Raw genomic sequence first — 82,971 nt, forward strand, 5'->3', positions numbered from 1 at the left:
TCCGTTCGATTCATATGGTTTTAGTATAGGAAAAGGAATTTCTCGGGGCCGCCTCTCGGCGGCCTTGCGAAAAACAAATCCAAGTTAGACCATTTCAAATGGTTCGATGTCTGCCCGGATGCGACACTGAAGTGAGTGTCCATCCTCGCAGTATCCGGTTCTCAAGGTGCACGCCTGCGCTGGTTCCCGGTTCCACCGGGCCGCGCGGCAAGGAGATATATTGCCAGACCGGAGGGGCCCCGTGGGCGGGAATCTGGCACTCCATATTTTGTTCACAAATGAATATGTCCCTCAGTCGCGCCCCTGAGGTTATAACTGAAGCATTGGCTTCTGATATTGGCGATGACCAGCTGTTTTATGAGTATTGAGACATCGGTCATCTCTGGAGCGCTACTTTACCCCAAAGGCATCAGCTATTTGTTTCCCATCGGTAAAAGGCGGGTTTTGTTCGCCAAGCGTTCTTATATATAGAGAAGTTCGGGTTCGAACCCGTGCACCGGCAACAAAAAAGACGGCCAACCGAAGTTGACCGTCTCAACAATCTTTGGGTGGGCCGTCAGGGGTTCAGCCTGCTTCGCAGGCGGCCGCTGCGGCGCTTTCGCGCCTTGCGCGCTGCGCTGGCAAACGCTCACGCGTTTACTCAGCTCCGCGCCCCGACGGGTTCGAACCCATGAAAGGGCGACAAAAAAGACGGCCAACCGAAGTTGACCGTCTCAACAATCTTTGGGTGGGCCGTCAGGGGTTCGAACCCTGGACCTTGGGATTAAAAGTCCCCTGCTCTGCCAGCTGAGCTAACGGCCCGCGGGTGGCATTGTACCACGGTCTGGGACTATTCCCAACTCCATTGGCCGTTCTGGAAAATCACAACTTCACGTCCATCAGGCGTAATGCCCGTAATATCGATGTCGTCCGTGCCGATCATAAAATCGACGTGCGTGCTCGAGACGTTAACGCCATGCTCCAGGAGCTCCTCCTTGGACATGTCATACCCACCCTCGATGCATTCGGGGAAACCGACACCTAGCGCGAGATGGCAGCTAGCGTTCTCGTCATAGAGCGTATCGTAGAACAGAACACCACTTTCGCGGATCGGCGTGTTCTTGGAAATGAGCGCGACCTCTCCCAGGTGAGCAGCGCCCTCGTCCGTATCGATGATACTTGCGAGCGTTGCCTTGCCCACGCGGGCGTCGTAGTCCACCACGCGGCCGCCCTCGAACTTAATCCAAAAATCGTCGACTTTATTGCCGTGGTGGATGAGCGGCATGGCCGAGTACACGATACCGTCAGCGCGCATGCGATCGGGCGAAGTGAAGACTTCCTCGGTGGGAATGTTGGGGAAGAAGGGGTGCCCATCGGGCGTCTTGCCCTTGCCGCCGGCCCACTCGTGACCCTTCGTCATGCCAATCGTCAGATCGGTTCCATTTGCCGCGGTGTAATGCAGGCAGTCGAAACGATTGTCGTTCAGGAAACGCAGGTTCTTTTCGAATGCGGCGTCATGGAGCTCCCAGTCGCTCTCTGGGTCCTGGCCATCGGCGCGAGCGGTGTGCAGAATCGCATTCCACAGCTTATAGATTGCAACCTCATCGGCGTCTCCCGGGAACACCTCGCGCGCCCAAGCCACGACCGGAGCGCCGGCGATGCACCACGGATTGATGTTGTAATCCAGTCCACGGCGGAAAACTTTGCACTGCGTGTTCTTTGCCTTAGAAGCTGCAGCGGGCTTAGCGGGATCGATGCCCTTAAGGGCGGCGGGGTCCGCACCCTCGATAAAGATAAAGCAGGCACCGTCCTGGGCCAGGGAATCCAGCTGCAGGCGCTTCCACTCGGGCGTCTGCTCAAAATAGCTTTTCTCGACATGCTCGTACGTGAGCCTCGTCACGGCATCATCGGCCCAGATGACCGTCACGTGGCCGGCGCCGGCAGCATAGGCCTCCGCGACCACCACGCGCGCAAACGGCGCGCACTCAACCGGAGACTGAACGACAACTTCCTGGCCGGGCTTAACGTTTACGCCCTTGCGGACAACCAGGCGCGCATAGTTTTTAATCTTGGGCTCCAGGGACTTCATACCCTCCAGGGCCTCTTCGACCGTCAGGGCAGCTCGAATCATGTGCCACTCCATCTATCTATAGAACAGTAAAAAGGCGCGCCGCAAAAACGACGCGCCTTATATCTTAGCGATAAGTATGTATGCAAACGCTACTTCTTCTTGGAGTCCTTCTTGTCCTCCTCGGCAGCTGCGCGCTCGATAAGAGCGTTGAGCTTGTTCTCGGACATGCCCTCGGCCTGCGCGCGGTACATGTTGCGCAAGGGACGAATACGAGCGAAGTCGTAGATAAAGTCACCTAGGATGATGACATAGGACAAAACGATGCCGACCATCTGGACAGGGCTGGACACCATGCCAGCGGGAGCGAAGTACAGCGAGGCCCAAATTGCCACGACGAGCACCATGCCAATGGCGAGCACAATCCACCAGATGCGACGGCGCTTGGTGTAGTCCTCGTCCTGCTTGAGGAGGATATTCGACACCGTATAGATGCGGTCCTCCTTGGCGCGCTGCTTAGCCTTGCGGGCGCGCTTCTCCTCTTTAGAGAGGCCCTCGAGGTTCTCGCCCTTCTCGAGCTCTTTGCGGCGTGCCTTAGACGAAGCCGGCACGACGCGAACGGAGCTCGCTGCTTGGCGCGCGGGCTTAGCAGATGCGGCAGACTTGCGCGCAACCCCAGTAACTTCGTGGGATTGCGTGCGCTTGTTCGTGGCGCTACGGGTACTCACTTATGCGTTCTCCTTCATGCTTGTGAACTGGGAGCCAGTGATGATCTGGAAGGCCTCGCGATAGCGCTCGGACGTGCCATCGATGACCTCGGCGGGCAGGTGCGGGGTCTCCCCCGTCATATCCCAGTTGGCCTTGAGCCAATTGCGGACGAATTGCTTGTCGTAGCTAGGCTGGATCTTGCCCTCCTCGTAGCTGGCAGCAGGCCAGAAACGGCTGGAGTCGGGCGTGAGGCACTCGTCGATCAGCGTGACCTTGCCATCAATAACACCAAACTCGAACTTGGTGTCGGCAATGATGATGCCACGGGTCGCGGCGTACTCGGCAGCGGCCTTGTAGATCTTGAGGGAAAGGTCACGAATCTGCGTGGCGATGTCCTCGCCCACGATCTCGCAGCAACGCTCGAACGAGATGTTCTCGTCGTGGTCACCGATCTCGGCCTTCGTGGACGGCGTGAACAACGGCTCGGGAAGCTTGGAAGCCTCGGTCAGGCCCTCAGGCAGCTGGATGCCGCAGACGGTGCCGTTCTCGTCGTAGGTCTTCTTGCCCGAACCGGTCAGATAGCCGCGGACGATGCACTCGATAGGAATCGTCTGGGCCTTCTTAACCAGCATGGCGCGGCCAGCGAGGTAGTCACGATACTCAGCAAACTCCTCGGGGAAATCCGCCGGGTCGATGGAAACGAGATGGTTGGGGACGATGTCGGCAAACTTATCGAACCAGAATGCCGAGATGCGATTGAGCACCTCTCCCTTAAACGGAATCTCGTCGGGAAGAATGAAGTCGAACGCAGAAATGCGGTCGGTGGCGACCATCAGCAGGTTTTCACCGGCATCGTAAATATCACGAACCTTGCCACGGGAATCCGGACGACGCTCCATCGTTGTCACGTGAGTCACTCCTTACCTAAATACGACAGAAATGCGGGTTCTTTCCCGCATGTTTTCGCAAACTCGGAGCGGCAGGGACGCGGCCCCTCCTTCACCGAATAGCGAAAAGCTAGTGCTCCATTGTAGTAGATGCCGCGTCCGCCGTGTGCTCGCGGGGCAGATGAATTGTAAAAGTCGTACCCTTTCCAAGCTCCGACTCCACGGATATGTAGCCATGGTGACGCTCGACGATCTGCTTGGTCACGGCGAGGCCGACGCCCAGGCCGCCAGCTTCGCGGGCGCGGCTGGCATCGGCGCGCCAAAACCGCCCGAAAATGCGCGACAGATCGTCCTTGGCAATACCGATACCGGTATCAGAAACGGCAATGCTGACATGCCTGCGGTCACTGAGCACCGACACCACGACCCAACCGCCCTCGGGGGTGTAGCGCATGGCGTTGCTCATGAGGTTGATAACACATTGCGTGATCATGTCGGGATCGGCCTCGACGACATCGTCGTGCCCTTGGGTTTCATCTGCAAAGCGAAGACGAAGGTCACGGTCGGCAAACAGACGCTCCTGGCCGTTCACAATCGATCGCACGAACGGAACCATGTCCACCGGTTCTAGATTGAGCGGAGCCGTGCTGTTTTCCATACGCGATAGGTCGAGCATCTGCTGCACCAGACGAGCCAGGCGACGCGTCTCGGAAGCAACGGTCTCCAAATGCTCATCGTCGGTGGGATACACACCGTCTTGCATGGCCTCGACCGTTGCCAGCATGGCCATGAGCGGCGTGCGCAGCTCGTGGGCAACATCAGAGGTCAGGCGCTTTTCGTGCTTCATATCCTTTTCGAGTGAGGTGGCCATCTCGTCGAAGGTCTCTCCCAGCTGATCGATCTCGTCATCGCCGCGCAGCCCCGTGCGAGCCGACAGGTCGCCGTCACGGATTTGCTTTGCGGTACTGGTGATGCGATGAATCGGTTTGGTGAGCATGCGCGACACGAGCGATCCGATAACGACCGAAATGCAGATTGCAACAACCGCGGCGAGGGCCATGGCGTTAAAGGTCTTCTCCCTAAACGCAGAGTCCGCCTTGGTGAGCAGAGCGTCGGAGCCGATGGCCCACAGCTTTACCTGTCCGACATGCTCGCCGGAAGACGTTACAATCTCGACGTTAGCAACGCTATCGGAGTCGGTTGGAGCAGACGAGACAGGGCTATGCGATGCCCTCTTGCCGCTCGTGTCGTCGGTCGTAGCCTGGTTTTCGCGTACATCGGCGGTGGCGCTTGCCGAGGGCCAGGAATCGTCATAAACGATCACACCCTTTTTATTGACGACCTGCATGCCCAGATCGTCGGAAACCAAACTCGACGTTGCGACCGTGCGCAGTTCTCCCGCGGTCCAAGAGCCGTTTTCCTCATATGAGGTCGCCAACTTCTCGGCAGCGGAGTTTGCGATTTCGACGATATTGGAGCGTGTGTAATCCGAAAAGACCGTGCCCCACACAACAGAGACAACGCCCACCAGCACCAATACCGTCATGAGCGATGTCAGAGCAAAAGCAAGTGCCATGCGCGAGGGATAGCTCATCGTTGGCCGTGAATCGGAACGAGGCGTGTTCCAACTAGCCTTGGAACCCGCCTCGCTCTCCTGCTTGTGCTTTTGTCCGATTTCAAAGCGCGCAGGTGTCATATGTGATTTCCCTATTTCTCGTCCGACTTATCGGTCTTGGCCGGAGCCTCGAAGCGATAGCCGACACCATGGACGGTGTAGAGCCACTTGGGCTTCTTGGGATCATCGCCCAGCTTGGCGCGAAGATTCTTCACGTGGCTATCGATGGTGCGCTCATAGCCCTCAAAGTCATACCCGAGCACTTTCTCGACCAGCTCCATGCGGTTATACACACGGCCGGGATGGCGGGCAAGCGTGGTGAGCAGCTTAAACTCGGAAGCCGTCAGATCGACTTCCTTGCCCTCGACCAAGATCTTGTGGCCCGAGATATCGATGACCAGATCGCCGAAGTCGAGTACCTCGACGGCGGGCTCGTCGGCCTGATGGGCACGGCGGAACAGAGCGCGAACGCGGGCGACGAGCTCGCGCGGCGAGAACGGCTTAATCAGATAGTCGTCGGCGCCGAGCTCAAGACCGATAATACGGTCCTCGATCTCGCCCTTAGCCGTCAGCATGATGATGGGGACATCCGAGGTATCGCGAATGGTGCGGCAAACGCGCTCGCCGGGAATCTTGGGGAGCATAAGGTCGAGCACGACCAGGTCGAACTGATGCTTCTCGAACTCCTCGATCGCGGACTGGCCGTCGCCGACGCCCACAACACAGTAGCCTTCGCGCTCGAGATAGGCAGCGACGGCGTCACGGATTGCCTTCTCATCCTCGACCAGCAGAATCTTTTTTGCATCTGAAGCCATAACACGGCCCCCCTGTCTCAATTAGCTAAGAACAAGCCCATTTTAACGCACCTGAGCCCGCCGGATGCCGCTATGACGCGGCAGCTCGGCGGGCGGTACTCACAATTACAACGCGTTTATTCCCCTGTTGGCGCCTTTTTAACCCCTCTAAGCTTAAAGAGAGAATAGGCGTGCAGTGACCGTCTCTGGTATACCCTGGCTGTTGCGCACCGTGGCGTACGTAAGGAATGAGTCCGATTTTCCCGCCGTAGCTGGATAATCGCCATACTCCAAAGCGCGGTCGGGCGACAGCAGCGAGCCATAGGTCTTGGCAGAGGTGTCGATCAGGAAATGCGACGCCTGTACCTTAACAAGGTATTTATTCTTCTTGCCAGCCGCACATGCGAGCGGCTCGCGTGACAGAAAGAGGTACGGCCCTCCCTCATTACCGATATACGTGCCCATATTGCCCAGGCTGCCCACGCCGCTATAGGCCGCCTCGATAGAAAACACGAAGGTATCGCCCATATACACGGCCTCGAAAGGCGAGACTGACGAGGGAAGGACCAGCTGGGCACGCTTGGTGTTGTTGCCGTCGGTCAGATCGATTGCCGTTATGCCGTAGTAGACGCCCTCGTCGTTGCGGACACGCGGCGAGATGGTCAAAATGCCGTCGCTCGCGCGCGGGGCCGATGCAAAGCGGCCCGTCGATTTCCAAATTGTCTCGGCCTTGGATTCATCAAGTGAGCGACGATAGCAAAACGAATCACTACTCGTTTTATTGCCGCCTGCCGAAGGCATTTTATACCAGATGACTGATGACCCGAACGCCGTAAACAGGGGCGGATCATAGTCCTTGCCACCTCGATCGAGCTCAACCACATCGCCAGAGAGCGAAGCGCCCGACAGATTTTGAGCGTAGAGCTTCCACGATGAATTGGCAAAGTTCATCTCAACCCACGCGAATACGCCGTCGCCGGCGCGGACATCGTAGAATGCATATCCCGTGCCCTCGACAGGATCCTCGATTAATGTGGTAAGCGAGCCATCGCCCAGGTTGAGCACACCGAGCGTGTTGGCGTGCAATGCCGATGCGGGCGCCATCATCGCCGCGGCGTAATCGCCGTCGCAGTAGTACAGCAGCGTACCCAGAGGCAGCGTCCACGACGCCGCCGGCTCAAGATCGATGTCGACAGCCTCATACTCATCCGTAATCGAGATAATTTTGGAATCGTCCTTGATAACCTGCGGCTCGCCGGCGGCATCATCGCTGGTACCCGTTTTTTTCGAGCATCCGGCAAGCACCGTGGCAGCGGCCGCGGCAGCCCCACCGAGTACAAAGCCGCGACGCGATATTCCGTTCTTGATGTGATCGGCGATACCCATTAGGCGATCTCGGCGCGAGCGGCCTCGATGGCGCGCGTAAGCTGGTCGGCGCAGGAGGTCTTTTTCATACCGCAGGTATTACCGGCGAGAACCTCGATTACGCGATCGGCAGGAGCGCCCTCGACCAGCTTGGAGATTGCCTTGAGATTGCCGTCGCAGCCACCGGTAAACTCAACGCCTATCACCTTGTTGCCGTCATCGGAAAGGTCAAGGTGAATATTGCGAGCACACACGCCCTGAGGCTTGTAATCAAACGAAATCATGCGATCCCCTCTCAGAATGTTATTCGAGACGACTATTATCCCCGTCTTTCCCTAAATGCAACGAGGCGCTTTGCCGGCAACACACATTACCAGCAAAGCGCCCTAAAAAGCTAACGTTATGCCCGAACCTACTCGAAGCTCAGCTGCTCCAGACGATCAAAGACCGTGTCGATACGGGTGAGGAAGTCCCATGGATCAAAGATCTCGTCGAGCTTCTCCTGGCTGACGGTGCAGCGCGGGTCGGCCTCGAGACGCTCCTTAAAGGTGGGGCCGGAGACACAATCCTGTACCTCGTGCCAGGTTGCCATGGCGTTCTCCTGCACAATGGCGTACGCGTCCTCGCGGGTGATGCCCGTATCGACGAGGGCGAGCAGCACCTTGGAGGAGAAGATGAGGCCGCGGGTCTTATTGAGATTGGCCATCATGCGGGCAGGGTACAGCTGCAGGCCGTCGATAACGCGAATGAGGCACTGGAACATGTGGTCGAGGGCGATGAAGCTGTCGGCCTGGGCGACGCGCTCGGCAGAGGAGTGCGAAATGTCACGCTCGTGCCACAGGGCGACGTTGTCGAAGGCAACCTGCGCGTTGGCCTTCACGACGCGCGACAGGCCGCAGACCTTCTCCATGGTGATGGGGTTGCGCTTGTGCGGCATGGCGGAGCTGCCCTTTTGACCCTTACGGAACGGTTCCTCGGCCTCGAGTGTATCGGTCTTCTGCAGATTGCGAACCTCGGTAGCGATGCGCTCACAGGTGGCCGCGGTGGTGGCGAGAACGCCGGCGAGGTAGGCGTGATGATCGCGGCTAATAACCTGCGTGGACAGCGGGTCGTGAACCAGGCCCAGGTGCTCGCAGACATATTCCTCGACAAACGGCTCGATGGAGCTGTACGTGCCGACAGCGCCCGAGATGGCACCAAAGGCAACGTTCTTGCGGGCATCCTCAAGACGGTCCAGATCGCGCTTGAGCTCCCAGGCCCAAGAGCCAAACTTCATGCCAAAGGTCATCGGCTCGGCATGGATGCCATGAGTGCGGCCGGCGCAGAGCGTGTTGCGCTCCTCGAAGGCGCGACGCTTGCAAATCTCGCCGAGCTTCTTGACGTCCTCGATGATCAGGTCGCAGGCCTGGGTGAGCTGGTAGCACAGGGCCGTGTCGCCCAGATCGGAGCTGGTCATGCCATAGTGAACCCAGCGGCTGGGCTTGGGGTCGCCCTCGGGAACATCGGCATCGATGTATTCCTTCATGTTGGTCAGGAAGGCAATGACGTCGTGGCGCGTGACTTCCTCGATCTCATCGACCTTCGCCTTCTCAAAGTTGGCATGGTCGCGGATCCACTGGGCCTCGTCTTTGGAAATACCGATCTTGCCGAGCTCCGCCTGGGCCTCGCAGGCCAGAACCTCGATTTCCTGCCAAATGGCGTACTTGTTCTCGAGGGAGAAGATGTGTCCCATCTCCGGGCGGGTATAGCGATCGATCATAGCGGCTCCTTTTTGGTTATTGGCACGTTGGTCGTAACCCAACCATTGTACCGTGCGCGGGTGCAAGTATGGGCAGCAGGCATTAACCTAACATTTTGGAATTGGAGCGAGCAACGGGACATCTGCGCATTTGCTTCGCAAATCCGCACCGGCTTCAGTGGCATACCGAGATCCGGGGAAGTGTGGGAGCAAAGCGGGCTGAATCTACCATTCCCGAAATCTTCCTTGCTCCATGGAGCGGGCAACGGGACGTCTGCGTATTTGCTTCGCAAATACGCACCGGCTGCGGTCGCCTATCGGCGACCTTGCCTGCTCGCTATAAACGCTTCGCGTTTATTTAACGCTCGCACCCTGTCGGGTTCGAGTCCCGGCACTTTATTGAAAAAGGCACGGTAACGAAACGTTACCGTGCCTGAAATTCGAATGGAGCGGGCAACGGGACTCGAACCCGCGAGTGTCAGCTTGGGAAGCTGATGCCTTACCACTTGGCGATGCCCGCTTGTGTGTTGGCTAGTATAACGCGGTTGTCTTGTTCGATACAAGGGTGGTGATGCTTGTTTTAGCTGTGGAGATTCGTTTGAAAATCGCGTCAATTGTGGAGATGAGGACCTTTGACCTCCTGTTCTCCTTATCTTCTACCTGCGCTTTTGCTTGATTGTTGTATTTGAGCTCAATTTGTCAGGAATTGGGCAAGCTTTTAGTCAGGCTCCGGTACTTACCCGCATGAACCTCGGGGGTAGCCTCATCCTACGCGTCGCAGCCTCCCCGTGCGGCGCACGAGGGATAAGGAGCAGCCATGTCCAACGCACCCACGCACTCTGTCCACAGCGCAATCGCAACAGGTCCGCTGCTCCTGCTCCTCTTCCTGCTTTTCGGCTGCCTGGCACCGGGAGCCGCATTTGCCGTCGATGGCTACGACCAGCTCGGCTTCCGCACTATTAGCGATGATTGTGGGCCCTTCTTCATCGGCAAGTATGAAGCTCAAGACACCTCGATTGCCTACTGCATGAACCAGGAGCGCCCCGGCCCCACCAAACCGGGCGGCCCATGGCTCAACTTTGATCAAGGCTGGGTGTGGCTCGACGACGAGTTCGCGGCAATCGTTTGTCACGGATATCCCACCACCACGTCGTTTGGCGGTTACCATCTTTCACCCGATCGCGCCCGCGCCGCCACCCAGCTTGCCGTATGGATGCTCAACGGCACTACCCATGTCGACGGCACCTACTCCTACACGACCGCTCAGGGTAAAACCAAGAGCGGACACTTTACCGCCGACAATGAAGTCATGGCGGCTGCGCGGTGGCTCCACGACAGCGCAAAATCAGGAAGCATCGAAGCCGCTCCGCACCGCGCGCGACGCTATCTAGGGGCCGTATCGGGCGGCAGCAAACGTCAAGACATGCTCTATGTACTGCCGGCGGTCTCTGTTTCCTTCCAAAAGCAGTCTGCTAACACCGTTATTACCAGCGGAAACAATACCTATCAGTTTACCGGGGCAACATTCGATATTTTTGAGAGCGCCAGCGGCGCGCGTGTCGGCACCATCAAGATGGACAGCAACGGTCGAGCGCAAGCAACACTTCTGCCCAACACGGCATACTACCTAGTTGAAACGAAGGCGCCGGCCGGCTATGTCCCCCGCCACGATCGTATTGCCTTTACCACGGGGAATGACGGCGGGCGGGTCGCCATTGATGAACAGCCCGGCACCATCAATCTGCGTATCGTAAAACTCGATGCCGCGACGAATGCCGGCCCCCAGGTGGGATCTTCACTCGCAGGAGCAGAGTTCACGTGTGTGTCGCAATCAACCCCTGGATGGGCACAAATCCTCACGACCGACGAAAGCGGTCGGGCCACCCTCGCCGATGTCCCCTTAGGAACCTTTACCATCTACGAATCAAAAGCCCCCGAGGGCTACCTGCCATCCAACGACAGCTGGACCTATACCGTTGGAGCCGACCAGCTCGGCGATTCAGGCGTGGTCGAGATCGAATCTCGCGTTTCCGATATCCCCATTGCGTTTAACCTTGAGATTTCCAAATTCAAGGATTACGGCAATAGCGACCAATCCGGCCTGGAGCAGCCGGCGGAAGGTGTTGTCTTTGAGGTTGTCAGCAACAGCTCTCAGCAGGTTGTTGGCACACTGACCACAAACGTCTATGGCTTTGCCTCCACCAAAGATCAGCCCGAAGCATGGTTCGGCGCAGGCAAGCGACCCGCCGGTGTCCACGGAGCCGTCCCATACGACCGTGCCGGCTACACGGTTCGCGAGGTTCCGGAAACCGTCCCCGAGGGTTTTAAACGTGCAGGGGAATGGACCGTCGGGGCCAATCAGATTTCCAACGGCGCCGAGCTTCAATATATCGTGGACAACCACGCTCTGTCGACGCATCTCCAGATTGTAAAACGCGATGCCCAAACAGGCGCTTCTGTTCCACTAGCCGGATTCACCTTCCAACTACTCGACAGCAATCACGAATCTGTCTCACAAACTTGCTGGTATCCAACACATAACGTAATGGACACCTTTACGACTGACGCGACCGGGACCGTCACACTGCCCGAATCGCTCGTGCCGGGCACCTATTATGTACGCGAAACCTCGGCCAAAGAGCCCTATCTTGTCGGCGAGGAGATCGAGGTAAACATACCCGCCGACATGAACCTAACGCCCGTTGCAATCGCCTCGTATTATGACCACGCCGCGACCGGAAACATCAGGATCGTTAAAACCGATGCCATAGACGGCAGCAGCCTCGCGGGCGCCGTCTTTGAGATCCGTGCCTCGAGTGATATCGTGCGCCCCGACGGTAGCATTGCCGCGCTCGACGGTGAGACTGTCGCTACCATCACGACGGATGAAACTGGAGAAGCACGCGCGGACAACCTCCCGCTGGGACTTGGCACCGCACGCTACGAGGTTGTCGAGACTCAAGCGCCGGCAGGCTTCTTGCTCGATCGGACAACCCATATTGTCGACCTTACTTATGCCGACCAGAAAACACCCGTTGTAGAAGCACGGCTTAACGTATCCGACGATTACACCAAGGTTGATATCTCCAAGGTCGATGCAAGCGGTGAGCAGGAAGTGGAAGGCGCACAACTCACCTTATATGGTCCCGATAAAACCGAAATAGACTCCTGGACCTCATCCGACAAGCCACACCGCGTCGAACATCTTGCACCCGGCACCTACTCGTTGCGCGAAATGATGTCTCCGCGGACCTATGACCTTGCCGAGGAAATAACGTTTGAAATAAAGGATACGGGAGAAGTCCAATCCGTCGCGATGAAGGATGCGCCCATCGAGATAAAGGGACAGGTCGACAAGCGTCAGGAACTTGTCCAACCTATCGAAAAGGGCCTGTTGGCTAACGGCGATGGTAAAAATCGCGCCGCGACGCAAACTAATACGGATGGACTTTTCTCCTATACCATCGACGCTCGAAACGATTCCGCTACTTGGGTTGATGAGTTTACGATTACCGATGATCTTGAGTGCGCCAAAGACGGCACGGCGAGATTCATCTCAATCGAAACCCCCGTCGCCATCGGCGACCTCAACGGTCTGTGCAACGTGTGGTATCGCACGACGCCGTTGGACTCGACAGACGTCGATGAGCCGGCGAACGCGACACTTGACGATGGACACGAAAATCCTTGGCTTGAGTCCGACGAAGTAAAAGAGAGCCTTGGTGAGGACTGCCGCCTCGTCGATTACGACGGCTGGCGCCTCTGGAAGGCGGATGTCTCGACCACGGAATCCACCACACTCGAGGCGGAAGAGCTCGACCTTGCATCCAATACCGTCGTAACAGGCATTCGAATTGAATACGGTGCGGTAGCCGCCGACTTTACGACTCGAAGCGATGCGGATTCTTGGACCCGCGATGATCTCAAAGATGAGCACGACGACCTTGACGATGCCAAAGCAATCCTTGGCACAGACGCTCGGGGCGCAGTCGTACACATGCAGGCAACGTCGGCTTATACGCCCCAAACCGCACTCACCAACAGCGCGCGCGTCGATCTTTGCCGCAACGGTGGCGGCGATAAACTTGAGTCACATGACGAGGACAGCGTCATTCAACGCTGTACCCTACCGCAGGACCTACCGGCAACAGGATCAGTTCCCATCGCCGCTTGCATCACCGCGCTCCTGACCTCGGGTGCCGCAGCCCTATGGTTCGCTCGCCTTAGGTCGATCCCAAAGAAGCGCTAGCGCGATGAAAAAGCGGGCGAGCCAGTCCCCTGGCTCGCCCGCTTTCAATCATGTAAATCGCCGTATCTACTCTGCAGACGAAGATCCACCATCAACGATTGCCTGCTCGGACTCAGGAATCCCATCGGCACCCGTACTCTGTTCTTGCTCCACCTCTTCGCTGATTGCGGAGGCGGGGGTCGAGCCCTTTGCACCCACGATGTAGGCAGCCCCAAATCCTAACGCAATGGCAATCAAGGTCAAAATCACGTAGACAGGCCAATGGCGCTTAATATACGAAAACACGTTGACTCCTTAGAGCTCCGTCTACGAACGGCGGATAACCTCGGTCACGACCTCGGATACCGTAGCGATGTTCGTCGGGTTGACATTGTGGGGCAGGTCATCCTCGGTACGAGCGCAAGCCAGACGTGTGCCGTCCACGCCGGCGATGGTAAGGGCTCGGCGGCTCGCCTCGAGCGCGGCATAGGCATCGGTCTTGGCATAGGGCATCTCGAGCGCGCCACAATCGACATGGAACGACTTGCAGACCTTGCTGACCAGGTTCATGATGCGGCGATCGCCCTTGAGCAGCTGTTGTTCGCCCTCGACCGTCACCACCGAAAGCCTACCGGCGCCGACGGATTCAAGATTGATAAAGAATACGCCGCGGAGCTTATCGCGATGCGAAGCCAAGAAGGCCTTCATGCCAGCGCCATCACAATCCGAGGCGCCCGTTGCCACAAACCAGATATCGTGACCGAGCAGCTCATCATCGCCCATAGAGGCGACAGCCGAGAGCATATCTTCGGAAGAAGCGCCATCGGAAGACGTAGCGCCACCCTTCCAGCCATCGTTATCGTCCTCGAAGTTATCCCACGAACCGATACCGCGACCGGACTTCTTGGCATCGTAATCGTCTTCGACGCCCAGCCAGTCACTCATGCTGTCCTGCTCGTTTTTCTTTTTACGGCCGAACAGACCACCCAGGCCGCGCTTACGAGACTTGGGTGCCGCCGGGGCGGGAGCCGAAATGGTCTCGATCGGCTGTGCGCCCGACGCAACGGGCATAGGAGGCGCAACGGGTGCCGATGTGGGTTCGGGGCCCTGGGCAGTAGCAAAGGGATCGTTGACCTGTGCGGAGGGGTCGGGAAGGTCGAACAGCGACGTGCGAGACGCAACGTTTGCCTGCTTCATAGACGGCAGCGACGGATCGGGGACCGAAGCCAGCGGAGACGAGGAAGGTGCAGGCGACGGTGCCGACGCCGGATCGGGAACATTCATCTGCGGGCGCGGCGATGCCTGGGAGGAAATCTGGGCCATAAGGGAATCGACCGTTTCGTCCTGGGTGGGAGCGACATTGGCAACCGTGGCACCGGAACCACTCGGGGTCGGCATGGTGAAAATCTGCGTGGAATAAGGCCTCGACTCATCCGTCTCGGGAGTCTCGGAAACCGCAGGCACTTCCTCCTGCTCGACCTCGGTCGAATCATCTTGCTCGGCTGCCGCGTATTGCTCTTCGTCAGAGTTGGCCTCGACGGGCTCGTCCTCGGCGGCATCTTGGATTTCGGCAGCATCAACAGGCTCGTCATCGTCTGCCGCGTCGCCCTGCTCATCGGAAACAGGAAGGGGCTCGGCAATCGCGGTGCCCTGTTTTTCAAACGTTATCGTGGAATCGAACTGCGCGGCATCAAACGACATGGTGCTATCGACGTGCTGCTGAGCCTCGAAAGACGTCGTCGCCTCAACAACATCCGCGGACGCCGGTTGCTGGGACTCAAAGGACGTTGTAGCTTCGGCGGCTTCGACGGGCGCGGACTGCATAGCCTCGTTCTGCTCGAACTCTTGCGCCGCGAGCTCACGTGCCGCCTCGGCTGCCTGCTGCGGAGCGATAGCCTCCTGCTCGGCAGCCTCGCGTGCGGCAGCGCGCTTCTCCTCGAAATCGTCGACAAATTTCTTGCCCTTTGCAAACGCACCCTTAAAGAAGTTGGAAGCGCTGGCGCCAATCGACGAGAACGCGGATGCAATGTCGGCATGCGGCGTTGCCGCGGGAATCTCGGCCGAGAAATCAGTATCGCTCTCGTAAGACACGCGCCTCGGTTGTTCAACGTAATCGTCGTCAGACTCGTCCGCAACGTCTTGCGCCGGTGCGGCGGGAGCCAAAATGTCCAGTCCTGCCGCGGGATCGAACGCGGACACCGCCTCGGGATCGGCAACGGCAGCGGTAACCGCGGCAGACTCATCATCCGCAGCGACAACGGGCGCAGGCGCAGCCACGACGGGGGCAGGCCCGGGCTCAAACGTTGGCTCCTCGCCCTCCTCGTAATCGAGCGTGCAGGACTCGGGAAGCATTCCGAGCGCACGGATGGCATCCGAACCAAAGCGGATGTTGCCGGCGGCGTTGCGATAGAGCTTGGGCTCGGGCTCGGCAGACTCCTCCGCCGGCTCGGCAGCGGGAACCTCGTCATTGAACTCTTCGGCTTGGGCAGCCTGATTCTGATCCTCAGGCACGATAGCGCCGATCAGCGTCTCGTCGGCAGACGCACCCTCAAAGCCCTCGATTTGCTCGTCGAAAGCCTCACCCTGTTCGGGCTCGGTCTGAGCGTCGGGAGCAATCGGCTGACCGAATTCGTCCTCGGCGTAGGTAGGCTCTTCATACTCGATGGTGTTGCCGTAGTCGTTTTGCTGCTGGGCCGCGGCATATTCCGCCGCTGCGCGCGCCATTTCCTCGGCACGACGCTTCTGCTCCCCAAAATAGGTATCGAACGGAACATCGTCGGGAAACTCGTTTTCGCCCTGGAAGGGAGCAACGTTGTCCATAACGCCGAGCATAGCGGCGACAGAAGACTTGTTGCACACCGCGCCAGACGTATAGGGAAGAATGTGGCGGTTAGAGATGATGTTTACCGCGTTGGCGAGTGCAACGAGGGAAGCGAGGATCGCGACAATCCACAGCAGAACCTTGAGCGCGCCGGGGAGCGGCAGAATACGCAGGATGGCAACGGCAGCGGGGGCAACCGTGGCAACGGGCAACAGCTTGGCGATGAGCGCACGATACGAAGCATAAGGCTCGCGGGCGAGCAGCTCAGCACGGGGAGAGTCGTAGTGTGCGACAACGACCACCGGGCGGTTACGCGGGGACGCGAGCGGGCCCGAGGCCTTGTGGTAGGCGATGACATTTTGGCTCACGCCCGTCTTGCCCAGGCGCGAAACCACGGGGTGGCCCGTGCGCTCGAGCACGTAAAGAACGGCGCCGACAATGGCCAGCAAGGTGGCGACCAAGCCGATACCGCCGCCGATGCCCATCAGCAGGGCGCCGGCAAACGCAAGAATACCGGTAACGGCAAATGCCAACCTACTGGGCGCCGGGGCATTGAACTCCTGAACCTCGGGGTCAAAGCCGTGGTTGCGGAAGATCTGAGCGATATCTTCGGCAGCCAAGCGCTCTTCTTCGCTGCATGCCGGCGTAATGCCGGTGTTCTGCAGCAGGTGGTTAATATAGTTCTGGGTGTTCGCCATGTGCGCTCCACATCCATAATCCGACAAATAGGCCCAATGCATGCACATTAGAACCGTATATAGTCGAAAGTATACCCCGAGCGAGCGCAAACGACCGAATTCGGGCCATCTTAACGCCCCGAGCGGACAAGGATATAGCCTAATCTCCATATCGGACTAAAATCATGGCAGCAAACCACCTTCTCATGCGAGGACTCTATGACGGCAAGCGACACGACCGAGACAATTAAAAAGGGAAATTCGGAGCCCAGTTTCGATAAAACGGCTCAGCGCATCCTCAATCTTTTCTTTGTGCTCAATAGCTCCCCCGAACCGCTGACGACCGAGCAGATCGTCTTGGATTCTGACCTGGGATATGGCTCGGGCAATATCGACTCGGATAAGCGCAAGTTTCGACGCGATCGTGACAAGCTGCTCGAACGCGGCATCTTAATCAAGGAGGTTCGCCCCACCGGCGCGCAGGAGACCGAGGAAAGCTCGTGGACAATCGACCGCGAGCACACGTTTGCGGCAGGCGGCCTCATCACCGCAGACGACGCCGATATCCTGCTCAACGCCATCGACCAGACACTAGCGGCCGGCTCATCCACTTTTGCCGCACCGCTTGCCGATATTCGCTCCAAGATTGCCTATCTCACCGGCAGGACGACGGTAGACGAGGCGCCGATCAGCCGCTCTCCCACCGTCGATGCGGTTTGGAGCGCCTTTGCCGAGCGATGCGCGCTGCGATTTTTATATCAGAACGGACGCGGCGAGCAGAGAGAACGTACCGTCTGCGTCTACGGCATGTTCGAGCGCGAGGGCGTGGCTTACTTCTGCGGCCTCGACAACGTCACCGACGACATCAGGACATTCCGCTGCGACCGTATCGTTCGCGCTTGGCGTCCTTCGAAGGCCTACGTCATCCCCGCGGACTTCAACCTCAGCGACTACCTGTTCTTTGAATTCGATTTTGCCGACCGACCGCCCGTTGCAGCCACGTTCTCATTCGCCCCTCAGACGCAGATCGATATGATCAACGGTCTCACGCGTGGGCGAGGTGAGCTCGTACACACCGATGTGGGATGGACCTGGACCGTTGACGTGCGCGATCTTGAAGCCGGCGCCTCATTTTGCATGGCCCACGCCATGGACGGCATGAGGCCCGTGGCCCCCAAATCGCTCAAACAGGCGTGGAACCACCTCATTGAAAGGACGGTGCACGAGTATGCCCGTGCGTAAACTCACCAGCGAGCAGAGACTCTCGCGCGCCATCGACATCATGGAGGCCCTCTACGCCGCCGGCGAGAGCGGCATGACACGGACCGAGATTTGCAGTCGCTTTGACATCACGGGGGTATCGCTCGACGAGATTCTCGAGATCGTCTCGACGCTCGCGGACCGAGAATCGGGCGCGCGCATCATCTGCGAATGCCGCGGCGAGCGTGTGGTCCTCACCGGTGACGCCGGGCGTGTGCTACCGCTGCGCTTGAGTGCCGCCGAGGGCGCTGTGCTCAACCATGAACTTGAATCGTTGGGGATCGAGCCGCATACGGCAGCTCGGATTCGACATGCCCTTCTACCCGAAGAGCTCGGCTATAACCAGCGCGTCTTTGACACCGTCAACCACGGGTCGCACTGGCAGCAGCTGAGCTGCGCCATTCAGGACGGTGTTCGCTGCCGCATCTCGTATCGCTCGATGGACGATGCACGGCCACGTGAGCGTCTGGTCGACCCCTTGCGCATTACGGCAAACGGCGACCAAACATACCTGATTGCCTGGGACATCGCGGTCGATGAGCAGCGCACCTATCGCATGGATAAAATCGAGGGACTCGCCTTGACGGAAGACTCCGTCGTGCCTCATGCACCGGACGTCACATCCCTCCACGATTCCCTTGCTCGGACGCAGCGTAGCGCAAAGCTCTTGATGCCATTCGATATGGCGGAGCATCTGGACTGGGCCGGCATCACCCTAATCGAGCGCAGCGGGGCAGACATGGCAACGGTAACCGTGCATTATGGCTCCGAGCGTTGGCTACTGAGCCAGGTAATCGCAGCGGGCGGAGCCATCCGCATCTTGGATGACCCCGCCCTGTCAAAGCGTCTGTGCGATATGGCAAAGACCCTCGTCTGTCCGCTTTAGCGCCGCCGCTCGTGGCGTGCACGCCACAGTTGCAGATAGTGCCCGATCTGCGCCGATTCGATGCGCTGGTAGGAGCTCGTAGGCAGCGACGTTAAGAACTTCTTTCCGTAGCCCTTCGTCACCAGGCGCGGGTCGGCCAGAATCAGCACGCCGCAATCGGTCGACGAGCGGATAAGGCGGCCGGCCGCCTGCTTGACCTCGAGCACCGCCTCGGGCAGCGAATAGCGCGCCCAAGCGCGGTCTTCGCGCAGGTTGCGCTCGCACGAGAGCGGGTCCGTGGGACTCGAGAACGGCAGCTTGGGAATGATGACGCAGCGCAGCGTCTCGCCGCTGGCGTCGAATCCCTCCCAAAAGGCCTTAAGAGCAAAAAGCGACGAGGTCGGCTCGTTGATAAACCGGTCGCGCAGGCGACGAGGAGATGAGTTGCGCTGCTGGCAGTTGAGCTCCAGACCCGCACGGGCCATCTTGGGCTCAACGCGGGCGTACAGGTCTTCCATGTCGCGCCGATTGGTGAACAGCGTGAGCACCGATCCGCCCATGGCAAGATGGGCGTCGACCAGCACGCGCTCGAGCGCCGTAAGATAGCTCTCACGATCGCGCGGATCGGGGATATCGCCCGCAACGACTACGGCCATGTTCGAATCGAAGTCGTAGCTCGAATCCAAGTGCAGCGATGAGGATGTCGAAGCACCGATGCGATCGAGGCCGACCGCGTGGTTAAAGTGTTCAAAGCTTTTGGACACCGTCATGGTCGCCGAGGCAAAGATAGCCGTGTGAACCTCGGGCAGCCACTCGGTTGCCAAGGCCTCACCAATGTCGATGCGCTCTGCGGTCATCGACTCTCCGCCGGCACGCAACCTGCGATTGACCTGCAGCGAATACACGTAGTGTTCATCGGCGCCATCAATGATGAGTTTGAGGTTCTCGGCCAGCTCGTGCAGGCGGCGCGAGATATCACCCAGATCAACAACAACCTCGGGCTTGTCGGCGGCGACGGCTTGCACCAGCGCGTCGACGCTCTTGTCAGCTTGTTCCAATGCGTCGATGGCAGTGTAGGCCGACGGTAAGAAATCATGCCAGTCGTCAGATTCGCGCAGCTCGGGGCCAATCCATAGATTGGCATTGTCATAACCCCCACGGGCACGGCGGCCGAGCTCGCGAACGCCATCGAACACGTCGGCGATTGCCATGCTCGCGCGCGCAACCGTCGACGTCGCCTTGGCAGTAAGGCCCAGATAGAGCGTAGAGCCCTCGGAGGTTGCCAAATCACGGGAAACCTGGCTTAGCGCGCCGGTGCTCGAGCCACCCAGGCGCTCAAACAGAACGCGTGATTCGTCCGCCGACACCACGCGCGCCCACTGACGGCGTGCCTCGCGCTCGATGGAATGGGCCTCGTCGATTACCCAATGACGAATCGGAGGCAAAATCCTGCCCTCGGCCGCGACATTGCGGAACAGCAGGGAATGGTTGGTGACCACCACATCGGCATGCGCCGCACGACGGCGAGCACCGTGGACCAAACATTTATCAGGGAAAAACGGGCAGAGGCGACGAGCACACTCGCGCGAGGCCGTCGTAAAGTCGGGGCGGTTGACGCTGCGCCACCGAATGCCAAGCGAGTCGAGGTCGCCATCGGCTGATTGGCAGACGTACGCCATAATGACCGCGACCGCCGTGAGCGTGTCCGCCGGATCGCGCTTGGTGGTAATCTCGACCTGGCCGCGGCTCATGCGCTCAAGCTTGCGCAGGCACGGATAGTGGTCATACCCCTTGAGAGCGCAAAATGACAGACCACCGTCCAGTTGCTCGGCAAGTTTTGGCAGCTCATGGTACATGAGCTGGTCGGCAAGATTGTTCGATTTGGTCGCAATACCAACCGTGATGTTGTTACGGCGCGCTGCCTCGGCAAAAGGTACCAGATAGGCCATCGATTTGCCGACGCCCGTGCCCGCCTCAATTACACGATGAGTGCCCGTGACCAGCGCATCGCGGACCTCGAGCGCCATCGCGATCTGCTCATCACGCGGCTCGTAGGTGGGGTACATGCGATTGACCAGGCCACCTGGCGCATAGTCTGCCTCAATCTCCTCACGACTCGGCATCTTGAGGACCGGCAGTTCGTCGGCGTCCACCCGATCGTCGGCGCGATCGGCCTTGAGAACGTCAGTACGAGCGGCGCTGAGAGAGAAGATAGAACCAGGGTTCTGCCCCGCCAAGAATGAGAAGATAGGACGATAGGACCAAGGCACATCCGGATGCATGTCGGCTAGGCGCGCCATGAGGCCCTGGGGCAAGTCGGTGAGCGCCACGAGCAACACGCGCCATACGCCACACAGGGCGTCGACGTCGGCATTGGCACGGTGTGATACCGAGTCACAGCCAAACAGATCGGCCATAAAAGACAGCTTGTGCGAGGCCAGGCGCGGAAGCGCGATGCGCGACAGCGCCAGCGAATCGATCCAAATATCGCTCACGTTGACGCCGCCTTTGACCGACTCGATAAACGAGCGGTCGAACGTGGCGTTATGTGCGATCACCGGGCAACCACCGACAAAATCGGCGAGAGCGGCGACGGCCTCAACGGCCGACGGGGCATCTGCCACGTCGGCATTTGTAATGCTCGTGAGCTCGGTAATCTCGGCGGGAATCAGCTGCTTGGGATGCACGAAGGTATCGAAACGGTCGACGATCTCGCGGCCCGAAAGACGGGCCGCCGAGATCTCGATCAGCTCATTGTCCTGCACCGAAAGACCTGTGGTCTCGGTATCGAGGACAATCACATCTTCCTCGATAAGGCCAAAGGACTGCGTTTTGGCGCGTTCGGCTAGCGTGGCATAGGAGTCGATGACAAACTGCGGCGTTCCTGACGAAACCGCGTCCTCGATTAGCATGCAATGCCCGCTCGACGAAGGCCCATACGGATCAGGCTGTCACAGACCTGCGGGAACGTTATGTCGTCGGTGTGGCGGATCTCATCCGGATACAGCGACGTATCGGTCATGCCGGGAATGGTATTGGTCTCGAGGATGACGGGGCCGTCCTCACTCACGATAAAGTCGCTGCGCGAGATACCCAGGCAACCGAGAGCCTTGTGAGCGGCACAGGCAAGCTCCTGAGCACGAGCGTAATTCTCGGGCGAAATCTGCGCCGGAATGCGATGGATGTCTGTAGGGTCGACATACTTCACGTCCAGATCGTAGAACTCGCAGTCCTTGGGCTTACGAATCTCGACAATCGGCAGAGCGCGCACGTCGTCCTCGCCGTATACGCCGACGGTGATCTCGGTACCCTCGATACACTTCTCGACCAGCACTTTGTCGCCGTACTCAAACGCCTTGGCGATTGCCGCGGGCAGCTCGGAGGGCTCATGGACCAGGGAAATGCCATAGCTGGAACCGTTGACGGCCGGCTTCACAAAGCAGCGCTCGCCACAAACCTCGACGATATGATCGATATCGACTTCATCGCCCACCTCGAGCGCAAGGCCGGGGGCAATGGGAATGCCCGCCTTGGCGTACAGGAGCTTAGAGACCTCCTTGTCGGCACCGCAGGCGCTGGCAAGCACGCCCGAAGCCGTGTAGGGGATACCCAGGGTCTCCATGGCGCCTTGCATGGCGCCATCCTCGCCGCCGGCGCCGTGCATGGCGATAAACGCCACGTCAAAGCCGCCGGTCGCCATGGTTACCATAAAATCATCGGCAGCCGTGTCGAGCAGCTCCACCGAAGTGTAGCCGGCCTCCTTCAAGGCAACCACGACGTTCTTTCCCGAATTGAGCGAGATCTCGCGCTCAGCGGAATGACCGCCCGCCAAGACCGCTACGTGCATGTTCTCTAGGCTTTTACCCGGCATGGGCAGACTCCTCCTCTATTATTTCTGCAGCTGATACCATATTGTAGCGATACCCTCTACGTTTCCCCAAAATCGAAAGGCTTCCATGAATCCCAGGACTAAATCTCAGGACATTCGCGACTTGAGCCAAAACGATATTCGCGAGCTCGTGGCCGAGCTTGGCCAGCCCGCCTTCCGCGCGAAGCAGCTCATCGAATGGGTCTTTGAGAAGAACGTTTGTTCGTTTGACGATATGACCAACCTTCCCAAGGCTTTCCGCGAGCAGCTTAAAGAGGCTTTTGCCTTTGACACGCCGACTGAACTCACCAAGCAGGTTTCCAAAGATGGCTCTCGCAAGTATCTGCTCGAGTACCACGACGGCGTTTCCGTCGAGACCGTCGGCATGCCCCGTCGTAACAAGCTTTCCGTCTGCGTTTCCACCCAGGCAGGCTGTGGCATGGGCTGTGCCTTTTGCGCTACCGGTCTCAACGGCCTCAAGCGCTCTCTGACCGCTCAAGAGATCGTCGACCAGGTACTTCATGTATCCAACGACTTTGGCGAGCGCGCCACGAGCGTTGTCTTCATGGGCCAGGGCGAGCCGTTTGCCAACTACGACGAGGTTCTCAAGGCGCTGCGAATCCTCAACGACCCCGATGGCATCGGTATCGGCGCTCGTCACCTCACCGTCTCTACCAGCGGCGTTATTCCCGGTATTCGCAAATTTGCCGATATCCCCGAGCAGTTCACGCTTGCCGTTTCCCTGCATTCCGCCATCCAGTCGACGCGCAATAAGCTCATGCCCGGTGTTAAGAAGTACACGCTGCTTCGCCTTCACGAAGCGCTTCAGCTCTACACCGAGAAGACCGGCCGCCGCCCGACCTATGAGTATGCCATGATCGAAGGCGTCAACGATACGAATCCCGAAATGCAGGCGCTCTGCGACTTCTGCGAGGGAACGCTGTGCCACGTTAACCTCATTCAGCTTAACGACATCGAGGGTAGCCCGCTCAAGCCGTCGCCGATTCATAAGGTTGAGGATCTTCAGCGTCGTCTTGAGTCCCGTGGCATCGAGACCACGATTCGTAACTCCCGTGGTAACGATATTGACGCCGCTTGCGGACAGCTGAAGCAGCGCTTCAAAGTTCAGAAGAACGCATAGGGGAGTCGCATCCCAAAACGTTTCATGTGAAACATCGAACGACCCCGGTTACAGAATATGCAACCGGGGTCGTTTCATTTATTGACCTTAATTTTGAATCAGCGCTACCTGTCCCATTTTTTACGGCCAAAATAAGGTGTCCTTGTCTCATGAATCAGACAAGGACCCCTCAAAAAATGCTGAGTAATTGTTAGGTACCTAATAGCCTACATTTTCCCATTGGTTGCTGACCCAACCTTGATTAATCTTGGGATTCTTCGTTACCTGAGCAGTACGCATGGCAACATCTTCCGTCATAACATCCATTTTCTTTTTGGAAGTATCGACGATATCTAGCGCGCCACGAAGCAAACGACCTCGAAGTTCATCGTCTGTCGCGATCTTATAGCCAGCAAAGGCACCAGCCGCGACAGTCGTCACCAATGCAATCGCTGTTAAAATCTTATTCCTCATCTTGGCCTCCTTGATCAAACTGAATCATTTCGCCAAGAATACGAGAGAGCTCTTCCTCGTCTTTAAACTCAATCTCAATCTTATTCTTTCCACGCGAGCTCTTCACACGCACGTTGGTATTAAATACCTGACGAAGCACACGGGCAGCCTTTTTAAAGGACTGAGGCGTTGCAGGCCTTGGCGTCTTAGGTGTCTCTCCGGCAGAAAACAACGGAGCAAGATTTTCTGTCGCTCTTACGGAAAGGCCCTCTGTAACAACTTTCTCTGCAAGTCGAATACGCGCGTCCTCATAGGGAACTGCAAGAATCGCACGTGCATGACCAGCAGTAAGTTTGCCCTCAAAAATCATCTGCTGAACTACTTCGGGGAGATCGAGAAGACGCAGCGAGTTTGTAATTGCAGAGCGTGACTTGCTTACTGCCTTCGACAATGCCTCCTGGGTCATCCCGCTGGCATCAATGAGTTGGCGATAGCCCTTAGCCTCTTCGACGGGATTCAGATCAGAACGCTGAAGGTTTTCGATAAGAGCAAGAGCCAGCATCTCTTCATCATTTACCTCTTTAATGATGACTGGCAATTCTTCAAGGCCAGCAAGCTTTGACGCCTGGTAACGACGCTCACCAGCGATGATCTCATAGCCGTTTCCATGCTTGCGAACCAAAAGCGGCTGCAAAACGCCATGTTCTTGGATTGACTCGCTCAACTCGCGAAGTTCAGTTTCGTTAAAGAGAATTCGCGGCTGATTAGGGTTGGGAACGATATCCTCAATAGGTAGTTTTGTTTCAGATGCGGCATTTGAAGCCGATGCAGCCGAACCGCCGGTCTCATACTCGGCCTCTGAGACCAAAGCATTGAGTCCACGTCCCAATCCGCCACGTTTCTTTACACTAGGCACGCTTGATCACCTCTTTTGCAAGGTTCATATATGCTTTTGCACCCTTATTTTGAGGTGCATAGGTAATTACCGGTTCTCCAAAAGACGGAGCTTCGGAGATTTTAACCGTACGGGGGATTAGCGTCTTAAACGCCTTATCACCAAAGTACGATTGAACCTCCTCAACAACCTGATTCGATAGTGAAGTACGCGAGTCATACATGGTCATAAGCACACCATAGGTGTCTAAGCCCTTGTTCAGCCGTGATTTGACCATCTTCATTGACTCAAGCAGCTTCGTAACGCCCTCGAGTGCGTAATATTCGCACTGGATCGGAATCAAAACGCTGTCTGCTGCGGTCAAAGCGTTGATAGTAAGCAGGCCGAGCGAAGGAGGACAGTCAATGAAAATAAAGTCAAACTCGTCCTGAATCGGCTCAAGCAAATCTTTGAGGCGGGTTTCACGAGCAATTGCGCTTACGAGCTCAATTTCCGCGCCTGCAAGTTGAATTGTAGCCGGAATAACGAATACCTTTTTACAATTTGTATCAAGAACAAGCGATTCTGCCGGCACATCATTCAACAATGCATCATAGATGCATTGATCAAGGTCTTCTTTTTCAATTCCGAATCCACTGGTGCTGTTTCCCTGCGGATCAAAATCGACAATCAATGTCTTACGACCCTGCTCACCCAGTGCTGCTGCAAGGTTTACAGCCGTCGTTGACTTACCGACGCCGCCTTTTTGATTGATGATTGCAATGATACGCGTGTCTTTTGCGCTCTTAGAACGCTTAACGTCGCGAAATCCCACGGTCCCTCCTGGTGTGTATTAAAGCTGTCAAACGGAGGATGTTTCACGTGAAACATTCCGAATCGATATCAACCGCCATGTTTCACGTGAAACACTGCAAGTTGTTAGTATCCATTATGTTTCACGTGAAACATCTAGGCAAGCGGATTCTTCTTTGCCACGCCATTTGCACGAGGCAATGAGACGGATGCTGGATGACTCTTCTTAAGAACAATGAACTCCCTGTGTCCCAAGCCTTCAGGCAAATCAATTGCGTCATTCAGAAGCAAAGTGAAGCCGCAAATCTTAGCTGCTGACATGCCGGAAGCAAGCTCCTCATCCAAAGGATTGCCCTTGGTTATAACAAATAGCCCTCCATCCTTCAGATACGGAGCCGCATACTCAACAAGAATCGGTAGAGGGGCCAGTGCGCGGGCGGTTACAACAGAGAACTGCTTCTTATGGCTTCGAGCATATTCTTCAAGACGATCATGAACCGCATGAGCATGTTTCAATCCAAGAGCATGGACAAAGGAATTAACCGCATCAACCTTCTTGCCAACAGAGTCAATATAAGTAGCTTTACGATGCGTGGTTATGGTTAATGGAATACCAGGGAAGCCCGCACCTGTTCCCATATCGAGCAAAGCTCCCTCAGGAGCCTTGTTGATATAGGAGAGCAAAACAAGTGAGTCGAGGATATGAAGTACTGCAGCATCTTCTACGTTAAGAATACGGGTGAGATTGGTTGTCTTATTTGTTTCTAGAACCAAATCCAAATGCTGAATACATTTCCTCAGCTCAACATCGGTTACGCTCAAGGAATACTCTTTGCAATAGGAAGTTAGACGACTCAACATCTCGTCAGCCTGCTGATCAGTAAGTACTAACAACGAAAGCTCCTTTCTGACAAAAATCAGTGTATCGAGAACTTTTGACAAAAAAAGGGGACGTGGAAACCACGTCCCCTTAGCATAAGCTCGAGAAGATTATCGAGCAACAATCACCACATGGCGATCAGGGTCAGAACCCTCAGAATGAGTATCGACGGCATCGTTGCCACGAAGTGCAATGTGAACCAGTCGACGCTCGTAGGCATTCATGGGCGGAAGCGAAACACTCTTATGAGTGCGGATGGCACGCTCGGCAGCAGACTGAGCCATGGAAGCAACCTTGTCCTGACGGCGACTCTTGTATCCCTCTACGTCCACTACAACCGGATACCTAAAGCCAAGTTTGCGGCTCACCAGCAAAGAGAACATAACCTGAAGGGCATCAAGGGTGCGACCATGACGGCCAATGAGAACAGCAAGGTCGGGAGCCGTTACATCCAAAATCAGCTCACCCTCGTCGCCCTCATACTCATCGATAGGAGAGTTGGCGGCATCGAAGTGCGAAAGGATGGAACGCAGGATGGAAATCGCAACATCGGCAATGGTGTCGAGCTCCTCATCGGTCAGCTCTTCACCAGCCTTGTAGCGCTGTGCAATCTCGGGATAATCGCCCGCGACCTGCGGGGCAACCTCCTCAAGCATATCCTCGATGATCTCTTCAGACATAACGTACTCCAAAAGTTAGGTACCTAAATAAGATTGATATCCCGTTACTTCTTCTTGTGCGGGCGCGGCTTCTTCTCTCGACGAGTGACCTCAACCTGCAGCGGAGCGTTCTTAAGACGCTCCTCCTCATCGGCCTTCGCCTTGTCGATGACCTTCTGCGTCACAAAAATCTGCTGGATAACCTGCCAAGCAGACGAGACGTCGTAGTACAGCAGAACACCAACGGGAAGGCTCCAGCCCATCCAAAGCATCATGACCGTCATGACAACGGCCATCATACGCATGCTCTGAGCCTGCTGGCCGGTCTGGTTGCGCGACATATAGAGCTGCGGAATCAGGGTCAGGACGGCGAACAGGATCAGGCAAACCAGCGCAGGCAGTGCAACCATAAAGCCATCGGCAAAGGAAGCACTCGGCGTGGTGGTCAGGTCGGGCAGGATGTTGAAGAACGAGAACGTGCCGTCGTTAAAGTACTGCGGCAGGTTGCGCAGCAATGTAAGCAGGGCGAACAGGATAGGCATCTGAATCAGCAGCGGCAAACAACCAGCCATGGGGTTGAACTTGTTCTCGCTGTAGAACTTCTGCATCTCCTCGGCCTGACGCTGGGGATCGTCGGCATAGCGCTCCTGGATCTCGAGCATCTTGGGCTGCAGCACCTGCATGCGAGCCGTCGACTTGGTCGACTTGAGCATGAGCGGCGTCAGCAGCAGACGGATGATGACCACCAGGATGATGATGGACAGGCCCCAGTCGACCGCAAAGGTCTGGATGAGCTTGAGCAGCTCGAAAAGGATGTTAACGATCCAATCCCACATGTAAGTTTTCCTCCGATAGCGAGTGCCCGCTAGGGCACAGGGTCATAACCGCCGACGTGCAGGGGATTGCAGCGAGCGATGCGCCTCACGGCAAGCCAGCAGCCTCTCAAAACACCGTGTTTCTCAATCGCCTGGACGGCGTATTGCGAGCACGTTGGGTAATAAATGCAGGCGTCAGGCAATAAGGGCGAAATAACCTGTTGATATATGCGAATAGGAGCGATGGCAACACGTCGCAAAACGTGATTGCTCATCGCTCCTCCCCGGCAACGCCGACGCGCTTCATAAGCGAACGCAACGCTTTGTCCATCTCCTGCGGCGAGGAAACCCTCGTCTTGGGAGTTGCAAACAAGATGATGTCATAACCCGCAACGGGGAATCCGCAGCTGCGGGCGGCCTCGCGCATCACACGCTTAGATCGGTTGCGCACGACGGCACAACCGAGTCGCTTAGCACCAACGAAGGCGACCCTTCCGGAGTCGCCTTCGCCAACCGATTCACATATGGTCATTCGAATCAGAGGGTGATTGAAACGACGCCCCTGACTGAACACATGCTCGAAATCTTGCCGAGACTTAATAGTCTTCATGCGAGATGTGTGTATCGCTGCTAGACAGTGAGACGCTTGCGGCCCTTGGCGCGACGACGGGCGAGCACGGCACGACCACCCTTAGTGGCCATACGGGCACGGAAGCCATGGGTCTTGGCACGCTTACGCTTATTAGGCTGATACGTACGCTTCATCTTAAGTTCCTCCTGCTGCATTTCGAGTGTCCGCGGGAGCGCGGACGCAGATATAGACACGTGAGCTTGAAGATTGTAGGGAAATCAATGTTCAAATGTCAAGAAATCAAAGGTAAAAGGTCGCGCAGTTCACACGGTTCCCCCATAAGCCGAGTTCGATTTAGCGGTGCATGGCAACTTTTCACGATATTTCATCGAGTTTTCAACAGGTCATGTTGGCAATGTTGAGAACTTTTCGCCCGTTTTCCAGAGTTTTCAACAGGTTTTGAAAAGTTGTCGAAAGATGAGAAACATTGCACAGTGAGCTACTATTTGTTCGAAACCTTTTGGAAGATTGCGAGCGGCATGTCTGACGACTTTTACACCATGGTCGATTCCGGAGACCCGGCACCCGACAACGAGCACATCACCGGCGTGCGCGAAGAGCGTGCGGAAGGCGAGCAGACGACCACGCAGGCGCCAAAAGCCATGTACGCCGCGCGCATCGCCGTCTATGACGACATGCTGTCGACACCGCGGGTGATCGTCATTGATCCGCAAGATGTCCGCACGTATTTGGAAGAGACGACCAACACCGTCTACCAGTGCATGAAAGAACAAGGTGGTCATATCTCGCTCATGGTCATCCGCGAGATTGTCGAAAACTTTATCCACGCACACTTTGCCGAGCCCATCATCTCGATTCTGGACGGCGGAGACACCATCCGCTTTGCTGACCAAGGACCCGGCATCGACGACAAGGAACGTGCTTTCGACTTTGGCGTTACCAGCGCAAACAGCAAGATGAAGCGCTATATCCGTGGAACCGGAGCAGGGTTTCCCATGGTGCAGGAGTATTTGGAAAACGCCGGCGGTGCCGTATCCATCGAGGACAACATGGGCAACGGCACCGTGGTTACGGTAAGCCTGAACCCTAAACGCGTGCAGGAAATCGAGCGTGCCGGCGGACGCGGCGCTGCCGTGCGGCCCGAGACGGAGCAGCCCACATATCCCCTGCCGGGAGCTTTTGCGCAGCAGCCCATGGCAACGCAGCAGATGCAGCCCCCCGTGGGGCAGATACAGCAGCCCGGAATGCTTCCTACACAAGAGCCCCAGGCGACATCGATGTCGATGCCGCCAAACATGCCAGAGGCCATGCCGCTGGCTGATCAGGATGCAGCAGCAATGCAGCAGGCGACGGGGGCGCCGGGTGGCCAGCAAATGGGCTATCAGCCGTACCAACAGGGATATCCATATCAGCAGATGCCGCCACTGGGGTATGGCCAGCAGTTCCCGCAGCAGTACCAGCAGGGATATCAGCAGCCGTACCAGCAGATGCCGCAGCAGCAGTACAACCCCTGGGCCCAGCAGACGCCTCCGCAGCCTTACCAACAGTGGCCTCAAAGTTTTCAACAGCAAATGCCGCCGACGCAGAGTTCTCAACAACCAGCAGCTCAAATGATGTATCCTAATGCAGTAAATCAGTATGCACAGCCACAACCGGACGTGTTCGTAAGCGATCGCGGCAACGCCGCGCTGGGCTATCTTGCGCAAAATCAAGCGTGCGGCGCAACCGATCTTGCGAGGGCGTTTGGAAACTCGGCCCCCACTTGGTCACGCACGCTCAATGACTTGGCGCAGGCCGGCTTGGTCATCAAGCATGGCCAGAAATACCATCTGACCGAACTCGGCGCCGCTCGCGTGCGAGCTCAGAGCTAAAGAACGGGAGAGACAGTGGACGAGGAAGCAAGCATCATCCTGGGGGATGCCATCGCCTTTTGCCAGCGCGACGGCCAAGATGCACGCCTCATCAACATGCTGGGGCAATCGCGCGCCATAAGCCTGACCGAAGATACGCTCACGATCGAGGCGCCCTCGCGCTTTGCCATCGCGCAGCTCAAAAAGCATCAGCCGACTATTGAGGCCTATCTGGAAGAAATCGCCTTTGCACCGATTGCGCTCGACATCGTGGCACCGCAAGGCGCCGCGACGGAATCCGCTGCCGCGACGGCGCCCGCCACGGCTCCCGCTGCTTCCCCGGCGGTGCCGGCCTCCGCAGGCGACGCGCCGACAATCGAGCACCAGCACGGTGATGTTTCCCGTGAAACCATGGCACCATTGCCGACCGCGGCGGCGACGTCAACGAACGCACCCGTCACGCACATGCCCATCGCTCACGACGCAGCGGCGGGCGCTGATTCGGGCATTGCAATCAAGAACACGCTCTCGGCCGATGATTTTCGTCGCATGATGAACCAGATGAAGGGCGGAGCGCCGACTAAATCCACGCAAGCTGCGACCCCCGCTTCACCCATGCCAGCACCGACCGTGCCGGCTGAGCAGAATACGGATGGAGCCCCGCTCGCCGCGAACTCAAAATTTACCTTTGAGAACTTTGTCTACGGCCCAGAGAACAGCCATGCCTATCGCTCGGCACTCAAGTTTGCCGCCCTCGCGGACGAGCGCGGCACGTGCACATCACTGTTCATCTACGGCAAATCGGGCCTGGGCAAGACGCACCTGCTACTTGCCATCAAAAACGAGCTCGCCGAGAAGTCGCCCGAGATCAAGGTCAAGTATGCCAACTCCCAGGCATATCTGGACGACCTGATGACCGAGTTCGACCGCCAAAAGAAGAGCAACGCCCCCATCATGCAGGCGTACCACGGCGTGGACGTGCTCATCATCGATGACATCCAAAACATCATCGGCAAGCGCGCGAGCGTGGACTACTTTTTCCAGCTCATGGACGAGTTCATCCGCAACAACAAGAAGGTCGTCATCGCGGCAGACCGCGCCCCCAAGGACCTGAGCATGGACGAGCGTCTGACCAGCCGCTTCAACGCCGGCATGCTCTGCCTGGTCGCAGAGCCCAGCTACGAGATGAAATACAAGATCTTGCAGCGCTATTACGAAAACACCATCGTCGCCGCTCCCGAGGCAGGCGACGACTCGCTGCTGGCGGCCTATGGGGGCGACGGCGGACACCTGACCGACGAGCACTTTAAACACATGGCCGAGGTCTCGGGCACCAACATCCGCGAACTCGAGAGCTTTTGCGAGCGCTGCGCCGGCGAGGCGGGCGACCGCGAGCGCGAGGGCGGAGAGCTCACCTTTGACGATATCGACGCCATCGCCGGCCAGTACTTCGACACATCGGCCAAAAAGATCAACGTGCAAACGGTTCAGTCCGTCATTGAAGAGCAGTACGGCGTGACGCACGAGGAGCTCATCGGCCCGCGTCGCAACGCCAATATCGCCAAAGCGCGCCATATCGCCATCTACCTGGCCATCGAGATGTGCGAGATGACGACCACGGCGGTGGGCGCCGAATTTGGCAACCGCAACCACTCGACCGTCAGCACGAGCTACAAAAAGGTCCAGAAGATGATCCAGGAAGACCGCACCGTCACCGAAGACCTCAAGTCGTTGCGCGATAAAATTACACTGCGTTCGTAGGGAAATAGAGACACCTGTTGAAAACTTGTCGAAACAACGGGCATAAGGTGTCTAAAACCCAACCCGCGGTGATGAAAAGTTTTGCGCAGGTTTTGAACGTGGAAAACCACCCCCGTTGCACACAGGTTGCTGTCGATTCTCTTCCTGGGTCTGACCTGCGTCTTTGGGAGTAATCAACAGTTTCGTCAGTGCTATTACTATTATTAAGATATTTATATATAGAAAGGTATTAAAAGATGAAGTTCACCGTCAGCCAGAGCTCGCTTACACAAGCCATCGGCGTCGTTATGAAGGGTGTCGCTTCGGCATCCACCCTTCCCATCCTGTCGGGCGTGCTCGTCAAGGCCCAAGACGGCATCTTGGAATTCCAGACCTCTAACTACACCATCTCGATCCGTCATCGCATCGCGGCGCATGTCGAAGAAGAGGGCGAGATGGTTATCCCCTGTAAGATGCTCTCCAATATCACCAAGACCCTCCCCGATGCCCCGGTCACCTTTGACCTGTCCGAGCGCCAGGTGCTGATCAGTTGCGAGAAGAGCTCTTTTAGGCTGAACACGCTCGATGCCAATGACTTCCCCGAGTTTCCGGCCTATGCCATCGAGAGCGCCGTGGAGCTGCCGACCGATATCTTGTCCGAAATGGTCGGTCGCGTGTGGCGCGTCACCTCGACCGACAAGGCCCGCCCCATCCTGGGCGGCGTGCACATGAAGGTCGAGAACAATACCGTGCGCCTGGTGGCGACCGATTCCTTCCGCTTGGCCGTGTGCGATACGCAGGTCGAGACCTCGACCCTCGAGGGCTCCTTTGAGCTCAACGTTCCGGCTGACGCCTTTAACGACGCGCTGAACATCATGGCAAGCCAGGCGACCATCATGATCGGGGCTACCGACACCCAGGTCGTCTTCGAGGCCGGCAACACCACCTACGTGTCGCGCCGCATCGAGGGCGTGTACCCCAACTACAAGCAGCTCATCCCCGATTCGTGCGTGACGAGCGTCAAGATCGACGTCGCCGCCTTCAATGCCGCCCTCAAGCGTGTTGCCGTTATCGCGAGCGCCAACCCCGCCGTCAAGTTCGAGATCGACGTCGAGAACGGGCAGATGGGCCTGTCTTCCATCTCCAACGACCAGGATCTGGCGCAGGAGACGATCGATGTCGAGGCCGAGGGCGAGTCGGGTACCATCGCCTTCAACTACCACTACATCTTCGGCTGCCTCAATGCCCTATCCAAGGAGAAGGAGATCACGCTGGAGCTCAAGAGCTACTCGCAGGCGGGCATCTTCAAGTCCTACGACAAGATCAACTACCTGTACCTGGTCATGCCGGTCCGCATCTAGCGTTGCGCCATGACCATGTTCGCCCGCGATCTTTCCGTCGCGCACTACCGCAGCTTCGATAGCTATCGCCTTGCCCTAGACGACGGCGTGACGATACTTGCGGGACCCAACGCGGCGGGAAAGACCAATCTCATAGAGGCGCTGCAGCTGCTGACGAGCGGCGCCTCGTTTAGGCATCCGACCGCAGCCGAGCTCGTCCATGACGGCGTGGGCTCGTGCAAGGTCGAGCTGAGGCTCGAGGGCGACGGCCGCGTGCTTGATATGGGATTGAACGCGGAGGACGGTAAGCGCTCGTTTAGCCGCAACGGCAAGAGATGTTCTGCCGCCGGTGTGCGCGGGGTTCTGCCGAGCGTGCTGTTTTGCCCCGACCATCTGGACATGGTTAAGCGAGGCGCCAGTGTGCGCCGTGCCGCCCTCGATGACTTTGGCATGCAACTGAGCGCACGCTATGCCGATCTTGCGAGCACCTATGGGCGCTGCGTGACCCAGCGCAACGCCCTGCTCAAGGAGACCTGGTGCTGCCGCGAGATGCTCGGCGCGTGGAACGATTCGATTGCCCGCGCGGGCTCGGCCCTGCTCGTGCACCGGTTGGCCCTACTCGACCGGCTGGCGGGCCATGTGCACACTGCCTACGGTCAAGTGGCATCCGGTGAGGCTGCCAACGTGACCTATACGTCCACGCTGGGGGATTTGCCCCAGGTCGAGGATCGCGAAGAGCTGAAGGGCTGGGCGTACGAGCGCATGCTGGCCGCACTTGATGAGCATGCCGACGAGGAAATTCGCCGCGGCGTGACGTTGGTGGGACCGCATCGCGATGAGATTGAGTTTACCGTGGCGGGTCGCTCCGCCCGTTCATTTGCCAGCCAAGGTCAGCAGCGAACGTTGGTGCTGGCCTGGAAGGTGGCGGAGGTGGCCGTGGCTCGCGATGTCCTGGGCACCGCCCCACTGCTGCTTTTGGACGACGTGATGAGCGAGCTCGACGGCGAGCGTCGCGGCGCTTTTCTGCGGCTGATCGGCGATGATATCCAGACGGTCATAACCACGACCAACCTGGGGTACTTTACCGATGACCTGCTTGATCGAGCCAAGGTGGTGAATATGGGTGAGACGTGCTAATTACGAGCGCGAGAGCGAAACGGTTGCCTTCAGTGGATTTTTGAACGCAGAGCGTCAGCGCATCCTGGCGGCCGCGACGCCTGAGCGCCGCGCGCAGATGGAGGCTGCAGAGGAATCTCGCGCGGTCTATCGCGCGTGGAACGCGGTGTGCTCGGGCACGCGCGAGGGGCGGCATGTGACGGGCCTGCGCTACCTGCCCGAGTCCAATGAGCTGCTGGTATATCTCGATTCGCCCTCGTGGACGCAGGAAATGACGCTGTTGCGCGAGATCATCCGCGCGCGCATGGAGCGCGCCGGTGCGCATGTGGATGGCCTGGTGTTCAAAACCACCGCGCCCGGTCACACGCCGCCCGCTGCCAAAGAGCGTCTGCGTCCTGCCGTGGCCGAGCGCCCGCCGGCTCCGCATGCTGACCTAAGTGAGGCCGAGCGCACCGAGATTGAGTGCCAAGTGGCGCCCATCGAAGACCAAAAACTGCGCGAGGCCCTCGAGAACGCCATGAGAGCCAGCGCCGAGTGGGCCAAGGGCGTGCAAAGCAAAAAAGAGCCTTAAATCGCATCTGGTGGCCTTGTAGAGCCAAATACCCTCGTTCCCGAGGGTATTTTTTTACGATAAACTAGTAAGGCTGTACACATTTTCTTGACTGAAGGAGGACGTGTGGCAAACGAAAACGATTACGATGGCGGCGAGATTAAGATTCTCGAAGGTCTCGAGGCCGTTCGTAAGCGCCCGGGCATGTATATCGGCTCGACGAGCGCCAGCGGTCTGCATCACCTGGTGTGGGAGATCGTTGACAACTCCGTCGACGAGGCCATGGCCGGTTTCTGCACCGAGATCCAGGTGACGGTCCACGCCGACAACTCCATCACGGTCGTCGACAACGGGCGCGGCATCCCCGTCGACGAGCACCCTGTTAAAAAGATCCCGACGCTCGAGGTCGTCATGACGATCTTGCACGCCGGCGGTAAGTTCGATAACTCGGCCTATAAGGTCTCGGGCGGCCTGCACGGCGTTGGCATCTCCGTCGTCAACGCACTGTCCAAGCGCGTGGTCGTTCAGGTTCGTCGCGACGGCAACACCTACGAGATGGAGTTCTCGCGCGGCAAGACCGTCAAGAAGATGGAGGTCGTGGGCACCTCGGATTCGACGGGCACCACCGTCACCTTCTGGCCCGACGACGAGATCTTCGAGACCTGCATCTACGATTTCGATACGCTGCACAACCGTCTGCAGGAGACGGCGTTCCTCAATAAGAACCTCAAAATCGTGCTGACCGACGAGCGCGAGGCGACTCCCCATGTGGAGGAGTTTTGCTACGAGGGCGGCATCATCGACTTCGTCAAGTTCCTCAATGAGGGCAAGGACGTCCCCGAGGCCTTTAAGGAGCCCATCTACATCGAGGGCAAATCGGACCCGGACGCGCCTGTGGCCAAGATGGGCGAGGTCGAGGTTTCCCTGCAGTGGAATAGCGGCTACGGCGAGAACGTCATGTCGTTTGCCAACGACATCTACACCCCCGAGGGCGGCATGCACCTTGAGGGCTTCCGCACCGCGCTCACCCGCGTGATCAACGACTATGCGCGCAAGCAGAACCTGCTCAAGGAAAAAGACGCCAACCTGACCGGCGACGATGTGCGCGAGGGCCTTTCGGCCGTAATCTCGGTCAAGCTGCCCGATCCGCAGTTTGAGGGCCAGACCAAGGCCAAGCTCGGCAGCTCCTATATGCGCGCGCTCACGCTCAAGATCGTGACCGACGGCCTCGCCGATTACCTCGAGGAGCATCCCAAGCCCGCTCGCGAGATCGTCAAGAAGGCCCAGCAGGCCTGCAAGGCGCGCAACGCCGCCCGCAAGGCGCGCGAGGCGACCCGCCGCAAGAGCCTGCTCGAGACGGCGTCCCTGCCCGGTAAGCTCGCTGACTGCTCGGTGCGCGATGCCGAGCTGACCGAGCTCTTCATCGTAGAGGGCGACTCGGCAGGCGGTTCGGCTAAGGACGGCCGTCGCCGAGACATCCAGGCGATTCTGCCCCTGCGCGGCAAGATTTTGAACGTCGAGCGCGTAGGCGACCACCGCGCGTTCTCGAGTGACACCATCCAGTCGCTGATTACCGCGATCGGCTGCGGCGTCACGACGAGTGCCGGCGACGGCGGCGACTTCGATATCACCAAGGCGCGCTACCACAAGATCATCATCATGACCGATGCAGACGTCGACGGTGCGCATATCCGCATCTTGCTGCTGACGTTCTTCTACAAGTACATGCGTCCGCTGATCGATGCCGGCTACGTCTATGTTGCCTGCCCGCCCATCTTTGGCATTAAGGTGCGCAACAAGATCCACTATGTGTATCCCAACGGCCGCCAGCCCGAAGACGAGATCCTGCGCGACACCATCCAGAGCCTGGGCCTGAACCCCGACGACAACGACGAGGACGGCAAGGCCAAGGACGGCAAGATCACCAAAAAGCGCAAGGGCTATACCGTCCAGCGCTACAAGGGCTTGGGCGAGATGGACCCCAAGCAGCTTGCCTCGACGACGATGGACCCCAAGACCCGCATCCTGCAGCGTGTGTCGATCGAGGACGCCGTGGTGGCGGACCGCGCCGTGCGCGAGCTGATGGGTTCCGAGGTCGGCTATCGCCGCGAGTACATCGAGAAGCACGCCCATGATGCGCGCTTCCTTGACGCTTAAGAGGAGGTAACGTGGCAGACGATATCAACAATAACGAGGGTATGGACGAGGCCGGCGATGCCGGTATGCCCGATGATCTGAAGCGCCTGCTTGCCCGTGCTGAGCAGGGCGAGGACGGCGACCCGGACGCCTATAACCCCGATGCCGATGATGATGAGGAAGAAGACGACGCCGAGCTCGAGGAGAGCTTTGGCGAAGTCGACCGTGGCGCCTCGGCCGGCGAGGATATCAACGGCGGCCAGCTCCAGATTTCGGAGTTTGGCCGCGAGATGAAGCAGTCGTTTATCGAGTATTCGATGTCGGTCATCACGGCGCGCGCCCTGCCGGACGTGCGCGACGGCTTAAAGCCGGTGCACCGCCGCATCCTGTACGCGATGAACGAGAGCGGCATCTACCCCAACCGCCCACATAAGAAGTCGGCCTGGACGGTCGGCGAAGTTATCGGTAAGTACCACCCGCACGGCGATTCCGCGGTCTATGAGGCCATGGTCCGCCTGGCGCAGTGGTTCTCCATGCGCACGCCGCTCATCGACGGTCACGGCAACTTCGGTAACATCGACGGCGACGGCGCGGCGGCCATGCGTTACACCGAGAGCCGCCTGGCAAAGCCCGCCATGGAACTGCTGCGTGACTTGCAGAAGGATACCGTCGACTGGCAGCCCAACTACGACGAATCACTTGCCGAGCCCGTGGCGCTGCCTGCGCGCTTCCCCAACCTGCTGGTCAACGGCAGCCAGGGCATCGCCGTCGGCATGGCCACCAACATCGCCCCGCATAACCTCACCGAGGCGATTGAGGCCACCTGCTACCTGATCGACAACCCCGACGCCACCGTCGACGAGCTCATGCAGATCATGCCCGGTCCGGACTTCCCCACCGGCGCCATAATCATGGGCAGCGCCGGCATTAAGCAGAGCTACGAGACCGGCCGCGGCTCCATTACCGTGCGTGCCAAGGCACATGTGGAGTCCACCAAGACCGGTCGCAGCCGCCTGGTCTTTACCGAGATTCCCTACATGGTCAACAAGGGCACCCTGCAGGAGAAGATCGCCCAGCTCGTCAACGACAAACGCATCGAGGGCATCTCGGATATGCGCGATGAGTCCAACCAGAAGGGCATCCGTCTGGTAATCGAGCTCAAGAAGGGCGTCATTCCGCAGGTCGTGCTCAACAACCTGTACAAGTACACCTCGCTGCAGACGACCTTTGGCGCCAACAACCTGGCGCTCGTCAACGGCGTGCCCAAATGCCTGAGTCTGCGCGAGATGCTGCAGCACTATATCGACCACCAGGTCGACGTCGTCACCCGCCGCACTCGTTTTGACCTCAAGAAGGCCCAGGCGCGTGCGCATATCCTCGAGGGCTACCTGATGGCCCTCGACCATATCGACGAGGTTATCAGCATTATCCGCTCCTCGCAGACCGACTCCGAGGCCAGCAGCCGCCTGATCGAGCGCTTTGGCTTTACGCCCGAGCAGACCACGGCCATCCTCGAGATGAAGCTGCGCCGCCTGACCGGCCTGGAGCGCGACAAGATCCAAGAAGAGTTGGACGGCCTGCGCCGCGCCATCGCCTACTACGAGGACCTGCTGGCGCATGAGGAGAAGATCCTGGGCGTCATCAAGGAAGAGATGCGCGAGATCTCCAAGAAGTTTGGCGACAAGCGCCGCACCGAGATCAGCCAGGTTGAGAAGGACCTGGATGTCGAGGACCTCATCGCCGACGAGGACATGGTCGTGACCATCACCCACACCGGCTACGTTAAGCGTATCCCGGTGGCCGCCTACCGCGCCCAGAAGCGCGGCGGCAAGGGCGTGTCGGGCGTCAATCTCAAAGAGGACGACGTTATCGATGAGATGTTCATCGCGTCCACGCACGAGTACGTGCTGTTCTTCTCGAGCAAGGGCAAGGTCTATCGCCTGAAGGTGCACGAGCTGCCGGTGGGTACGCGCCAGGCGCGCGGTACCGCGATCGTCAACCTGCTGCCCTTCGAGGAGGGCGAGAAGATCGCGAGCGTCATCAGCTGCCGCGATTTCCCGGCCGACGAGTACCTGATGTTTGCCACCAAGAACGGCATGGTCAAGAAGACCGTGATGAGTGCTTACGATCGTAGCCGCCGTGATGGCCTGATTGCTATCAACCTGCGTGACGACGACGCGCTGCTGAACGTGCGCCGCGTGCGCGAGGGCGACAAGATTATCCTGGCCACCACCGCGGGCAAGGCGATCATGTTCTCCGAGGAGCAGGTGCGCGCCACCGGCCGCGATACCAGCGGCGTTCGCGGTATCGGTATGAAGGACGGCGTGAGCGTTCTGGGCATGGAAGTCACTAACGGCAACGGCGATCTGTTCGTCATCACCGAGCGCGGCTACGGCAAGCGCACGCCGGTCGCGGACTACCCGGAGCAGAATCGCGGCGGCCAGGGCGTCTACACCATTCAAATGACCGAGCGTAAGGGTAACCTCGCGGCCATGAAGACGGTGGGCCCGCAGCACGAGCTGTTCATCGTGACGGAGGGCGCGACGGTCATTCGCGTCAAGACCGACGAGATCAGCCAGACCGGCCGCGCCACCCAGGGCGTCAAGATGATGACCGTCGACGACAACGACCGCATCTGCGCCGTGGCCCGCATGACGGCCGCCAAAGAGAGGCCCGAAGGCGAAGCCACAGAAAACGGCTCTGCTTCCGAAGAAACCCCTGTCGATCTAGGCGACGGCAACGACATGCCAGAAGATCTCCTCGACGAGTAAGAGGCCCTGGCTGGTAGAAAATATCAGACCCCATATATCGGCGGTCGGCGCACTGCGCGCCGACCGCTTTTTTGAAAACCTTGGGACTCGTGTTCGCCCCGGTCGCACGGCGACATGTGAAGTCGATCGCGAGTTCCGCACGAGCCAGAGAGCACTTAATGTGCTCTCTGTGCGAGTCAGGACTGTCCGAGCAGGCGACTTCACATGCCGCCGTGCGACCGGGGCGAGCACCCTTCAAAGATTTTCAAAAAAGTTGTTGACGCGCGCGTAACGACTCGTCTAATATATCCCTTGCGCGATGGACCTGTAGCTCAGTTGGTTAGAGCGTCCGGCTGATAACCGGGAGGTCACAAGTTCGAATCTTGTCAGGTCCACCACTTTCTTTCGCAATAAACACCCCAGCGAGAGCCGAGTCGCCGCTGGGGTGTTTATTACTGTCTCCGTGGGGGTTTAGCTCAGCTGGGAGAGCGCGGGCTTTGCAAGCCTGAGGTCAGGGGTTCGATCCCCCTAACCTCCACCATGATGGACCTGTAGCTCAGTTGGTTAGAGCGTCCGGCTGATAACCGGGAGGTCACAAGTTCGAATCTTGTCAGGTCCACCATCAAAACTGTGAAGAGCCCTGGGGCATTGCCTTGGGGCTTTTTTCTTGTCTGCGATAAATCTCATTTTGGTTTTGTGTGCTGTGCGAAAGATTGGGTAGTATAGCTATTCAATGCGGTGGAGCTGCCGCGTGTTAACCGCTACGTACCGGAGGTGTTCCATGGTTCGTGTCGACATAGAGACCATCGTCATGGCCGCCGGTCCCGTGCCATCGCTTATCGTGCTTCGCGAGCGCTGCAGCAAATCGGACTCGCCCGCGCCGCTGCGTTCCCTTTCCATTCAGACTGGTTCGTTTGAAGCTGCTGCCATTAGCCGCGGCATCGATAGCGGCCGCGCCGAGCGCCCGATTACCCATGACCTGTTGCTCGATACTGTTGGCGCCCTGGGCGCCAAGCTCGAGCGCATCGAGATCGTTCGCGCCGAGCCGCCGGTGTTCTACGCGATGATCGTCGTACTGGCCGATGGTGACGAGCGCAAGATCGACGCCCGTCCCAGCGACGCCATCGCCCTCGCCGTACGCAGTAATGCCCCCATGTTCGTTGAAGACGACATCATGAATCGCCTGGGCACCGTTTCTGCCCATGCCGAGGAAGTTGACGACGAGCAAGAGTTCGAGAAGTTCGACGAGTTCGTCCATACGCTCTCCCCCGATGACTTCTAAATGCGGGGCGTCCAGGCTGCGGAGCGTTCGCTGATGGCTGGCGGTATGTCGGCTGAGGCGGCTGCGATCGCCCGCGAGGCCCAGATGCGCTCGGAGGCTTCTGAGGCGGCTCGCATTGCCTATGTGACGCAGGCCCGCACGCTTCGCGAGCGCCGCGGCTCGTTTATCAAGATGGTTGTCGTCTCCGTCCTTGTCGCGGCAATCTGCTCGCGCCTTCGTGGTACAGTTGGTGCGCTTGGGTTTTCGATCTCTACGGGCCTTGTGATCTGGGGTGTGGTCGATGCGGTAATGCTGACCAGTCAGATCAAGGTGCTCGACAAGCGCGCAGCGGACATGATGCGCGCCCGCGACGCTGCCGCCAGGATCGCCGCCGAGGCACAAGAACTGTAACGACGCCAGACTCGATGGGAAGGTCTAAAGATGGCACAGGATATGCAGGACGCCGGTAACGTCTCCGCCGAGCTCGACGCCATGGTGTGCGATCTGATCGGCGCGTTCTTGGACGACCTTGCCGCCGGTGAAAACCCTGGCGTGGTCGTGGCAATTGAGGACGCCGCTTCCAACCGTTATCTGGCGGCGCTCGATGAGGATGGCGAAGAGGCGTGCCTCGAGGCGGCCACCAACTTTATCTCCGAGCACAAGATGGGTCTTAAGGACGAGGGCCTGGGCCGTATCGCTCGCTATGCCATCGGCTACACCGGCTGCGTCGAGATTGACGGCGGCTATCACGATGCTCTGCTCGTGAGCTTCTTCGAAACCACGCTCGAGAGTGGTTTTTCGGCATATGTGCTGTATGAGGGCATGGGCGCCGGCGATGGTTTTATGTGGAGCGACCCTGAACCTGCAGGTGAGGAAACCCCTCTCATCTAAAATCGCTAAAATAAACGAGTTTTCGGTAAAAGGCTCAATATTCCCGCTGAGCGTTGCATCGCTGGGCGGGTCGCATACGCGTGCCGTTTGTATATGGATAGAAGATAGGGGAACTACATGCGCGTAGACAATCTGAGGAACATCGCCATCATCGCCCACGTCGACCACGGCAAGACGACGATGGTCGATAAGCTCCTGCGTGCCACGGACGCCTTCCGTGCCAACCAGCAGGTCGAGGACCGCGTCCTGGATTCCAACGACCAGGAGCGCGAGCGCGGCATTACGATTCTCGCCAAGAACATCTCTATCGAGTACAAGGACGTCAAGATCAACGTCATCGACACCCCGGGCCACGCCGACTTTGGCGGCGAGGTCGAGCGCGTGCTGCGTATGGCCGACGGCGCCCTGCTGCTGGTCGACGCCTTTGAGGGCCCCATGCCCCAGACCCGCTTTGTGCTGCGTCACGCTATCGACACCGGCCTCAAGATCATGATCGTCATCAACAAGATCGACCGTCCGGGCGCCAATCCCGAGAAGGCCTACAACGACTGCCTGGACCTCATGGCCGACCTGGGTGCCACCGATGACCAGCTTGAGTTCGCCATGGAGCACGTGGTCTACGCCAGCGCCATGAACGGCTTTGCCCGTCTTGACCCCAACGACGGCAACATGGACATGTATCCGCTGCTCGATATGATCATCGACGACATGCCCGCGCCCGAGGTTGACGAGAACGCCCCGCTGGCCATGCAGTGCGTGACCATCGATCACTCCAACTTCGTCGGCCGCATCGGTATCGGTCGCGTGTACTCCGGCGCCATTCACCAGGGCGACCAGATCCTGGTTGTCAAGAATGACGGTTCCAGCGCCACCGCTACCGTCAAGCAGCTCTTTACCTTCGACTACCTGGGCCGCACCGAGTGCCAGGAAGTCGGCGCCGGTGACATCGCCGCCGTCGTGGGTATTGACCGCACCGATATCGGCGATGTCTACACCGATCCCGAGAACCCCGTCGAGCTCGAGCCCATCGAGATCGACCCGCCGACCCTGTCCATCGTCTTTGAGGCTTCGACCTCCCCGCTCGTCGGCCGTGACGGCGACATCGTGGGCGCCCGTCAGCTCAAGGAGCGCCTGTTCAACGAGGCCGAGAACAACGTGACCATGAAGATCGAGGAGCTCGAGGACAAGAGCGGCGTCGAGGTCTCGGGCCGCGGCATTCTGCACCTGTCTGTTCTGATGGAGTCCATGCGCCGCGAGGGCTTTGAGTTCCAGGTCGGCCGTCCCCGCGTTCTGTTTAAGAAGGACGAGAACGGCAACAAGATGGAGCCTGTCGAGCAGGCCGTCGTTGAGTGCCCGGACGAGTACTCAGGCAAGGTCGTTGAGGTCTTCGGTACCTCCGGCGGCATCATGACGAGCATGGACACCTCGGGCATCGTGACGCACCTCGAGTTTAAGATCCCGACGCGCGGCATCATGGGGCTTAAGAACCGCATCATGAACGTCACCCACGGCGAGGGCGTGTTCTACCACACCTTCCTGGAGTATGGTCCTTACGCCGGCGAGATCGGCAACCGTCAGAATGGCGCCATGATCTCCATGACCACCGAGAAGGCCGTTGCCTATGCTCTGGGTACGCTGCAGGAGCGCGGCCAGCTGTTTGTTGAGCCGGGCACCGAGTGCTACGAGGGCATGATCGTGGGCGAGCGCAGCAAGGCCGGCGACATGGTCGTCAACATCGCCCGTACCAAGAACCTGGGCAACCAGCGTTCCTCGACCTCCGATATTTCCGTCCAGCTGGTGCCGCCCCGCACCTTCTCGCTGGAGGAAGCGCTGGAGTACATCGCCGACGACGAGCTGGTCGAGATTACTCCCAAGAACATCCGCCTGCGCAAGCGTCTGCTCAACGCCACCGACCGCAAGAAGGCTGCCGTTCGCGCCGGCCAGGTCAACAAATAAGCGCCGGGCTTTATGGCGTCTAACAAGAAAGGGCGTCGACCGCAATGGTCGGCGCCCTTTTTGGTGCAAGGGGACAGGTTACTTTGCACCACGGTGGAGGAGGTTATCCCCCGAGCGGCTTTCCAGCCAAAGTAAAGTTGTTTAAACATATACATAATTCCACAGGATATAACCGCTTTGATACAAAACCGTTAACAGATAAATATCAACTGGTATTACATTAAAAGACCTCTTTACCAGCGGTTTACATGACTGTTATCTATATTGTATTTTATGCATTGTGGCATAGACGAACCGTCTTAGAAGTTGCCCCCAATGGGTTCTTGCAATGCGCTAGGTAGGTTCTCGTAGATGTTGGGGCTTGTGTTCGATCCGACGATTCGCCGTATTCCACACTGTGTTGTAGGAATTAAGGGACAACTATGGACGCACACCGCTCGCGGTCGCTTGGTATGGCGGCCCTGATCTTCATTTTGATTAGCCTCACCGCCGCAGTTTTTCACGGCGCATCCCCCGTGCGCGCCGATGACGTTGCGAAGCCCGATCCGATTGCGATCGATGGGGATACGGCGACGGTTGATGTCAGGCTGTATACCGATGAGCACCACACTCAAAAGCTCGAGGATCCCGTAACGTCCACTTCGACGCTCTATGGGGCTTTCTCGGCACAATTCAAAGGCGGCAAGGCGCCTACGCCCGAGAAGAACATCGCTGTCTATAAGCTGCCCGACACCATTGTCGTTTACGACAACGACGGCGGCGACCTCATGGAGGGTCCGGAAGCCACTGCCGCCAAGGCTGGCACGTGGAAGATTAAGGACAATAAGGTCATCTTTGCGTTTGACAAAAACTGGCTTGCGTCAAACCCTGCGGAGATTTATGTCGGAGCCAATTTCTCGTTCGAGCTTGCAGGCAAGGGCACCGGTTCAGGCAGCAGCGCATCTGTCGTGTTCCCTGGTGTGGGAACGATCAAAATCCCTACCAAGGACGGCAAGGTCACGGGGACGAAGTCGGGGACCTTCTCCCAGGGCGCAGATGGCGTGGCCAAGGTTACCTGGACTGTTACGCTTACCGTAGAGTCGTATGCTACGGACGTTAGCTTCACTGATACGCTGGGCGACAACTTCGACTTTGTGAACGACAGTTTCAAGCTCGACGGCAAGAAGCTTGACTCCCAGCCGATGATCGACGGCCAGGTCGTAACCCTCGACAGCCTGGGCAACCTTTCCCAGGGCAACCACACGATCACGTACGATACGGTGCTGAAGAGCGGCGTTGCCGCGAACGGCGGCGATTTGATCAAAGCTGAGAATACGGCAACGTGGAATTGGGCTGGCTCAAGCGACAGCGATAACAGAACAGCTACGGCTGAGCCTGTTACATTCGGCTATGACATGATCAAGAAGTCCAATGGCTCAGGCACGCCGTCGGACATCAAGTGGACGGTCAAGCTCAACCAAGGCAAGCTCAAGGCCGACATGAGCGGCTACATGTTCACTGATAATCTGGACGGAAAACAGACGTATACGGGCAGCTTTACGGTTTACAAAGGCGACTCGGAGGCGAGCGGAGTCAAGATTTGTGAAAGAAAACTTGAACCTAAGGATAATTCCTTTTCCTATACGTTCCCGAACAACCTTGAGGATAAGTACGCCACCTACTGCATCGTTTATCACACCAAGATGAACGACACGAGCTCGTACGACACTGTGCGCAACAGCGCGGCCATCGAGCGCGGAGGCTCCGTTTCCGGTAGCGATGATGGCAGTTTCACGCCGCAGCTGACGGGTGTTGTGCCGATCGCCAAGAGGCTCGTGAGATACGATGAGGCGGCGACGACGGGCAGGGCGACGTGGGAGACGAAGGTCGCGCTGAAGGCGATCGTCAATGCGGCCCATCCAGGCGAGGTGACGGTGAAGGACACGTTTCAGTCGGCATGGTCGCAGAAGCTTGGTGTCGACGAAAGCTCCATTACAATTAAAATCGGCAATACCAAGCTGGTTCCGGGCACCGACTGGAGACCAACGACCAGCTATCCGGGTAATGAAACAAAGAAAAACTACGACCTCAAAATCATCGTTACCGACAACGTGAAAGCCGCTCTCGAGAACGAGGACTACGCCGTTATCACCTACGACACCACATCAGAAGCGCTGTCGGGCTGGTACTCAAACTTCGCAGCGGTCGAAGCACCGGGCCTGAGACTACAGTGGCCGTTCACCGAACCCGTCAAGTACGTTGTCAACCAAGAAACGGCGCCCGCGGTCGAGAAGCCGGAAACGGAGTCGAAGGCGTCTTGGGTTGAGAACTTCGATTGGCATACCGTTGACGGCTCGGATGAGAAGGGCGCCTGGATCGTCGACTGGACGGTGTATGCAAACCGCCAAAAGGGTAATAAGGGCGCAAATGGCGAGTTCGAATACTATGGAGCTGGAAAGCTGGGCGGGAAACCGCTGAATATCGTTGATAGCCTTCCGGATGGTATGAGCTATGTTGCGAATTCCGCAAAGTATACGCTCGTGCAGAACCCCTATGATAAACATACGGGGCTTCATCGCGGAGGCGAGGCCAAGGAGGTCGTTACGGGTCGGACGCTCGCCGCCGACAACGTCAGCCGCAACGGCAATACGGTCACCTTCTCCATCCCCACGACTGAGCTTGAAAGCTATGCCGGCTACGCAAAGCTCACGTACAGGACGGCGGTCAAGCGCGGTGAGCTCGATACCTCCACAAACGAGGTGAAGTTCACCAACAAGGCCACCGCCGAGTCGGGAAGCAAGAAGTTCGAATCCGGCAGTGGCACCGTCACCATCAAGAACAACGTTATCAAAAAGACTGGTGAACAGGTTGCCAATAGCAATCGCATCAAATACACCATTCTTGTTAACGAGTCTGCCGTTGCCCTTAAAAATGGCACCGACTTCCTTGAGCTCGTCGATACCATGGATGCCAAGTGCGCGCTGGTGCCGTCGATGCTTAAGGTCTATGAGCAGGTGAATGGTGCCTGGTCACCGCTGGCTGATAAGGACTATTCGTCGAAGATGGAGCAAGTCAAGGATGAATCTGGCTCGCGTACGAAGTTGACTCTTGAGGTGCCCGACGGGAAATACCTCAAGGTCGAGTATGAGGTTATCCCGACCGGAAACCCCGGCGAAGAGGTGTCCCTTTCCAACACCGCCGAGCTTGTGGGGGTGACGGAGGATTCGGCGATCGACGAGCAAAAATGGAAGATTCAAAATGCGTCCGCCAGCGCGGGCGGCAACGGCTACAGCATCACGATGACCAAGTACGACGCCCAGCAGGTCGGCGCGACGCTCGAGGGGGCGAAGTTCACACTCTACAGCGTGGATATGGGCCAGGTTGCGGATGACGGAAATGTAGAGAACGCCAGAACGCCGTTTGACGAGGCCGCGATCGACGTCCCTACCGACGCCAACGGCAAAATCTCGTTCGGCACAAGCGACAAGAAGATGAGTAATTGCGTGCTCTATCAGCTCGTGGAGACCAAGGCGCCTGTTGGCTATGCCAAGGCCGATCCCACGTGGATCATGCTCAAGGGCAGCGCGAGCGACAAGGATTATCAGGCTGCGCTAACTAAGGCAAAGGACATCGTCGACGGTGCGGAGATCATCGACGATACGAAGAAGGACGAGATCTGGGTCTACGACAACCGCATGACGGGCAAGGCGGTTATTAACGCAGAGAAGGTGCTCGCAGGCGGAACGTTCAAGGAAGGTCAGTTCTCGTTCGCGCTCAAGGATGACAAGGACAGGGTGCTCCAAACGGTGACCAACGATGCCATGGGCAACGTCTCCTTCAACGTCGACTACAACAAGGCCGATACCTATACTTATACCATCTCTGAGGTCGTCCCCGAGGGCGCCGAGAACAACGTCAAGGACCACATCACCTACGACAGGACCCAGCACAAGGTTACGGTTAAGGTGGACAACGGTGAGAGGAATCTCGTCGCCACCGTCACCTACGACAATGGCTCTTCGACCCCGCCGACTTTTACCAACAGATACTCGACCACGCTTCCCGAGGCAGGCGGTGCCGGCTTGACTATGACGTATCTGGCTGGCGCTTCGCTGCTGTGCTTTGCCGCGACATGGATGCATGCTCACCGCCATCGCGATCGAGATCGAGGTGGTCGCCGTGAGTAGGCTTTGGCGCCGCTTGTTGGCCGTGGCGACGATAGTTACGGTCGCTATGCTCTCTTTTGCGATGCTGCCCGGGACGGCCCGTGCGGCGGGCACCGGTGCCATTACGGTAGGCGGTACAGTTGCGACGCGGTATGACGCGTACCAGCTCTTTTCGGCGAACGTTGTCGACGATGACGATGCTGGCCAAAAAATTGCAACTGACGTAACGTGGGCGAATGGCGCGGTTCGTCAAGCTATTCTTTCCGTGCTTCATGATGCTGGACTTGACGGCTCGGCATCGACGGCGCAAGAGGCTGCCGAATGGATGAATGCCGACAGACACATGGCGACCGCACTGACGGCAAAACTTGCCCGCGCAATTGTCGAAGCAGGCGCCGTGCCCGTGGCCCTTAACGCGGGCACGGCGGCCGAGCTGCCCTGCGGCTACTGGCTCATCGTCGCCGACGACGACGCCATCGCCCAGGGCGAGGCCGGCACCGCGCCGATCATGGCCCTGGTGGGCGGCAGCGCCGTCACCGTCAAGCCCAAGGCCGCGACGCCCAAGGTCTCCAAGCACGTGCTGGAGGACGGCACCGCCGCCTGGCAGAAGGCCGCCGACGCCACGGTCGCCGACGACCTGTACTGGCGCCTCTCTGCCACGGTCCCGGCGGGGCTCGCGGCCTACGACACCTATGCGGTGCGGTTCGTCGACACCATGAGCGCGGGGCTCGATCCCTCCAAGGTGGCCGCGAGCATGCGCGTGTACGTGGCGGCGGGCGCGGACGGCGGCTTTGACGCGGCCCAGACCTGCAAGGACGGACGCGCCGGCACCGAGCCCGCGAAGGGCTGGACCGATATCACGGCCCAGTGCGGGGTCTCGGTCGACGGCAAGACCTTCACCGTGCACACCGGCGACCTCATCGACGTGCTCGGCGGGGCAGACGCCTTCACCGCGGGCGCCCGCGTGGTCGCCGTGTACAACGCGCCGCTCAACAGCGCATGCAACCACGGCATCGCGAAGGGCAACCCCAACGAGGTCTACCTGCGCTACCCGCGCTCACCCTTTGCCGACCAGTCCGGCGACGCCGGATTCACCCGCACGCCGGGCGATGACGCGTGCGCCTACACCTGGGGACTCAGTCTGATCAAGCGTTCAAGCGCAGACGATAAACCGCTCGCGGGTGCCAAACTGCGCATCATCGATGACCGCGGGCGCATCCTAACGACCGACGGCTCGTGGTCGACGGATGCCGACGCGTGCGTCACCACGGGCGCGGATGGCCATGTGGAATTGAGCGGTGTTGACGCGGGTGTCTACACCGTCGAGGAGGTCGCGGCTCCCAAGGGCTACACCGCCTTTGAAGGCAAACGTACGGTGACGGTTACGGCCGAGGGATTGGACGTTAAACAGGTTGCAGTCGCGAAGCCCAAGGTGACCGTGTCGGCCGAAAGCCCTCTGCGGGTTGATACCGCCGATGCCGGGACGGGTTCGATTGAGCTGTCGGTGCTCAACACCCCAAGCAAAGAAGCAAGTCGAGGCTTTATGCCCTCGACGGGAGATAGAACGTTGGTGCTAGTGGCGGTTTTGGCTGCCATCGGAGTGGCGGCTATTGTTGTAGCGCTCGTCATCAAGCGGGGAGGAGGTCGCCGTGAAAAATAATTATCCCCTCTGCTCAATGGCGAACTGCCTCCGTAGCGAGTGACGCGTAGGCCTACCGACCTGATGATCGTTGGTTTTGAAAAAGTTACTAGAGAACCCTCCATGAAAAGCGGGGCACCCGGTCGATATGACCGAGTGCCCCGCCTCGTTTGGTGGTGCAAAGTAACCTGACCCCTTTGCACCACCACAAAGGTGCCTGGCCCCTTTGTGGTGGTCGGCTGCTAGGCGGTGGGGAGTTCTGGCGTGTTAGCCGGCTGCTGCGGCTTGAGGTGGGCGCTGCGCCAGATGATTTGGATGATGTAGCCGAGCATAAAGACAAAGGCCACGCCGCTGATGAAGCCGCCTACGAGGGGAAGCCCCGTGAGGGCGCCTGCGATTACGCCACCAACGGCTGCCATGGCGTAGCGGTTCTGGCTGTGTCCGACCATGCGCGCGATCGCGCACCCTGCAAAGGCACTCGACACCAGCGCGATGCCAATAACACCGCACATGAGGGCTCCGGCAAGCGACAGACCGGCGATAGAGATAATTAGCAGCAGGACAGCGGGGACGATAGCAATCGTGCCCAGAAGACCGCTCACCCACAGGGGCATGGGGCGCTGGTGGAGCATACCGGCGGCGCTGGCGGTCGCACGCGGAAAGACGAGCTCGAGCAGCAGAGCGACAAAGCAGGTCGAGAGTGCCGCGGCGACGATACCGCCGATGACATCGTTAACGGTGGAAGTATCCTCGTTCTCGGTGCGGTCGATCTTGAGTGCGCCGACCTCGGCTCCCGCGGCGCGCTCGGGGTCCTCGGAGACGTGCGCGTTCACGGTGCCGGTGATGTGGGCGTTCTTGCCCAGGATGAGCTTGTCGGCCCAAACCTCGACATCGCCATCGACGGTGCCATCGACGGTCACCGTATCGCCCGCGAGCGCTGCCGACTTGGTGGAGCCTCGCAGGGCAACTGTCTCGCCTATCGCATAGAAACAGTTGGAGGTGCTGTCGGAATTGAGCACGACATGCTGACCAACGACCGTGACGCTGCCATCAACCGTGGTTTTGGCAATGTCGATGGTGCGTGCCGCCAGACGGACGGCACCGCCCACCGTGCAGTCGCGGATCGAGAGAGTATCGCCCGCGGCGATGATATCGCGGTCGATGGACGTATCGTCCAAGTTGAGGGCCTGACCTGCCCAGTACAGGTCACCTTCGACGCCGGACGGATTGGCGTCATTGTCGGTCGCAAGTACGTTGCCTGCGGTGTCCGTGCCGGCGAACGACGCCGTGGGAAGCGCGGTGATCGCCAGCGCGATGAGCGCGAATGCCATAAGCAGGCAGCGACGCATCTTGTGTGACGGCGCCGCCGCGGTTTGATTGAAAGCCATGGTTGATCCTTTTGTTAGGTGTTCGGCATATACCTAACAGGGTACCCAACGCGCGGGCGCTCTAAAAGAACCTCTCGGTTGCATTTCGAAGGATGAGCCCGCGCCACCTACTTTTTGCGGTGCAAAAAGCGTGCGATGTCTTCCTCGGTGGGGCTTTTGATGTCAAAGCGCAGCGAGAGCCAGCGCAGACCCATGGTCACGACAACGCATACGACCAGCGCGGCGACATTGCTCATGATGCCGCTCATAACGAGACACACATAGCTTGTCGATCCGGCGATGGCCGCGATGGCATAAAAGTTAGTGCGTTGGAAAATGCCCGGAACCACGCCCATAAAGCCGTCGCGCAGCATGCCGCCACCTACTGCGGTGAAGAAGCCCATCATGATGCAAACGACGGGCGCAAAGCCGTAGACCAGCGCCTTGTCTGCGCCGGTTGCCGCATAGATGCCGACCGAGATGATGTCGAGCAGGGGAATGAGTTTTTCGGGCTTGTCGACGATTGCCGGGAAAATATAGATGATGGCTGCCGTGGCAATGGAAAGCGGCAGCGCCATCGGCTGGTTGAGGATGTAGACGCTGCCCACCTGCAGCGTCATGTCGCGCAAGAGACCGCCGCCCAGACCGCAGACCACCGCGAGCGCGACCGCGCCCACCAGGTCGAGCTTGTGCTCGCGCGCAACCAGCACACCCGAGATTGAAGCCGCGACGACGGCGAACATTTCGAGCCAAAACGGGATGGCGACCATGGCATCCGTGGCGTGTGAGGTAACGGTCATAGCGGCGACGACGGGCAAGATGGGGTCCTTTGAGTTACGGGTTTAGACAATGCCCGTACATAGTACATGTTCGGCGCCGATTGCGACCCTATTGCTCGGCAAACGGTTGGGACCGGGTGCGGGCGTAGGTACCAAACGTGTACGCCAGCCTTCAAAGATGTCGAAAAATGTCGGTTTTGGAGAGTGGCGTACATGTTTGGGGGATCTGGGTTGATGCTGAACGCGATGGGGCGTGGCTGAATAGGAGGGATGTCCAAATTTTGAGCTTTGCTCAAAATTTATCCGGTCGGCTTACGCCGACCGCGCTGCGCTAAAAACGCGCCAGTGGCGCGTTTTCTTTACGCTCCGCGCCCTAGCGGGTTCGAATCCCTCCTCCTGCGCGTAATTGAAATGTGCCCAAAAAGAAAAAAACCCCATTGCTGGGGCTCATACCATCTAATGGCGGAGGAGGAGGGATTCGAACCCTCGTGACCTTATACAGGCCAAACGGTTTTCGAGACCGCCGCATTCAACCACTCTGCCACCCCTCCGCGTGGGGTAAAAACAAAGCAGGCTCGAAGGCCTGCTTTGGAATTAACTGGCGGAGAGTCAGGGATTTGAACCCTGGAGACGCTTTTGACGCCTACACGATTTCCAATCGTGCTCCTTCGGCCACTCGGACAACTCTCCGTTAAATGCGAAAGTCAGTATACACGAGGAATCGCAAAGTGCAAACGGAAAAGTTGGCATTTTTTAAAACGCTTGGCCGCGTTTGGCGTTGCAGCGGGGTTTGAGATGCCAAAAAACGGCTTCCGACCAGCGTAGTTGATCAACTCAATTGTTCAAAAGGGGTATTTATAAGCGATTTGGCAATGAATTTAAAAATCTTTGGGTGGTGCTGTGCGCCACTGGTATGCATTTTGCGACCACAGCCTTGTGCCCGTTGACCTGCGGCTTGGCTCAGCTTGTCCCCGCGGCGTCGTATCTTGTCCACAAATCCGTCAAGCTCTTGGTCGGCATTTGGTTGGAATGCGCATGAAACGTGGTGCGAGCATGGGCATATGTGGAGGTCATGAGGTTGTAGCTGCATATTCTTGCAGCCTAGGAGGTTGAAAGATATTATTACCAAGTCTTTTCCTGCTTCAGGCGCACCTTCACGACCTGAAGTCACATTTGCCCAGAGGAGGTGACAATATGAAGGCTTATGAACTGCTGTTCTTTGTTGACCCGTCGCTCGACCCCGAGACTCGTCTCGCTGTTATGAAGCGTATCGATACCACGATCGCTGAGGGCGCTGGCAAGGTCGACTCCGTTGACGAGTGGGGCAAGCGCAAGCTCGCCTACGAGATCAACGACCTCACCGATGGTGACTACACCCTCATCAACTTCCACGCAGATCCTACCCAGATCGCCGAGCTTGATCGCGTCCTGCGCATCACCGACGCTGTGGTCCGCCACATGATCGTCCGTCGCGACGACCAGGAGTAAGACTGTCGTTTTGGACTGGGCTTGTGCCCCAAGAGGAAGTAGTGAGTTATGAGCATCAATCGAGTGAACATCACCGGTAACCTCACCCGCGATCCCGAGCTGCGCGCCACCGCCGGCGGAACCCAGGTTCTGTCCTTTGGCGTCGCCGTGAACGATCGTCGCCGCAATGCGCAGACTGGCGAGTGGGAGGACTATCCCAACTTTGTCGACTGCACCATGTTCGGCACCCGCGCCGAGGCCGTGAGCCGTTTCCTGGCAAAGGGAAACAAGGTCGCGATCGAGGGCAAGCTGCGCTACAGCTCTTGGGAGCGCGACGGCCAGCGCCGGAGCAAGCTTGAGGTCATCGTCGATGAGATCGAGTTTATGAGCTCCCGTGGTGGCCAGGGTGGCTACGATCAGGGCGGCTACGCCCCCGCAGCCCCCGCGCCCGCAGCACGTCCTGCCGCACCGGTGGCCACGCCGCCCGTGGTCGACGTCTACGATGAGGACATCCCGTTCTAAGGGTTGTTCACCTATTTTTGAGTGAGAGGCGGCTTCGGTTCGCCGAAGTTGCCAAATGAAAGGTATTTTGACATGGCTAATGATTTTTCTGCACGTCAGCCGCGTCGTAAGTACTGCCAGTTCTGCAAGGAGAACACTGAGTTCATCGACTATAAGGACACTCAGCTTCTCCGTAAGTACATGACCGACCGTGGCAAGATCAAGCCCCGTCGCGTCACTGGCGCTTGCACGCAGCATCAGCATGACATCGCCAACGCCATCAAGCGCGCCCGCGAGATGGCTCTCCTGCCGTACACCGTCCCCGTGGTTTCCTCTCGTGGCAACCGCGACCGCGGCTAAGAAGGGAGACGCATCATGAAGGTTATTCTTCTCGATGAGATCAAGGGCAAGGGCGGCGAGGGTGACGTCGTAGAGGTCGCTCAGGGTTACGCTGAGAACTTCCTGTTCCCCAAGAAGCTCGCTGTTGCCGCCACCAAGGGCAACCTCAAGCAGCTTGATGAGCGCCGCAACAACATCGCCAAGCGCGAGGCCGTCCGTCTGGCTACCGCCAACGAGACCAAGGCTGCCTTCGAGGGCAAGACGGTCACCGTTGACGTCAAGGTCGGCGACGAGGGCATCCTCTTTGGCTCCGTTACCGCCGCTATGATCGCTGACGCCATCAAGGCTCAGCTCGGTATGGACATCGACCGCAAGCGCGTCGAGCTCGGTAAGCCCATCAAGGTTGCCGGTGCCCACACCGTTGCCATCTCGCTGTACCGCGAGATCAAGGCCGAGGTTGTCGTTCTCGTCGGCGTTACCGCCGAGGAGCTCGCTGCCGAGGCTGAGGTCGAGGAGGCCGCTGAGGTCGCCGAGGCCGAGACCGCCGAGGTCGAGACTGAGGCTGCTGCCGAGTAGCATTTGCTGCAACGCAACAATCTTGTTCTAAGAAGGGCGCTCTGGGAAACCAGGGCGTCCTTTTGTTTTTTGCGCTGAGTGAGTGTCATGGTGAACGTTGCGTCGAAGTCCTATATACAGGACCGTTCATCCGTTTGGTTCGGTGATGATTGGCGGCGCGCGGCGCGTTTTGGGACCGTGGCTGATACTATGGATGCTCGCAAGCGATATGAATGAGGATGCTCATGGCATATGACGATAGGGAGACCGGGCTGACGGTTGAGGACCGCGGCTCAAAGTTGGGTCTTCCCCAAAACCAAGATGCAGAGGCCAACGTACTGGCCGCTATGCTGCTATCGCCCGAGGTGGTCGAAGAAGCCCAGGTCGAGCTGCAGCCCGATGACTTCTACCGGCCCATTCACAAGACCATCTATACCGCGATGGTCGATATGTACAACAGCCGCATTCCCATCGACTCCATCTCGCTGATCGATTACCTGCGAAGCATCAACAAGCTCGATGCCGTGGGCGGCGAAGCGTACATTTTGGAGTTGATGGGTCAGACTCTGTCGCTCGTCAACTGGCAGCACCATGCCGCCATCGTTCGCCGCGATTCGATGCTGCGTGAGCTGATCGGCGCCACCAACGAGATCAACGCGCTGGCATATAACGCCCCCACCGACACCAAAGAGGTTGTCGAGCTGGCCGAGAGCAAGCTGCTCAAGGTCACGGCACGCGAGGTCAAGTCGAGCTACAAGACGCTGACCGAGTTTATGGTTGAGGCCTATAACGAGGCCGAGGAAGTGTGTCAGGCCGGTGGTCAGGCTGCGGGCGTGCCCACGGGCTTCCCGTCGCTCGACCGCATGCTCATGGGCTTCCGCGAGGGCCAGCTCATCATTATCGGCGCCCGCCCTGCTGTGGGTAAGACGTCGTTCGCCCTGAATCTGGCGCTCAACGCTGCCGCTGCCGGTTATACCGTCGGCTTCTTCTCGCTGGAGATGTCGGGCAAAGAAATTGCCCAGCGTCTGATTTGCGCCTACGCCATGATCTCGATCAGTGACTTCCGCATGGGCCGCATTAGCCCCGAGCAGTGGGCCAATATCAACGAGGCCACGCAGACCTTGTCCAAGCTCGATATTCTGATTGACGATACGCCCGGCACCACAGTGACCGAGATTCGCGCCAAGAGCCGCCGCATGCTCCATAACAAGGAGAAGGCAATCATCATCCTGGACTACCTGCAGCTGGTGAGTCCCCCGCCGGGACGCCGCTCCGAGAGCCGTACCGTCGAGGTTTCGGAGATGTCGCGTGGTCTGAAGATCATGGCCAAGGAGCTCAAGATCCCGCTCATCGCGCTGTCACAGCTCTCGCGTCAGGTCGAATCCCGTACCGGCAAGCGCCCGCAGCTTTCCGACCTTCGTGAATCGGGCTCTATCGAGCAGGACGCCGATATCGTTATGTTCTTGGACCGCTCCGCCGACGAGGCCGAAGCCTCGCGCGACGATCGACCCGACGAGGGCGTTACGCGTATCGTCGTGGCCAAGAACCGTTCGGGCCCGATCGGCGACGTCGACCTGATGTTCCTGCCGGCATCCACCAAGTTCTATGAGCTTGATGGGGCACATGCCGAGGAGTAGGACAGGCGCCCGTTGCACGGGTATACTGGGAATGTTTTGTGCTTCTGCGTGCCGGCGTGGCGCGTAGACAGTCCATGAATGTAAGGAGTAAACATGCCGTCAACCGTTTTGGTCGGTGCCCAGTGGGGCGATGAGGGCAAGGGTAAGATTTGCGACTTGGTCGCCGGCGACTTCGATGCCGTCGTGCGCTACTCGGGCGGCAACAACGCCGGTCACACCATCGTCGTCAACGGCAAGAAGTACGGCCTGCACCAGGTGCCCTCCGGCATCATGTATTCCGACCACGTGTCGGTGATCGGTAACGGCTGCGTCGTCAACCCCAAGGTTGTCCTTGAGGAGATTGACATGTTCGAGGCCGACGGCATCACCACCAAGAACCTCAAGATTAGCGGCAACGCGCATGTCATCATGCCGTACCACATCGATCTGGATGGCGCCTTTGAGCAGAAGCTCGGCAAGAAGAACATCGGTACCACCAAGCGCGGCATCGGTCCGTGCTATCAGGACAAGATGGCGCGCATTGGCCTGCGCATGCAGGACATGCTGGACGAGGCGCTGTTCCGCGACAAGCTGGAGACCGCTCTCGCCCGCGTGAACCCCGAGCTCGAGCTCATCTACAACCTGCCCACCTACACCGTGGACCAGATTTGCGACGAGTACCTGCCGATGGCCGAGCGCCTGCGCCCCTACATCACCGAGACGAGCCTGCTGCTCAACAACATGATCGATGAGGGCAAGGACCTGCTGTTTGAGGGCGCCCAGGCGACGCTACTCGACATCGACCACGGCACCTATCCGTACGTGACGTCTTCCAACTGCACCGCCGGCGGCGCCATCACCGGCTCCGGCGTCGGTATGAAGAACGTCAACCGCGTGCTGGGCGTCATGAAGGCCTATATCACCCGCGTCGGTTCGGGCCCCATGCCCACCGAGCTTTCCTATGAGTCCGAGGCCGGCCACACGCTGACCGAGGAGGGCTATGAGTACGGTGTGACCACCGGTCGCCGTCGTCGCTGCGGCTGGTTCGACGGCCCCATCGCCAACTACGCCTCGCGCGTCAACGGCCTCACCGACATCGCCATGACCAAGCTCGACGTGCTTTCGGCCTTCGACACCATCAAGGTGTGCGTGGCCTACGACGTCGATGGCGAGCGTTACACGAGCGTGCCCGAGCACCAGGTGCGCTTTGAGCATGCCAAGCCCATCTACGAGGAGCTTCCTGGCTGGAAGTGCGACATCACCGGTTGCCGCAGCTTTGACGAGCTGCCGCAGGAGGCTCAGGACTACGTGGCGTTTATCGAGGATCTGGCACACACCCGCGTGACGTTCATTGGCGTTGGCGCTGGTCGCGAGCAGATCATCAACCGATTCTGGAAGTAATCGGGACTATTTGGTTATTGCGATATACCCCTTTGCAGCCCGGACGGGCGGCCGAGGGGTATATTTGCTTGCAAAGGGCTCGCGCGGAGCGGGCCGTTCATCCATAGAGGAGGCACCCTTGAAGGCGGACACTCAAACCATCGACATCCTGTTGTTGGGCAGCGGCGGCCGTGAGCATGCTTTGGCAGCTAAGCTCGCAGCATCACCGCGCGCCGGCAAGCTCTACATCGCGCCGGGTAACGGCGGCACCGCGAGCTGCGGCGAGAACGTTGTTCTCGACGACTGCGATCCTGCGGCCGTGGCGGCGTTTGCACAGAGCCACGGATGCGGACTCGTGGTAATTGGCCCCGAGGCTCCGCTCGTGGCGGGCGTGGCCGACGCCGTGCGCGCGGCGGGTATTCCCTGCTTTGGCCCGGGTGCCGAGGGCGCCCAGATGGAGGGCTCCAAGCTGTTCTCCAAGCAGCTCATGGAGCGTGCGGGCATTCCGACGGCAGCCTATGGTTCGTTTACCGACGAGGCTTCGGCTCTCGCCTACGTGCGCGAGCAGGGCGCCCCGCTGGTCGTGAAGGCCGACGGCCTTGCCGCGGGCAAGGGCGTTATCGTGGCGACCGAACTTGAGCAGGCCGAGGAGGCCGTGCGCGAGTGCTTTGGCGGCACCTTTGGCGATGCCGGCAATACCGTGGTCATCGAGGAGATGCTCGTTGGTCCCGAGTGCTCGCTGCTGGCCTTTACCGACGGCAAGACCGTGCGCCCCATGGCCACCTCGCAGGACCACAAGCGTGCGCTCGAGGGCGACAAGGGCCCCAACACCGGTGGCATGGGCGTCTACAGCCCGGTGCCCATCGTGACCGATGAGGAGCACGCCACCATGGTGAAGGTCATGGAGCAGACCGTGGCCGAGCTCGCTGCCGAGGGTATCGACTACCGCGGCTGCCTGTACGGCGGCTTTATGCTCACGCCTGCCGGCCCCAAGGTGCTGGAGTTCAATGCCCGCTTTGGCGACCCCGAGACGCAGGTCGTTCTGCCGCGCCTTAAGAACGACCTGGTCGAGGTCATGCTCGCCTGCGCCAACTGCGAGCTCGATCAGATTGAACTCGACTGGCGCGACGAGTGGGCCGTGGCCGTTGTCCTGACGAGTGCGGGTTATCCCGGCAGCTACGAGAAAGGCAAGGTCATTACCGGTATCGCCGATGCCGAGGCCATGGAGAACGTGACCGTGTACCACGCGGGCACTGCCGTGGTGGACGGCCAGCTCGTGACCAATGGTGGCCGCGTGCTTGCCGTGACCGCGCTGGGCGATACGTTTGAGAACGCCCGCAACCTTGCCTACGAGGCCTGCGAGAAGATTGATTTTGAGGGCAAGACCCTGCGTCACGACATCGGCCTGCGCGCGCTGCGCGGCCGCGACGCCTGGGATGCCTAAAATCCGAGAGGAATGAGACGGATGGACGAGAAGAACGAAGAGCTCGTGGACGCGCAGATCGTCGAAGAGGACAGCCGCGTGTATGGGCACGCCGAGGGCGAGCCTGGTGGCGAGGTCGCTGACGAGCCGGCGCTGGTGCTGGGCAATGACGACCCGCACGATGCCGAGCTGCACGAGAAGATTCTTTCGGAGGAGTGCGCCTGGAAGGGCAAGATCCTCGACGTCCACCGTCTTGAGGTTGAGCTGCCCAACGGTCGCCGCAGCGCCCGCGATATCGTTCGCCATCCGGGTGCGGCGGCTGTTGTGGCACTGACCGAGAGCGGCAAGATCGTACTGGTGCGTCAGTACCGCACCGCCATCGACCGCGTGACGGTCGAGATTCCCGCCGGCAAGCTCGATCCAGGCGAGGACCCGCTCGATTGCGCCAAGCGCGAGCTGCATGAGGAGACGGGCTTTAGGGCTGGTCGCATTCGCTTTTTGACGTCGATTGTCACGTCCTGTGGTTTTTGCGATGAGATTATCCACATCTACTTGGCTACCAAGCTCGAGTTTGATGCGCCCAACCCCGATGATGACGAGTTTGTCAACGTGGACCTGGTGCCGCTGCATGAGCTGATCGACGCCGTACTCGACGGCAAGATCGAAGACGCCAAGACCGTCGTGGGCGCCTTGGCCTGCGACAGCATCGCACACCGCCTTGGGGGCACGGAGCTCTAGGTTACGCGGTTTTACCAAACCGCGTAACGAGTCGACGCTGCAAACGCCCCTAAGCGGCAATCTGCCTTTCAATCGTCGCTCGCGTACCGAAGTACGCGTCGCTCCTCTTTCAAGGCACCTTGCTCGCTTAGGGACGTTTTCGCTGACGTTGCTAGAACATCGGCGTTATGTTTGTTGGGACGCTTTGTTTTCAGCCCGACCGGCTCAACCGGATTTATCACGCTATTTATTTCTCTTCGAGGACTGCATGTTTAAGAGGTTTCTTTCGTATTACGAGCCCCAGATGGGGCTTTTTGTTGCTGATACTGTTTGTGCTCTGGTGCTTGCCGCCATTGACCTGGCGTTTCCCATTATCCTGCGCAATTTGACCGGTGGGCTGTTTACTCAGGGTCAGGCTGCCATTATGCAGGCGCTCGGCATGATCGCGGTGGGCTTGGTGCTGATGTATGCCGTCCGCTGCGCCTGCCGCTACTTTGTGAGCTATTGGGGCCACGTGATGGGCGCGCGCATGGAGTCCAAGATGCGCGAGGACCTGTTCGACCAGTATGAGCGCTTTAGCTTTGCGTACTTCGACCGCAACAGCTCGGGCGACATGATGAGCCGCGTGGTCAACGACCTGTTCGATATCTGCGAGGCGGCGCACCACGTGCCCGAGTGGATCATCATCTGCGGCATCGAGATCATCGGCTCGTTTGTGATCCTCTTTACCATCGCCCCGGTGCTGGCGCTTGCCATGGCCGTGGTGACGGCGGCGTTTGCGGTCATCATGTTTTGGCAGAACATGCGCATGCGCGAGGTCTTTAGCGACAACCGCAAAAAGATCAGCGGCATCAATGCGCAGCTGCAGGATTCGCTGGCGGGCATGCGTGTGGTCAAGAGCTTTGCCAATGAGGAGACCGAACGCTTCAAGTTCCGCGCCTCAAACAATCGCTATCTTTCGTCCAAGGAGAACATGTATCACGCCATGGGCGTCTATACCGCGACGTATGGCCTGCTCTCGGGTGTGCTCTATGTGATCGTGGTGCTGCTGGGCGGCTGGCTGGTCGCCCAGGGACAGCTGCAGGCGGTCGATATGGCGACCTTTGCACTCTATATTTCGCTGTTCTGCACGCCGCTCGAGACACTCGTCAATTCGGCCGAAACGTATCAGAAGGCTATCGCCGGCTTTAAACGTATGGACGAGGTGCTCTCGACCGCGCCGGATATCCAGGACAAGCCGGGCGCCACGGATCTGCAGGTGACCGCCGGCGCCGTGGAGTATCACGACGTGTGCTTTAACTACGAGGATGTCGAGCTGGGCGAGGGCGATGCCGACGAGCGTCCCGTTATCGACCATATGGATCTGTCCATCAAGCCCGGGCAGACCATCGCTTTGGTTGGCCCTTCGGGCGGCGGCAAGTCCACGACCTGTTCGCTGCTGCCGCGCTTTTATGACGTGGCTGCCGGCTCCATTAGCATCGACGGCCAGGACGTGCGTGATGTGACGCAGCAGAGCCTGCGTCGCGCCATCGGCCTGGTGCAGCAGGATGTCTATCTGTTTGACGGTACGATTGGCGAGAACATCGCCTACGGCAAGCCGGGCGCTACGGCGGAAGAGATCGCCGAGGCGGCCCGTCGCGCCAACATCGATGCCTTTATCGAGTCGCTTCCACAGGGCTATGACACGGTCGTGGGCGAGCGCGGCAGCCGTCTTTCGGGCGGACAGAAGCAGCGCGTTGCCATCGCGCGTGTGTTTCTCAAGAATCCCAAGATCCTTATTTTGGATGAGGCGACGAGTGCTTTGGATAACGAGAGCGAGGAGGCGGTGCAGGAGTCGCTCGAAGAGCTGGCACGCGGCCGCACCACGATTATCATCGCCCACCGTCTCTCGACCATTAAACACGCCGATGAGATTGCGACCGTTGAGCATGGTCGCGTTGTGGAGCGTGGCACGCACGAGGAGCTTCTCGCCCGTGGCGGCACCTATGCCCGTTACTATCGAATGCAGTTCGAAGGTGCGCGTGCGCACGAGCTCGACTGATTGATATGACAGGAAGTTTATGGCTGACAAGAACCCTTTGACTCCGGAAGAAGTGACGGAGTTATTCTCCGAAATCGATGCATCCGGCGTCTTGGATCCTACGCTTGCCAAAAAGCGTACCGAGCGCATGCGTGAGAAGGAGGCTGCGGCCAAGCGCGGTGACAAAGCGGCGCTAGCGCAGCTGCGCAGCGATGACCGCGCGAGCCAGGCAAAACATATCGACCCGCTGTCCGAGGACGATCCTTCGGGCTCGCAGGTGAGCCATACCATTACGAAGACCGCGATGGCCGTGGTCATCGGTATTTTGGTGCTGATCGTGGGCATGCAGATTGGCTACGGCGTGATGCGTCGTCTGAACACCGCCAACCTGTCCGAGAGCGTTTCGGTCGATACCGTTTCGACGGCGCTGAAGGGTGGACTTGAATGGGGCAACGGCTTTACGCAGTTCCCGCTCGACTTCACCGTCGATGAAGCCGATGAACGCACGGGCACGGTCGAGGTGACGGTGTTGGACACATCGTCTGCCAACGAGCTCGAGCTGCTGTCCAACGGGCAGATTCAGGCCGCGGCGCTTGCGACCAACGCGTTGCTCAACGATAAGATCGACCGCGTGGTGTATAACGTTCACGCCTATATCGACGAGGATAGCAACATTCAGCACGATTCCTTCTTTGGCATGTTCCCCGCGCGCGGCCACCAGAGCGCCATTTTGACGTTCGTGTGGAACAAGAGCTCATCCAACGCCACGAGTATCGACTGGAAGATGCGCATCGTGAGTATGGATGACACCATCGCCGAGCGCATTCAGAAGCAGGTGAACTCGGTGTCGTCGTTGATTGAGGACCCGGTGGTGAGCCAGACCAAGATTGACGAGGAAAAGGTCGAACGTGACCTGGAGCATCGTCTGCATGGCCGCGAGATTTTCCGCGGCGGCAAGCCCGACCGAACACCGTCCGAACTGCTGGAGCAGGACAAGAAAAAGTAAGAGGCCATCATCCCGCGTGAGCCACAAGCCCACGCGGGATGATTTTTCTGGGACGGGGATTAAAAAATCATTATGCATAGAAAGTCATAATTATCATTTCGTAAACATTTCGATGAAATTAACGCCATGAGGCATGCTTGCGGTTACAATACCGCGAGGCCTAACCACATACCTTTAAGCCGGTCCTGTGAGACCGGGAAGGAGAATTATGGCGAACAACCATACCGCGGGCACTGCCGCCCGCACCTTCGCGCCCAGCGAACTTTGCCAGCGTATGCTGGCCAAAACCAGCAAGGGCACCTGCGGTCCCTGCATCCTGTATCTTGAGGATGGGACCATTTTTTATGGACGTGCATGCGGCGCCGAGGGCACCGCGACCGGCGAAGTCTGCTTCAACACCTCGCTCGAGGGCTACTTTGAGGTCATGACCGACCCGAGTTATGCCGGCCAAATCGTAACCATGACCTATCCGCAGATCGGCAACTACGGTATCGACGAGACCGACGTCCAGTCGGCCTTCCCCGGCGACGCCGTGCGCCCTGCGAGCGCTCCGGCCATGCGCGGCATGATCGTTCGCGACATGTGCGCCACGCCTTCTAACTGGCGCTCGGCCGTCAGCGTGCCGGAGTACCTGCGCGCTCGCGGCATCGTCGCTATCGAGGGTGTCGACACCCGCGCTCTGGTGCGCCATCTGCGCGACAATGGTTCCAAGATGGGCATTATCTCGACTGAGATCTTCGACGTTGACGAGCTTGCCGAACGTCTGGCCGCAGCGCCTACACTGGTGGGCGAGAATTTGGTCAAGACCGTGAGCTGCCCCGCGCCTCACGAGTTTGTGGCCGCCGACCTGCCTGCCACGCATGACTTTGCACTTGCTGCTGCCGCTCCTGCCCGTCACAAAGTGGTCGCCTACGACTGCGGTGTGAAGCGCGGCATTCTGGAGGGCCTGGTCCGCGCCGGCTGCGACCTTACCGTCGTGCCGTGGGATACGCCAGCTCAGCAGGTGCTCGACATGAATCCCGACGGCGTCTTTTTGTCCAATGGCCCCGGCGACCCCGACGCCGTGGTGGAGACCTACGAGCAGGTGCAGCAGCTGATCGGCAAGGTGCCGGTCTTTGGCATTTGCCTGGGTCATCAGATGATCAGTCTGGCCTGTGGCGCCCAGATGGAAAAGCTTAAGTTCGGTCACCGCGGTGGCAACCAGCCGGTCATGAACCTGGTGAGCCGTCGCGTGGAGATCACCGCGCAAAACCATGGCTTTGGCCTGCTATTCCCCAGCTTGGGCAAGCTTGTCCCCGAGCTTTCCGGCGGCGAGATCGAACATGCGGCCGATGGAGACCTGCGCGTTTGGGTGCGCCGCGGAATCGCGCCAGTCGTGATGAACGAGCGCTTCGGCCGCATTCGCCTGACACATGTGAACCTCAACGACGGCACCGCCGAGGGCATCCAGCTGCTCGACGCCCCGTGCTTCTCGGTCCAGTACCACCCCGAGGCCTCGCCTGGCCCCACCGATGCCCACTATCTCTTTACCGCCTTTATGCGACTCATGGACGGCGAGGAGAACTACCTGGATATCGACACCGCGAAGGACCGCCTGGCTGGCTGGAATTTTGCCGAGACCGCCGCGACCGAGACTGAGACCGAGGAGAACTAACATGCCTAAACGTACTGACATCAAGCGCATCCTCGTCATTGGTTCGGGCCCCATCGTTATCGGTCAGGCCTGCGAGTTTGACTACTCCGGCGCACAGGCCTGCAAGGTGCTCAAGGAGGATGGCTTTGAGGTCATCCTGGTCAACTCCAACCCGGCGACCATCATGACCGACCCGGGTCTTGCCGACCGCACCTATGTCGAGCCCATCACCGCCGAGTTTATCGAGCGCGTGATCAAGAAAGAGCACCCGGAAGCGCTGCTGCCCACGCTGGGCGGCCAGACCGGTCTGAACGCCGCTGTCGAGCTGGCGAAAGACGGTACGCTCGACAAGTACGGCGTCGAGATGATCGGCTGCGACCTGGCCGCTATCGAGCGCGGCGAGGACCGCAAGCTCTTTAACGAGGCCATGGCCGAGATTGGCCTGGAGGCCGCGCGCTCGGGCTATGCCTACAGCGTGGCCGACGCCGAGGCCATCGCCGAGCGCGTGGGCTATCCCTGCGTACTGCGCCCGAGCTTTACCCTCGGCGGCGCCGGCGGCGGCATCGCTCACACCCACGAGGAGCTCGTCTCCATCGTGAGCCAGGGCCTGGAACTCTCGCCCGCCCACGAGGTGCTGGTCGAGGAGTCCATCGAGGGTTGGAAAGAGTACGAGATGGAGGTCATGCGTGACCACGCCGGCAACGGCATCATCGTGTGCTCCATCGAGAATCTCGACCCCATGGGCGTGCATACCGGCGACTCCATCACCGTGGCGCCGGCGCAGACGCTCTCCGACCTTGAGTATCAGCGCATGCGTGTCGCCTCGCTCGCCATCTTGGAGAAGATCGGCGTTGAGACCGGTGGCTCCAACGTGCAGTTTGCCGTGAATCCCAACACCGGCCGCCTGATCGTCATCGAGATGAACCCGCGCGTGAGCCGTTCGTCCGCCCTCGCTTCCAAGGCCACGGGTTTCCCCATTGCCAAGGCCGCCGCGCGCCTGGCTGTGGGCTACACGCTCGACGAGATCGTCAACGACATCACCAAGGCTACGCCCGCCTGCTTTGAGCCCACGATCGACTACTGTGTGGTCAAGGTGCCGCGCTTTGCCTTCGAGAAGTTCAAGGGTACCGACCCCACGCTCACCACGCGCATGAAGGCCGTGGGCGAGATTATGGCGATCGGCCGCACCTTTGAGGAGGCCTTTGGCAAGGCTATGCGCTCGCTGGAGGATGGCCACCAGGGCATTTGCGCCGGTGGCAAAGAGGGTGCCGATAAGCTGAGCGACGACGAGCTTGCTCAGGCCGTGGCAACCCCGACCGAGCATCGCATCTTCTTTGTGGTCGAGGCCCTACGCCGTGGCTGGGACATCGCTCGCATCCATGCCATCTGCGGTATCGATCCGTGGTACCTCAACCGTATCAACGATATGGTGCAGGTCCAGGAGAGCATCCGCGACCTGCGTGTGGAGGATATCGACGCCGACGCGATGCGCCTGCTCAAGCAGTACGGCACGAGCGATGCCGAGATTGCCGCGCTGACCGGCTCGGACGAGCGCTTTGTGCGCGCCTATCGCAAGGGTCTGGGCGTGGTTCCCAGCATGAAGACGGTCGATACCTGCGCTGCGGAGTTCTCGAGCGCCACGGAGTACCACTACAAGACGTACGAGAACATCTACCGCACGAGCCCGGATGCCAAGAAGTGCGTGGCTCCCGACGAGACCACGCCGGCGGACAAGCCCAAGGCGATGATCCTGGGCGCCGGCCCCAACCGCATTGGCCAGGGTATCGAGTTCGATTACTGCTGTGTGCACGCGAGCTATGCGCTGGCGGCCCGCGGCTTCGAGACCATCATGGTCAACTGCAACCCCGAGACCGTTTCGACCGACTACGACACGTCCGACCGCCTGTACTTTGAGCCGCTCACCTACGAGGACGTCATGGACGTTATCGACGTTGAGCGCCCCGATGGCGTCGTGGTGACGCTTGGCGGCCAGACCCCGCTTAAGCTGGCGCGCATGCTCGAGGAGAGCGGCGTGAACATCATGGGCACCAAGCCCGATGCCATCGACTTTGCCGAGGACCGCGAGCGCTTCGCCGCTCTGCTCGACAAGCTGGGCATCATGTACCCGCCGGCGGGCCAGGCCACCTCGTTTGAGGAGGCCGAGGCCGTTGCCGCGCACATCGGCTACCCGCTGCTGGTGCGTCCGAGCTACGTGCTGGGCGGCCGCGGCATGATGATCGCCTACGATGCCGAGCATCTGCGCGATTACATGGCCGAGGCTGCGCGCATTAGCCCCGACTACCCGGTGTATCTGGACCGCTTCTTGGAGGGCGCGATCGAGTCCGATGTCGACGCCCTGTGCGATGGCGAAGAGGTCTACATCGGCGGCATTCTGGAGCATATCGAGGAGGCCGGTATTCACTCCGGCGACTCTGCGACCTGCATCCCGCCGTTCAGCTTTAGCGAGAGCCTGCAGGCAAAGCTTCGCGAGACCACGCGCCGCATCGCGATGGCGCTGGGCGTACGCGGCCTGGTCAACGTGCAGTACGCCATCAAGGGCGAGACCGTTTACGTGATCGAGGCCAACCCGCGTGCCAGCCGCACCGTGCCGTTTATCTCCAAGGCCACCGGCGTGCCGCTGGCCAAGTGCGCGGCGCGTATCATGGCGGGCGATTCCATCGCAAGCCTGGGCCTGCCGAGCGACGAGCGTCAGCTGGACTGGTTCTGCATGAAGGAAGCCGTTATGCCCTGGGGCCGTTTCCCGGGCGCCGACGTTATCCTGGGGCCCGAGATGAAGTCGACGGGCGAGGTCATGGGTATCGCCAAGAGCTATCCCGAGGCATACGCCAAGACGCAACTGGCGATTGACTACAAGCTGCCCGACCCGAGCGCCGGCAAGGTGTTCATCAGCGTGTGCGACCGTGACAAGCGTCATATCCTTTCGGTCGCCCGTATCCTGCGCTACCTGGGCTTTGATATCTGCTCCACCGAGGGCACGGCGCGCGTGCTGCGTGGAGGCAACGTGACGTGCGAGGTCGTGGAAAAGATTAGCGGCCCGCACGACGGCGAGCGTCCCAACATTGGTGACCTCATCGCCGATGGCAAGATTGCGGTAATCATCAACACGCCGTATGGTCCGGGCTCGCGTGGCGATGGCTACCTGCTACGTACCGAGGCCGTACGCCGCGGTGTGACCTGCGTGACGGCGATGTCTGCCGCCAACACATACGTGAGTGCCATCGAGGCCGTGCGCGAGGACCAGCAGGGTCACGGCAGCGCCAACGACATGGGCATGGACGTCATCGCCCTGCAGGACCTGCCGCAGCACACGGTGTAGTGTGACCTGGCCGGCCGGGGCGGGAGGGGCCGAGATTTCCCCCTTTCGCTCCGGCTGCAAGCAGAGTCGCTCAGGAGGAAACTCGGCCCCTCCCGCCCCGGCCTGCGGTGACTTAGCTGCACCGTGTGCTGCCGAAGGGGCTTTGCGCGATGACTAGGGCTGAATAAAAAGTGAGCGTGGGCTCCTTCGTTCATTCGAACGAAGGAGCCCACATTTTAAATTTCAGCCAACGTACGTCATGGCAATCCCCGGTAGGTCGAGGGTGCCCCGCGGCGGTCTGGTGTTTTCATCTGAACGACTTTGCGAAGCAACCGGAGTGAAGATGAAAACACCAGACCGCCGCGGGGCACCCGCAGACCGCAGGGACGGGAGCAGCTATACTACTCTCAGTAGTTAAGGGTCGCGGATCCGCCGCGTCACCGCTCTCAACAGGAGGTCTTTGTTTATGGCAGATCAAAAGCCGGTTGTCGGGATCATCATGGGCTCCAAGTCCGATCTGGGCGTTATGGAAGGCTGCACCGCCGAGCTCGAGGCGCTCGGTGTGCCCTATGAGCTTGTCATTGCGAGCGCACACCGCACACCGGCGAAGGTCCACGAGTGGGCTTCGACTGCCGCCGATCGCGGTATCAAAGTGATTATCGCCGCCGCCGGCAAGGCCGCTCACCTGGGTGGTGTCGTGGCTGCCTTTACGCCGCTGCCGGTCATCGGCGTGCCTATGAAGACGAGTGACCTGGGCGGCATGGATTCGCTGCTGTCGATGGTGCAGATGCCTTCGGGTGTGCCCGTGGCCTGCGTTGCCATCAACGGTGCCAAGAACGCCGCCATTTACGCCACGCAGATTCTGGGTGCATGCGACCCCGAGTACCGCAAGGTTATCGAGAAGATGAAGCAGGAGATGGCCGACGCCTAGGCGTTCCGCCGTTTCACCGCAGTATAAGGAGAGCCATGTCCGACTATCAGGGAAAACGATTCAAGGCTTCTCAGATTCCCGATCCGTCGAAGCCGGGTGCTGCCCGTGCGGCACAGCAGGGTCGGACATCCTCTCCTCAGCAGCAGCGCGCGTCGCGTCCCGTGACACCGGCGACGCATCGTCGACATGACGCGCCGGCCGCATATCGTCCTTCGTCTTATAGCACCGCTAAGAAACCGCCCCGGTCTTCATCGCATGCCGTGCCGTCGGATTACACCGAGCCGCCGCGCAAAAAGCGCCGCTCCATTATTCCCATTCTGCTCATCATCATCGGCATCGGCCTGATTGTTGCCGCCGCTGCCATCTTTATCAATGCGCAGATCGGTTACAAGCAGGCGAGCGAGTCGTACCAAAAGATCGAAAAGCAATATGCGCCCGCTAAGGACGCCAGCGGCGTGCCGATTATCGATTTCAATGCTCTTGCCCAGACAAATCCCGAGGTCGTCGGTTGGATTTACGCACCGGGCACCAACATTAACTATCCCGTAGTGCAGGCTACTGATAATTCCAAGTACCTCAACACGTTGTTCGATGGCACGTCCAACGCATCGGGTGCCATCTTCTTGGATTACGAGGACGCTGCGCCCGGCATGGTGGATCAGCAGACTACGATCTACGGACACCATATGAACGACGGGTCGATGTTCAACGTGATTTCGGACACCACTGATCAGGCGACGTTCGACAGCATTGAGTTTGTGTATTACATCACACGGGATGCTACGTATAAGCTGCGACCACTGGCGACCAAAGTTGTCGAGGACACGTATGCCAAGGCGCGCACGCGCAATTTTGAGGGCGACGACGGGCTCAAGAACTACCTGTCCGAGATGCTCGACGGTGCCTCTGCCGTGGCGAGCGATGCCACCGATCGTGCTGCTTCGGCAACCAAGGTCGTAACGCTTGTGACCTGTCGTTCGTTATCGCTGAGCAACACGCGTGCTGTCATGGTGCTCACGCCGGTCGAGGAATAAGTTGTTCGAGAGTAGCTAAAAAGCCCCGTTCCAAATTGGCTACTCGACGACGGTAAGGGAGAAATGATGCTCGAGAATGGCAAAACGATGCCTTCGGTTGATGCTTGGCTGCGCGAGGCCAAGGCCGATTCGTCGGCACCTGCGTGCGGTATGTATCTGACACATAACGGTGTGGTGCGCGCGACGCCCAAGGCCGAGGCACGCGGTGTCGAGACCGATGGCGTGGCGCCGGGCCACAAGGTGGGCGGCATGGTGTTTGGCTACGACGCCAGCAAGGTACAGGCCGCCATCGAGGCGACGCGCGCGATGCCGGGTATCGGCTATGTGCGCGTGTGGCTGGCAAGCGGTGAGCTTGCCGTAGGTGACGACATCATGCTCGTGCTCATCGGCGGGGACATTCGCCCGCATGTGGTCGATGCGCTGCAGGCGCTCGTTGGCACCATCAAGAACGAATGCGTGAGTGAGGTCGAGCGCGAGGCGTAGAGGCTTGCGTCGATAGAAGACTCGTTTATAAAAATGCCCGCCGGTACGTGTGATACCGGCGGGCATTTTGCGTTTTGGGCGCGGTTGGCGCTACACGCGCGTCGCATCCTTGGGGCTCATGGTCATGCTCTGGAAGCGATTCTCCATAAAGTCATTATCGAAATACTTGCCGTAGAACTGCGCAACGGGAATATCCGGTTCCGTGCCGTTGACGCGCTGATACCAATAATCGAGCGACTGCAGCGTCATAACGCCATCGACCAGCATAATGATGGTGAAGATGACGGTAGCCGAGTAGCGGCTCTTCCACGGAATCATGTTGATGAGCTTGAGCAGCCTCGGCAGCAGCAGCTTGATCCAGATGAGGCCGCCCAGGCCCCACAGACAGGCGAAGCCCGTGCAGGTGCGTCCGCCCGTGAGGACCACGAGCGGGTCGGGCATACCGAACAGCGTTATGTGCGAGTAGCTCCACGAGACCACGCCAAACGCGGTCTGCATAAACCAGCCCACGAACACCTCAAAGCTGGCGCCGAGCAGGGCGCTCACCAGGAAAATGATGATGGGGTTCTTTTTATAGAAGCGGTTGAGCACCATGGTCATGAGCACGGCACCAAAGCCGTAGATGGGGCTGAAGGGGCCAAACAGCATACCGGCGCGGTCCTGGTAGACACCCGGATCGTTGACGGTCATATGCCAGATATCCTCCAGGACCAGGCCGAGTATGCAGCAGACAAAGAATACCCAGAACAGGTTGAAGTAGTTGAGCTTGATGTAGCCTTCGCCGGTTTCATCGCGCCCGAGCATGCCCTCGGCGGCGGCGTCGCGGTCGAGCATCTCCTGCAGGCGGCGCTGCAGCTCGCGCTCCTGGCGCAGCGTGGGGTCGACGGTGGCCGAAAGTGCGACGAGGATGCCGAGCTGGATGGCAGGGCGCAGCAAGAAGGGCCCGATGCCCTGGAGCATCACGTCAACCAAAAGCTCGACGACGGTAAACGCGATAAGGATATAGGACAGACGGGCGGCATTGCGACGCTGGTTCTTGATGAGGTCTAGGCCAAAGATGATCAAGATGACAGCACTGGCAGCCGAGAGCATGATGCCGGCGACGATAAGGCCGACCGCGACGAGCGTGTTGTCGCCGAGCTTGGCGGCGGCGTTGCCGTTGATGAGCGCGGTGATGACCTGCCACATAAAGGCGCCGACCGAAGGGAGCGTGCCCACGCCGGACAGGATGCACAGGACGGCGTACACCTTAATGATGAGGGGGATCTTCTTGACCTCCGTGGCGCTGGGGACGCTGGGGTCGAGTTCGTTTCGATCCATACATAACCTTTCTCGTTTTGCTGTAGGTACAAGGATACGCCGCCGACCTGCCAAAAGACAGGACGAACGTCCCAATTGCAACAATGCAAGCCCCAACGGCGGGCGAGACACGTCGCAACGGAAGTATGCGGGATCGTCGGCCCCGAGGCGGTTGCCCAATAAAATGTTTGGCTGCAAAACGGATTATAAGCTCGGTGGGCTTTTAAAAAGCGCTGTTCATGCGCGGGAGTGCTTGTCTTGCCGTGCGTATAATAGGGCAGGTAACGCCAAATAACGAGGCTCTGAGGGGATGCCATGTCTCAAGAAACCATCCGCGCGGCCGAGCGTGCCGCGGGACAGGTGAAGACCATGTCGACGTATGATCCGGACTCCGACCAGCTGCATGAGGAATGCGGCATTTTTGGTGTGTGGGCACCCGATCGCGATGTGGCTCGACTGACGTACTTTGGTCTGCGCGCGCTGCAGCATCGCGGCCAGGAATCGGCGGGAATCGCCGTGGGTGATGGCGGCACGGTTATGGTTCGCAAAGACCTGGGACTGCTCGATCGCGTGTTCTCCAACGCCGACCTGTCGACGCTCTCCGGCCAGCTGGCCGTGGGCCACGTGCGCTATGGCACCGCCGGTGCCAAGAGCTGGGAAGCCTCGCAGCCGCATCTTTCTACCATCAACAGCGTCATTATCGCGCTTGCTCACAACGGCACTCTGGTCAACACCGACGAGCTGCGCCGCCAGCTGATCGAGCTGGGCGTGCCGTTCCTCTCCAATTCGGATTCCGAGGTCGCGACCAAGCTTATCGGCTACTTTACCCAGCGTACAGGCCATCTGCGCGAGGGCATTCGCAAGACCATGGAGCTCGTGCGCGGCGGCTACGCCATGACGCTCATTAACGAGCAGGCGCTCTACGCATTCCGCGATCCGCACGGCATTCGCCCGCTCGTGCTGGGCAAGCTGGTGGACGAGGGTCTGGACCAGGCCGATGCCGCATCCGTTTCGCAGCTGCCGTCGCAGGACGGCGCCGCGACGGTCGACGCCACCACCCATGTCACCCGCGCCGGCGGCTGGGTCGTTGCTTCCGAGACCTGCGCACTCGACATCGTGGGCGCCGAGTACGTCCGTGACGTCCGTCCCGGCGAGATCTTGCGCATCAGCGCCGAGGGTCTGGTATCCGAGCAGGGCGTGCCTGCCGCCGAAGAGCCCGCAAACTGCATCTTTGAGCAGGTCTACTTTGCTCGCCCCGATTCCATCATGAACGGCAAGAGCGTCTATGCCTGCCGTTACGACATGGGCCGTCAGCTGGCACATGAGGAGCCCGTCGAGGCCGACCTGGTCATCGGCGTGCCCGATTCCGGCCTGCCGCCCGCGGAGGGGTATTCGCACGAGAGCGGTATCCCCTTTGGCGAGGGCCTCATCAAGAACCGTTACGTGGGCCGTACGTTTATCGAGCCTACGCAGGAGTTGCGCGCCATGGGCGTGCGCATGAAGCTTAACCCGCTGCGCGACAACATCGAGGGCAAGCGCCTGGTCGTCATCGACGACTCCATCGTGCGCGGCACCACCATGGTGCAGCTCGTCAAGATGCTGCGCAACGCTGGCGCCAAGGAGATTCATATCCGCATCAACTCGCCCGAGGTCATCTGGCCATGCTTCTACGGTATCGATACCGACGTGCAGTCGCAGCTTATCAGCGCCAACAAGACGGTCGACGAGATTTGCGAGTATATCGGCGCCGATTCGCTGGCCTTCCTTTCGGTCGAGGGCCTGCTCAAAGTCATGCCCAAAGGCGGTTACTGCGATGCGTGCTTTACCGGCCGCTACCCCGTGGCGATTCCCGAGAGCTTTGGCCGCGACAAGTTCATGGAGGGCTTTAAGCCCCGCAACCTGGACAAGCCGCTGCACTTTGATGACGACGCCGTGGTCGAGAAATACGACGACCGCAGCTGGGAAGAGAAGCACGGCGAGGCCTAAAACCTGTCATGTAGGGACAGGTTTATTTTGGCAGGTTTTATCTGCTGTTTTGTTGATACTACGGCGCGCGCCGCTGCGGTGTGCGCCGATATGAACGCAACTATGAGCACCGTTTGGCGCCCGGGCGGCGGACGGTAGTGGGAGAGGAAGGCTCAGATGAGCGACAGCAAACATATGACGTATGAGGATGCCGGCGTCGATACCGCCGAGGGCGGCCGCGCCGTCGACGCTATTAAGCAAATGGTTAAGGACACCAACCGTCCCGAGGTCATCGGCGGCATCGGTGGCTTTGGTGGCCTGTTCTCGGCCGCCGCGCTTAAGGATATGGAAGACCCGATTCTGATTAGCGGTACCGACGGCGTGGGCACCAAGCTCGTGCTCGCCCAGATTATGGACCGTCACGAGACGGTGGGCCAGGACCTGGTTGCTATGTGCGTCAACGACATTTTGGCTTCGGGCGCCGAGCCGCTGTTCTTCCTGGACTACGTTGCCATCGGTCACATCGAGGCCGGGCACATGGCAAAGATCATCAAGGGCGTGGCCGATGGCTGTAAGCTCGCGGGCTGCGCGCTCGTGGGCGGTGAGATGGCCGAGCACCCCGGCGTCATGGCTCCGGCCGACTACGACCTTGCCGGCTTTACCGTGGGCGTCGTCGACCGTCCCAAGATGCTCGACCCCGCAAACGTCCGCCCGGGCGATGTGATCCTGGGCCTGCCTTCCACCGGCGTGCACTCCAACGGCTACTCGCTCGTGCGCAAGGTCATCGGCGTCGACGGCATTAAGCCGGGCACGCCCGAGGCCGCCGCTAAGGCGGAGGAGCTGAGCCGTCCGCTCGAGGAGCTCGGCGGTGCTTCGCTGGCAGACGCCCTGCTGGCTCCCACGCGCATCTACGTCAAGCCGATTCTGGAGCTGCTGCGCGGCGGCGCCAACGTGCACGCTATCGCCCACATCACTGGCGGCGGTATTACCGAGAACCTCAACCGCGCGCTTGCCGACGACGTCGACGCCGTGGTCACCCGCAACGGCGCCGAGGTGGGTTGGGACGTTCCGCCCGTCATCACCTACGTGTCGCGCCAGGCCGAGCTCGCGCCCAACGAGGCATGCAAGACCTTCAACATGGGCGTTGGCCTGTGCCTGATCGTCGCCCCCGAGGACGAGGCTGCCGTGACCGAGGCCCTGGTCGCGCTGGGCGAGAAGCCGTTCCGCGTGGGCGAGTGCGTCGAGGGCTCCGGTAAGGTCGTGTACTCCGATGAGCGCTAACGAGCAGATGGCTGCTGCCGCGAGCCTGGGCTTTGTGCCCTACACCCGTCCGACCGGCACCGATACGGCCGAGCCGCTCAAGATCGGTGTGCTCATCAGCGGTTCGGGTACCAACCTGCAGGCGCTGATCGATCTGATCGCTGCCGGCAAACTCAACGCTTCGATTGAGCTTGTGGTGTCGAGCCGTCCTTCGGCTAAGGGTTTGCAGCGCGCTGAGCGCGCGGGCATCCAGACGCTTACGCTGTCCAAGGATGTCTATGCCGACCCCATCGCCGCCGACGAGATCATCGCGCACGAGCTGCTCGAGCGCGGCTGCGAATATGTGGTCATGGCCGGTTACATGCGCATGGTGCACACGCCGCTGCTGGCGGCGTTTCCCAACCGCGTGGTCAACTTGCATCCGGCACTGCTGCCGAGCTTTACCGGCGCGCATGCGATCGACGATGCCTTTGCGCGCGGCGTCAAGGTAACCGGTGTGACCGTGCACTTTGCCAACGAGATCTACGACAACGGCCCCATCATCGCCCAGCGCGCGCTGGCTGTTGAGGAGGGCTGGGACGTCGACACGCTCGAGGAGCACATCCACGCGATTGAGCACGTGCTGTATCCCGAGGTCGTGCAGATGCTCGCCGACGGCCGCGTCCACGTGCTGGAGAGCGGCAAGGTCGCAATTGACGCGCCTCGCGGCTAGCGGCGCACAGTACAATTTAGCCGAGTAGTCAGGGTGGTCATTGGCGCCAAGGCGCGCGTGGCCACCTTTTGTTTTGGGTAGTCATCGGGAACGGGCTTTAACGACTGGTCATTCAAGAACGTCGCAGGTGACTAGATGAGAGAGGTGAGCGCATGGCGGATAACGAAGCGCTGTTTACGTCTGAGCTGGTGTTTTTTGATTGGGAGTGTGCGACGCCGGATGAGGTGTTCGCGCGGCTCGAGGGCGAGCTTGCACCACGTGGCTACATTGCATCCGGTTGGCTCGACGCCGTTCGCACGCGCGAGGATGCCTATCCCACGGGTCTTGCCATGCCGGCGGCAAACATTGCCATTCCGCATACCGATCCGGGGTTTGTGGCCAAGCCCTATATCGCGGTGGTGAAGCCCGCCGCGCCCGTGACATTTAACGCTATGGCTGGCATGGGCGCTCCGGTGCCGGCGCAGATCGTCATCAATCTGGGCATCGCAGAGCCGGGCGGTCAGGTCGAGGCCCTGCAGGCGCTCATGAACATCTTTATGGACGCCGATGCCGCAGCCGACGTGCTCGGCCAAACCACGCCGCAGGGCATGGTCGACGCCATCCGCCGCCACTTCTAAGGTGGGGCTGAGTCGGCACTTGGGGACGTTCCTTTTCTGCCGGCAGTAAGGGACAGTCCCCAAGTGCCGGCACATAAAGAACGTCCCCAAGTGCCAAGTGCCGCATCTGTCCCCTTTGCACCAAAATGGTGCAGATTAACCTGTCCCCAATGCACCAAGCGTGCCGCGGGGGCCGCGTTGTGACACAATGGCGTTTGTTCGATTCGTTATGCGAAAGGCCAACTATGGCAAATAAGAAAAAGAACCCCGCACCCGAGCCGACGCTCGAGCAGCAGGCTCGCGTCGCCTCTAGCTCTCGCAAGAAGCAGCGCAAGACGTACGTGTCTAAGACCGTTAAGATCGTTCTGGTGGTCATCGGCGTGCTGGCGATGCTGCTTTCCGTCTCGGCGATGGCGTGCTCCGGCCTTATGTCGCAGGCCGAGGACACCTCGGGCTACAAGCTGACCGGCGGTGTTGCTGCTACTATCAACGGCACCAACCTCACCGAGGACACCGTGACCAAGCAGATCATGAGCATGCGCACGTCCTACGGTTACACCAAGGACAAGGACTGGGCACAGTACCTGGTCGACAACGACCTCACGCCCAAGAAGTACCGCAAGCAGCTTATCGACTCCTACACGCAACAGATTCTGCTTCAGCAGGCACAGAAGGAGAACGGCGTGACGGTGTCGGACGAGGAGGTCGAGAAGGCATGGAAGGACGCGTGCAAGAGCGCGGGCGGTGCCAAGGCCTTTAAGAAGACCCTCAAGACCTACGGCTATACCGAGGACACCTACAAGGATTCGCTCAAGGAGAGCCTGGCGCAGCAGAAACTCAAGGATGCCGTGGCGCCCACCAGCAAGCCCAAGGACAGCGAGATCGTCGATTACATCAACGAGAATCTGTCTAACTACAACGATGCTCGCCGCTCGTCGAACATCCTGATCAAGGTTGATTCCGACGCCTCCGACGAGGACAAGGCTGCCGCCAAGGCCAAGGCGCAGGAGTGCCTGGACAAGATCAACTCCGGTGAGCTGAGCTTTGAGGACGCCGTTGAACAGTACTCCGAGGACACCGGTTCCAAGGAGAAGAAGGGCGATGTGGGCTGGGATAAGCTCACCACCTTTGTTGACAGCTACCAGACGGCGCTCGAGGGGCTCAACAAGGGCGACGTGAGCGGAGTCGTCGAGTCGACCTATGGTTACCACATCATCAAGTGCACCGACTACTTCCATGTCGATAATCAGGTCGATGACATCAACCAGGTGCCCAAGGCCATCAAGAAGTACGTCTCCAATGTGGTGAAGACGCAAGCGGCCAGCACTGCGTACAGCGAGTGGCTGGAGCAGTACAAGAAGGATGCCGACATCACCGTCAACCCCATGCCCAAGGACGTGCCGTACAACGTCAGCCTGAAGGGCGTCACCAAGAGTTCGACCGACGATTCGTCGACGACTGAGTAATCATGGGGCGGCGCTCGTGCGAGTGCCGTCCGCACTATTGAGGAGGATTTGCAGATGACCAACGAAGAGCTGCAGAAGGAAATGATTGCGGCCATGAAGGCCAAGGACAAGGTTCGCCTGTCCATCATTCGCCAGGTTAAGGCCGAGGTGAAGAACATCGAGGTCAACGAGCGCCGCGATGTGACCGAGGAAGACGTCAACAGCATGATCAAGCGTCTGATCAAGCAGACGAGCGAGACACTGGAGATGTCCATCAAGGCCGGCACCGACCAGGAGCGTACCGACAACCTGACCGAGCAGGTCAAGATTCTGGAAAGCCTGCTGCCCGCGCAGGTTTCGGGCGAGGAGCTCGAGGCCCTGGTCGAGCAGGTTATCGCCGAGCTGGGTGCCACGTCCAAGAAGCAGATGGGCCAGGTCATGGGTGCACTCGGCAAGGCCACCGGCGGCAACTTCGATAAGCCGGCCGCAGCAAAGATCGTCGGCGCAAAGCTGGCTTAAGGGCCGAGCGGTACATAGTTGATGTTGAGGGGGCGTGGCCGTCATGGTCGCGCCCCTTTTTGCTGGCCGGGCACTCATTGGGGACAGGCTTAAATGAGTACCCAATGAGCGGGCACTCATTTAAGCCTGTCCCCAATGAGTGCCGACGAGCAGGTGGAAGGTTGCGGGTTCTTTACGGGAATGTAGTGTGGGCTGCGAAAACGTGGTTCTTTCCGTACAATAGTTCAACTCGTGTAAACGCAGGGAAGGGACATTCATGGCAGACATGATCGAGATCAAGCATCTCAACAAGTACTTTGGCGATCTGCATGTGCTCAAAGATATCAATCTCACCGTCAAGCGCGGCGAGAAGCTCGTAATGATCGGGCCTTCCGGTTCGGGTAAGTCGACGCTCATCCGTTGCGTCGATTATCTGGAGGAGCCCACGTCGGGCGAGGTCGTCATCGACGGTACGCCGCTCACCAAAAAGAACCACCTGGAGATGGCTCGCAAGTATAGTTCCATGGTGTTCCAGCAGTTCAACCTGTATCCCAACATGACGGTGCTGGGCAACCTGACGCTCGCGCCCATCAAGCTACAAAAGAAGAGCAAGGAGGAGGCGACCGAGATCGCTATCGCCGCGCTCAAGCGTGTCGGCATGGCGCATAAGGCCGGCGAGTATCCGCAGAATCTCTCGGGCGGTCAGCAGCAGCGCATCGCCATCGCCCGTGCCCTGTGCACCAAGCAGCCCATCATCCTGTTTGATGAGCCGACCTCGGCACTCGACCCCGAGATGGTCCAGGAAGTTCTGGACGTCATGATCGAGCTCGCGCAGGAGGACATCACCATGATCTGCGTGACGCATGAGATGGGCTTTGCGCGCCAGGTGGCCGACCGCGTCATCTTTATGGAGGACGGCCGCATTCTGGAGGAGGGCACGCCCGAGCACTTCTTCGATAACCCCGAGAACCCGCGCTGTCGCGAGTTCCTGTCCAAGATTCTGCACTAGGCGCGGTGATGGACATGACGGATATGACGAGGGAGGCCGTGTCGCGCCGTCACTTTTTGCAGCTGGCTGGCGCCAGCATGCTTGCGCTGACGGCGACCGCGCTTACCGGTTGCGGCAACTCCACCAGCGGCGAGGGCTCCGACAAGGGGTCCAAGCTTGCGGCCATCAAATCGCGTGGCCATCTGAATGCCGGCGTTAAGAAGGACGTTCCCGGCTACGGCTATTACGACACCGCCAAGGGCCGCTTTGAGGGCATGGAAGTCGATTTGTGCTACCAGATCGCTGCTGCCGTCTTTGGCGTGAGCTACAAGGAGGCCCGCGCCCAGGAGCTTGTCGAGTTTACTGACGTAACGCCCAAGACGCGCGGCCCGCTGATCGATAACGGCCAACTTGACGTGGTCGCGGCGACCTACACCATCACCGACGAGCGCAAGAAGAGCTGGGATTTCTCGACGCCGTACCGCACCGACTACGTGGGACTCATGGTCAAGAAGCGTTCGGGCTTTACCTCGATTGAGGACCTGGACGGCAAGGTCATTGGCGTAAGCCAGGGTGCCACCACGCAGGGCCTGATCGAGCAGATGATCAAGGACAACGGCTTTAGCTGCAAGCCCGAGTTTAGGGCCTTTAGCGGCTACCCCATCATCAAGAGTTCGCTCGACGCCGGCAATATCGACGTCTTTGCCATGGACCGCTCCACGCTGGCCGGCTATATGAACGAGACCGTTGAGCTGCTGCAGCCCGAGGTCAAGTTTGGCGAGCAGGGCTACGGCGTGGCGACCAAGAAGGGCTGCGACCTTTCGGCCGTGGTCGATCGGGTGATTTGCAACCGCCTAGCCGACGGCTGGCTCGACCAAGAGGTCAAGACCTGGGGTCTTGTATAGGCGCATCGTCCAAGGAAGGAATCAAATGCTCGAAGGATTATTTGACGCCGACCGTTGGTCGACGACATTTCAAAACATGGGGCCCTTCTGGGAGGGCTTTGGCGTGACACTGCAGGTGGTCGTTGCCGGCCTGCTGTTGTCGCTGGTGCTGGGCACGCTGCTGGGCGTGTTCTCTACCACTCGCTCGCGCGTGCTGCGCGCCATAAGCCGCGTGTACGTGGAGTTTTACCAGAACACCCCGTTGCCCGTGCAGGTGCTCTTTATGTACATGGCCGGTCCGCAGTTTTTGCAGGCCATAACCGGTGCCGACCAGCCGGTGCGCATCGCGCCGTTCGTGCTGGGCTTCTTGGGTGTGGGTCTGTATCACGCGGCCTACATCTCGGAGGTCATCCGCACTGGTATCGAGGCGGTTCCGCGCGGTCAGATGGAGGCGGCCCAGAGCCAGGGCTTCACCCGTGCGCAGGCATACTGGTACATCGTGCTGCCCCAGACGTTCAAGATCATTCTGCCGCCGCTGTGTAACCAGGCGCTCAACCTGGTCAAGAACACGTCGGTGCTGGCACTTGTGGCCGGCGGCGACCTTATGTACCGTTCCGACAACTTTGTGAGTCTGTACGGTTACCTGCAGGGATACATCGTCTGCTGCCTTATGTACTTCATCATCTGCTTTCCGCTCGCCATGCTGGTGCAGTGGCTCGAGCGCCGCTCCAAGGAGCGTCCGCGCGGCGTGAGTCTGGCCGAGCTGGGGCTCGACAACGTAGAGGAGGCCTAGCGCATGGAAATCTTCAACGCGACCAACCTGCTCTACATTTGGGGCGGCTTTGTTAAGACGATCGAGATCTCGGCGCTGTCGATCTTTTTCTCGCTGATCTTTGGCACGGTACTGGCGCTCGTTAAGAGCTATGCGCCCCGCCCGTTCCGTATTTTGGTAAGCGCCTATATCGAGCTGTTCCGTTGCACGCCAAACCTGCTGTGGATCCTGTTTATCTACTTTACGGTGCAGGGTTTGGACATTGTGATTTCGACCATCGCCTTTACGCTGTTTACCAGCGCCGTTATGGCCGAGATTGTGCGCGGCGGCCTCAACTCGATTCCGCGCGGCCAGTTTGAGGCGGCGCAGAGCCAGGGTTTTGGCTTCTTTGCCACCATGCGCTACATCATTCTGCCGCAGACATTTAAGACGATCATTCCGGCGCTGTTTAGCCAGTGCACGACCGTCATTAAGGACAGCTCGTATCTTTCGGGCATTAACGTGGCCGAGCTCATGTACACGGCAAACGTCGTGATGGCCCACGCGATCGACCTGTCGCAGGTGCTTATGCTCTACGGCCTGGTGTTTGCGATGTACTTTGTGCTCAACTTTGGTATCTCGCTGCTGGTCCGAGCGTATCAGCGCCGCATCGTGGCAGCGTAGAATGTGACAAAGGGACTGTCCCTTTGTCACATAGAGAAAGGAATCGCGATGAGCGATCTGGAGAATAAGAAGAATCCTGTGGTCATTACCATCGCGCGCGACTTTGGCGCCGAGGGCCACGAGATTGGTCGCATGCTTGCCGACGAGTTGGGGATTCCGCTGTACGATAACGAGCTGCTGGTACGTGCGTCGCTGCGCGCGGGCGAGTCGCTCGATAAGATGGCCGCCTATGACGAACGTCTGGCCGTTGAGAACATGGCGTTTCTGCCCGACCGCTACGATGCGCGTTCGTACTCGGATAAGTTGTTCCAAAAGATGAGCCAGGTGATTTTGGATTTGGGCGAGACCGAGAGCTGCATTATCGAAGGCCGCCTGTCCGATTATCTGCTTCGCAACAACCCCAACCACATTGCCGTGTTGGTGACCGCTCCCTTTGAGGACCGCGTCGAGATCGTGCGCAAGAAGCGTGGCCTTAACAAAAAGAAGGGCGCCAAGCTGGTCAAACAGCAGCAGAAGGCGCGCGAGGCGTTCTATAAGCGCTACAGTGCCGGCAAATGGAAGATGACGAGCGGTAAGGATATCGTAGTCAACCGCGCCAAGCTGGGCCGCGAAGGCTGCAAGGACGTCATCGCCGCGGCCTACCGCTACAAGGTGGCCCAACTCGAAGGCTAACCGACCAAAACCACCACAAGGGGGACAGTGAACTGCCTCCCATTTCTTGGACATCGGGAAATGGGAGGTTTGGAGTGGGTATGATGAATTGGACACCTAGTTAAGAGCGAAAGGTGTTCAAGATGACCCAAAGAAGAAAGCGATACGACAGGCAGTTCAAGGTCTCGGCGGCAAAGGTGGTCCTGTCCGGGGAAATG

General features: G+C 59.2%; 67 protein-coding genes and 7 tRNA genes. 46 read left to right on the plus strand and 28 right to left on the minus strand.

Features of this window, described 5'->3' with window-relative positions:
* Positions 1–728: 728 nt before the first annotated feature.
* The 10 genes from AAAX34_RS06780 to AAAX34_RS06825 form a co-directional block, all read right to left on the minus strand.
* Positions 729–801 (minus strand) — tRNA-Lys (locus tag AAAX34_RS06780).
* Between the two features lie 28 nt (positions 802–829).
* A complete protein-coding gene (locus AAAX34_RS06785) occupies positions 830–2,110 on the minus strand; it encodes an aminopeptidase (RefSeq protein ID WP_022093791.1) in 1,281 nt (426 codons plus the stop codon).
* A gap of 89 nt (positions 2,111–2,199) precedes the next feature.
* On the minus strand, positions 2,200–2,775 hold the full coding sequence (locus AAAX34_RS06790) for a hypothetical protein (RefSeq protein ID WP_022093792.1): 576 nt from the start codon (positions 2,773–2,775) through the stop codon (positions 2,200–2,202).
* Entirely contained in the window at positions 2,776–3,654 is an 879-nt protein-coding gene (locus tag AAAX34_RS06795; RefSeq protein ID WP_035136481.1) for a phosphoribosylaminoimidazolesuccinocarboxamide synthase, read from the minus strand.
* A gap of 118 nt (positions 3,655–3,772) precedes the next feature.
* Positions 3,773–5,338, minus strand: a complete 1,566-nt coding sequence (locus tag AAAX34_RS06800) for an ATP-binding protein (protein WP_035136482.1) — start codon at positions 5,336–5,338, stop codon at positions 3,773–3,775.
* 11 nt (positions 5,339–5,349) lie between these two features.
* Entirely contained in the window at positions 5,350–6,072 is a 723-nt protein-coding gene (locus AAAX34_RS06805) for a response regulator transcription factor (protein ID WP_270226722.1), read from the minus strand.
* Positions 6,073–6,225: 153 nt separating this feature from the next.
* Complete coding sequence (locus tag AAAX34_RS06810; RefSeq protein ID WP_349110555.1) at positions 6,226–7,437, minus strand: hypothetical protein; 1,212 nt, start codon at positions 7,435–7,437, stop codon at positions 6,226–6,228.
* Entirely contained in the window at positions 7,437–7,700 is a 264-nt protein-coding gene (locus tag AAAX34_RS06815; protein ID WP_022093796.1) for a TIGR03905 family TSCPD domain-containing protein, read from the minus strand. Before AAAX34_RS06815 ends, AAAX34_RS06810 begins: the two co-directional genes overlap by 1 nt.
* Before the next feature lie 128 nt (positions 7,701–7,828).
* Positions 7,829–9,175, minus strand: a complete 1,347-nt coding sequence (gene purB / locus AAAX34_RS06820; RefSeq protein ID WP_022093797.1) for an adenylosuccinate lyase — start codon at positions 9,173–9,175, stop codon at positions 7,829–7,831.
* Positions 9,176–9,599: 424 nt separating this feature from the next.
* Positions 9,600–9,674: transfer RNA gene (locus AAAX34_RS06825), tRNA-Gly, on the minus strand.
* 297 nt (positions 9,675–9,971) lie between these two features.
* On the opposite strand from AAAX34_RS06825, the gene AAAX34_RS06830 reads away from it, so the two are divergent.
* On the plus strand, positions 9,972–13,403 hold the full coding sequence (locus tag AAAX34_RS06830) for a SpaA isopeptide-forming pilin-related protein (RefSeq protein ID WP_349110556.1): 3,432 nt from the start codon (positions 9,972–9,974) through the stop codon (positions 13,401–13,403).
* A gap of 66 nt (positions 13,404–13,469) precedes the next feature.
* Here the strand turns inward: AAAX34_RS06830 and AAAX34_RS06835 are convergent, their stop codons facing one another.
* Both AAAX34_RS06835 and AAAX34_RS06840 read right to left on the minus strand, forming a co-directional pair.
* On the minus strand, positions 13,470–13,688 hold the full coding sequence (locus AAAX34_RS06835; RefSeq protein ID WP_022094153.1) for a hypothetical protein: 219 nt from the start codon (positions 13,686–13,688) through the stop codon (positions 13,470–13,472).
* A 21-nt stretch (positions 13,689–13,709) separates the two neighbouring features.
* Positions 13,710–16,901 carry a hypothetical protein gene (locus AAAX34_RS06840; RefSeq protein WP_349110557.1) on the minus strand — a complete coding sequence of 1,064 codons (3,192 nt, stop codon included), beginning with the start codon at positions 16,899–16,901 and terminating at the stop codon, positions 13,710–13,712.
* 198 nt (positions 16,902–17,099) lie between these two features.
* Between AAAX34_RS06840 and AAAX34_RS06845 the strand changes: the two genes are divergently transcribed.
* Both AAAX34_RS06845 and AAAX34_RS06850 read left to right on the plus strand, forming a co-directional pair.
* The gene (locus AAAX34_RS06845; RefSeq protein ID WP_161155902.1) at positions 17,100–18,122 is read left to right on the plus strand and encodes a WYL domain-containing protein; all 1,023 of its coding nucleotides are present in this window, start codon (positions 17,100–17,102) and stop codon (positions 18,120–18,122) included.
* The gene (locus AAAX34_RS06850; protein ID WP_161155904.1) at positions 18,109–19,026 is read left to right on the plus strand and encodes a WYL domain-containing protein; all 918 of its coding nucleotides are present in this window, start codon (positions 18,109–18,111) and stop codon (positions 19,024–19,026) included. Before AAAX34_RS06845 ends, AAAX34_RS06850 begins: the two co-directional genes overlap by 14 nt.
* Here AAAX34_RS06850 and AAAX34_RS06855 read toward each other — a convergent pair.
* Positions 19,023–21,917, minus strand: coding sequence for a helicase C-terminal domain-containing protein (locus tag AAAX34_RS06855; RefSeq protein ID WP_349110558.1), 2,895 nt, complete (start codon positions 21,915–21,917; stop codon positions 19,023–19,025). The two genes, AAAX34_RS06850 and AAAX34_RS06855, sit on opposite strands and share 4 nt — an antisense overlap.
* A complete protein-coding gene (locus AAAX34_RS06860) occupies positions 21,911–22,876 on the minus strand; it encodes a D-alanine--D-alanine ligase (RefSeq protein WP_349110559.1) in 966 nt (321 codons plus the stop codon). The genes AAAX34_RS06855 and AAAX34_RS06860 overlap by 7 nt, the downstream gene beginning before the upstream one ends.
* An 85-nt stretch (positions 22,877–22,961) precedes the next feature.
* Here AAAX34_RS06860 and rlmN point away from each other — a divergent pair, with 85 nt between their 5' ends.
* A complete protein-coding gene (gene rlmN / locus AAAX34_RS06865; RefSeq protein ID WP_055287295.1) occupies positions 22,962–24,014 on the plus strand; it encodes a 23S rRNA (adenine(2503)-C(2))-methyltransferase RlmN in 1,053 nt (350 codons plus the stop codon).
* Positions 24,015–24,212: 198 nt separating this feature from the next.
* Here the strand turns inward: rlmN and AAAX34_RS06870 are convergent, their stop codons facing one another.
* From AAAX34_RS06870 to rpmH, 9 genes are all read right to left on the minus strand, one after another.
* Entirely contained in the window at positions 24,213–24,467 is a 255-nt protein-coding gene (locus tag AAAX34_RS06870; RefSeq protein WP_349110561.1) for a hypothetical protein, read from the minus strand.
* Positions 24,457–25,362: a ParB/RepB/Spo0J family partition protein gene (locus AAAX34_RS06875; RefSeq protein WP_349110563.1), complete on the minus strand. Its 906-nt coding sequence runs from the start codon at positions 25,360–25,362 to the stop codon at positions 24,457–24,459. The genes AAAX34_RS06870 and AAAX34_RS06875 overlap by 11 nt, the downstream gene beginning before the upstream one ends.
* Entirely contained in the window at positions 25,355–26,155 is an 801-nt protein-coding gene (locus AAAX34_RS06880; RefSeq protein WP_118238235.1) for a ParA family protein, read from the minus strand. Before AAAX34_RS06880 ends, AAAX34_RS06875 begins: the two co-directional genes overlap by 8 nt.
* Positions 26,156–26,289: 134 nt before the next feature.
* Positions 26,290–26,955, minus strand: coding sequence for a 16S rRNA (guanine(527)-N(7))-methyltransferase RsmG (gene rsmG / locus AAAX34_RS06885; RefSeq protein ID WP_349110565.1), 666 nt, complete (start codon positions 26,953–26,955; stop codon positions 26,290–26,292).
* A gap of 168 nt (positions 26,956–27,123) precedes the next feature.
* Entirely contained in the window at positions 27,124–27,693 is a 570-nt protein-coding gene (locus AAAX34_RS06890) for a R3H domain-containing nucleic acid-binding protein (protein WP_022093802.1), read from the minus strand.
* Between the two features lie 44 nt (positions 27,694–27,737).
* The gene (locus AAAX34_RS06895; RefSeq protein WP_349074427.1) at positions 27,738–28,508 is read right to left on the minus strand and encodes a YidC/Oxa1 family membrane protein insertase; all 771 of its coding nucleotides are present in this window, start codon (positions 28,506–28,508) and stop codon (positions 27,738–27,740) included.
* Positions 28,509–28,537: 29 nt separating this feature from the next.
* Positions 28,538–28,762, minus strand: coding sequence for a membrane protein insertion efficiency factor YidD (yidD, locus tag AAAX34_RS06900; protein WP_082421942.1), 225 nt, complete (start codon positions 28,760–28,762; stop codon positions 28,538–28,540).
* Positions 28,759–29,097 (minus strand): ribonuclease P protein component, encoded by a 339-nt coding sequence (gene rnpA, locus AAAX34_RS06905; RefSeq protein WP_349110566.1) that lies wholly within the window; start codon positions 29,095–29,097, stop codon positions 28,759–28,761. Before rnpA ends, yidD begins: the two co-directional genes overlap by 4 nt.
* Positions 29,098–29,117: 20 nt before the next feature.
* Positions 29,118–29,252 (minus strand): 50S ribosomal protein L34, encoded by a 135-nt coding sequence (gene rpmH, locus AAAX34_RS06910; protein ID WP_019127408.1) that lies wholly within the window; start codon positions 29,250–29,252, stop codon positions 29,118–29,120.
* Between the two features lie 273 nt (positions 29,253–29,525).
* Between rpmH and AAAX34_RS06915 the strand changes: the two genes are divergently transcribed.
* From AAAX34_RS06915 to AAAX34_RS06990, 16 genes are all read left to right on the plus strand, one after another.
* Positions 29,526–30,950 carry an ATP-binding protein gene (locus AAAX34_RS06915; protein WP_349110568.1) on the plus strand — a complete coding sequence of 475 codons (1,425 nt, stop codon included), beginning with the start codon at positions 29,526–29,528 and terminating at the stop codon, positions 30,948–30,950.
* 15 nt (positions 30,951–30,965) lie between these two features.
* On the plus strand, positions 30,966–32,690 hold the full coding sequence (locus AAAX34_RS06920; protein ID WP_349110569.1) for a DnaA/Hda family protein: 1,725 nt from the start codon (positions 30,966–30,968) through the stop codon (positions 32,688–32,690).
* 236 nt (positions 32,691–32,926) lie between these two features.
* Positions 32,927–34,030 carry a DNA polymerase III subunit beta gene (gene dnaN, locus AAAX34_RS06925; RefSeq protein ID WP_349110571.1) on the plus strand — a complete coding sequence of 368 codons (1,104 nt, stop codon included), beginning with the start codon at positions 32,927–32,929 and terminating at the stop codon, positions 34,028–34,030.
* 9 nt (positions 34,031–34,039) lie between these two features.
* Positions 34,040–35,146 (plus strand): DNA replication and repair protein RecF, encoded by a 1,107-nt coding sequence (recF, locus tag AAAX34_RS06930; RefSeq protein ID WP_349110573.1) that lies wholly within the window; start codon positions 34,040–34,042, stop codon positions 35,144–35,146.
* The gene (locus AAAX34_RS06935; protein WP_349110575.1) at positions 35,133–35,696 is read left to right on the plus strand and encodes a DciA family protein; all 564 of its coding nucleotides are present in this window, start codon (positions 35,133–35,135) and stop codon (positions 35,694–35,696) included. The genes recF and AAAX34_RS06935 overlap by 14 nt, the downstream gene beginning before the upstream one ends.
* A 105-nt stretch (positions 35,697–35,801) precedes the next feature.
* Positions 35,802–37,832: a DNA topoisomerase (ATP-hydrolyzing) subunit B gene (gyrB, locus tag AAAX34_RS06940; RefSeq protein WP_117769723.1), complete on the plus strand. Its 2,031-nt coding sequence runs from the start codon at positions 35,802–35,804 to the stop codon at positions 37,830–37,832.
* A gap of 41 nt (positions 37,833–37,873) precedes the next feature.
* Positions 37,874–40,582 (plus strand): DNA gyrase subunit A, encoded by a 2,709-nt coding sequence (gene gyrA, locus AAAX34_RS06945; protein ID WP_349110601.1) that lies wholly within the window; start codon positions 37,874–37,876, stop codon positions 40,580–40,582.
* Between the two features lie 300 nt (positions 40,583–40,882).
* Positions 40,883–40,959: transfer RNA gene (locus AAAX34_RS06950), tRNA-Ile, on the plus strand.
* Between the two features lie 67 nt (positions 40,960–41,026).
* Positions 41,027–41,102, plus strand: a tRNA-Ala gene (locus AAAX34_RS06955).
* A 4-nt stretch (positions 41,103–41,106) separates the two neighbouring features.
* Positions 41,107–41,183 (plus strand) — tRNA-Ile (locus AAAX34_RS06960).
* Between the two features lie 159 nt (positions 41,184–41,342).
* Positions 41,343–41,843: a bifunctional nuclease family protein gene (locus AAAX34_RS06965; RefSeq protein ID WP_349110577.1), complete on the plus strand. Its 501-nt coding sequence runs from the start codon at positions 41,343–41,345 to the stop codon at positions 41,841–41,843.
* Positions 41,844–42,233 carry a hypothetical protein gene (locus tag AAAX34_RS06970; RefSeq protein WP_349104392.1) on the plus strand — a complete coding sequence of 130 codons (390 nt, stop codon included), beginning with the start codon at positions 41,844–41,846 and terminating at the stop codon, positions 42,231–42,233. It begins immediately after the preceding gene.
* A gap of 30 nt (positions 42,234–42,263) precedes the next feature.
* Positions 42,264–42,713 carry a hypothetical protein gene (locus tag AAAX34_RS06975; protein ID WP_089572580.1) on the plus strand — a complete coding sequence of 150 codons (450 nt, stop codon included), beginning with the start codon at positions 42,264–42,266 and terminating at the stop codon, positions 42,711–42,713.
* A gap of 117 nt (positions 42,714–42,830) precedes the next feature.
* Entirely contained in the window at positions 42,831–44,669 is a 1,839-nt protein-coding gene (gene typA / locus AAAX34_RS06980; RefSeq protein ID WP_055287536.1) for a translational GTPase TypA, read from the plus strand.
* 452 nt (positions 44,670–45,121) lie between these two features.
* Positions 45,122–48,835 (plus strand): FctA domain-containing protein, encoded by a 3,714-nt coding sequence (locus AAAX34_RS06985; protein WP_349110579.1) that lies wholly within the window; start codon positions 45,122–45,124, stop codon positions 48,833–48,835.
* On the plus strand, positions 48,789–50,474 hold the full coding sequence (locus tag AAAX34_RS06990; RefSeq protein ID WP_349110581.1) for a SpaA isopeptide-forming pilin-related protein: 1,686 nt from the start codon (positions 48,789–48,791) through the stop codon (positions 50,472–50,474). Before AAAX34_RS06985 ends, AAAX34_RS06990 begins: the two co-directional genes overlap by 47 nt.
* Before the next feature lie 221 nt (positions 50,475–50,695).
* On the opposite strand, the gene AAAX34_RS06995 is transcribed toward AAAX34_RS06990, so the two are convergent.
* The 4 genes from AAAX34_RS06995 to AAAX34_RS07010 all read right to left on the minus strand — a co-directional run bounded on the left by AAAX34_RS06995 (position 50,696) and on the right by AAAX34_RS07010 (position 53,289).
* A complete protein-coding gene (locus tag AAAX34_RS06995) occupies positions 50,696–51,841 on the minus strand; it encodes a polymer-forming cytoskeletal protein (RefSeq protein ID WP_349110583.1) in 1,146 nt (381 codons plus the stop codon).
* A gap of 107 nt (positions 51,842–51,948) precedes the next feature.
* Positions 51,949–52,638, minus strand: a complete 690-nt coding sequence (locus tag AAAX34_RS07000) for a TRIC cation channel family protein (protein WP_349110585.1) — start codon at positions 52,636–52,638, stop codon at positions 51,949–51,951.
* A 421-nt stretch (positions 52,639–53,059) separates the two neighbouring features.
* Positions 53,060–53,150, minus strand: a tRNA-Ser gene (locus AAAX34_RS07005).
* Positions 53,151–53,198: 48 nt separating this feature from the next.
* Positions 53,199–53,289 (minus strand) — tRNA-Ser (locus tag AAAX34_RS07010).
* 504 nt (positions 53,290–53,793) lie between these two features.
* Between AAAX34_RS07010 and rpsF the strand changes: the two genes are divergently transcribed.
* From rpsF to AAAX34_RS07085, 15 genes are all read left to right on the plus strand, one after another.
* Positions 53,794–54,087, plus strand: a complete 294-nt coding sequence (gene rpsF, locus AAAX34_RS07015) for a 30S ribosomal protein S6 (protein ID WP_006235831.1) — start codon at positions 53,794–53,796, stop codon at positions 54,085–54,087.
* Positions 54,088–54,135: 48 nt separating this feature from the next.
* A complete protein-coding gene (gene ssb, locus AAAX34_RS07020) occupies positions 54,136–54,588 on the plus strand; it encodes a single-stranded DNA-binding protein (protein WP_349110587.1) in 453 nt (150 codons plus the stop codon).
* 72 nt (positions 54,589–54,660) lie between these two features.
* Positions 54,661–54,927 carry a 30S ribosomal protein S18 gene (gene rpsR, locus AAAX34_RS07025; RefSeq protein ID WP_006235829.1) on the plus strand — a complete coding sequence of 89 codons (267 nt, stop codon included), beginning with the start codon at positions 54,661–54,663 and terminating at the stop codon, positions 54,925–54,927.
* Between the two features lie 15 nt (positions 54,928–54,942).
* Positions 54,943–55,482 (plus strand): 50S ribosomal protein L9, encoded by a 540-nt coding sequence (gene rplI, locus AAAX34_RS07030; protein ID WP_022094073.1) that lies wholly within the window; start codon positions 54,943–54,945, stop codon positions 55,480–55,482.
* Between the two features lie 224 nt (positions 55,483–55,706).
* Positions 55,707–57,098, plus strand: a complete 1,392-nt coding sequence (dnaB, locus tag AAAX34_RS07035; protein ID WP_022094074.1) for a replicative DNA helicase — start codon at positions 55,707–55,709, stop codon at positions 57,096–57,098.
* A gap of 93 nt (positions 57,099–57,191) precedes the next feature.
* Positions 57,192–58,478: an adenylosuccinate synthase gene (locus tag AAAX34_RS07040; RefSeq protein WP_195239980.1), complete on the plus strand. Its 1,287-nt coding sequence runs from the start codon at positions 57,192–57,194 to the stop codon at positions 58,476–58,478.
* 118 nt (positions 58,479–58,596) lie between these two features.
* Positions 58,597–59,901, plus strand: coding sequence for a phosphoribosylamine--glycine ligase (gene purD, locus AAAX34_RS07045; RefSeq protein WP_161160905.1), 1,305 nt, complete (start codon positions 58,597–58,599; stop codon positions 59,899–59,901).
* Positions 59,902–59,922: 21 nt separating this feature from the next.
* The gene (locus tag AAAX34_RS07050; protein ID WP_349110589.1) at positions 59,923–60,618 is read left to right on the plus strand and encodes an NUDIX hydrolase; all 696 of its coding nucleotides are present in this window, start codon (positions 59,923–59,925) and stop codon (positions 60,616–60,618) included.
* Positions 60,619–60,865: 247 nt separating this feature from the next.
* Entirely contained in the window at positions 60,866–62,638 is a 1,773-nt protein-coding gene (locus AAAX34_RS07055) for an ABC transporter ATP-binding protein (RefSeq protein WP_227790604.1), read from the plus strand.
* Positions 62,639–62,657: 19 nt separating this feature from the next.
* Entirely contained in the window at positions 62,658–63,623 is a 966-nt protein-coding gene (locus AAAX34_RS07060; protein WP_349110591.1) for a hypothetical protein, read from the plus strand.
* 208 nt (positions 63,624–63,831) lie between these two features.
* Positions 63,832–65,277 carry a glutamine-hydrolyzing carbamoyl-phosphate synthase small subunit gene (gene carA / locus AAAX34_RS07065; RefSeq protein WP_349110593.1) on the plus strand — a complete coding sequence of 482 codons (1,446 nt, stop codon included), beginning with the start codon at positions 63,832–63,834 and terminating at the stop codon, positions 65,275–65,277.
* Between the two features lies 1 nt (position 65,278).
* On the plus strand, positions 65,279–68,593 hold the full coding sequence (gene carB / locus AAAX34_RS07070; RefSeq protein WP_349110594.1) for a carbamoyl-phosphate synthase large subunit: 3,315 nt from the start codon (positions 65,279–65,281) through the stop codon (positions 68,591–68,593).
* Positions 68,594–69,038: 445 nt separating this feature from the next.
* Positions 69,039–69,503 carry a 5-(carboxyamino)imidazole ribonucleotide mutase gene (gene purE, locus AAAX34_RS07075; RefSeq protein ID WP_006235810.1) on the plus strand — a complete coding sequence of 155 codons (465 nt, stop codon included), beginning with the start codon at positions 69,039–69,041 and terminating at the stop codon, positions 69,501–69,503.
* A 35-nt stretch (positions 69,504–69,538) separates the two neighbouring features.
* Positions 69,539–70,537 carry a class B sortase gene (locus AAAX34_RS07080; protein ID WP_349110595.1) on the plus strand — a complete coding sequence of 333 codons (999 nt, stop codon included), beginning with the start codon at positions 69,539–69,541 and terminating at the stop codon, positions 70,535–70,537.
* A 66-nt stretch (positions 70,538–70,603) separates the two neighbouring features.
* Positions 70,604–71,020 (plus strand): molybdenum cofactor biosynthesis protein MoaE, encoded by a 417-nt coding sequence (locus tag AAAX34_RS07085; protein WP_230318606.1) that lies wholly within the window; start codon positions 70,604–70,606, stop codon positions 71,018–71,020.
* 90 nt (positions 71,021–71,110) lie between these two features.
* Here the strand turns inward: AAAX34_RS07085 and AAAX34_RS07090 are convergent, their stop codons facing one another.
* A complete protein-coding gene (locus AAAX34_RS07090; protein WP_349110596.1) occupies positions 71,111–72,340 on the minus strand; it encodes a putative ABC transporter permease in 1,230 nt (409 codons plus the stop codon).
* Positions 72,341–72,634: 294 nt separating this feature from the next.
* Here AAAX34_RS07090 and AAAX34_RS07095 point away from each other — a divergent pair, with 294 nt between their 5' ends.
* The 11 genes from AAAX34_RS07095 to AAAX34_RS07145 all read left to right on the plus strand — a co-directional run bounded on the left by AAAX34_RS07095 (position 72,635) and on the right by AAAX34_RS07145 (position 82,774).
* Positions 72,635–74,305, plus strand: coding sequence for an amidophosphoribosyltransferase (locus tag AAAX34_RS07095; RefSeq protein WP_271737781.1), 1,671 nt, complete (start codon positions 72,635–72,637; stop codon positions 74,303–74,305).
* A 156-nt stretch (positions 74,306–74,461) separates the two neighbouring features.
* Positions 74,462–75,565 (plus strand): phosphoribosylformylglycinamidine cyclo-ligase, encoded by a 1,104-nt coding sequence (gene purM / locus AAAX34_RS07100; protein WP_349110597.1) that lies wholly within the window; start codon positions 74,462–74,464, stop codon positions 75,563–75,565.
* Positions 75,555–76,256 (plus strand): phosphoribosylglycinamide formyltransferase, encoded by a 702-nt coding sequence (purN, locus tag AAAX34_RS07105; protein WP_006235804.1) that lies wholly within the window; start codon positions 75,555–75,557, stop codon positions 76,254–76,256. The genes purM and purN overlap by 11 nt, the downstream gene beginning before the upstream one ends.
* Before the next feature lie 152 nt (positions 76,257–76,408).
* On the plus strand, positions 76,409–76,873 hold the full coding sequence (locus AAAX34_RS07110) for a PTS sugar transporter subunit IIA (RefSeq protein ID WP_006235803.1): 465 nt from the start codon (positions 76,409–76,411) through the stop codon (positions 76,871–76,873).
* Between the two features lie 224 nt (positions 76,874–77,097).
* The gene (locus AAAX34_RS07115; protein WP_349110598.1) at positions 77,098–78,318 is read left to right on the plus strand and encodes a peptidylprolyl isomerase; all 1,221 of its coding nucleotides are present in this window, start codon (positions 77,098–77,100) and stop codon (positions 78,316–78,318) included.
* A 54-nt stretch (positions 78,319–78,372) separates the two neighbouring features.
* Positions 78,373–78,816, plus strand: coding sequence for a GatB/YqeY domain-containing protein (locus AAAX34_RS07120; protein WP_349110599.1), 444 nt, complete (start codon positions 78,373–78,375; stop codon positions 78,814–78,816).
* A gap of 256 nt (positions 78,817–79,072) precedes the next feature.
* Positions 79,073–79,804 carry an amino acid ABC transporter ATP-binding protein gene (locus AAAX34_RS07125; RefSeq protein WP_022094215.1) on the plus strand — a complete coding sequence of 244 codons (732 nt, stop codon included), beginning with the start codon at positions 79,073–79,075 and terminating at the stop codon, positions 79,802–79,804.
* An 8-nt stretch (positions 79,805–79,812) separates the two neighbouring features.
* Positions 79,813–80,688: a transporter substrate-binding domain-containing protein gene (locus AAAX34_RS07130; RefSeq protein ID WP_271746727.1), complete on the plus strand. Its 876-nt coding sequence runs from the start codon at positions 79,813–79,815 to the stop codon at positions 80,686–80,688.
* A 25-nt stretch (positions 80,689–80,713) separates the two neighbouring features.
* The gene (locus tag AAAX34_RS07135; protein WP_035136546.1) at positions 80,714–81,460 is read left to right on the plus strand and encodes an amino acid ABC transporter permease; all 747 of its coding nucleotides are present in this window, start codon (positions 80,714–80,716) and stop codon (positions 81,458–81,460) included.
* A gap of 3 nt (positions 81,461–81,463) precedes the next feature.
* Positions 81,464–82,102: an amino acid ABC transporter permease gene (locus AAAX34_RS07140; RefSeq protein WP_055285379.1), complete on the plus strand. Its 639-nt coding sequence runs from the start codon at positions 81,464–81,466 to the stop codon at positions 82,100–82,102.
* Between the two features lie 48 nt (positions 82,103–82,150).
* On the plus strand, positions 82,151–82,774 hold the full coding sequence (locus tag AAAX34_RS07145; RefSeq protein ID WP_055251542.1) for a cytidylate kinase-like family protein: 624 nt from the start codon (positions 82,151–82,153) through the stop codon (positions 82,772–82,774).
* Positions 82,775–82,971: the final 197 nt, after the last annotated feature.

Origin of the sequence: Collinsella sp. CLA-ER-H4 (genome assembly GCF_040092395.1) — a bacterium.
Taxonomy (GTDB): domain Bacteria; phylum Actinomycetota; class Coriobacteriia; order Coriobacteriales; family Coriobacteriaceae; genus Collinsella.

What these genes read in the sequence shown, in the direction of transcription:
- recF (WP_349110573.1), top strand. Translation starts at nt 34,040, where the DNA reads ATGACCATGTTCGCCCGCGATCTTTCCGTCGCGCACTACCGCAGCTTC.
- AAAX34_RS07125 (WP_022094215.1), top strand. Translation starts at nt 79,073, where the DNA reads ATGGCAGACATGATCGAGATCAAGCATCTCAACAAGTACTTTGGCGAT.
- AAAX34_RS06860 (WP_349110559.1), bottom strand. Translation starts at nt 22,876, where the DNA reads ATGCCGGGTAAAAGCCTAGAGAACATGCACGTAGCGGTCTTGGCGGGC.
- purN (WP_006235804.1), top strand. Translation starts at nt 75,555, where the DNA reads ATGAGCGCTAACGAGCAGATGGCTGCTGCCGCGAGCCTGGGCTTTGTG.
- AAAX34_RS06965 (WP_349110577.1), top strand. Translation starts at nt 41,343, where the DNA reads ATGGTTCGTGTCGACATAGAGACCATCGTCATGGCCGCCGGTCCCGTG.
- AAAX34_RS07080 (WP_349110595.1), top strand. Translation starts at nt 69,539, where the DNA reads ATGTCCGACTATCAGGGAAAACGATTCAAGGCTTCTCAGATTCCCGAT.
- AAAX34_RS07060 (WP_349110591.1), top strand. Translation starts at nt 62,658, where the DNA reads ATGGCTGACAAGAACCCTTTGACTCCGGAAGAAGTGACGGAGTTATTC.
- AAAX34_RS07055 (WP_227790604.1), top strand. Translation starts at nt 60,866, where the DNA reads ATGTTTAAGAGGTTTCTTTCGTATTACGAGCCCCAGATGGGGCTTTTT.
- rpsF (WP_006235831.1), top strand. Translation starts at nt 53,794, where the DNA reads ATGAAGGCTTATGAACTGCTGTTCTTTGTTGACCCGTCGCTCGACCCC.
- AAAX34_RS06995 (WP_349110583.1), bottom strand. Translation starts at nt 51,841, where the DNA reads ATGGCTTTCAATCAAACCGCGGCGGCGCCGTCACACAAGATGCGTCGC.
- ssb (WP_349110587.1), top strand. Translation starts at nt 54,136, where the DNA reads ATGAGCATCAATCGAGTGAACATCACCGGTAACCTCACCCGCGATCCC.
- dnaB (WP_022094074.1), top strand. Translation starts at nt 55,707, where the DNA reads ATGGCATATGACGATAGGGAGACCGGGCTGACGGTTGAGGACCGCGGC.
- AAAX34_RS06850 (WP_161155904.1), top strand. Translation starts at nt 18,109, where the DNA reads ATGCCCGTGCGTAAACTCACCAGCGAGCAGAGACTCTCGCGCGCCATC.
- yidD (WP_082421942.1), bottom strand. Translation starts at nt 28,762, where the DNA reads ATGAGCAATCACGTTTTGCGACGTGTTGCCATCGCTCCTATTCGCATA.
- AAAX34_RS06815 (WP_022093796.1), bottom strand. Translation starts at nt 7,700, where the DNA reads ATGATTTCGTTTGATTACAAGCCTCAGGGCGTGTGTGCTCGCAATATT.
- AAAX34_RS06810 (WP_349110555.1), bottom strand. Translation starts at nt 7,437, where the DNA reads ATGGGTATCGCCGATCACATCAAGAACGGAATATCGCGTCGCGGCTTT.
- AAAX34_RS06855 (WP_349110558.1), bottom strand. Translation starts at nt 21,917, where the DNA reads ATGCTAATCGAGGACGCGGTTTCGTCAGGAACGCCGCAGTTTGTCATC.
- AAAX34_RS06970 (WP_349104392.1), top strand. Translation starts at nt 41,844, where the DNA reads ATGCGGGGCGTCCAGGCTGCGGAGCGTTCGCTGATGGCTGGCGGTATG.
- AAAX34_RS06805 (WP_270226722.1), bottom strand. Translation starts at nt 6,072, where the DNA reads ATGGCTTCAGATGCAAAAAAGATTCTGCTGGTCGAGGATGAGAAGGCA.
- AAAX34_RS07090 (WP_349110596.1), bottom strand. Translation starts at nt 72,340, where the DNA reads ATGGATCGAAACGAACTCGACCCCAGCGTCCCCAGCGCCACGGAGGTC.
- rpsR (WP_006235829.1), top strand. Translation starts at nt 54,661, where the DNA reads ATGGCTAATGATTTTTCTGCACGTCAGCCGCGTCGTAAGTACTGCCAG.
- AAAX34_RS07130 (WP_271746727.1), top strand. Translation starts at nt 79,813, where the DNA reads ATGGACATGACGGATATGACGAGGGAGGCCGTGTCGCGCCGTCACTTT.
- rplI (WP_022094073.1), top strand. Translation starts at nt 54,943, where the DNA reads ATGAAGGTTATTCTTCTCGATGAGATCAAGGGCAAGGGCGGCGAGGGT.
- AAAX34_RS06975 (WP_089572580.1), top strand. Translation starts at nt 42,264, where the DNA reads ATGGCACAGGATATGCAGGACGCCGGTAACGTCTCCGCCGAGCTCGAC.
- typA (WP_055287536.1), top strand. Translation starts at nt 42,831, where the DNA reads ATGCGCGTAGACAATCTGAGGAACATCGCCATCATCGCCCACGTCGAC.
- purB (WP_022093797.1), bottom strand. Translation starts at nt 9,175, where the DNA reads ATGATCGATCGCTATACCCGCCCGGAGATGGGACACATCTTCTCCCTC.
- AAAX34_RS07050 (WP_349110589.1), top strand. Translation starts at nt 59,923, where the DNA reads ATGGACGAGAAGAACGAAGAGCTCGTGGACGCGCAGATCGTCGAAGAG.
- AAAX34_RS07120 (WP_349110599.1), top strand. Translation starts at nt 78,373, where the DNA reads ATGACCAACGAAGAGCTGCAGAAGGAAATGATTGCGGCCATGAAGGCC.
- AAAX34_RS06795 (WP_035136481.1), bottom strand. Translation starts at nt 3,654, where the DNA reads ATGGAGCGTCGTCCGGATTCCCGTGGCAAGGTTCGTGATATTTACGAT.
- purM (WP_349110597.1), top strand. Translation starts at nt 74,462, where the DNA reads ATGAGCGACAGCAAACATATGACGTATGAGGATGCCGGCGTCGATACC.
- dnaN (WP_349110571.1), top strand. Translation starts at nt 32,927, where the DNA reads ATGAAGTTCACCGTCAGCCAGAGCTCGCTTACACAAGCCATCGGCGTC.
- rnpA (WP_349110566.1), bottom strand. Translation starts at nt 29,097, where the DNA reads ATGAAGACTATTAAGTCTCGGCAAGATTTCGAGCATGTGTTCAGTCAG.
- AAAX34_RS07140 (WP_055285379.1), top strand. Translation starts at nt 81,464, where the DNA reads ATGGAAATCTTCAACGCGACCAACCTGCTCTACATTTGGGGCGGCTTT.
- AAAX34_RS06800 (WP_035136482.1), bottom strand. Translation starts at nt 5,338, where the DNA reads ATGACACCTGCGCGCTTTGAAATCGGACAAAAGCACAAGCAGGAGAGC.
- AAAX34_RS06845 (WP_161155902.1), top strand. Translation starts at nt 17,100, where the DNA reads ATGACGGCAAGCGACACGACCGAGACAATTAAAAAGGGAAATTCGGAG.
- AAAX34_RS07115 (WP_349110598.1), top strand. Translation starts at nt 77,098, where the DNA reads ATGGCAAATAAGAAAAAGAACCCCGCACCCGAGCCGACGCTCGAGCAG.
- AAAX34_RS07095 (WP_271737781.1), top strand. Translation starts at nt 72,635, where the DNA reads ATGTCTCAAGAAACCATCCGCGCGGCCGAGCGTGCCGCGGGACAGGTG.
- carA (WP_349110593.1), top strand. Translation starts at nt 63,832, where the DNA reads ATGGCGAACAACCATACCGCGGGCACTGCCGCCCGCACCTTCGCGCCC.
- AAAX34_RS07145 (WP_055251542.1), top strand. Translation starts at nt 82,151, where the DNA reads ATGAGCGATCTGGAGAATAAGAAGAATCCTGTGGTCATTACCATCGCG.
- AAAX34_RS06890 (WP_022093802.1), bottom strand. Translation starts at nt 27,693, where the DNA reads ATGTCTGAAGAGATCATCGAGGATATGCTTGAGGAGGTTGCCCCGCAG.
- AAAX34_RS07135 (WP_035136546.1), top strand. Translation starts at nt 80,714, where the DNA reads ATGCTCGAAGGATTATTTGACGCCGACCGTTGGTCGACGACATTTCAA.
- purE (WP_006235810.1), top strand. Translation starts at nt 69,039, where the DNA reads ATGGCAGATCAAAAGCCGGTTGTCGGGATCATCATGGGCTCCAAGTCC.
- rpmH (WP_019127408.1), bottom strand. Translation starts at nt 29,252, where the DNA reads ATGAAGCGTACGTATCAGCCTAATAAGCGTAAGCGTGCCAAGACCCAT.
- carB (WP_349110594.1), top strand. Translation starts at nt 65,279, where the DNA reads ATGCCTAAACGTACTGACATCAAGCGCATCCTCGTCATTGGTTCGGGC.
- gyrA (WP_349110601.1), top strand. Translation starts at nt 37,874, where the DNA reads ATGGACGAGGCCGGCGATGCCGGTATGCCCGATGATCTGAAGCGCCTG.
- rlmN (WP_055287295.1), top strand. Translation starts at nt 22,962, where the DNA reads ATGAATCCCAGGACTAAATCTCAGGACATTCGCGACTTGAGCCAAAAC.
- AAAX34_RS07110 (WP_006235803.1), top strand. Translation starts at nt 76,409, where the DNA reads ATGGCGGATAACGAAGCGCTGTTTACGTCTGAGCTGGTGTTTTTTGAT.
- AAAX34_RS06895 (WP_349074427.1), bottom strand. Translation starts at nt 28,508, where the DNA reads ATGTGGGATTGGATCGTTAACATCCTTTTCGAGCTGCTCAAGCTCATC.
- AAAX34_RS06870 (WP_349110561.1), bottom strand. Translation starts at nt 24,467, where the DNA reads ATGAGGAATAAGATTTTAACAGCGATTGCATTGGTGACGACTGTCGCG.
- AAAX34_RS06830 (WP_349110556.1), top strand. Translation starts at nt 9,972, where the DNA reads ATGTCCAACGCACCCACGCACTCTGTCCACAGCGCAATCGCAACAGGT.
- AAAX34_RS06990 (WP_349110581.1), top strand. Translation starts at nt 48,789, where the DNA reads ATGCTCACCGCCATCGCGATCGAGATCGAGGTGGTCGCCGTGAGTAGG.
- AAAX34_RS07040 (WP_195239980.1), top strand. Translation starts at nt 57,192, where the DNA reads ATGCCGTCAACCGTTTTGGTCGGTGCCCAGTGGGGCGATGAGGGCAAG.
- AAAX34_RS06985 (WP_349110579.1), top strand. Translation starts at nt 45,122, where the DNA reads ATGGCGGCCCTGATCTTCATTTTGATTAGCCTCACCGCCGCAGTTTTT.
- AAAX34_RS07085 (WP_230318606.1), top strand. Translation starts at nt 70,604, where the DNA reads ATGCTCGAGAATGGCAAAACGATGCCTTCGGTTGATGCTTGGCTGCGC.
- AAAX34_RS06785 (WP_022093791.1), bottom strand. Translation starts at nt 2,110, where the DNA reads ATGATTCGAGCTGCCCTGACGGTCGAAGAGGCCCTGGAGGGTATGAAG.
- AAAX34_RS06840 (WP_349110557.1), bottom strand. Translation starts at nt 16,901, where the DNA reads ATGGCGAACACCCAGAACTATATTAACCACCTGCTGCAGAACACCGGC.